The organism is Dactylosporangium sp. NPDC049525 (assembly GCF_040676755.1).
GTDB lineage: Bacteria > Actinomycetota > Actinomycetes > Mycobacteriales > Micromonosporaceae > Dactylosporangium.
Window position 1 is genome coordinate 1 of sequence record NZ_JBFAPO010000007.1, and the last position, 114,349, is coordinate 114,349.

Consider the following 114,349-nt stretch of genomic DNA (forward strand, 5'->3'; position numbering starts at 1 on the left):
CGGGCACACCCCCCGGGCCGCGGTCGGCCCCGGGGGGGGTGGGGGGCGCGGGGGGGGGGGGGGGGGCCGCCCCCCCCCCCACCGCCGGTTTCCCGGCTACCACAACTATGTCGGCCCGGCCGGTGCGTCACCATTCCCGCCGGCGGGCCGGTTCCTCCTGCCGGGGCACGGCGCTGACCTGCGGAAACCGCGGCGCGACGACAGATTTTCTTCAGTCCGGCGGAGGTGTTCTACCCTGCGGCGGCGGCGCGGCTCACGCGGCCTCGAGGACGACCTTGCCGACATGCGCCGCGGATCGCACGTACCGGCAGGCCTCGGCAATGTCGTCGAACCCGAACCGCTTGTCGATCACCGGGCGCATCGCGTGGCGCTCGACCGCCCGGTTCATGGCCTCGAAGCTCGCCCTGCTGCCGTTGGTGAGGCCTTGCAGGGTGAGCTGCCTGGCGAGCACCACGAGCGGATCGGCGCCGCTTCCCGGGGCCAGCGCGCCCAGGACGCTGATGCGCCCACCGGGGCGGGCGGCGAGCATCGACTGTCCGATGGTGCCGCCGCCGACGTCGATCACGTGGTCGACGCCCCCGCCGGTCAGCTCGGCCGCCGCGGCGCCCCAGGCCGGCGTCGTCACGGAGTTGATCAGGTCGGCGGCGCCGAGGTCCCGCAGCCGCTCGAGCTTCTCGTCCGAGCGGGAGGTGGCGACGACGTGGGCGCCGCCGAGCGACGCGAACTGCACGGCGAAGGTCGACAGCCCGCCGCTGCCCATGGTGAGCACCCGCCGGCCGGCGACCGGGCCGCCCTCCTCGATCACCGCCCGCCACGCGGTGACGCCGGCGCCCGGCAGCGTCGCGGCCTCCGCGTGATCCAGATGCGCCGGCACGGCGACGATCGCGTCCTCGGCGAGGCACACGTACTCGGCCAGGACGCCGTCGACCGTGCCGCCGAGCTCGTCGGCGGTCGTGTCGGGCGTCGCCTGACCGGACACCCACCGCGGGAAGTACGTCGCGGCCACCCGGTCTCCCCGCGACCACCGCTGGACGCCCGGCCCGACCCCGGCGACCTCCCCGGCCCCGTCGGAGAGCGCCACCACGTCGGGCCGCACCGCCTTCGGGTACAACCCCTCCGCGATCATCACGTCGCGGAAGTTGACCGACCAGCCGAGCATCCGGACGAGGACCTGACCCGGTCCGGGTTCAGGGACGTCGCGCTCGCGCCGGACGAAACCGGCCCCGGGCCGCGGCACGCAGTAGTACCTCATCGCGGTGACGCTTCCGATCCGTGCGCGTGGTCCGCGTTGCCGTTCGGTGCGCCCCAGTGCCGCGACGTGGCCAGTTCGTCGTCGACCCGCGCGAGCAGCTCGGGCGTGATCTCGCCGAGCGAGCCGACGATGTGCCGCACTCCGCCCGCCGCCATGAACCGGCGCTGCCGCCGGTGCGCCGGGCTGCTGGGAACGCCGATGAACCCGGTGCCGCAGGCCCGTGCGGCGTCGGCGACCCGGCTGACGTCGTCGACGAAGACCGCCTCGTCGAAACCGCAGCCGATGACGTCCCGGACGATCCACTCGACGCCGGGCCGGTGCTCGTTCACGCTGATGTACGGGTGCTCCCGGTCGAGCAGTCCGGTCAGATGCCCCAGCAACCCGTCGAAGGTGTGCTCGCGGGTCCGCCCGCCGTAGCAGACGACCCGGACGCCGCACCCGCGCAGCCACGTCAGCAGCCCCGCGGCGCCGTCGCTGACCCGGATGGGATGCTCCTGCACGTATTGCCGCCGCTGCGCCCACAGGCCGTCCAGCGTGTCGGCGACCGGCTGGTCGAGGCCGCACAGCCGGGCAACGCGCTCCGCGACGACCATGTCGCGCAGGCCGACGATGTCACGCTCGGCCCGCTCGTCGTAGCGGCCGCCGTGGCGGGTCACGAAGCGCTCGATGACGGCCAGGTAGGTGTCGTCGATGAGCACACCGTCGCAGTCGAGCGCGACGAGGCGAATCTTGCGCAGCGGTTCCATCAGCCCTCGACGCCCAGGTCATGCGCGCGGACGGCGGTCGCCATGTGCCGCCGGACGGCCTGCGCCGCCCGGTAGCGTTCCAGTGCGTCGACCCGCTGCCGCAGCACCATCGAATACTGCATCTCGGCCGACGCCACGTCCTCGTTGTTCTGCCGCACCGCCGTCAGCGCCCGGAACCGCAGATGCCCCTTGCGGCCGAGGTCCACCTCGGCGATCTCACAGGTCACCTGCGCGGGCAGCACGAACAGGAAGTTCTCGAAATCGAGGCTCATGCGGTGCCAGATGCCGGCGTAGTCACCGGCGGGCAGCGCACGACGGTAGCTGGTTTCGAAGTGGGCCGTGCAGAGCTGCCGCATCGCCTCGATGATCACGAGCCCGGACAGGTGCCTGCCGGTGTTGTGGTCGAGGATGAGCTCGTTGTCGCGGTGCACCCGCAGGTCGGCCGTGCACCGCACCTCGGAGTGCTGCTCCAGGCCCGCGAGCAGCACGTTCTCCGCCCGGCACTTGTGCACCGTGGCGGGCGGCACCGGCAGCCCGCCGACCGCCGGGTCGATGCCCGCCGCGGCCTTGAGGGTGTCCAGGTCGCCGGGTTCGACGCCCTGACCCAGCCGCAGCACCCACCCGGGGTCCGGCGAGGCAGCGCCGCCGGCGGACACCAGCCGCCGGAACTCGGAGACCGTGAACACGAGCTCGCCGTCGGCGAACTGCGCGAACCTGTCCGCCACGACGATCGCGTGCCGGGGCCCACCATCCTCCCGGTGGGCTTCCGGTAAGCCTGCCGATGCGACCCGATCGGTGGCAGCCCCTGCCATCATGTCCAGCACGATGTTCCCCATTCAGCGTGAGTGGCTCGATGTCAAACGTCTGTGTGCGGGTCGAGCACGGCGTCGGCGAGGCTCCGGGCCGCGCGGGAGCTGCGCCACCGCGGGCCGGTGAGCTCGGCGCGCAGGACCTGCAGCTCGGCGCGCACCATGTCCGGACGCGGGCCGACCTCCGCGCCCAGCAACGGCTCCAGCTCGGCGGCCGCGCCGTCCAGGTCGCCGAGCCGCAGGTAGGCGCGGCTCGTGTCGATCCGGATCATCGGGTCCATGGCGTCCCAGCGGCACTCCTGCGACATCGCTGTGTAGGCCTGCCGGGCGGTCTGCAGCTCCCGCAGGGCCAGCTCGGTCCGCCCGACCGACAGCAGCGAGGCACCGGCCACGAAGTGCCGCCGGTCCTTGCTGACGTTGAAGAACCTGTCCTCGTCGGCGACCACCGGCGTGGCGTCCTCGATGCGCGCCCAGCGCCCGATGGCGTCGAGCACCTGCTGCTGCGCCCCGACGCTGGCCCACCCTCTCGCCTCGGCCAGGATGAGGGGTGCGTCGGTCATGGAACCGCCGGCCTTGTAGGACAGCCCATCGGCGGCCAGCCACGCCGACTCGGCGCCGTTGCCGGCCCAGTATTCGACCCGGGACTGCGTGGTGCGCACCCACCGCCGGGCGAGGGCGTCGTCGGAGTGCTGGCCGAAGAGCCAGGCGGCGGCGTTGAGCTCCTGCGCGGCATGATACCGGCCCAGGTCGGCGGAGATCCACGCCATCATCGCGCTGCACTTAGCGCTCAGCAGGTATAGGTCCGCGGTCTGCTTCGGTCGCTGGCGGCCGTGCAGCAGGGTGCGGGCCCGCTCACGCACCACGGCGAGCCGGTGCAGCACGGAGTCCGGCGACGCCCGTGCGTAGGCGTCGCCGGCCCGGTTCATGTCGGACCACAGGTCCTCCAGCTCGACCGCGTCGACATTGGTCGTCGTCAGCAGCATCGCCTCGGTCAGCGTGCCGGCGGCCGCCTGCGTGGCCGGCGGACCGGGGGTGACCAGGAGCGGCCTGGCCGGCGCCGACGCGGTCGCGTGGTATTGCGCGAGGTCCGCGGCCGGCAGCTGCTGCAGGTCGCGCAGATCCAGCAGGGCGGGCCAGGACGTGCCGTAGACCGTCGCCAGGATGCGCAGGGTCGGCAGGGTCGGGCGGACGCCGCGGTCCGGCCACTGCTCGAATTCCCAGATGCGCGAGCCGCGCATGCCCGCCCGCCGGTCCCCGTGCAGCGTGTTGTATCGGCCCGCGGCCAGATCCAGGGACAGTTCGGAGGCGAGTCGCCAGGCGGTTCTCGGGCGGGTTCCGCACTCCGCGATCAAATGTTCGGCGACCTGGGCGGAGATCGTTTCCTGCGAAAACCCCAGCGCGACCAACTGATCCCGCACCTGTGCGCGGTATGCCTTGCTGCCGGGCTTGACCTGCCGGGTCATCCCTCCTCCAACGACTGCGCCGTTCCACGGGCTGGGCATCGGCACGGAGCCGGAATGTCGCGTCGCATTGTCGGCACGGACGAGCGCCACCTCCGTCGAGCCGGGCACCAGCGATTGGAGGCGGTGCGGCCATGACGACGGTGTCAGCAGCGTGCGGTATTTCAGCGATCACGATCCGGCCGGCGCGCCGGTCAGCCACGCGGCACGGCATCGGCCTGCCGGAACAGCGGTGAGGTCACCACCGGCCGCCACAATGATCGGTCACCGAGACCCCCGCGATGTCGTATGAATTGATTCATCACGATACCTCTATGCCCGCGCCACCGTCAAAGTCTGAGCGATGGGACACAACGAAACACGCGATGAACAGCGACCCCCGAGCACGGCCAGGCATGGCACTCCATGACATATTCACGAACCGTCAAGATGAACCATTCAGTGCCACGTGCGACTGTAGGCTATCGACCTTCCTCCATCCCTATATCGACCCTTCGCCGACCGGCAGCGTTTGATTTCCGGGTGGATATGTGAACGATCGGGCCGAATGCGCGGGAGGCCCGGGACCGGCACCCGCCGGGCGCCGGCGCGGCCGGTCGCCGCGACCCGTCCGGCGGCACCGCCCCGCCGCCCCGCCCGACGGCCGGCCCTGGCGACGCCCCCGGCACCGGCATCGCTGATCGTGAATATCGATCGCCGCCTTGACTGAAGCTCTTGGATGTGTCTACCGTCACAGCACGCTATTAACAAAGTTTCCTAACTGTTGGTGAGGTGAACGTGAAACGATCCCTTCGCCAGGCCCTCCTGGTCGGGGCCGTCGTAACCGTCGTGGCCGGGACCGTTGCAGCCGTGCCCCTGGTGCAGGCGAACGCCGCGGCCGCGTGTGCGCCGGCGTGGAGCGCTTCGGCCATCTACGTCAAAGACAACGTCGTGTCCTACCAGACCCACAACTACACCGCGAAGTGGTGGACCACGAACGAGGTGCCGACCGCCAGCGGGCAGTGGGGCGTCTGGGCCGACAACGGCGTCTGCGGGGGCGGCACCACACCCACCACCCCGCCCGTGACGAGCAACCCGCCCACCTCGAACCCCCCGACGTCGAACCCGCCGACGCAGCCCGGCGGCAAGGCCGTCGTCGGCTACTTCGCCGAGTGGGGCGTCTACGCCCGCAACTACCACGTGAAGAACATCGTCACCAGTGGCTCGGCCGCGAAGCTGACCCACATCCTGTACGCGTTCGGCAACACCAGCGGCGGCAACTGCTCCATCGGTGACTCCTACGCCGACTACGACAAGGCGTACACGGCGGCCGACTCGGTCGACGGTGTCGCCGACACCTGGGACGCCGGCGCGCTGCGCGGCAACTTCAACCAGCTGCGCAAGCTCAAGCGGCTGTACCCGAACATCAAGGTGATCTGGTCGTTCGGCGGCTGGACCTGGTCGTCGGGCTTCACGCAGGCGGCGGCGAACCCGGCCGGCTTCGCGAACTCCTGCTACAACCTGGTCAAGGACCCGCGCTGGGCCGATGTCTTCGACGGCATCGACATCGACTGGGAGTACCCGAACGCCTGTGGTCTGAGCTGCGACTCCAGCGGCCCGGCCAGCTACAACAACGTCATCTCCGCGCTGCGGAACAAGTTCGGGCAGAGCTTCCTGATCACCTCGGCGATCTCGGCGGACGGCTCCAACGGCGGCAAGCTCGACGCGGCCGACTACGCCTCCGGCATCTCCAAGCTCAACCTGGTCTTCCCGATGACCTACGACTACTTCGGCGCCTTCGCCCCGCAGGGTCCGACGGCACCGCACTCACCGCTGAACTCCTACACCGGCATCCCGACGCAGGGCTTCTGGTCCGACGCGGCGATCCAGAAACTCAAGAGCAAGGGTGTACCGGCGAACAAGATGCTGCTCGGCATCGGCTTCTACGGCCGCGGCTGGACCGGCGTCACCCAGGCCGCCCCAGGCGGTAGCGCCACCGGTGCGGCACCCGGCACGTACGAGGCGGGCATCGAGGACTACAAGGTCCTCAAGAACAGCTGCCCGGCCACCGGCACCGTCGGCGGCACCGCATACGCCAAGTGCGGCAGCAACTGGTGGAGCTACGACACGCCCAGCACCATCGCGGGCAAGATGACCTACGCCAAGCAGCAGGGCCTCGGCGGAGCCTTCTTCTGGGAGTTCTCCGGCGACACCAGCAACGGCGAGCTCATCACCGCCATCAAGAACGGTCTCGCATAACAGCGTGATCAGCCTCGCATAACACCGTGATGTCGAGCCGCCGCAGCCCAGGTCCCGGGCCGCGGCGGCTCGGCCGTCACTGCGGCTTCTCCAGCTGCCGGATCTCGATCCACAGCGCCCGCAACCGCTCGACGTCCCGGTCGCTGCGCCCGAACACCTCGAGCATGTCGTCGATGTGATGCCATTTCGGCGACCGCTCCCCGATCCCGTTCAGCAACCGGAACACCGTCGCCTTGGAGACCCCGACCTGGCCGGCGATGACGCTGTACGACGGTTCGCCGGCCTCGCGATGCGCCTCCATCAACTGCTCGGCCAGCCGCGTCCGCAGCGCCCGCAGCCGCTCGACCTCAACGCCGGTCTCGTCGCCCATCGGGATTCACCGCACGCCCGGTCCGACGCCGCCCAGAGGCGGTTCGGACGTGACGGGCGACAATGTGATGAATTTCTCCACCAATCAAGCATGCCTATGAATTGCGGCCCGGTAAAGGCGACATGCCCCGTTTCTCGCCGACGTCCGCGGGCCGCACGCGGTCCGGGCGCCGCACGTGCTCGGCGGCACCCGGCGGCAGGCGCAGCAGCGCCACCGTGCTGCACAACGCCAGGACGGCCAGGGCCACCAGCGCCACCCGGTAGCCGAGCGGGCCGTCCGCGCCGGCGGGGGGGGCCGCCGCGTCGACCGCCCGGACGCACAGGGCGGCCAGGGCCACACCCAGGCCGTTGGCGAGCTGGATGACCGTCGAGGACAGCGTGCTCGCGCCGTTCATCTGCCCGGCCGGCACGTCCGCGAACTGCAGCGTGTTGTACCCGGTGAAGCCCACCGACCGGAACACGCCGCTGAGCAGGAAGACGGCGGCCATGACCGGGACCGGGGTCCGCGGCGTGACCAGCGCGCAGGCCACCATCGTGACCGCGAGGCCGGCCGACGACGCCGCGATCAGGCCGCGGAAGCCGAGCGCGCGCAGCAACGGCGTCGTCACCGGCTTGATCGCGAAGTTGCCGACGAACACCCACATGACCATCAGCCCGGCCTCGACCGGAGTCCAGCCGAAGCCGTCCTGGAGCAGCAGCGGCAGCAGGAACGGCACCGAGCTCACCGCGATCCGGTAGGCGACGCCACCGGTGTTGGACGCCCGGAACGTCGGCCGGGCGAAGGAACGCAGGTCCAGCAGCGGCGTCGGGTCCCGCCGTGCGCGCCGCACCGCCCACCCGAGCCCGACCGCCGCGACCGCGAGCAGGGCTCCGGCGTACGCCAGCCGCCCCGGGTCGGCGACCAGCTCCAGCCCGATCACCAGCCCGACGACACCGGCCATCACCAGCAGGAAGGTCGCGACGTCGAGCCCCCTCCGGCCGGCGGGCGGGACGGCCGGGACGACCCGCCAGGCGACGGCGAGCAGGACCGCGCCCAGCGGCACGTTCACGAAGAAGATCCACTGCCAGCCCGCGTACTGGGTGATGACCCCGCCGAGGAACGGGGCGATCACCGGCGCGGCGAGCGCCGGCCAGGTCAGGTACGCGACGGCGCGGACGAGCTCGGCCTTGGCCGTGCCCGACAGCACGATGAAGCGCCCGACGGGCACCATCATGGCACCGGCCACACCCTGCACGACCCGCCCCGCCACCAGCATCGCCAGCGACGAGCTCAGCCCGCACAGGACCGAGGCGCTCACGAACCCGGCGACGGCGACGAGGAAGACCCGGCGGCCGCCGTACCGGTCGCTGAGCCACCCGCTGACCGGGATGAGGGCGGCCACCGTGACGAGGTACGCCGTCAACGCCACGCCGGCGTCGCTCGGGCGCACCCCGAGGTCCCGCGCGACCGCCGGCAGCGCCGTGGCCAGGATCGTGGCGTCGACCTGTTCGAGGAAGAACGCGGCCGCGACGGTCAACGCCACCGGCCGCGACCAACCGCCCTCCGGGTGCACCACAGTCACACAGGTGATCATGCAGGGCGGCCGCCGTCCACGTCGAGGCTCGACCGCCGGCGGGGTCAGGCAGGGGTGGCGAGCTGCTGCTGGGCGGCGAGAAGGCGGGTCATGCCGTCGGCCGGCATCGGGCGGGCCAGGTGGTAACCCTGGCCGAGCGAGTAGCCCAGTTCGATCAGGCGGTCGGCCTGCTCGCGGTTCTCGATGCCCTCGGCGATCGTCTCCAGGCCCAGCGCCAGCGCGAGCTGCATGACCGCCCGGGCCACCGCCTGCCCGGCGTCGGCCTGCGGCTGGCCCGGCGGGTCGAGCTCGATGCCGTCGACGAACGACTTGTCCAGCTTGATGATGGCGGCCGGGAAGGAGCGCAGCAGGCTCAGGGACGACTCGCCGGTGCCGAAGTCGTCCAGGGCCAGCCGGACGCCGAGGCCGTGCAACTGGTACAGCGCGCGGGAGACCTGCTGTCCGCGCAGTACCGCCGACTCGGTCAGCTCGAGCACCAGGCGGTCGGCGGGCAGGCCGGAGTCGGCGAGCGCGGCCTGGACGTCGGCGACGAAGTCGGGGTCGTGCAGCTGGCGGGCGGACACGTTGGGCCCGAACTTCTGCAGCGCGTCGGGGCCGAACTCCGCCAGCCACTGCGCCGCCTGCCGGCACGTCTCGCGCAGCACCCACCGGCCGAGCGGCACGATCAGCCCGGTGCGCTCGGCCGCGGGGATGAACTCCCCCGGCGGGATCATCCCGCGGGTCGGGTGCTGCCAGCGGACCAGCGCCTCGACCCCGACGATCCGGCCGGTGCGCAACGCCATGATCGGCTGGTAGTGCACGACGAACTCGCCCGCGTCGAGGGCGCGCCGCAGCTCGCCACCGAGCTGGGCGTAGTCGGCCACGGGCCGCGCCATGCCGTCGTGGTAGCGCACCCAGTTGGCCTTGCCGCGCTGCTTGGCCGCGTACATGGCCACGTCGGCATCGCGCAGGAGCCGGTCCAGCGGGGTACCGGCCGGCGCGGTGGCGATGCCCACGCTGGCGTGCACCAGCAGCCGGTGCTCGCTGAGCGGGCCCTCGAACGCGTCCAGGATCCGCTGCGCGATCGTCTCGCCGAGGGTGGTCGCCTCGGTCACCAGGACGGCGAACTCGTCGCCGCCGAGGCGGACCGGCAGGCCGTCGGTGCCGCTCCCGGCCCGCAGGACGTTGGCGACCGCGATGAGCAGGTGGTCGCCGACCTCGTGACCGAGCGAGTCGTTGATCGTCTTGAAGTCGTCGAGGTCGACCAGCAGGACGGTCGTGTCGCCACGCTCCAGCTGCTCGCCGAGCCGCCGACGGAACAGCGCCCGGTTGGCCAGCCCGGTGAGGCCGTCGTGGGTGGCCTCGTGCTCCAGGCGCTCCTGCGTGACCCGCTTCTCGGCCAGCAGCCGGGCGTTCTCCCGGAACGCGACGAGCTGCCGCACCGCGACCAGCCCCGTCACGAGCACGGACGCCACGATGACCAGCTTGTCGGCCCAGGTCAGCACGCCCGGGATGACGGCGACCAGCGGCACGTCGACGCCGACGACCGCGAGGTAGGGCAGCCAGGTGCCGGCCCGGCTGGGGCGGGCCGCGGCGTGGGTCCACTGCCGCCGCACCGCGAGGGCGCCGAGCACCGCCGCGAGCGGCATGACGATGGCCTGGGCCGGCACGGTGCCAGGGTCGCCGCCGAGCACCAGCAGCAGCGCCACGCCCGCGCCGACCAGGCCGGTCAGGCCGATCAGCCGCAGCACGGACCGGTCGACCGGGCCACCCCGGATGTAGGAGACCTTGGTGATGCCGCCGACGGCGAGCGCGAACGACATACCGAGCAGCACGATCGTCTGGGTGCTCCACAGTGCCTCCGCAGTGATCATCGGGGCCAGGCCGAAGTGGAACAGGACCGTGCCGCAGCCGAGGAAGGCGATCGAGCGGTCCAGCCACTGCCGCCAGCGTTCGCACGCGCTGGAGATGCCGAGCGGGATCCGCGCCATCGCCCACATGGCGGCCAGGAATCCGATGCCGGCCGGCACGGCCGCCGGCGTCGACATCGACGGCAGGGTCGACATGTCGCGCATCCCGCCGGCGGCCAGCACGCCGAACCCGGCGCTGAGGCAGCCGAACGCGACCAGCATCAGCCGCCAGAACCGCCGGGCAGGGACGGTGAGCGGGGCACGCCGCAGCAGATCGAGGACCGCCGCCGCGGCGACCGCGGCGCCGAGTGGCAACGCGAGGTACCCCACCGCGGCCGGCCCGATACCGGTAGCCGCCCAGACGGCGTACCAGAGCGTCCCGGCCACCGTGATGCCGACGGTCGCCACGACGTGGCGCATAGGGGCACGGTGGTCGGCGGTCACGGACTGCCCCATCGGCCAGCACCACGACCGGATGAAGTGAACGCGCCCCTCGCACCGCTTTGCCACCCGACCGCAACCCAAACCATCGGCCGGAGACCCGGGAGGGCCTCCGGCCGCGGTCGTGGGGTCAGTTCGGCACGATCTGGTAGGTCGCGCCGGATTGGGTGGGGAAGGAGATGGTGCCGTTGGGGGTGGTGTAGGCGACGGTGCCGGCGCCGACGCGGGTGACGGTCACCGGCCGGGTGCCCCACGGGTTGAGCAGGGCGACCGGGCGGCCGGCCTGGCTGGTGATGTCGACGTAGGTCACCTGGCCGCCGGTGAGCTGGCTGGAGACCAGGAACGCGCCCTTCTCCCGGAGGTTGACGAACTGGGCGTTGCGGGACGTCGGCCAGACGGGGAAGACCCGGATGACGCCGTTGTCGCTCTGCAGCAGCAGGTTGTCGATGGCCTCGACCGCGGCGGACTTCTCCAGGCCGTGCGACGGGTCCTTGATGCGCAGGTTCGGGGCGAGTTTCTGGTTGATCTGGCCCTTGAGCTGGTCGATGAGGGTCTGCGCCGGGTACCCGACGCGGGCCGCCTGGGTGAACACCTTGGGGAAGCTGTTGTCCTGGCCCCAGGAGTTCATCGCGTTGATGGTGTTGACGGCGATCTGGCGGTCAGCGGCCGAAGAGGCCAGGCCGAGCACCTCGCCGGGGTGGATGAACTCCAGGTTGACGGTGTTGTCGCCCGGGTGGATGAGGCGGGTGTCGGAGCCGCTGATCGTGCCCGCGTCCGCCAGCGCGAAGACGGTCTGTCCGTTGTAGACGGTCGTCGGGGTCGGCGGCAGGTGGGACAGGATGTTCTGCCACGTGGTGCGCAGGGAGGCGTCGGTGTTGAGCTCGACGGAGGCGTCGACGAGGGCCGACAGCAGGTACTTCAGCAGGCCCAGGTCGGGGCTGGAGTTGCGGCCCCACAGGCCTTCGTGCGGGCCGGACCACAGGTTGTAGCGTTGCGTGGCGGCGTCGTACTCGAGCCAGTTCTGGAAGAACGCCGCGACCTCCTTGAGCACCGGGTAGGCGGTGTTCTGCAGGAACGTCCGGTCACGGGTGTAGTCGTAGTAGGCGATGTACTGCGTCGCCGTGAACAGGGCGTTGCCGACCTGCTGGTGGTAGTTGTTGTCGGCGGTCGAGCCGTACGGGGCGATGCCGACCGGGAACAGCAGTCCGCTGGGCATGCCGCCGGACGGGAAGCGGCGGCTGACGTAGTCGGGTTTGACGCGGTTCAGGTCCTGCTGCGCCCGCCGGCGCGCCTCGGGCAGATAGGCGCCGATCAGGTCGAAGTAGGGCAGCGCCAGCTCGGCGTGGTTGGTGGAATAGACGCCGTAGAAGTTTGCCATGTAGTTGTAGTTGAGGTGCATGTCGCCGCTGAACTGCGGCGAGTCGCTGGTCGCCCAGATACCGTAGAGGCCCGGTGACATCTTGCCGGGGCGGATCGAGGAGCCCAGCAGGTAGAGCGCGCCGTAGTAGTAGCGGTGCAGGACGTCGTCGCCGACGTTGAGGTAGGACTTCAGCCAGTACTGCTTCCACCATTCGAGGTGGGCGTTGTACTGCGTGTCCAGCCCCGTGCCGCTCTGGGCGTTGACGAGCGTCTGGGCGGCGCCGGCGGTGCCGGTGGGGTTCTGGCCGCCGCCGGCGACGGCGGTGACCAGTTGGACGGTCTGGCCCGGCGCCAGGTTGAACGTGAGCCGGGCGGTGGCGCCGGATGCCGTCGGGGTGCCGGTGGCACCGATGAGGCGGGTGGCGAGGGACGCCTCGGACACCCAGTTGCCGCCGCTCGGCGTGCGGCGGGTGGCCCACGTGGCCTGGCCGCTGACGCCCGCGGTGTTGGTGAAGCCGCTGCGCGCGTCGGCGGACCCGGCGAACGTCTCGGCCTTCAGCGAGACGGTGCCGGTGCCGGTGGACCGGATCTGGGTGACCATGAGGTTGTCGTTGGCGGCGGTCCAGGTCTTCATCGTGACCGGCTGGCCGCCGATGGTCATGGTGGTGTCGATGTCGCCCTTGAGGATGTTCTGTTCCTCGCGGAAGCTGCCGGACGGCGGTGTGGTCGGTCCGGAGCCCGATCCGTAGAGCTCGAGCTGGGCGATGCGGGCGCGCGGGTTGGTCTGCGAGTCGGCGGTGGTGCCCTGAGTGGGTTCGGTGATGCTGAGCCGGACGTACCGCACCGACTGCGCCGCGACGGTCCGGTCGGTGGTGGCGGCGGTGTTGTTCGTGACGGTGTCCACTGTGGACCACGAGGTGCCGTTGCCGGACACCTGCAGCGTCCAGTTCTTCGTGGTGTTCGCGGTCTCCGCGGGGCGGGCGGCGGCGTCGTGGCGGATGAGGTACCGGTTGAACGTCTTCGTGCTGCCCAGGTCCAGGGTGAGCGTCTGCGGCTTGCCGATCTGCGACACCCAGCCCTCATAGCCGGCGGCCCACTGGCCGTTGACGGCCCGCGACGGGCTGAAGCCGCCCTCGGTGCTGGACGCGGTGGCGACCGCGCCGAGCGCCAGGTTGCCCGACGGGGTGCTGGCGGCCGGTGCGATGGTGACGCCGCCGAGGGCGACGAACGACGGGTTCGGGTTGCCGGCCCAGAAGTTGCCCTTGGACACGGAGAAGGTCTTGTAGCCGGCGCCGCCGCCGGAGGTGACGCCGATGTCACCGTTGCCGAGCAGGGCCGTGTCCGGCATCAACCGGCTGACCGCCCCCGGGTAGTCCTGGGTGGTCCAGACCCCGCGGATGGGGCCGATCAGGTTCTGCACGTCGGTCCACTGCTGGGCCGGGGTGGGGGTCGCGGCCCTGGCGTCCGGGGCCGCGACGACGACGATCGCGGCGACACCTGCGGTCAGCAGGCCGGCCGTGGCGGCGGTGACGGTGTTGCGCATCCTTTTCATGTGCATCGCTCCTTTCATCTGGCGGGATGACGGGGATGAGGTGAGGGTTGCGGGACGCGCACGTGGTGCAGGGTGCCGATGCCGGGCACGTGCCCGCCGGCGGCCGAGCCGGCGGGCAGGCCGAAGAGCCCGACGAGGATCGCCTCGGTGGCGGCGGCGCCGGCGAGGCTGTCACGGTTGGCGACGCCGCGTTCGGCGACCCGGAACCGGCCGCCGCCGACCGTCTCCATGGCCTGTCCCCACACGGCGCCGGAGGTGCTGGCGTGGATGCGGGACAGCAGGTCGGTGGCGAGGTCGGGGCGGCCGAGCCGGCACAGGCCGTAGGCGGTGGCGCCGGGCCACGCGCCGAACGCGCCGGCGGCGCCGTGGTCGGGCCGGTCGGAGCGGGGCGCGATCGGGTCGTCGGGTGCCAGGGCCCGCATCCAGTCGCCGTCGAGGAGATGCCCGGTCACGAACTGGATCATCTCGGCGCGCATGTCCTCGCTGAGGTGCTCGGCGAGTTCGGCGGCAACGAACACGAAGTCGAGGACGTGGCCGATGGTCTCGTCGCCCTCGGGGTGCGCGATGTTCCAGCGGCCACCGCCGGCGTACTGGCCCAGGACGGCCGCGGTCAGTTCGGCGGCGTCGGCGTCGGCGCGGTCGGCCTCCTCGTTGAGGTCCGCGCCGGGCGCGCCGGCGGCCAGCCGGCGCAGCAGCGTGGCGAGGGAGCGCAGCATGCCCGCGTAGCCGGCGTTGAACGACACCACCGCGTCGCGGTAGTTGGGCACGCATTCCAGCAGTTCCCAGGCGTCGCGGCCGAAGTCGACGAGGACGCCGCCGCCGAACGTGGCGCGCCGCTCCCGGGGGCGGTACGCCAGGGCCCGCAGGTGGTCCAGGACGGTCGCGGTGCCGGCCTTCTCGGCGAGCAGGTCCAGGTCGCCGGTGACGGCGAGATACGCCTGGACGGTCCGGAACAGTGCGTGGTCGTTGGCGGCGTAGTGGTTGCCGACGGGCAGCAGGTTGCGGGTGTCGAAGGAGTGGCAGCGGTCGTAGGGCTGGCTGAGCGCCGCGACGATCCACGCCCGTGTCCCTGTGGGCTCCAGCATGGCGGCGGTGTGCGCCCACTCCGACTGGTCCCAGAAGTAGGTGGTGGTCGGGCCGAGCCGCGGCCCGCCGGTGAGGAACACCGGCCCGATCGGGCTGACCCCGGTGTTGCGCAGGTAGATGGCCAGCAGCACGCCGAGGTGGTAGGTGCGGGCCAGGCCGGCCGGCGCGTCGTGCAGCACCGGCAGGTGGCCGGAGAACTCGGTGTTGCCGGGGGTGAACGCGCTCGTCCAGGTCGAGCGCCACCGGTCGGCGACGGCCGCGAAGGCGCCCGCGAAGCCGGTCGCGGCCTCCTCCGCCACGTGCACCGATCGGTCCCGGTCGGAGGAGATTGCCAGTACCACACCCAACTCGACGGTGGCGTCGGGCTCGACGGTGCACGTCCATCTGGCGACCGCGCCGCCGCCGTGCGGCACGAGCTCGTCGGGTGCCTCGGCGAAGGCGTAGACGGACACCGCGGGGCTGTGCCGGTCGGTGACGACGACCTGCGCACCCGACACCGTGGACGTCCAGCGTTGCGCGCCCCACCACGGCTGGGTCCACGCTCCGTGGGTGCCGTCGACGCTGAGCTCGGCGCCGTCGCCGGTGATCCGCACCGAGAGCAGGTGCCACTGCCCGGCGCGCAGCGGCGGCCCGGCGGTGACGTGCTCCCCCGCGATGCGCAGCCACGGCCGGCCGTCGGTCAGGCCCAGCTGGACGGAGTCCGGGTGGTTGCCGTGGGTCAGCACGACGCCGGTCTGGCCGTCGGCGGCCGGCCGGAACTCCAGGCGCAGCACGGTGTCCGGGCCGAGCGCGACCGGCTCGAGGCGGCGTTCCGTGGCCGGGTCGGTCAACTCGAACTCGCCGTCGACGACGACAGGGGTGCCGCTGTCCGGCAGCACCGTGACACCGCGGACGGTGCCGAGCGCCGACGGGGCCCGGGTGCGGCCACTGTCCGATGTGGAATGGTCCGGCAGCTCCGACTCCAGCAGCATCGGCGCGGTGTCCTCGTCGCGCTGGATGCCCGGGATGCGGGGGCTGCCGAGGCGCAGCCACCGTGGGTCGGTGGCCAGCAGGTGCACGTGGCGCGGCACCCACGCGAGGACCTCGGCCCGGATCCGTTCGGTGGTGTAGTAGTCGTGGTGGTGCCCGGCGCTCCACGGCGTGCCGTAGAGCCAGCCCCAGTCGACGGGGCTGTCCGCGATCGGCGCGTGGAGCTCCTGCTCGACGGTGACCGTGACCGGCTCCGCGGAGCGGTTGACGAGCCGGGTGCGCCAGTGCACGGCGTGCTGCTCGTAGCCGAGGCGGGTGTCGGTCTCCACGGTGAGCCCGCTCGCGGCGCCGGCCCGGCGCACTCCCCACGGCGCCCAGCGCAGCCGGTCCGCGCGCACCGCACGGCCGTCGACGCGCAGGACGCCGGTGTGGTACCCCCCGCTGTAGGGCGGCATCGCGAGCCAGGACAGGGAGGTGAGGTCGTCGTTGACGTGTGCCTGACCCCACTGGTTGCGCAGCGACGGCAGGTGCGCGAGCGCACCGCGGTCGAGCCAGTCGCCGATGAGGTCGTCCAGCGGGGGGATCATTTGGAGGCTCCTGACATCAGTCCGTGGATGAATTCGCGCTGACTGACCAGGTAGCCGACCACCGGGATGATCGCGGCGAGGAACATGATGCCGAAGAGCTGGCCGTAGTCGGTGGAGTAGGTGCCGACGGACAGGTAGACGCCGGTGGTGATGGTCTGGCCCTTGAGCGGGCCGAGGATGAACAGCGGGTTGAGGAAGTCGTTCCACACCCACAGGCCGAGGAAGATGGCGACGGTCGCGGTGGCCGGGCGCACCATCGGGAACACCACCTGCCACCACACGCGCAGGTCGGAGGCGCCGTCGACGCGGGCCGCCTCGACCACCTCGCGGGGCACGCCACGCAGGAACCCCACGTAGACGAACACGGCGAAGGACAGGTAGCCGCCGCCGACGTTGGCGAGGATCAGCCCGGTGTACGTGTGCTGCAGCCCGACCGTCTGCAGCAGCCCGACGATCGGCAGCAGCACCACCTGCGGCGGCACCATGAGCCCGAGCGCGAACATGGCCAGCAGCGCCGCCTTCACCCGCGGCGTGCGTTCCGAGATGTAGAAGGAGAGCGCGCTGGACAGTGGTACCAGGATGAGCACCGACGCGGCGGTGACGACGACGGAGTTGATGAGCCCGGCCTGGACCAGCATGTCGGGGCGTTGCAGCGCCCGGGTGAGGTTGCCGAGGGTGAACGGGGCCGGCGGTGCCGCCGGATTGGCGAGGATCTGCTGCTGGTCCTTGAAGGCGTTGACGAGGGCCAGGTAGATCGGCAGGCAGAACAGCAGGGTCGCCAGCCAGGCGAAGCCGGTGTGGATCCGTCCGCGGGTCACAGCCGGGCCTCCCGTTTGCGGAGCAGGAACGTGACGGTGTAAGCGATCCCGGCGGTCAGCGCGAGCAGCAGCATGGCGATCGCCGAGGAGTAGCCGAAGAGGTTCTGGGTGAAGGCCACCTCCAGCAGGTAGTACGCGGTGGACTGGGTGGTGTTCGCCGGACCGCCGCCGGTGAGCACGGCGATCACGTCGTAGAGCTTGAACGTCGTGATCAGGCACAGCACGACGTTGATGGTCATGCCGGGCGCGATCATCGGCAGCGTCACCGCCCGGAAGCGTTCCAGGGCGCCGGCGCCGTCGACCCGGGCCGCCTCGTACAGCTCCGGCGGGACCGTGCGCAGCGCCGCGGAGTAGACGACGGTCGCGAACGCGATCGTCATCCAGCTCACCACCGCGATGATCGACACGGTCGCCAGGTCGGTGCTGCCGAGCCAGCTCTCCCCCGGGACGCCGATCTGGGCCAGCGCCGCGTTCAGCAGGCCGTTCTGGGTCAGGATGCTGCGCCAGATGAACGCGACGATGACCCCGGACAGCACCTGCGGGATGAACACCAGCGTGCGCATCACCCGGTAGTTGGCGGTGTTGCGGTTGAGCAGCAGCGCGAACGCCAGCCCGAACACGTTGGCCACCACGGTGACCGCGACGACGACCAGCAGCGTGAAGCGCAGCGTCGACAGCAGCCGCGGGTCGTCGAACATGTCGAGGTAGTTGGCGAGGCCGACGAACGCGCTGCCGGTCTTGAGCGGGTTGCGGTCGGTGAAGCTCAGGAACAGGCTGCGGCCCAGCGGATACAGCAGGAACAAGCAGTAGAGGAGCACCGCCAGCCAGGCGATGGGCGCGAGGCCGCCGCGCCTGCTCACTTCTTCGCGGCCTTGTCCCAGGCCGTGTCGAGGGCGGCGAGCTGAGCCTTGACGTCGTCGTTGGTGAACAGCTGCTGCGACAGCGCGTAGAACAGGTCGGAGACCCCGGGTGGCAGTGCGTCGTCGTTGTTGACCCAGCCGATGGAGCTGACCTTGGTGTTGTTCTCCTGCACGTACTTGTAGCAGTCGGTGAACACCGGGGTGACCTTCGCGCCGAAGTCCTCCAGCTTGACCGTCTTGAGCATCGGGAACGCGCCGTCGGTCTCGATGAGCGTCTTGAGGTTGTTCGGCGACAGTGACCACGCCTTGGCGAACTCACCGGCCTTGGCCGCGTTGGCCGACTTGGCGTTCACGCTGGTGGTGCCGCCGACGTTGAACGGCACGATCTGCTTGCCGTCGTCGGTCGGCAGCAGGAATCCGCCGAAGCTACCAGCCTGCGCGGCGGTGATCTGACCGATGAACCAGCTGCCCATGAGGTACATGCCGGCCTTGCCGTCCAGGAACTGCTTGTTGGCGTCGGCGTAGTTGACGCCGAGCGCGCCGTTGCCGAACGCACCGGCCTTCACCAGGTCGCGCTGCTTGGTGACGGCGGCGACCACGTCGGGGTCGGTGAACTTCACCTTGCCCGCATACCGGTCCTTGATCCAGTTCGGGTTGCGGCCCAGCACGTCGGCGCTGACCAGGCCGACCAGCGGCATGCTCGCCGACCACGGCTCGGCGCCGGCGAGCTGGATCGGGGTGACCCCGGCGGCCTTGAGCTTGGCGGCGACGTCGGCGAACTGCGCCCAGGTGGTCGGCACCGTCAGGTTGTTCTTGGCGAAGATGTCCTTGTTGTAGAACACCATCGGCAGGATCTGTGAGTTCGTCGGCGGGATGTAGGTCTTGCCGTTGATGGCGTTGCCGTTGGGCTGCAGGAAGTTGGCGTCCAGCCAGGCCTGGTCGAACGGCTGCAGCAGGCCCGCGTCGAGGAAGTCCTTGGGGTTGATCGAGGCCAGGACGTCGGGGAACTGCCCGGACGCCTGCAACTGCTTGGCGTAGGCATTGCGGTCGCTGGTCGGCGCGACGATCTTCTTCACCGTCACGCCGTCGAGCTGCTTGGTGGCGTCGGTGATGGAGTCGTCCCAGAACTTCGCGGTCAGCGCCGGGGTCTCGAAGGTCAGGAACGTCAGCGTCGTGCCGCCGCCGTTGCTGGACTCGCCGGGCGTGCAGCCGGCGACGGCAAGTAAGGCGGTCGTGGAAAGTGCGCAGAGCAGGACCGAACGACGGGTGCGATGCACGGAAACCTCCTGGGCGGGTCCAGCGAGATAACGAACGCCCGGACCGGCGGGTGCGGGCTTCGCGGGGGGTGTGTGGCGGCTGGTGGCGCCGACCATACGACCGTCAAACATGGGATGTCAACAGTTTACAAAACTCGGGATAACGTTGTCTGATAGTCCGCATGCAGCACTGGTCTTCGCAGTCATGGGATGATTCGCCCCCGTCGGTACGCTGGCACCGGTGCCGGAGCTCGGGAGGAGTGGCATGACCGATCGTGTGACGGCGCGCCGCAAGCGGCCGACCATGATCGACGTCGCCCAGCACGCCGGCGTCGCCCTGCGCACCGTCTCGCGGGTCGTCAACAACGACCCGACGGTCGGCACGACGTTCGCCAACCGGGTCCAGGCCGCCATCACCGCCCTGGGCTACACGCCGGACGAACGCGCCCGGCAGTTACGTGGCGGCCGCAGCGGCCTCATCGGCGCCGCCGTGCGCAACCTCTCCGCCGGCCACCCCGTCCTCGGCGCCCTCGACACCACCGCCCGCGGGCACGGGCTCACGGTGCTCGCCACCGCGACCGCCGACGAGGAGGACCGGGAGCGCGAGGTGGTCCTGTCGATGTGCGGCCGCCACCTCGACGGCATCGTGCTCGAGCCGGTCGGCGACACGCACCAGTACCTGAGCCCGGAGATCGAGGCCGGGACGCCGATCGTCGCCTTCGACCGGCCCGCCGGCGGCATCATGGTCGACACGGTCGTCTCCGACAACGCCGCGGGCATCGGCACCGCGTTCCGGCACCTACGGGGCCACGGGCACCACCGCATCGCCTACATCGGCGACGAGGAGCGCATCTTCACCGGCCACGAACGGGCCGCCGCCTTCCGGGCGTGCGTGGCGGCGAGCGGCGAACCGGTCACCGGGCTGGTCCACCCCGGCGTCGTGGCGCCCGGCCGGATCGCCGCGGCGCTCGACGCCGCCCTGCGCGGCCCCGGCGCCGCCACCGCGCTCATCACCGGCAACGCCTCCACCACCCTGGAGGTGCTGCGCCACCTCGGCCCGGCCGCCTCGAGCCTGGCGATCGTCGGGTTCGACGACTTCGCCCTCGCCGACCTGCTCCGGCCGGCGATCACCGTCATCGCCCAGGACAGCGACACCATCGGGCGCACGGCCATCGACCTGCTGCGGCACCGCATGGCCGACCACACCCGCCCGGTGCAGACCGTCACGATCGGCGTCGAGCTCATCGTGCGCGGCTCCGGCGAGCGACCGCCGGACGACTAGGTCGGCGCGGTGCGGTTGCCGTCACCACAGCTGGCTGAGCGGATCGTCGTGCTCGTGCCGCCGCCACTGCTGCGTGAGGCGGCCGAGCCGGTCCGGGTCGGAGATGCCGCGCAGGACCGCGACCTTGCCGTCACGGACGTCCAGGACCACGATGCCCACCACGCGGTCGCCGAGCGCGGCGATGAGGGCGGGGCTGCCGTTGACCACGCCCGCGTGCATCGCCGGCGAGCCGCCGACCAGCCTGCGCTTCGCCGGCGTCGGCTTGAAGGAGGCCCGCACGGCGGCGGCGATCCGTTCGGGCGCCGGCAACCGCAGCCAGATCCTGGCCTGCCCGGCGCCGTCGGAGATCGCGGTCGCGTCGGCGGTGAGCAGCGCGACGAGGCGTTCAGTGCGGCCCGAGGAGGCGGCGTCGACGAACGCCTCGACGATGCGGCGGGCGGCCACCCGGTCGATGTCGGCGGCGCCGGGCCCGGCCGCGACCCGGCGCCGGGCCCGGTGCGCGTGCTGCTGGCTCGCGGACTCGCTGATGTCGAGGATCTCCGCGATCTCGGCGTGGCTGTACGCGAACGCCTCACGCAGCACGTAGACGGCCCGCTCGACCGGCTGGAGGCGTTCCATGAGCGTCAGCACCGCCATGGTCACCGATTCGCGCTGCTCGACGGTGTCGGCCGGGCCGAGCATCGGGTCGCCGTCCAGCAGCGGCTCCGGCAGCCAGTCGCCGGCCGCGCGTTCCCGCCGCAGCTGGGCCGACCGGAGCCGGTCCAGGGACAGGTTGGTGACCACCTTGGTCAGCCACGCCTCGGGCACCTCGATGTGCTGCCGGTCGGCGGCGTGCCAGCGCAGAAACGCGTCCTGCACGGCGTCCTCGGCGTCGACGGCCGAGCCCAGCAGCCGGTACGCCAGCGAGGCCAACCGCGCCCGGTTGGCCTCGAAACGCTGCACGGTGGCAGAGTCCATGCGGGCCACGCTAACCAGCGGCGGCCGCGGGAGCGCGGCGGGGCACGGTTGCCAGGCGGTGCCTGCGGGTCGTCGGCAGCCCGTAGGTCGGGTGGCGCATGTTCCACACGGTGCCGCGGAACACGAACGCCTTGAAACGGGCGGCCGAGCGGCCACGCAGGGACCAGGCCCGGGACCGCGCGTCGCCGTCGACCGCCTGGAAGATCGCGTCCTTGCCGCCGAGGCCGATGCAGTTGCCGAGGTACTGCAGCGAGGTCGTCGGGACCTTCCGCCCGGTGAGGTCACCGACGATCGCGGCCGTCGCCTGCATCCTGGTGAACCCGGCCGAGGCGCACGACATCGGCAGCGGCCGGCCGTTGTCACCGATGACGTAGACGCTGTCACCGGCGGCGTACACCTCCGGGTGCGAGACGGAGCGCATCATGCGGTCGACGGTGATCCGGCCGTCGGCCTCGACCGCCACGCCGCTGGCGGCGGCGATGGGGTGCACCGCGAAGCCAGCCGCCCACACGGTCGCGTCGGCGGCGAACGCGGTGCCGCCGGCGGCGACGGCACCGGCCGGCTCGACGCGTTCGACGGTGGTGTGCTCGTGGACCGCGATGCCGAACCGGTCGAAGGCGCGCAGCAGGTGCCGGCGGCCCTTCGGGCCCAGCCAGCCGCCCAGCTCGCCGCTGGTGACGAGGGTGACCCGCAGCCCGGGCCGGGACTCGGCGATCTCGGTGGCGGTCTCGATCGCGGTCAGGTTCCCGCCGACGACCAGCACCGTCCCGCCCGCGTCCAGCTCGTCCAGCCGCCGTTGCAGGCGCAGGGCGGCCGGCCGCGAGGCGACGTGGAAGGCGTGCTCGCCCACCCCCGCGACGCCGCCGTCGCCGACGGTGCTGCCGAGCGTGTACAGCAGGGTGTCGTACCCGATCTGGTCGGTGCCCGCGCCGTCGGTCACGGTGACGGTCCGCTGCCGCGCGTCGGTGGCCACGACGCGGGCCACCCGCAGCTGGATGCCCGTGCCCGCGAACATCTCCGCCAGCGCGTGGCGGCGCAGCCGGTGGCCGGCGGCGACCTGGTGCAGGCGTATCCGCTCCACGAAGTCGGGCTCGGCATTGACGACGGTCACCTCGACGTCGTCCGGGTGCAGGTGCCGGGCGAGGCATCCCGCTGCGGCGGCGCCGGCGTAACCGGCCCCGAGGACGACGATGCGGTGCCGCATGTTCGTGCTCCCGTCTGTGCGCATGCCTTCCGAACGAGACAGCACCGGGATTCCTGACACGGCAGCCTGTGACCTGGGTCACCCTGCACGACGAGGGTCCCCCTGACCGCTGTGTCCGTCGTGGTCGGCCTGCAGAAGCTGTCGAAGGCCAACGACGCCGCCGACTACCTCTACAGCCAGAACCTGGTGCCGGTCACCCAGCTGGGCCAGGTGCAGGCCGGGGTCGAGGCGTCCTGGGCGGCGGCCCTGGACCTGGCGATCACCGAGGGCGAGGCCGGCCTCGCCGCCGACCGGAAGGTCATGAGCGACGCCGATGCCGCGGTCGACGCGGTGTTCGCCGCCTACACCGCCACCGACATGACCGGCCGGGAGCAGGCGGTCGCGGCGTTCCGGCGGTCCTGGAGCGGTCTCCAGCAGATCCGTGACCAGCAGCTGCTGCCGACCGTCACGGCGACCGACACGGCCGGCTTCCGGCAGGTCCGCGACGCCCAGGCCCGGCCGGCGCTGCAGGCCGCCCTCGCCGCGCTGCACGACCTGGTGGACATCGAACAGCGGGTGGCGCAGGAGAAGCGCGCGGACACCGCGGCCGCGTACCGGTCCGCCCGCACCCAGATGATCACGATGCTGGTCGTCGGGCTGCTGGCCGGGCTCGGCCTGGCCTGGCTGGTGGTGCGCGGGATCATGACGACGGTGCGGTCGGTCGCCCGGGTCACCGCGGCCCTGGCCACCGGCGACCTGACCGTCACCGCCGCCGTGTCCGGCCGGGACGAGCTCGGCCGCATGGCCACCGACCTGGACGCCGCCACGACCGGGATGCGGGGCGGCGTCGCCCGGATGGCCGAGGTCGCCGTCACGCTGTCCTCGGCGGCCGAGGAGCTCAGCGCCGTCAGCGGGTCGCTGCAGACCGGCGCGCGCGACGCCGCGCAGCGGGCCACCGCCGCCTCCGCCGCCACCGCGCAGGTCAGCGGCGGGGTCCAGACCCTGTCCGCGGGCGCGGAGGAGATGACCGCCTCGATCGCCGAGATCGCCACCAATGCCACCCGCGCCGCCGAGGTCGCCAACTCCGCCATGCGTACCGCGGAGGCCACCAACGCACAGGTCGCCCAGCTCGGGACGGCCAGCACCGAGATCGGCGACGTGGTGAAGCTGATCACCGCGATCGCGGAGCAGACGAACCTGCTGGCGCTCAACGCGACCATCGAGGCCGCCCGGGCCGGCGACCTCGGCAAGGGCTTCGCCGTCGTGGCCGGGGAGGTCAAGGACCTCGCCCAGCAGACCGCCCAGGCCACCGAACAGATCACCACCCGGATCGCCGCGATCCAGTCCTCCAGCACCGCCGCGGCCGAGGCGATCGGGCAGATCCACCAGGTGATCGCCCACATCGGCGACTACACCACGACGATCGCCAGCGCCGTGGAGCAGCAGACCGCGACGACGCAGGAGATGAGCCGCTCGGTCAACGAGACCGCCATCAGCAGCACCGAGGTGGCCCGCACGGTGTCCGGGGTCGCGGATGTCGCCTCGTCCACCACCGACGGCGCCAACGCCACCCGCCAGGCCGCCGGCGAGCTCGCCGGCCTGGCCGGGGACCTCAGGACCCTCGTCGGCGGCTTCCGCTACTGACCCGCGACACCGCCGGCGGTCTGGCGCGGTGGGACCGTCACGCCACTGCCGCTGCTGGACCCGGCGCGCTCGGCCCTGTTCCTCTACGGCGGTGTCAGCGCTGACGGCACCACGGCTGTCGCCACCCTGATGCCGCCGCCTGCTGACCCGGCCGCCCGCCGCCGCTCCCGGCCCGCAGGGCGTCAGACCCAGCCCCGGTCGTGGGCGTGCATGATCGCCTCGGTCCGGTTCGCCACGCCGAGCTTGGCGTACAGCGCGCGCAGCAGCCTGAACATCATCCGTTCCGAATACCCGGTGCGGGTCGCCACCTCGGGCACCGTGGCACCGGTCGCCAGCAGCCGCAGCCACCCGATCTCCTGCTCCGAGGGCGGGCCGGCCCTGCCGTCGTCCCGTGGCGCCGGTGCGACCAGCGCGCGCAGCACCTCGATGGGGAGCAGGCACGCGCCGTTCAACGCCGCCGCGACGACGTCGCGGATCTGCGCGGGCGTCGCGTCACGGGGCACGATGCCGACGGCGCCGGCCGCGAGCGCGCGCAGCGAGGCCGCGGGGCCGTGCTCGTCGAGGACCGCGACGACGACGAGGTCGGCACGGATCCGCCGCAGGCTCGTGAGCAGCGCCCACGCCTGCGGTGAGGCCAGCGTGAGCAGGACGATGTGCCGTTCGGCGGCGCGGACCCAGGCCGGCACGTCGGCGGGGACCTCGGCCTCGAACCCGGCGTCGCCGAGAGTGGCCAGCACACCGCGGCTGAACATCGGCAGCGGATCGACCACGGCGACCCGGACGGACATCGGCGGCCATGCCTCCCGCGTCGGGTGATAGGGCTTCGGACAGTGGTTCCTGGCGGACCCACGCCGATCTTTACCGAGACGCAGGCTCCTGCCAACTCCGCATCGCCGCCGGTACGCCCGCCGCGCCCGTGGCACGCCACCGCACCGAGCGGCCGGGCCCTGCCGTCAAGTCGTCCTGGACCGGCGGAACGCACCGCTCGTAGCGTCGGCTCGACCCGGTAAACCGCAGCCGCGGTGCCCCGGTCACGGCGAGGACGACGCGATGTTCAGCCGAAGCAGGTACAGGATCGGGGACGGCTCGGGGCTGTCCCTGCTCTGGGTCCTCATTGCCGTCTTCCTCGTCCTGATCCTGGCCGCGGGGCTCGCCTGGGGCTGCTTCCGCGGCCGCGACAAGGGACGTGACGGCATGGTCAACGAACGGTTCCACCGCAGCAGCGAACGCATCCCGCCGCCCAGCGGGCCGCTGAGGGTCGGCGACTACGTCAAGCTGACGAAGTCGCTGGCGGGCCTCGACGCCCGCACGGCACTCGGGCGGATCGAGGCGCTCGGCAAGGACCGCGAGCACCGGGCGATCGCCACGATCAAGTTCACCGCCGGCCCGCTGCGCGACGTGGCGCTGGCCGATCTGCGCCGGTACGACCCCGGCAAGGACGTGTGAGCGACACCGGCGGGGTCAGCCCAGCGCCACCCGGCGGACGGGCGCGAGCCTGCCGTCGGGGTCGACCGTCGCGAGCTGGTCGAGCAGGAACCGGCGGCGACGCACCGCGCCGCCGGCCATCGTGAGGTCGCGCGCCGTGCCGTAGGCCTCGACGGCCCGGTCCAGCGCGGTCGTGTCGCCGCAGAGCGCCAGGCCGCACAGCGCCAGCGCGTGCGCGTCGCGCAGCAGATAGGACCGGGGCGCCCGTTTGATGCGGTCGACGGCCAGTGCGCAGGCGTCGCCGAAGGCCGAGCGGGCCTTGTCCACCCGGTCCAACCGGAGCGCGACGATCCCCTGCAGGCCCAGGGCACCGACCGCCTTCGGGTGGTGGGGCTGGCGTGCCGCGGCATCGGCCGGTGCCTCGGCGTCCTCGGGACTGCCGAGGGCCAGGTGGGCGAGCCCGAGCGTGACGTTGGCCTCGCGGAACAACGCGCCGTTGCGGGCTCGGACGGCGATCACCGCGGCCTGCTCGGCCAGGGCCGTCGCCTCCGCGCCCCGATCGCAGTCGGTGAGCGTGGACGCCTCCGACTCCAGGCACCTGCCCTCCTGCAGGGCGTCGCCGGCCTTCCTGGCCTCCACCCGGGCCAGGCGGATGGTCGCCAGCGCGTCGTCGGTCAGCCCCCGCTGGCCGAGCGTCCAGCCGAGGTTGAGCAGCCGCAGGGCCTCTGCCTCGTTGCGCCTGGTGCCGTCCAGGTGGCGGATGCAGCGGGCCGCCCGGTCGAACTGCCGCTGCGCGTCATCGAAACGACCGGTGCACGCCAGGCAGATGCCGAGACTGCTGTACGCGCCCGCCTCCACCGCGTGCAGGTTCATCCACCGGCAGGACCGGCACCAGCGGATGACCGCGCGGTACTGGTTCGTCGCCGCGGCGAGCCGGTCGGCGTCGAGGTCCGCGCCGGCCGCCTGCTGCAGGACCGTGACGTAGTCCGGGGTCCGGCGCAGCCAGCTTACCCGGCGGAGCCGGTCGTAGTGGTCGTCAAGGTTGCCGCCGTGGTCGTCCTGCTGTTCATAGGCGGCCATCAGGAACGACAGGTTGAGGGACTGCTCATAGGGATCGGTGAGCAGGTCGAGGAGCTGCTCACGCCAGGGGATGAGCGCGTCGCTGTGTCCCCGCCCGGTGAGGTGCTGCCGGTCGGTGGCGGTCATCCGCTGGAGGGCGAATCCGAACTGGCCGGCGGCAATGCGCTGCTTGATCTCCGAGAACACCGGACGCAGGTCGTCCAGGCGGGTGACCGACTCCGGTATCAGGCGGGCGAAGTGCTCGGCGGCGCGGCAGTGCAGCCCCGTGCGGGTGTACGGCAGTGGTTGCCGTTCACAGTCCTCGGGCCGGCCCGGCGGGAGGGTCCTGAGCGCCCGCTCGGCGTCGGGTGTGGGCGGGAGGTAGAAGTGCCGGCCGTCGCGGCGGATCAGCCGGTGATCGTGCAGCCAGGCGAGGATCTCGCGACCCGGCAGGCCGGGCACGTGGTCCTGCAGCAGGAAGCCGACCTCGAACGGCAGCACCGGCTGGCCGAAGACCGCCAGGGCCTGCACGACCATCTGCTCGTTGCGGTCCAGGTGCTGGAAGAGCTGGTCGAACAGGTGCTGGGCCACCCCCTGCGACGGGACGCCCTCCATCTGCCGCAGCAGCCAGGACAGCGGACGGTCCGGCTCGAAGCGCATGACACCGAACGCCAGCTCCAGGGTGCGCGGCCGGCCCTCCGTGACGTCGTGGAGCCACCGCAGCTCGTCCTCCGTGGCGCCGGCAAGGACTGGACCGCCGGCGTCCTCGAAGGAGCGCAGCAGCGCCACCGCGTCGTCGTACGGCAGGCCCGCGGCGAGCGCGACGTGCCGGGCCTTTCCGGTGAGGTCGCGCAGCGTGGTCTCCGGCGCGACGGCGGTGACGGTGACGAGGCGAACCCGGTGCCGGGCCCGGCCGGCCACCAGCGCGGCGAGGAACTCCCGCAGGTCCCGGCTCGCCAACTCGCCGTGCCGGTCGAACAGGTCGTCGGCGTTGTCGACCACGATGACGACGCCGATGCCGTCCAGCGCGGTGAGGACCGCGTCGAGGTGATCGTGCACCGGCACGGGCTCGGCCAGCCGGTCGGTGAGGTCGACCGACCGCAGCTCGGTCACCACCGCGGCCAGGTCGTGCAGCAGCGTCGCGCTGTCGACCCGCCGGTAGCCGTGTCCGGAAAGGTAGACGTAGCCCCGGTCCGGCGGCTGGAGGCGGCTCGACAGGTGGGTCACCATCGCGGTCTTGCCGATGCCCGCCGGTCCGGTGACGGACACCAGCGTGACCGCCGGGTCCGCCAGCGCAGCGAGCAGGCGGTCGCGCTCCCCGACCCGGTCGCGGAATCCGACCGGCGGGATCTCCGGCACCGGGTTCACCACGACGGTGTCGGCCCGGTCCCGGGTCGGTGCCGGCGGCGCCTGCCGTTCGACCAGGCCCGCGTCGATCGAGGCCTGAACCGCACGGCGGGCCTCGTCGGGCCGCTCGGCGCGGCGCTGCTCCTGCTCCTGCCGGACCCGGAGGTCGTGGGCCGCGGCCAGGTGCCGGTCACGACCGCTGTCCGGGGCCGCCGCGGCCTTGACCTCCGCCTGGCGCAACCGCTCGGCCTTGTCGGCGACGTACTGCTGGCGCGAGGCGAGCCGGTCCAGCTGCGCCACCAGGGTGTTCCACCCGGCTTCGGGGTCGGCGGTGAAGTCGATGGGCGTGTTGCGTGAGACGGTGTACGGCAATTCGGCCTCGCTGTCATAGCGCAGGACGAACACAGGGATGCGGCGCTTGTGTGCCATGGCCAGTTCGTCGCGCGCGCCGCTACCGTCGCGGACGCTGCCCTGGGTCATCACGAACAGCAGCACGTCGGCGCCGAGCACCGCGGTCTCGATGGCCTCGTCGAAGCCCTCTTCGGCGCCGATGTCGCGGTCCGACCACGTGATGACGTTGGCCAGCGTCCGGTCCAGCCGGTCGCGCAGCGGCACTTCGAGGTGACGATCGACACGGGCGTAGGAGATGAAGACTCGTAGCAGTTCCGGTTCCGGTTCGTCCACCACGCACCCCCATGCGTCCCCTCAACGGCAGGGCCCTGCCATCGGATGGCAGGAGCAGGCCATCGACGGTCCTCAGCATGCCTCCCGCGGTGGCCGGGCATCTGCCTCGATGTCGGGTTCCGGACAGCCTCGACGGGAGCGGGCGGAGTCGGCGCCGTACACCCTCGCGCCGTGGTGACCGCGGCTTGTCTGTCCGGTTCGGAAATGGCCCAGGCGGGCACGATTCGCCGTACGTCTGGCGAAGGCCGGTCGGTGTCGTTATCTTCGTGGTCCATGACGGCTGCGGACGGAGACGCCGAACCACTGCGCGTGCCACCGTGGCTCACCGGCAACGCGCCGTCACCCGACCCCGAGCATCCTCAGGTCGGATCGCAGGTGCCGGCCGCGCCGGACCCCACCGGCGCGACGCCGGACGTCGCCGCGGTCCCGGCTCGGGAAACGCCGGATGCGGAAGCGAACGAAGCAGCGGACGAAGCAGCGAACGAAGCGCCGGGCGAGAGGGTGGACGGGCCCGCCGACGAGGCGGCGGACTGGCCGGTGGCGCCGGACCGCGACGGCTGGCACGCCTCCGGCGAACCGTCGGCGCTGCGCGGCCTGCTCGCGCCCTGGCGGCCGCGGCTGCTCGTGGCCGGCGTCGCCACGGTGCTGTCGCTGCTGTCGATCCTGCTGGCGTCGGCGTTTCTCGGCGACCACGGGCCCGACCGCCGGGCCGCGCCCCCGACCGGCACCCTCAGCGCCGACGTGTCCGTGGCCGTGCCGGGTCCTTCGCGCACCGAAGCGACGCAGGTCTCCCCGTCGCCGTCGCCCGCCCCGTCGCCGGCGTCCCGGTCCCCGGCCGACGCATCGCCGACGGGTCCGCCGCGCTCCTCACCGCCGAAGTTCGGGCCGGTCACGTTCGAGGCCGAGGCGCCCGGCAACACGCTCGGCGGGTCGGCGTGGGTGGACCGGTATCCCGGCGCGTCGGGCGGCTCGATCGTGCGCAACATCGGCGACTGGGGCAGCCGCGACGGCGACGGGTTCCTGCGCTTCCAGAACATCACCGTGCCGGCCGACGGCACCTACACCCTTCGGCTGTTCCACGTGAACATCGACAACGAACGCACCCGGACCGCCGTCGTCACCGTCGCCGGCCGCGACCCGCAGCCGGTGACGCTCAGCGGCAGCTCGGCGTGCTGCACCGGATCGACGCTCAAGGTGCAGCTGCGCAAGGGCGGCAACACCGTCACCGTGTCGAACCCGGACGGCCACGCGCCGTCGGTCGACCGTATCGTGCTCAGCCTGCCCTGATCCCCGGGTAGCGGTGCGTCACCGCAGACATCTGATGACTTTGCCCTCGAAGCGCCGCCTGCCGTTCAGCGCAGACCTCGGCGGGGCGTACTCGTCTGATGTATCGCCGCACGTATCGAGAACTGTCGGGCGACGGACACGGATCGCTACGATGACTGGCTGAGCACCGCTTCGAGGAGATGTCCGTGGCACTGACCGACGAGGCCATCGCGCGAATCCGCAGCATGATCCAGTCGGGTGAGCTGCCGCCCGGCACGCGGCTCCCCACCGAGCAGCAGCTCTCGGTCCAGATGGGGCTGTCCCGCAGCGGGGTGCGCGAGGCGGTCAAGGTGCTGGAGGCCGCCCGCGTCTTGGACGTGCGCCGGGGCGACGGCACCTACGTCACCAGCCTGGCGCCCCGGCTGCTGCTGGAAGGCGTCGGGCTCGCCGTCGAGCTGCTGCGCGACGACACCCTGCTGGAGGTGATGGAGGTCCGCCGCATGCTCGAACCGGTGGCCACCGGCCTCGCCACCGTGCGGATGTCCGACGCCGCCCTCGACGAGCTCGAGAAGATCCTCGACGACATGCGCGGCGCCGCCGACGACGCCGAGCTGCTGATCCAGTACGACACCGCGTTCCACCGCACGGTCGTCGCCGCCACCGGCAACGAGACGCTGACCTCCCTGCTCGACGGCCTGTCCAGCCGCACCGTGCGGGCCCGGGTCTGGCGCGGGCTCATCGAGGGCAACTCCTCGCACGCCACCCTCAGCGAGCACGAGTCGATCTACCGGGCCCTGCGCTCCCGGGACCAGCTCCTGGCCCAGGCCGCCGCCCTGCTGCACGTCAACACCTCGGAGGCATGGCTGCGCACCGTGCTGTCGGCCTCGTCGGGCGAACCGTCCGCCTGAACCTCACGACGGCACGGCGCGCCAGGACCTCGGCCGTCCACTGTGGACCGGCCGCGGCCTGCCCAGCTGGTCGGGCGGCCCGGGGCCGCGACGGGCAACCGGCCGGCCCCGCATCGCCAGGGTCGAAGGCGAGCCGGGTGGGTGAACGGGGGCACGCGCGGGAATCCTTGATGCGCCCGGTCCGCTGCCGATGTCCGCTGCGAACACGTCAGACGGGGATCGGCAGGGAGAACGCATGGCAGTCCACGCTCGCGCGGCCGGTCGGGTCGCAGCGCTCGCGTTTCGGCCGGCGGCCTCGCTCACCGGGCGCCTGCGGTACGCCCAGAAGTTCGTCGTGGTCGGTCTGGTGCTGCTCGTGCCGCTGTTGTCGGTGGTCCTGCTGTATGTCGGCGAGCAGACCCAGGTCATCCGCTCGACGTCGTTGGAGCGGCAGGGCATCAGGTACATCGGGCCGCTGACGGTCCTCACCACGCATCTGGTCAGCGCCCGGCACGAGGTCGTGCTGTCCGACGGTGTCGCCCGCCCGGACCTCGGCGCCGACCTGGCCGCCGTCGACCGGCTCGACCGCCAGCTCGGCGACCAGCTCGGCACCAGCGCCGACTGGCGGTCGGTTCGCCGCTCCATCGAGGCCGCCGGGCAGTCGACGCTCGAACCGCTGGACCGGATCCGGGTGTACGACTCGGCCGCCGACGCGCTGCTGGCGTTCATCACGAAGGTCGGCGACCAGTCCGGTCTCACCCACGACCCGGACCTCGACGCGTACTACCTCGTCCAGATCGTCCAGGCAGAGCTGCCATCGCTGCTGGACGCCGTCGGCCGGGCCACCGACCGGGCGGCGTACGCGGACTCGCGGACCCTGACACCCGACGCCGACGCGTTCATCGAGCTCGGGGTGTACAACGGCGTGGTCGCCAGCACGCACAAGGCACTCAAGCGCGACGGGCGTACCGTCGTGGACCGCACCGCCGACGGCACGGTCCGCGACACGGTCCAGGGTCACCTTGCCCGCCTCGACGTGGTGACCTCGGCCTTCGTGCGGCAGCTGCAGGACACCGTCGGCAACCGCCGGGTCGGCGCCGCGTTCGCCAACGGCGCCGACAGCGTGCGATCCGAGGCCACCTACTTCGCCACCGACTCCGCGACCGCCCTGGACCGGCTGCTGCAGACGCGGGTCGAGACGCTGACCGCGCGTTCGGAGCGGGTGCAGTACGGCACCGGCGCCGCCTGCGTGCTCGCGGTGTATCTCTTCATCGGCTTCTACCTGTCCGTGGCGCCGCCGATCCGGCGGATCGTGGCGACCCTGCACGCGGTCGCCGAGGGGGACCTGACCCGGCGCGTCACCGTCGAGACCCGCGACGAGATCGGGCTGGTCGCCGTGGCCGTCAACGACACCATCGCCAAGACCGAGATCGCCAGCGGCAAGCTGGGCCGGCAGGCCAGCCACGACACGCTCACCGGCCTGCCCAACCGGGCCTCCGTCCTGACGCGGCTCGATCAGGCGCTGGAGCGGGCCCAGCGCGACGGCGGCCGCCCGATCGCGGTGCTCTTCATCGACCTCGACAAGTTCAAGGCCGTCAACGACTCGTTCGGCCACGCCGCCGGCGACGCGGTCCTGCGCGCCGTCGCCGAGCGGCTGTCCGGCACGATCCGCCCGGGCGACCTGGCGGCCCGGCTCGCCGGCGACGAGTTCCTGGTGATCGCCGAGGGCCTGGACCGGTCGGACGAGGCGGTCCTGGTCGCCGAACGCATCGTCGAAGCGGTGAGCCGCCCGATTGCGATCCCGGTCCCGAGCGGGAAGCGCGAGGTGACCGTCGGGGGCAGCGTCGGCATCGTCTTCGCCGACGGCACCCGCCGCTGGACGCCCGATGAGCTCCTGCGCGACGCGGACGTCGCGATGTACAAGGCCAAGGAGCGCGGTCGCGGCCGCGTCGAGGTCTTCGACGAGGACATGTACCGCGCGATCGAGTCGCAGCTGGCGATCCAGGGCGACCTGCGCTGGGCCCTCGACGACGACCGGATCGAGGTGCACTACCAGCCGGTCGTGGACCTCTTCGCCGGGCGCGTGGTCGCCTTCGAGGCGCTCGTGCGGTGGGATCACCCGGACCGCGGCCCGATCGACGCCCGGCAGATCGTCGAGCTGGCCGAGGAGACCGGGCTGATCGGCAGGCTCGGCGCCGCCGTGCTGACCCGGGCCTGCCGCCAGGCCGCGGCCTGGCGGGCCGCCCGGCCCGACCTCGCCGAACTGAGCATCGGGGTCAACGTGTCCGGCCGGCAGTTCGGCGAACCGGACTTCGTGGACTCCGTCGCCGCCGCGCTCGCCGACTCCGGCCTCGATCCCGACGCGCTCTGGCTCGAGATCACCGAGACGTCCATCATGGCCGACACCGCGGCCACCCGGGCGACCGTCGACGCGATCCGCGCGTTCGGCGTGCACCTGGCGATCGACGACTTCGGCACCGGATACTCGTCGCTGTCGTACCTGCGCCGGTTCCCGGTCGGCGTCATCAAGATCGACCATTCGTTCGTCGCCGGTCTCGGCGAGGACGCCGGCGCCGAGGCGATCGTCACGATGATCGTCAGCCTCGCCGGCGCGATGCGCATCCAGATGGTCGCCGAGGGCGTCGAGACCGCCGCGCAGCTCGACCGGCTCCGTCGTCTCGGCTGCCCCTACGCGCAGGGCCACCACCTGGCCGGGCCCGCGCCCGCCGACGAGGCGCTGCGGCACGTCGACCGCCTGGCCCGGCGGTTCGCCGAGCCGGCCCACGCCGCGTGAACCGGCGACCGGCCATGGGTTGCCAGTCGGGAGCGAACCGGTTGTCGGCGCCGATCCGGCCGGCGGCGCCGTGTTAGAAAACAGGCATGCGAGGCGTGAGGGAAACTGTCGGCTGCGCGCTCGGGTCACTGCTGCTGCTGACGCCGGCGGCGTGCACCCAGAGTGTGGAGGACCGCCCGGCGACGTCGCGCTCGGTGAAGATCGGGTTCATCACGAAGTTCCCCGGCGACTTCTACGACACGATGGTCGGCGCCGCCCGCCAGTATGACGCCGATCATGCCGACGTCGAGGTCGTCTACGGACAGGGCAAGAGCGGGACCGACGACGAGAGCGCGATCGGCTTCATCGAGGACATGATCGCGCAGCACGTCGACGCGATCGCGATCACGCCGACCAGCCCCAACGTCCAGAGCGCGCTGGACAGGGCCGTCGCCCGCGGCATCAAGGTCGTGCTGGTCGACAACGACATCCCCGGCTGGACCGGCAAGTCGTCGGTCGTCGCCACCGACAACCTGGCCGGCGGCCGGCTCGCCGGCACCTGGCTCGCCAAGCAGCTCCGGCCCGGCGCGTCCCTGGCCGTGCTGCAGGGCCGGCTCGGCAACCCGTCGCTGGACGACCGCGTCGCCGGCATGAAGGCCGCCCTCGGCACCGACTACGACATCGTCACCGAGGTCGCCACCGACTGCGACAAGACCAAGGGGTTCAACGCCGCCCAGGACGTCCTGGCCACCCATCCGGAGGTGACCGCGATCTACAGCGCCTGCGGCCCGCCGTCCGCCGGCGCGCTGGACGCGATCAAGGCGGCGAACCGGCTGCAGTCCATCACCCTGCTCGGCTTCGACGCCAGCGCCGAGGAACTGGTCGCGATCAGGGCCGGCGAGCAGGCCGGCTCCGTCGCCCAGTTCCCCGCGCGCATGGGCACGATGAGCGCCGAGGCCGCGGCCTCCGCCGCCCGCGGCCGTCCCGTCCAGCCGAAGATCGACACGGGCACCGAGCTGATCACCAAGGCCAACGTCGACACCGTCAAGTGACGTCCGGCGCACCAGGGGTTACGCCGCGAGCTTGGCCAGCTCGGCGGCGGCCAGGAGGAAGGCGCCGACACCGAAGTCGGCGGTGGTGTCGGTGGTGACGGGCTGGCTGGACTCCGGCCGGTAACCGACACCCTGCACGTAGCCCAGGAAGCCGTCGGCGTGCACGGCCGTGGCGACCATCGCGTTCCAGGCCCGGGCGGCGACCGGGAGGTAGGTGGCGCGGTCGAGCACGCCGGTGCGGATGCCGTAGGCGAGGCCGAAGGCGAACATCGCGGTGCCGCTGGTCTCCGGCCCCGGGAGGTGCTGCGGATCGCCGAGGTTGACGTTCCAGAAGCCGTCCGCGCGCTGGGTCTTCAACAGCGAGCGCGCGACGCCCTGGATGTTGTACCGGTACTCGGGCCACCGGTTCTCCCCCGCGCTGAGCAGGCCCAACGTCTTGGCGTGTGCGGCAATGGCCCAGCCGTCGCCGCGGGACCAGAACACCGGCTTGCCCGACGGTGACTTGGCCCCGTTGGGCGGCGTGAACCCGCCGTCGCGATACCACAGTTCGGCGGTGTAGTCGTACAGCTTCAACGTCTTCTTGGTGTACGTGTACAACGCGTACAGTTTGGTGAGATACGCGTCGTCGCCGCGGTAGGCGGCGACCCTGGCGAACACCGGCATCGCCATGTGCAGGGCGTCGACCCACGTCCAGTCGTTGACCTTGCTCGCCTGGCTGCCGTAGACCATCAGCCGGATCGACTCGTTGACGGCGGCGAGCTTGGCAGGCTCGGGCTCCACGTCGTGCAGGTCGTAGTAGACCTGGCCGGCGCAGTGGTTGTCGGCGTGCCGCGTCGAGGTCCCGCCGTTGAGGCCGTAGTTGGCGGCCTGCGCCCAGCTTCTGGTGTAGGAGAGGTACCGGCTGTCCGCCGTCGCCCGGTAGAGCGCCATGTTGCCGCTGAAGTAGGTCGCCCGGGCCCACTGGTTGTTGCCGGGGTTGCTGTTCGCGCCGATCCAGTGGTCGTTGACCCGGCGGGCGACGGTCAGGATGGCGGCGCGGGTCGGCAGGACCGCCGGCACCGCCGCGGCCGCGGTGCCGGCGCCCAGCAGCGGCACCAGGCTCACCCCGCCGGCGCCCAGGCCGTACAGCACGCCGCGACGGGTGAGGGCGGCTCGCGTGATCGAGGGTCGTTCGGGGGACGAATCAGGCATGGACCTCTCCTCGGGGCCGACGCACGCTGATCGTGCTGCGGTGCGCAACGAAGTCGGCGGGAGGACCGTGTCCGCGCCGCCGCCGTACGGGACATTAACATCGAAGTGCGTCGAAGTTGCACGGCTGGACGGATCGCCGGGTTCGTGGTGCCGCAGGCCGAGCCGGTGACGGACAATCACGGCATGACCGACGACGGCTTTGTGATGCGGCTGCACGGCATCGGCGACCTGCGCGGCGGCGCGGAGCCGCGACCCGTCCCCGCCGACGGCATGAGCCTGGTGCGGGTGACCGCCGTCGGGATCTGCGGCTCTGACCTGCACTGGTTCACCCACGGCGGGATCGGCGACGCGCAGCTGCGGCGGCCGGTGGTGCCGGGCCACGAGTTCGCCGGCGTGGTGCACGGCGGCCCGCTGCACGGCCATCGCGTCGCGGTGGACCCGGCCATCCCCTGCGGCCGATGCGCCCGCTGCCGGGAGGGCTTCGGCAACCTGTGCCCGGCGGTCCGCTTCTCCGGCCACGGTGAGCTCGACGGCGCCCTGCGCGAGTGGATGGTGTGGCCGACCGAGCTGCTGCACCCGTTGCCGGACGGCCTCACCGACACCGACGGCGCGATGCTCGAACCGCTCGGGGTCGCGCTGCACGCCTTCGACCTCGGGCACCTGCGCCTCGGCGGCTCGGTCGCGGTGGTCGGCTGCGGGCCGATCGGCCTGCTGCTGGTCCAGCTGGCCCGGTTCGCCGGCGCCGCCCGGGTGGTCGCGATGGATCCGCTGGCGCACCGCGCCGAGGCCGCGCGGGGCTTCGGCGCGGACGAGGCGGTGCCGTCGGGCGCCCCGGCCGCCCTCGACGGCGCCGATGCCGACGTCGTGTTCGAGGTGGCCGGCAACGACGAGGCCGTCCACGCGGCGGTGTCCGCGGCCCGCCCCGGCGGCCGGGTGGTCCTGGTCGGGATTCCGGACGAGGACCGGACCACGTTCCCGGCCGGCACGGCCCGGCGCAAGGGACTCACCTTCGCGATGTGCCGCCGGATGAACCACGCCTACCCCCGCGCGATCGACCTGGTCCGACGCGGCCGGGTCGACGTCACCTCACTCGTCACCCACCGCTTCCCACTCACGGAGGCGGCCGAGGCGTTCCGCACGGCGGTCGGACGGGCCGGACTCAAGGTCGTCATCACCCCATGACCGCCGCACGGAACCACCCGCAATGCAGCGGCCGCGGCACAGCGGGCCCGCAGCTGCCGCCCGGAGGGGACGACAGCTGCGGGCCGTTGTACTACTGCGGCAGGGTCCACTGCTGCGCGGCGGAGGTGTTGCAGTCCCAGATCTGGACCTGGGTGCCCGGCGTCGTCGACCCCGCGGGGTCGTCGAGGCACTTGTTCGACTGCGGGTTGTAGTACCGGCCGCTGGACTGGCGGATGAACACCTGGGCGCCGGTGCTGTTGCAGTCCCAGATCTGCAGCTTCGTGCCGTTGGCGGTGGCGCCGCCGGGGATGTCCAGGCACTTGCCGAACGCGCGCAGGGTGCTGCCCGCCTCGACGTAGGTCCACTGTTGCGCGCCGGTGCCGTTGCAGGTCCAGATCTGCACCGGGGTGCCGTTGGCGCTGTTGGAGGAGCGGACGTCAAGGCAGAGGCCGCCGGGGCCCTTCACGGCCTTGCCGGTCGTGGGCGGCGGCGTGGTCGGGTTGCCGCCGCCACCGCCGCTGGTGTACGCGGCCACGTAGTCGATGACCATCGGCGCGCCGGAGACGGTGGAGGCGAAGGGGCCGCCACCGAACGCGGCCGGGAAGCCGCCGCCGATCGCCACGTTGAGGATGATGAAGAAGCCGTGGTGCGTGGCGTTGTTCCAGGTGTTCGCGTCGACCTGGTTGGCGTTGATCGTGAAGAAGTTGTTGCCGTCCAGGTACCAGCGGATCTGCTCCGGCGACGTGCTGCGGTCCTGCTCCACGGCGTAGGTGTGGAAGCCGGTGTTGCAGCCGCCGCAGGCGCGCTCGCCGCTGCCGATGCCGGTGGTCTCGTTGCACGGGCCGCCCGGGTTGGTGCCGCAGTGCAGGGCGCCGAACACGGAGGGCCGGCCGTTGATGTTCTCGAGGATGTCGATCTCGCCGATGCCGGGCCAGCCGGTCGCGCCGGTGCCGCGCGCCGCCGCGCCCAGCATCCAGAACGCGGGCCAGTAACCTGCGCCGTTGGCGGTGTTGACGTTCGGCTGCTGGATGCGGGCCTCGACCCGCAGCTTGCCACCCGCCGGGGCGGCGAGGTTGGTGCGCTGCGTCTCGATGCGGCCGCTGGTCCAGTTGCCGGCCCCGTCGCGGAGCGGCCTGATGTTGAGGTTGCCGCCGCCGTCGAGGTAGACGTTCTGGGTGCTGTTCGTCATGTTCTCGATCTCGCCGGTGCCCCAGTTGCCCGCGCCGCCGGGGTAACCGTGGCCGAGGTCGTAGAGCCAGTTGCCGGTGTTGACGCCGGTGTTGGCGGATCCGTTGAAGTCGTCGGCGAAGACCTGGGTCCAGCCGCTGGGCGTCGGGGGCACCGACGCACCGGCCTGGGGCAGTGCGGTGACCGTGGCGGCCAGCAGCACGGCCGCGGCGGCGCCGATCAGCAGTGGCAGTCGCCGTGTGCGACTGTGTTTGATCTGTGCAGTTTCCACGAGGATGACCCTTCGTCGAAGGGAAGCCGCCGGGGGCGGACAGCGATATGCCTGCGCCTCGCGTTGGCGGACGTGAGAGCGCTCTCAGCATCGTGGCGGACTGGAAAGATTCTTGTCAATAAGCAGGTTGACTGTTGATTTCTGTTCGGACCACAGAACACCGCCCCGGGTGCTCGTCCCGGGGCGGTGTTCTCCGATCAGATTCGGTCAGCCGCGGTCAGCAGGGGCCGTTGCAGGCGAGCACCTTGAGCCGGTCCAGCGCCCCGTTCCACTGGTTGGAGTCGCCGGCGAACGGGCCGGTGCTGGAGTACTGCCAGAACGACCACGTCGGCGCGCCCGCCGGCAGCGTGCCGGGGGTGCTGCTGTAGCGGGCGAGCCACAGCGGCGAGTTGGCCCAGAAGCCGCTGTAGTTGCCGGTGCAGGTGACCCACCAGTCCGTGGTCGTGTAGATGGTGGCCCAGCGACCGGTGCGGGTGTGGTACTGGTTCAGGAACGCCCGGATCCAGCTGACCATGCCCGACTGCGACAGCCCGTAGCAGGTGGCGCCGTACGGGTTGTATTCGATGTCCAGGGCGCCGGGCAGGGTCCTGCCGTCCTTGGACCAGCCGCCGCCGTGGGCGACGAAGTAGTCGGCCTGGGCCGCGCCGCCGCCGCCGTTCGGGATGGCGAAGTGGTAGGAGCCGCGGATCATGCCGACGTTGTACGAGCCGTTGTACTGCTGGGCGAAGTAGGGGTTGGTGTAGTACGTGCCCTCGGTGGCCTTGATGTACGCGAACCGGGAGCCGGCGCTCCACTGCGCCGACCAGTTGACGTTGCCCTGGTGACCAGAGACGTCCTGGCCGTAGGTCACGGCGGCGGCCGAGGCCGGATTGCCGATCAGGGCGGTGGTGACCAGGGCGGCCGCCAGGGACAGGACTGCCAGTGCGCCGAGCCGTCGTTTGGACACGGTGCGCCTCCTTCGAGGGGGTGTGCTCCGGGTTTGGCAGATAGCTTCGCCGATTAGCTCACGATCGTCGGAAACTTTCAATAGGCGTCCGTCGAACTCTGCGAGAAAACTACAGTGACTCGGATCGATAGACATACAGCCCTGAGCAGGTGTAGCGTGCCCCGCTGCAAGAAGTTTACAAACTTCTATGCGCAGTGAAACTTGGCACCGGGAGGCGCTCATGGCCCACATCACCCGTCGCGGCGTCCTGCGCGGCGCCGTCCTGCTCGGCGGCGCCGCGGCGCTGCTCGGCCCCGCCGACCCGGCGTCCGCCGCGGTCGAACAGCCCTCGATCGCCAACTGCGGCAGCTGGGGCGCGCGGCCGCCGTCCCGCCCGCTCACCATCGACCAGTACCGGCCAAACAAGATCATCGTGCACCACACCGCGATGGCCAACTCCACCGACTACTCCCAGGCGCACGCGTTCCAGAACTCCCGCGACATCCAGGACCTGCACATGGATGGGAACGGCTGGCTCGACAGCGGCCAGCACTTCACCAACAGCCGCGGCGGCTGGCTGACCGAGGGGCGCAACGGCAGCCTGTACGCGCTGCTGCACGGCCAGACCATGGTCCAGGGCTCGCACTGCAAGGGCCAGAACGACCAGGCCATCGGCATCGAGAACGAGGGCACCTACCTGACCGAGCAGCCCCCGGCCGCCCTGTGGAACAGTCTGGTCGCGTTCTGCGCGTTCACGTGCCGGCAGTACGCCATCCCGGCCGCGGAGATCTACGGCCACAAGGACTTCAACGTCACCGAGTGCCCGGGCCTGCTGCACGGCCGGCTCCCGGAGCTCCGCGCCGCCGTGGCCGCCGCACTCTGACCGACCGCCGTCTCCCCGAGCGACTGCGACCCGCGGAGTCACGTGGACACCGCCGCCGGCACCGCACGCATCGGCGCGCCTCGGCCCAGTCGGTGCGGCCATGAGCCCGGGCCGCCGGCCTGGCCGGGCAGCGCTCAGCCCTGGATGACCCTGATCGACGCGACGTCCTTCGAGCCGACCAGCGTCGTCACCCGCAGCACGTACAGCGCCGGGTCGAACACCCGGCCGCTCCCGGGGTTGCTGAGCCGGTTGCTGAGCTCGCCGTTGCGCACCAGGTACAGGGCGGCGCCCGCCTGGCTGCAGTAGGTCGTGTGGATCGTGGCCTGCCAGTTGAGCACGGGGTAGGAGAAGAAGTCCTTCGGCCCGGGCGGAATCACCGGGTCCGGCGAGGTCAGGGTGCCCGAGGCGTTGCTCAGGCAGACCGCTGAGTCGACCGTGATGTCGGCGTTGGCCGGCTGCGGCGCGGCCAGCACCCCGGCGATCACCGCCGCCGCGACCACACCGGCTGCCCGGCGCACGTGCGTTCGTTGCATGTCGACCTCCTGGGTTGCGGTTGTTCCTCCACCTCCCAGGCGTTCCAGCCCGTTCCATCCCGGCGCCTTCCTAGCAGTACGAGTACCAGGACCGCCCCGCACCGGCTGGCTACGGTGACGATCGAAGTGAGACGGACAACGACCGACGGGGGACCTTGGGATGCCGCAGGATCACGGACCGGTGCTGGTCATCGGGGCCACCGGACAACAGGGCGGCGCGACCGCGCGGCGGCTGCTCGAGGACGGCCGGCTCGTCCGCGCGCTGGTGCGCGACCCGGGCTCCGCCGCCGCGGCGGCACTGCGGGCGGCCGGGGCGGACCTGGTCGCCGGCGACCTCGACGACCCGGACTCGCTGCGGGCCGCGATGCAGGGCACGTCCGGGGTCTTCCTCGCCCTGACGATGATGGCCGGGCCGCGGATCAGCCCCGAGGGGGTGATCGCCGAGGAGCGCCGCGGCCTCTCGGTGGTGGACCTGGTCCACGAGCGCGGCGCCGGGCACCTCGTGTACAGCTCGATCAACGGCGCCGACGCCGGCTCCGGAATCCCGTACTACGACAGCAAGGCACGGATCGAGGCGCGGATCCGCTCGCTCGGCGTCCCCGCGACCATCCTGCGGCCGGTGTCCTTCATGGACAACTTCGCCACCTACAGCCGCCCGGCCGTCCAGGACGGGCGCCTGGTCGTCGGCCTCGCCGTCCGGCCGGACCTGCCGATGCAGCTCATCTGCGTCCGCGACATCGGCGCCTTCGCCGCCCTCGCCTTCCAGCAGCCCGGCACGTACCTCGGCCGTACCCTGTCGATCGCCGGCGACGCCCTCACCCCGCCCGAGATCGCCGCGACGTTCGGCCGGCTCAGCGGCCTGCCGGCGCGGGCACAGCAGACGCCGATCGAACGGATCCGCGGCTTCGACCCGCAGCTGGCGCAGATGTTCGCCTTCTTCAACGAGCACCCCGCCGAGCCCGTCGACCTGCCGCCGCTGCGGGCCGCCCACCCGGGCCTGCAGCGGCTGGAGACCTGGCTGCGGAGCACCGGCTGGACGCCGTGACCGCGGCTACTCCTTCACGCCCATGTGCTCGATCGGCGGCACCCGCAGCAGCCGGCCGATCGGCAGCACCGTGGTGAGCAGCGCGAGCAGCGCCGTCCCCGCGATCACGGCGGCGAAGCCCAGCGGCGGCACGTAGGGCACCGGTTCGCCGGTCACCGCGTCGACGACCGCGGCCAGGGTCGCCAGCGCGATCGCCGCGCCCATCAGGACCGCGACGCCGAGCAGACCGGCCTGTTCGGCGTGGACCATCCGCTTGGCCTGGCCGCGGGTGACGCCGACGAGCCGCAGCACGGCCAGTTCCCGCCGGCGGGCGAGGGCCGCGATGACCATCGTGTTGGCGGCGGCGAGCGCGGCGTAGCCGACCATCACGCCGACGAGCAGCTTGTTCAGCCATGCGCTGACGGCGAGGTCGGCGGCGAGCCGGCGGGTGAGGCTGCCGGTCTCGACGACGGCGCTGCCGGGGTGCCGGGCCGCGAGCGCCGACAGGTCCGCGGATCCGGTGGAGCGGATGAGCACCTCGTCGTCCACGTCCCGTGCCGTGTGGCCCGCGACCGTCGAGCGGGTCAGGGTGATGTCGCCGAACCCGAGGCCGCGCTCATAGATCGCTACGAGGGTCAGCTTGACGGGGGTACCGTCGCCGAGCCAGAACTCGACGCGGTCGCCGACGTCCCAGCCGTGGGTGGACGCCCGGATCGACGATGCGGCAATGGTGTCGCCCTTCAGGTCGGCCAGGTCGCCCTCGCGCACCCGAAGGTCCATTGTGGACGCCAGGGCGGTGGCGTCGACCGCCTGCGCGGCGACCGGCTCCGCGCCGTCGAGGAAGGTGATGACGACGGACGTGCGCCGCACCGACATAGCGGCCTCGACGCCCGGGGTCTTGCGCGCCTCGTCGACGGTGCCGGCCGGCAGCCCGGCCGGGGAGACCAGCGCGTGCTGGGCGAGCAGCCCGTCCCGGCGCTGCGCCAGGGTCTGCCGCTCCAGGTTGTCCTGCAGGAACCACACGGAGCCGCCGAGCCCGACCGACAGCACCAGCGCGGTGAGCACGGCCGCCATGCCGCGCGCGTTCGCCCTGAGGTTGGCGGTCGCCAGGTATCCGCTGGGCCCCCACACCGTGCGCAGCACCGGCGCGAGCGCGGTCGCGGCGGCCCGGTTGATCCACGGTGCGAGCAGCCCGACCGCGGTCACGAACAGGTACAGCATGCCGATCGCGCCGGCGAGCGCCGCCTGCCCGCCGGCGCCGAGCGTGAACGCGCTCGACGAGGCGGCACCGGCAAGCGTGGCGAGACCGGAGACCAGCCGCACCTTGCCGCTGCGCGGCGGTTCGACCGCCACCTCGCCGAGCGCCTCGACGGGGCGGATCGCGGTGACCCGCCGGGCGGCGATCAGCGCGGAGAGCACGGCGACGAGCGTGGTGACCGCGGCGGCCGCGACGGTGGCGAGCACGCCGTGGGAGATCGGGAACCCGGCCGGGACGAAGCCGCGGTCGACCAGCTGGTCACGCACCCACCGGGTGGCGAGGAGCCCGGCCGGCACGCCGACCGCCACCGCGGCGAGGCCAACCACCGCCGCCTCCGCCATGATCATCCGGCGGACCTGGCCGGGGGTCGCGGCGACGGCCCGCAGCAACGCGAGGTCGCGGCGGCGGTGCCGCACCGACAGCCCGACGGTGGCCGCGACGACGAACACGATCAGCAGCACGACGTATCCGCCGAACGCGCCGCCGGCCTGGATCAGCAGGTCCCGCGCGGCGAGCTCGTCCGCCTGCTCGACCAGTCCGCGGTCGGCGCCGGTGTAGGCCGACGCGCCCGCTTCGGCCGCGAGCCCGCGCACCGCCTTCGCGAGGGCGGCCTTGTCGGTCCCCGGTGCCGCAACGACGCCGATGACGGCGACCCGGCCCGGGTGTGCCGACAGCGTCGCGGCGTGCGTATCGGTGAAGAAGACCGCGGCGGCCGGCCCGTCGACGACGCCGCTGACGCGGTAGGTCCGCGCGACACCGCCGACGAGCACCTCGGTGTCCTGCCCTGGCGTGAGCCCGAGCCGGCGGTCGACCGCGATCTGGTCGGCACCGGCGGGTGCGTTCCCGTCGACGATGCGGTACGGCGTCAGGCCGGCGCTCCCCCACGCATGCCCGGTGACCGCAGCGGCACCGAGCACGACCGGCACCGGGTCGTCGGCCGCGACCAGCGCAACACCGGACAGCCCGCGGATGCGGTCGGCCAGGTCCGCCGGGACGGTGCCGCCCTCGGGCAGCCGCACCGTCGACCGGACGACCTCACCGTCGAGGTCCTTGGTGCTGACGGTCATGTCGGGGTGCGCGACCACGACGTCGGCGGTGGCATAGCGGACCGGCTCCGGCTGGTAGCGCAGGCCCGACTCGACGAGGGTACCCATGGCCATGAGAATCATGACGCCCGCGGCGAGGGCGACGAGCGTGGCGACCGCCGAACCCGGCCGGTGCCGCAGCATCCGCAATGCGAGCGCGGTCATGCCGCCACCACCCGGCGGCGGCCCAGTGAGGCCAGCTGCTCGGCGATGCGGTCCACGCCCGGCTGCGGCAGGTCCCGCACGATCCGGCCGTCGGCGAGGACCAGGACGCGGTCGGCGTACGAGGCGGCCACCGGGTCGTGCGTCACCATGACGACCGTCTGCCGGTGCTCGTCGACCACCGCGCGCAGCAGCGTCAGCACGTCGGCCGCGGTCTCGGTGTCCAGGGCACCGGTCGGCTCGTCGCAGAAGATCACCTCGGGACGGGTGGCGAGGGCCCGGGCGATGGCGACCCGCTGCTGCTGCCCACCCGACAGCGTGGACGGCCGGTGGTGCAGGCGTTCGCGCAGCCCGACCCGGTCGATCACGTGGCTCAGCCAGGCGTGGTCGGGCCGTGCGCCCGACAACCGCAGCGGCAGCACGATGTTCTCCTGCACCGTGAGCGCGTTGACGAGGTTGAACGCCTGGAAGACGAAGCCGATCCGGTCGCGGCGCAGCTTCGTCAGTTTGGTCTCCGACATGCCGGAGAGCTCGGTGGCGCCGATCCAGACCCGTCCGGACGTGGAGCGGTCCAGACCGGCCGCGGTCTGCAGCAGCGTGCTCTTGCCGGAGCCGGACGGCCCCATCACCGCCGTGAACGTGCCACGGTGGAACGCCACGTCGACGCCCGCGAGTGCGGCGACCGCCTGTGGCCCGGTGCCATACGTGCGGGTGAGCTGTTCGACGCGGACCACCGCGTCGCTGGACTGTCCAACATGGACGGACATCGGCAAGCCTCTCCGTGCTCAGCAGGTCGAGTACACGGCAAACGCTATGGCGGTGCGGGTCGGCGGGCGATCTAGCGTACGGGCCAACCGTGGTACAGCTGGCTGTACCACCGGACGGTTCGACGGTTGTAACTTTCCCGGGCCGGTGCAGGTCGGCGGCGGCGCGGCCCCGGCGCCGTTGCCCTCCCCGACCGGGCGACCGTAGCGTCGCCCCCCTGCGAGGCGCAGGAACGCCACCAGCATCAACGTCGTGGGGAGAACAGCACATGGGTGGATCTCAGGATGGTCGGCTGCGGGCCCGATGGCGGCGTCCGGCGGGAACTGTCGTCGCCGCGGCGGCGTGCGTCGCCGGCGCCGTGCTCGCCATCGCGACCACGATCGGCCCGGCCGCGGCCGGCGTCGGTCCCGCCGGGCGCGGGCCGGTGAACGCCGCGTTGGCCGCGCCCGCGGTTGCCAGTGTCGCCGCGGGGTACGGCCAGACCTGCGCGATCCGCACCGACGCGACGCTGTGGTGCTGGGGCAGCAACTGGAGCGGCGAGGTCGGCGACGGCACCAACACGGACCGGGCCACCCCGGTCAGGGTCGGCGACGCCGCCACCTGGGCCGGCATCGAGGCCGGCAACAACTACGCGTGCGCGACCCGGACCGACCGGTCGCTGTGGTGCTGGGGCGGCAACCGCCGGGGGCAGCTCGGTGACGGCACCACCACCAACCGGAACGCCCCCGTGCGGGTCGGCGACGCGACCACCTGGGCGGGCGTCAGCGCCGGCGACAGCCACACCTGCGGCGTGCGGACCGACGGCACGCTGTGGTGCTGGGGCTTCAACCGGCTCGGCCAGCTGGGCCTCGGCACCGCCGACTACTACGTGACCACGCCGGTGCGGGTCGGCACGGCGAGCAACTGGGCTAGCGTCACGGCCGGTTTCGCGCACACCTGCGCGGTGCGCACCGACGGCACCCTGTGGTGCTGGGGTGACAGTTCCAGCGGGCAGCTCGGTGTGGGCACGCTGAGCTACTCGACGACGCCGGCGCAGGTCGGCACCGCGACCACGTGGAGCGGCGTGGCAGCCGGCCTGGTGCACACCTGCGCGGTCCGCACCGACCGGACCCTGTGGTGCTGGGGCAACAACGGCTACGGCCAGCTGGGCGCCGCCACCACGTACCAGACGACACCGCTGCAGGTCGGCGGCACCGGCGCCTGGAGCGCGGTCAACGCGGGCTACGACTCGTCGTGCGCGGTCCGCACCGACGGCGGCCTGTGGTGCTGGGGCAACAACACCGCCGGGCAGGTCGGCGACGGCACCACCACCAGCCGCAACGCGCCCACCCGCGTCGGCACCGCCACCACCTGGACGAGCGGCCTGGTCGTCGGCTATCACACCTGCTCGGTCCGCACCGACGGCGGCCTGTGGTGCTGGGGCAACAACGCAAACGGGCAGCTCGGCGACGGCACCACCACGAACCGGTTGACGCCGGGGCAGGTGACCCTGCCGGCCTGACCGCCGCGCCGTCCGGCGCCGGCTCGCCCTGGGTCCCCGGGCGGGCCGGCGCGCCGGGTCAACCGCGGCGCTGGGTGTCCTCGAGGTGGCGCAGGACGGCCGTCACCCGCCGGTCGGCGCGGTCGTCCGGCGCGAGGTCGAGCTTGGCGAAGATGCTGCGGATGTGCTTGTGCACGGCTCCTTCGGTGACGAACAGCCGCTCCGCGATCGCCGTGTTGCCGAGGCCCTCCGCCATCAGGGCGAGCACGTCACGTTCGCGGGGGCTGAGCCGGCTCAGCGTGCTGTCGGGTCGGCTGCGGGCGAACAGCTGGCTGACGACCTCCGGGTCGATGGCCGTGCCACCGCCGGCGACGCGATGCAGCGCCTCGAGGAACTCCTCGACCCGGCCGACCCGTTCCTTCAGCAGATAGCCGAGCCGGGCCGCTCCCCCGGCGAGGAGGTCGGTGGCGAACGCCTGCTCGACGTACGCCGAGAGCACCAGCACCGCAAGGTCGGGGTGGCGGCGCCGGGCCTCGACGGCGGCCACGATGCCCTCGTCGGTGTGCGTCGGCGGCATCCGGACGTCGACGATCGCGACGTCCGGACGGTGGGCGTCCACTGCGGACAGGAACGCGGCCGGCGAGTCGGTGGTGGCGACCACGTCGAGCGACTCGGCCCGCAGCAGCAGCGCCAGGCCTTCCCGCAGCAGGGCGTCGTCCTCGGCGATCACGATCCGCACGGCAGCTCCACGGTTATCGTCGTCGGCCCACCGGGTGGGCTGGTCAGGGTGAACCGGCCGTCGTGGGCCTCGACCCGCCGGCGGATGCCGCCGATCCCCGAGCCGTGGCCCTCGTCGGCGCCGCCGTGGCCGTCGTCGAACACCGTCAGGTGCAGCCGGTCACCCCTGCGGTGCACGGTGACGGCGGCCGTGCCGGCGCCGCTGTGCCGGGCCACGTTGGTCAGCGCCTCGGCCACCACGAAGTATGCCGTCGCCTCGACCGACGCGGCGCACCGGCCCGGTACGTCGACCTCGACGGTGCACGGCACGCCGCAGCCGGCGGCGAGCCCGTCCAGCGCGCCGGCGAGTCCCCGGTCGTCGAGCACCGGCGGCAGGATCCCGCGCACCACGGTCCGCAGTTCCGCGAGCGCCAGTTCGGCGGCGTCGTGCGCGCGGTCGAGGACCTCGCCGGCGAGGGCCGGGTCACGCGCCAGCGCCCGCCGTGCGGCGCCGAGCAGCACGGTGACCGCGACGAGGCGGTTCTGCGCCCCGTCGTGCAGGGACCGTTCGATGCGGCGCAGCTCGACCGCGTGCGCGTCCAGCGCGGCCGCGCGGGTCGCGGTCAGCTCGGCGATCCGCAGCGACACGTCGACGTCGTGCGGGGGCGCCAGCAACCGCCGGCCCGCCGACGCCTGCAGCCGGGCCATCCTCGGGACGAGCGCGACGGACACGGCGAGCCAGCCGACGCCCATGAGCGCGACCGCGAGCGCGTCAGGCAGCCCGCCGATGTGCCAGTACACGAAGCCGGGGCCGCCGGCGTCCGGTGGCAGCAGCCAGAAGTACAGCGGGAACAGCAGGTATTGCACGGCGGACAGCGGCAGCGACAGCCCGATCAGGCCCAGCCCGAACCCGGCCGTGCCGTGGATGGCCACGAACGCGGCCTCGCGCCGCACCCACGGGTCACGCAGGGCGCCGCGCAGGTCACCGGGGACGGGCGGCGGCATCGGCAGGTCGGCGCCCCACCGCGACAGCCGGGCCCGCTCCCGGTCGGCGGCCGACCGGGCCGCCTTCAGCGCCGACGGGACCACGACCAGGCCGATGCCGGCCGCGGAGGCGAGCGCCACCACGAACAGCAGCAGGAACGCCGCCAGGGCCAGGATCGACGTGCCGAGGCCGCCGACGAGGTGTTCGAGGGCGTCGACGGACGTCCGCACCCGGTCCCGGAGGTACTGCCGCACCCCGCGCCCCGCTTCGCCCGCCATGCGCACCTCCCCGGCAGCGACACTATGCGACGACGTCGGGATCGGCCCGCGGCGGCCGGAAAATACAGCCTGCTGTACCCCGGTCGGCTCGCTGGCTGGATCGTCGGCGAGGGGCCGGCTGCATAGCGTTGCGGTCATCGTCAACCGCACACCCTTGGAGCTGTCATGACCGACCGGTATCGCATCGCCCCTCCCGAGACCACCGGCACGCCGGACGGCGGCGGCCGCGGCATGCTCCGCCCGGTGCTGTGGTTGCTGCTGATCCTCAGCGCCGCCGCCAACGCGACCGTGAACACCATCGGCGCGAACCCGCTCGCGGGCGTCGGCTTCGGGCTGGTCACCCTCGCCTGCGCGGGGACGCTCGTCGTGCACCACTACCGCCACCGCGCCCGGTAAGGGCACTGCCGGCTTCGCTCAGCGTTCGCGGACGCGTTCGGCGATCGCGTGGCCCAGCTGCGCCGTGGTGCCGGTGCCGTGCAGGTCCGGGGTCAGCGGCGCGGCGCCGGGGCCCTGCCCGAGGACGTCCTCGATCGCCTCGAGCAGGTGCGCCGCCGCGGCGGGGTGGCCGAGGTGCTCCAGCATCATGGCACCGCACCAGATCTGGCCGACCGGGTTGGCGATGCCCTTGCCCGCGATGTCGGGGGCGGAGCCGTGCACGGGCTCGAACAGGCTCGGGTGGTGGCGTTCGGGGTTGATGTTCGCGCTCGGGGCGATGCCGAGGGTGCCGGTGCAGGCCGGGCCGAGGTCCGACAGGATGTCGCCGAAGAGGTTGCTGGCCACGACCACGTCGAACCAGTCGGGGTGCAGCACGAACTGCGCCGCGAGCGCGTCGATGTGGAACTTGTCGAGGCGGACACCGGGATACCGCTCGCCCATCGCGGCCACGCGCTCGTCCCAGTACGGCATGGTGATGGCGATGCCGTTGCTCTTCGTCGCGGACGTCAGGTGTCGTGCGGGGCGGCGGCTCGCCAGCTCGAAGGCGAAGCGCAGCACCCGGTCGACGCCGACGCGGGTCATGACGGTCTCCTGCAGGACGGTCTCGCGGTCGGTGCCCTCGAAGATGCGCCCGCCGACGCTGGAATACTCGCCCTCGGTGTTCTCCCGGACGACGACGAAGTCGATGTCACCCGGCTCCCGGCCGGCCAGGGGGCTGCGGACGCCCGGCATGAGGCGGCACGGGCGCAGGTTCACGTACTGGTCGAAGGTGCGCCGGAACTGCAGGAGACTGCCCCAGAGGGACACGTGGTCCGGCACCACCGCCGGCCAGCCGACCGCGCCGAAGTAGATGGCGTCGTATGCGCGCAGCGTCTCCTCCCAGTCGGCGGGCAGCATCGTGCCGTGCCGCTGCCAGTAGTCGGCGCTGGCGAAGTCGAAGGTGTCGAAGTGCAGCCGCAGGTCGAAGCGGTCCGCGGTGGCCCGCAGCGCCTCAATGCCGGCCGGGACGACCTCCTTGCCGATGCCGTCGCCGGGGATGACGGCGATGCGATGCGTGCTCACCGGGCCTCCCGCAGCGCCGCCAGGCCGCCCTGGGAGTCCTCCAGCGCGATGCGCTCCGCGGTGGCGGAGTCGCCCGCGCGCAGCGCCCGGACCAGGGCCCGGTGGCTGGTGTAGCGCTCGAGGCCGAACGTGTCGTCCTTGGCGACGCGCTGCAGCAGCAGCTCGCGGCGCTGCGGGCGGGAGAAGACCCGGCTCTGCTCCAGCATCCGGACGAGGACCGGGTTGTGGGCGCACGTGTCGACGGTGTCGTTGAACTCCTGCATGGTGTCCAGCAGCGCGGTGAGGTGCCGGTCCGTCGGCTGCGCCTGCTGACGCCGCTCCTTGAGCAGGATCAGCAGGTCGTCGGCGCGGTCGAGGATCGCGTCGAGGGCGTCGAGCTGGCCGGCGGTGGCGTGCCGGGCGGCGAAGCGGGCGACGAGGCCGCGCAGGCCCACCTCCACCTCGGCGAGGTCGTCGATGGCGGCGTCGCGGATCGCGGCGACGAGCACCGTGCGCGGGCCGATCCGCTCGATGAGCCCGTCGAGCTCCAGCCGGCGCAGTGCCTCGCGGACCGGGGTCGGGCTGATCGCGAGCCGCTCGGCCATGCCGCGCTCGGTCACCTTCTCCCCCGCGGCGAGCTCGCCGGTGGCGATGGCGGAGCGGACGTGGCGGTACGCCTGATCGGCGAGCGTCTCGGCTGACATGACCGCACTCTAGCGCATGCCATGGCAAACTCCGATGCAACTGTTGACGAGTTTGCTATAGCAAATTAGCGTGGCGCGGACACCCCGAGGAAGGATCCGCATGGCCGATCCGAAGGTCCGCGACGGGACCGTGTCCAACCGCAAGATCACGTTCTTTGTCGCTCTGGCGCTCTTCGCGCAGGAGTCGACCTGGAACTTCTACGACAACCAGGTGCCCGTCCTGCTGCGCGAGCACGTGAGCAGCGCGGCGATCGTCGGCCTGCTCATGGGGGCGGACAATCTCCTAGGCATCTTCGTCCAGCCCTGGATCGGCAACCGCTCGGACAACACCCGCACCCGGTGGGGACGGCGGATGCCCTACATCGCGGTGGGCATGCCGCTCGCCGCCCTGGTCTTCCTGCTCCTGCCGTGGGCGTCGTCGCTGGCCACGCTGGTCGCGGTGATGTTCCTGTATGCGCTGGTCGCCAACAGCACCCGGCCCCTCGCGGAGTCGCTGGTGCCGGACTTCATCCGGCCCGAGCGGCGGAGCCGGGCGAACGCCGCCGTGAAGATCGCGACCTCGCTGACCATCATCGTGGCGTCGCTGATCAGCCTGCTCGTGGTGGACGAGCACCCGCGCGGCGCGTTCGCCATTCCGGCGGTCATCATGCTGCTGGCCACCGCGGTCCTGATCGCCAAGGTGCGGGACAGCCGGTCACCGGCCTACCAGGCGGCCGTGGCCGAGGACGCCACTGCGGGCCACGCCGAGGCCCGGGTGCCGTTCCGGCAGGTGCTCACCGAGCTGGTCCGCGACCCCGACCGCCGCCGGCTCCTGCTGCTGCTGACCGTCGTGCTCTTCGGCGGGGCATGGTTCGCCTCCCGCTCGCTCGTCACCCCGTACGGCATGCAGGCGCTGGGCCTCACCCGCGGCGAGGCGGGCGGGCTGACCCTGCCCAGCGGCGTCGCCTTCCTGCTCGCCTGCTACCCGGCCGCCCTCGCCGCCGAACGGTTCGGGCGGCTGCGCACGATGGCCGTGGGCATGACCGTCTTCGCCGTGGCACTGGCGATCGGGACGGTCGCGCAGACCGCCACCGGGACGGTCGTCGTGTTCTGCGTCGCCGCCGCGGGGGCCGCCGCCTTCTCGATCAACGCGGTCGTCGCGCTGTGGAACCTGGCGCCGTCCAGCCGGGTGCTCGGCACCTACACCGGCCTGTACGCGGTCACGTGGTACCTCGGCGGCTTCGGCGGGCCCGCGCTCATCGGCGCCGTGGTCGACCTCACCGGCTGGACCGGGATGCTGCTCGACATCGCGGTCCTCGCCGCGCTCGGCGTGCTGGTCATCGTCCGGCTCGAGCGCCTGCAGCGCCGGCACGCCGCCGAACCGGTCACCACCTGATGGCGGCCGTGCTCATCACCACCGACTACCTGGCCCCGGGTGACGAGGTGGACCGCTACCTCACCGGCCTGGGCTTCACCACCCGGCACGACCCGATGCGCGGACCGCGCCGCCCCGAGCAGCTGATCGCCGCCCTCGCCGGCGTCGACGGCGCGCTGATCGCCAACGAACCCCTGTCGGAGCGGGTGCTGCGCCAGGCACCGCAGCTGCGCGCCGTCGTGCGCACCGGGGTGGGGTACGACTCCGTCGACGTGCCCGCCGCCACCCGGCTCGGCATCAGCGTGAGCAACCTGCCCGGCGTCAACAGCAACGCGGTCGCCGAGTACACCATGGCACTGCTGCTCGCCCAGGCCCGGCGGCTGGCGCCCGTCGCGGCCGGGGTCGCCGCCGGCCACTGGCCCCGCGCGGACGGCCACGAGCTGCGTGGCAAGACCCTCGGCCTCATCGGCTGGGGCGCGGCGGCGCAGCGGGTGGCGCCCCTCGCGGTCGCGTTCGGCATGACGGTGCTGTGCCACACCAACGTCCCGACGCGGCCGGCGCAGGCCCGGTTCGTCACCCTCGACGAGCTGCTCCGCGCCGCCGACTTCGTGTCCGTGCACACCGCGCTGACCGACCGCACCCGGCACCTCATCGACGCCGCGGCCCTCGCCCGGATGAAACCGGGCGCCCACCTCGTCAACACCGCCCGCGGGGCGATCGTCGACGAGACCGCCCTCGCCGAAGCCGTCGGTGCAGGCAGGATCGCGGGTGCGGCCCTCGACGTCGTGGACGTCGAGCCGCTGCCGGCCCGCAACGTCCTGCGCGGCGTCGACGGCATCACCGTCTACTCGCACATGGCCGGGCAGACCGCCGAGGCGCGGCGCGCCGCCGGGGTGGACGGCGCCAGGGAACTCGTCGCCGCGCTCGCCGGCCACCCCCGCTCCTCCGTCAACGCCCACCTGATCACCGCACCCCGAAGTGAGGTACACCCGTGACCCGCGACTCCGTCCGAATCCTGGTGCCGTCCGGCATGCTCGGCTCGGGCTTCCCGCCCGGGATCGTCACCCGCGGGCTGGACCTCGGCGCCGACGTCATCGCCCTGGACGGCGGATCCACCGACTCGGGGCCGTACTACCTCGGCACCGGCACCGCCAAGACCACCGCCGCAGCCGTCGCCCGCGACCTGCGGCTGCTGCTGCGCGCCGCGGCCACCGCCGGCATCCCCCTGATCATCGGCTCGTGCGGCACCAGCGGCACCGACTCCGGCGTCGACTGGGTCGCCGGCATCACCCGCGACATCCTGGCCTCGGAAGGGCTGAGCTTGCGGGTGGCCACGATCTACAGCGAGCAGCGGGCCGCCGACCTCAAGGCACACCTCGACCAGGGCCGGATCCGACCGCTCCCGCCGGCCGGCGACCTGGACCAGGCGACCCTGGACAGCTGCGAGCACATCGTCGCGATGATGGGCCACGAACCGATCGCGGCGGCCCTCACCGCCGGCGCCGACGTGGTCCTCGCCGGGCGCGCCACCGACACCGCCGTCGTCGCGGCCTACCCGCTCCTGGCCGGCATGCCGGCCGGCCCGACCTGGCACGCCTCGAAGATCGTCGAGTGCGGGGCGCAGTGCACCACGGATCCGCGCTCCAGCGGCGTCTTCGCCACCATCGACGCCACCGGCTTCACCATCGAGCCGCTCGACCCGGCCGCCGCCTGCACGCCGACGTCGGTCGCGGCACACATGCTGTACGAGACCGTCAACCCGTTCTCGATGCGGGAGCCGGCCGGCACGCTCATGGTCGCCGACGCCACGTACCGCGCCCTGGACGAGCGGCGCGTCCGCGTGGAACACTCCCGGTTCGAGCCCGCCGCCCAGCACACCATCAAGCTCGAGGGCGCCCGCGTCACCGGGTACGAGACGATGTCGTTCACCGCCATCCGCGACCCGCACATCCTCGGCCAGATCGGCACGTGGGCCGCGCTGCTGCGCCGCATCCTCGTCGACCGGGTCACCCAGACCCTCGAGCTGAGCACCGACGACTACGCCTTCGACATCCGTCTCTACGGCCACGACGCCGTCCTCGACGCCATCGACCCGGACACCCGGCCACCCCGTGAAGTCGGCGTGATGCTGCTCGTACACGCGGCGGACCAGCCGACCGCAACGGCGATCGCGAAGATCGCCAACCCGCTCATGCTGCACCTGCCCACGCCGGACATGCACTACCTGCCCAGCCTGGCCTTCCCCACCTCGCCCGCGGAGACCGAGCGCGGCGCGACCTACGAGTTCGTCCTCAACCACGCCGTCGACGTCGACTCGCCCACCGGCCTGTTCCGCATCAACCTCCCGGAGGCCCTCGATGTCCGATAGCCCACGCACGGTCGCCGATCTCGCCCTGGAGGTCCGGTCGAAGAACGCCGGCCCGTTCTGGGTGACGATGGAGCTGTTCATGCGCGACAGCATGGGGTACGCCATCGTCGCCGACCCCAATTACCTGGACGAGGTGGTGATCGGCCGCCTGTACGGGGTTGCCGCGGACACCGTGCAGATCTTCCGGCTGCCCGCCCTGAACGTCGTCAAGATCTCGTTCCCCCGGCCGGTGCCGCAGGGCAGCCTGCGCGACCGCGACATCCACGCCGGCCAGCACCACGTCCCACTGGCCCTGCTCCCACTGCCGCGTTCGACGGCGGCCTCGGCCTCGGGCTCGGGCTCGGCCTCGGGCTCGGTCTCGGGCTCGGTCTCGGGTGAGGATCGCGCGGCGCCGCGATAGGGAACGGCCGCGTATCCGATCGACCGGTCACGCCGGCGGCGGTGCCCGGCCGGGCCGGAGCTACCGGAGGGCGCCGAGGACGGCCAGGGCGTAGGCCGTCAGGTGCTCGACCAGCGGCTCCGGCGGGTCGGTCATGCCGCGGGAGACCCAGTCCATGACGACCTCGCTCAGCCCGGCCATCAGGGCGAGCAGCAGCCGCTCGTGCCGGGCCTTGTCCCGCGAGCGGCGCACGAACGGCCGGACCAGCCGGCCGAACAGCTCGACGTCCTTGCGCAGCAGCCCGCGCCGCCGGGTCTCCATGCGTGGCGCGTTGATGTAGATGACGCGGGCCCGAGCCGGCTGCTCCAGCAGCATTCCCACCAGCGTGACGAGCATGGGTCGCAGCAGCTGCTCGAGGTCCTCGGGGCGCTTCGGCGCGGCGGCCGCGACCCCGGCCAGCAGCCAGTCGTTCTGCTGCCGGTGCACGACCAGCAGCAGGTCCTCGCGGTCGGTGAAGTCGTCGTAGAAATACCGCTTGGACACCTTCGCCAGGGCACACACGTCGGCGACGGTGATGTCGTCGTAGTCGCGGGCGGCGAACAGCTGCACCGCCGCGGCGACGATCCGCTCGCGCCGGTCCGCCGCCCGCTCCTGCTGCGTCTGACCGCCGTAGGTGCCACTGCGCCGGGGTGCCACCACGCCACCCAGCTGCTGCTCGCTCAACGCTCAACCCTCTTCCTGCCGGCCGGATCACGGTAGCGCCAAGTCCGGCGGGCCCGCTGAACGGCAGACGGAAGCCGGGCCGGCGGCAGTTGACCTGCCGGCCGGCCCGGCGGTGCGAGCCCGGGCGAGGGTCAGCTCCTCGTCCACTGCTGGTTGGTGCCGCCGTTGCAGGTCCAGATGATCAGTTTCGTGCCGTTGGCGGTGCCGTTGTCGTAGGCGTCGAGGCACTTGCCGGATCCGGTGCCGACGACGGAGCCGTTGCTGTTGACCGTCCACTGCTGGTTGGTGCCGCCGTTGCAGTCCCAGATCTGCACCGTCGCGCCGTCGGTGGTTGCCGCGCCGGCCACGTCCAGGCACTTGTTGCCGTACACCTGCAGCTGCTTGGCGGTGGTGGCGTTCCAGCGCTGGTTGGCCCCGCCGTTGCAGTCCCACAGAACTACGGCGGTGCCGCTGGTGGTGGTGTTGTTCGGCACGTCGACGCAGCGCCCGGACTGCACGCCGCGCAGGGGCGAGCCGACCAGGGGCGTGCCGCAGGTGGTCAGGCCGGCGGTGTACGGGCAGGCGACGGCGGCGAACCCGCCCCGCTCCGCGAGGGCCACCGACAGGGTGTCGGCGTTGGTGACGGTCCGCGTCTCGCGCAGCAGGTTGCCGCCGTTGTCACGGACCGTCTCGAGCAGCCACTGGCCGGAGCCGAGGAACGACAGCGGCGTCGTGTAGGTCTTCGCGGCGAGGGCGGAGATGCCGGCGACGTACCACCGGCCGCCGTTGCGGCGGGCGAAGTACGCCTCCTGGCCGGGGCGGCCGCCGAGCAGCCGGGTCTCGTCCCAGGCGGTCGGGATCTGGTTGAGGATGCGCATCGCCTCGGGCTGGGACTCGTAGCTCTCCGGGTTGTCCGCGAGGTGCTGCCAGCCGGACTCGAACACGATCGAGGTCGCCAGCTCGTGCGCCCGTGTGGTGTCGCGGTTGTAGGGGCTGAAGATGACCGGGGTGAAGTCCATGCTGCTGATCGCGTTGCGGGTGAAGGGCAGGATCGTGTTGAGCTGGGCCCGCAGGTACTGCTCGGCGCCGTGGACCGCCTCGGCCGTCATGACGTGCGGCCAGGTGCGCTGCATGCCGCGCGGCGTGGCCGAGCCGTGGAAGTTGATCATGAGTTGCAGTTCGGCGGTCCGGGCGAGGATGGCGTCGTACCACTGCAGGGTCGGCTGGGTGAACTCGTAGGAGAAGTCGACCTTCACCCCGGCCACGCCCCAGCTCTTGATCAGCGGCAGCCACTGCTCACGCTGCGCCGAGGTCCACAGGCTGCTGGAGTTGAACCACAGGATCACCTGCACGCCGCGGTCCCTGGCGTACTGCACCACGCTCGGCGCCCAGCTCTGCTGCCAGCCCTCGTCGATGAGGACGTAGCCCCAGCCGTTGCGGGCCGCGAAGTCGATGTACTGCCGCTGCCGGTTCGCATCCGACGGGCTGGCGTGCTCGGTCAGCCAGGACCAGGTGACGGTGTCGGGCTTGACCCAGGACGTGTCGCTCACCCGGGACGGCGCGGACAGGTCGTCGACGATGGTCGAGGTGGTGACGCTGCTGAGCGAGCCGACCGCGGCGGTGCGCCACGGCGTGGCCAGGGGCCGGTTCGCGGTGATCGAGCCACTGTCCAGCACGGCGGTGAAGGTGCCCGACCCGTTCTGGTGCGACAGGCTCATCCCGGCGTAGCGGCCGTCGAGGTTGGTCTCGGCGACCAGCGCGAAGGTGCCGGCAACGTCGAAGAGCGCCGGGTTGCGGAACGTGCCGGTGGCCGCCGCGCCGGCGGTCGTCTGGACCCAGTATCCCTGGTCCTCGCGGTGGGACGGCACGACCCAGCTGTTGGTGTTGGTCGGCACGGTCCAGGACGACGCCTCCCGCTGCACGGTCACCGATCCGGTGCCCGGCAGCACGTAACGGTAGGCGGCGCCGGTGTCCGAGGCCCGGACCACCACGTCGAGCCTGGCGCCGCCGGTGCCGGTGAACGACAGCGTCGACTCGGTGTAGGTCGTCGAGCGGTTGCGCTGCTTGCCGGTGGTCATCGAGTAGGACTCGGTGACGGTCCGGTCGCTGCGGGCGGTGAAGGCGAGACTCTTCGTGAGGTCGGCGGCGCTGGTGACGATGCCGATCGGCGACGGGGACAGCACCGTGCGGCCCTGGTTGGACACGGCGAAGGCCAGCGTCCCGTTGTCATTGAGGGTGACCTGGGCGGCGGTCGGGGAGCTGGCGGACGGTCCGGAGACCGTCCAGCTGGTCGCGGCGGACGCGGGCGCGGCGGTCGCGGTGATGACGGCGGCCAGCAGTGTCAGGACGAGGGTGCAGCGCAGCAGGGACTTGTGATGTCGCATGGGACGTCCTCCGGCGAGGGTTGGCGGAACCTGCGGTCGGGGTGTCGTGCGAGCACGTGGCGGCGTTGGGCGTGCGCGGATGTCAACGTTGTCAACGACAGTAACGTTGGATTACGTTGGTACGTGCGCGACTTTCGGCCATTGAACATCTTGATCATGATTCTGTCAAGGATTGGCTCTACCTAGCACAATCGCTGAATTTGCCGCCGAACGAACGCTTGACAAGGGCATCGTCTTGTCGATTTGCTGTGGTGACTTTTGAGCGCCCTAGTTGGAACTTGTTGAAACCCGAGGCTCAGGTTTCAACCCCCTTCCCGCGCACCTCCACCTGGAGAAGACCCATGACAGATCTGCGACTGTCCCGCCGCGCCGCCCTCAAGGGCCTCGCCGCAGCGCCCGCGTTCTTCGGAGCCTCCACGCTGCTGTCCGCCTGCGGGGACGACTCGGACGCGCCCACCACCACCGGCTCGGCGACGGACCCGATCACGTTCGGCTCGAACTACTCCGACGACGCCACCAAGGCGGCGTTCGCCGCGCTGACCGCGGCCGCGACGGCGGCGACGAAGGTGCCGATCAGCATCAACACGACCGACCACAACACGTTTCAGAACAACATCAGCAGCTACCTGCAGGGCACGCCGGACTCCCTCGCGACCTGGTTCGCCGGGTACCGGCTGCAGTTCTTCGCCGCGCAGGGGCTGCTCACCCCGATCGACGACGTGTGGGAGAAGATCGGCGGCAACTTCAACGACGCCGCCCGCAACCTCTCCAAGGGCATCGACGGCAAGCACTACCTGGTGCCGCTGTACAACTACCCGTGGGTCGTGTTCTACAACAAGAGCGTCTTCGCCGCGAAGGGCTACCAGGTCCCCACCACCTGGGACGACTTCATCAACCTGTGCAAGAAGATGAAGTCCGACGGGCTGATCCCGATCGCGTTCGCGGAGAAGGACGGCTGGCCGGCGCTGGGCACCTTCGACATCATCAACCTGCGCGTCAACGGCTACGACTACCACATCAAGCTGATGAAGCATGAGGTGCCGTGGACCGACCCCGGGGTCACCGCGGTGTTCGACAAGTGGCGGGAGCTGATGCCATACCTGCAGAACGGGGCGAACGGCCGGATCTGGCAGGACGCGGCCAAGGCCCTGGAGAACAAGCAGGCCGGGATGATGTTCCAGGGATCCAACCAGGTCGCCGCGAACTATGCGCCCGCGAACCTCGCCGACCTCGACTTCTTCCCCTACCCGGTGATCAACCCGACCTACGGCCAGGACTACATGGACGCCCCGACGGACGGCTTCATGCTGCCGAAGAAGGGCAAGAACACGGCCGCGGCGAAGGCGGTCCTCGAGTACATCGGCACCGCCGCCGCCGAGACCAAGTTCCTGGAGACCGACCACTGGGACGTGGGGCTGGCCAAGGGTCTCGTCGCGCCGACGTACAACGAGATCCAGAAGAAGTCGGTGGCGGAGATCGCCAAGTGTAAGAACGTGTCGCAGTTCATGGACCGCGACACCGTGCCCGACATGGCCACCGCCATGATCAAGGCGATCCAGACCTTTGTGGACAGTCCGACCGCTGAGACGATCACTTCGATCCAGAAGAGCGCCGAGGACCAGGCCAAGACGATCTTCACCAAGTGAGCAAGGGTTCGAAGCGGCGCACGTTCAATCGCCGCGACGGCTTCGTCGTCGCGGCGATGCTCGGCGTGCCGCTGCTGCTGGACGCCGCGTTCATCTGGGGGCCGGCGCTCGCGTCGGTCGGGCTGTCGTTCACGAAATGGACCGGCGTCGGCGGCGTGCAACTGCAGTCCTGCGACTCGCTGCCATCCGTGCCCGGCATCCCGCAACCCGGCTGCCTCAACGGCGTACGCAACTACGAGCAAGCGTTCACCACCTACCCCGACTTCTGGCCCGCGGTCCGGCACAACATCATCTGGCTGCTCGTCTTCGTATGCTTCGCCACCCCACTCGGCATGCTGTTCGCCGTCGTCATCGACCGCGGCATCCGCGGCTCACGCATCTACCAGAGCATCCTGTTCCTACCCGTGATGCTCTCCCTCGCCCTCATCGGCATCATCTGGGAACTCATCTACTCCCCCAACTACGGCCTCATCAACTCCGTCCTCGGCCGCACCGGCGACGACAACCTCATCGACTGGCTGGGCGACCCTTCGCTGAACCTGTGGGCGCTGCTGGTGGAAGCGAGCTGGCGGCAGGCCGGGTATGTCATGATCCTCTACCTGGCCGGACTCAAGGCCGTCGACCCGGCGCTGCGCGAGGCCGCCCTCGTCGACGGCGCCACCGCATGGCAGACCTTCTGGCGGGTCGTCTTCCCCGCCATGCGCCCCATCAACATCGTCGTCATGGTCGTCACCGTCATCGAATCACTGCGCGCATTCGACCTCGTGTACATCACCTCCGGCGGCAACCCACTCAAAGGCCTCGAACTGCTGTCGGTCGCCGTCACCCAGAACATCGTCGGCGAAACCCAACGCATCGGCTTCGGCTCCACCCTCGGCGTCATCCTGCTCGCCATCTCCCTCGTGCCGATCACGATCTTCCTGTTCCAGACGTTCCGGCGTGAGGAGTCTCCGAAGTGAAGCCCTCCCGGCTCGGCAGCGTCGCGGCGCAGGTGTTCATGCTCGTGATGCTCGTGCTCTGGGTGACGCCGGTCCTGTTCGCCCTGTACGTCGCGCTGCGCCCGATCGCCGACACCAACGCACACGGGTACGTGTCACTGCCGCAAAGCCTGACCCTGGACAACTTCCGTGCCGCGTGGACCCAGTCCGACATGTGGCACTTCTTCCTCAACTCCGTCTACATCACCGTCCCCGCGGTCCTGCTCACGCTCCTGCTGGCCTCATCGTTCGCCTACGTGGTATCCCGGCTGCGGTTCCGGTTCAACATCGCACTGCTGATCCTGTTCACCGCCGGCAACCTGCTCCCCCAACAGGTCATCATCACCCCACTCTTCCGCCTCTACCTCGCCATCCCACTCCCCCACTGGCTCAGCACCAGCGGCCTCATGTACAACTCCTACCTCGGCCTCATCGCCATCAACGTCGCCTTCCAACTCGGCTTCTGCGTCTTCGTCCTCAGCAACTACATGAAAACGCTGCCGACAGAGCTCGACGAAGCCGCCATCGTCGACGGCGCCGGCGTCTGGACCCGCTACTGGCGCCTGACCCTGCCGCTGTGCCGGCCCGCGCTCGCCGCACTCGCCACCCTCCTCACCACCTGGATCTACAACGACTTCTTCTGGGCCATCACCCTCATCTCCACCGGCGACAAACGACCCGTCACCTCAGCCCTCGCCAACCTCCAAGGCCAATTCGTCGCCAACCAGAACATGATCGCCGCAGCCGCCCTCATCGCCGCCATCCCGACACTGATCGTCTACGTCGCGCTGCAGAAACAGTTCATCGCCGGGCTGTCCCTCGGCTCCACCAAGGGCTGACCGGGTGCATCCGGCCGGGGCCGGCGCTCAGGTGACGAGCGCCGGCCCCCATCGGCGCGCTGGCATACTCTGCGCCATGACGGAGGACGAGCTCGGGCCCACCCGGCCCGGACGTCCCGGTCTGGTGGAAGTCGCCGCACTGGCAGGCGTGTCGGTCAAGACCGCGTCGCGGGCGCTGAACGGCGAAGGCTACGTCGCCCACGACACCCGCCGGCGCGTGCAGCAGGCCGCGGACCGGCTGGGCTACCGGCTCAACGGCATGGCTCGCGAGCTTCGCCGCAGCGGCAACACCTCGACGCTGGTCGGCCTGGTCGGCGGCGATCTCGGCAACCCGTTCTACTCGAAACTTGCCAGCGGCCTGGAGCGCGAGGTGCGGCTGCACGGCCTGCAACTCGTCACCGTCAACACCGACGAGGACCCGCAGTCCGAGGAGCGGCTCACCGGGGCCCTGCTGGAGCGCCGCGTCCGGGCCCTGGTCATCGTCTCCACGCTGCCCGGGCACCGCCACCTCGCCGCCGAGCACCGCCACGGGATCCCGTTCGTCTTCGTCGACCGGCCACCCACCGGCCTGGCCGCGGACGCCGTCCTGCTCGACAACGACGGCGGCGCGCGGCAGGCGGCGACCCACCTCCTCGAGCACGGGCACACCCGCATCGGCATCGTGGGCGACTTCTCCCGGCTGCGCACGCATCAGGAACGCATCACCTCGTTCGGCGCGACGCTGCGCGACGCCGGCATCGCCGACTGGCGTGACTATCTGCTCGAAGACGCGCATGACGTGGCCGCGGCGCAGCGAGCGGTGACCGACCTGCTCGACCGCGACCCGCCACCGACGGCCATCTTCACCACCAACAACCGGATCACCACCGGTGCCCTGCGCGTCCTGCGGGGACACCCGTGCCCGCCGGCCCTCATCGGGTTCGACGAGCTCGACCTCGGTGACATCCTCGACGTCACCGTCATCGCCCACGAGCCGGAGAACATGGGCCGGCAGACCGCCCGGCTGCTCCTCGAACGCCTGGACGGCTACACCGGCCCGCCGCGATGGGTCATCCTGCCGACCCGGCTGATCCCGCGCGGCTCCACCCGACGGCTGCCGGCGCGCGGCTGACCACGCCCGCCGGATCTCCTGGACGCGGTCGAGACCATCTGACGCACCATCGTCGCGCACTGCAGCCGCTCGGACCAGATGCGGAACGCCAACGTACCGTATTGATGTCGACCTGTGCCACTTCTGACGCCGACATCAACAGATGGACCAAATTCCCGGCATCGACATCGCGCCGCCGCACTGGAATCCTCACTTCTGAAACGTGAACGTTCCAGATACTTGTCACGGGTCCCGGTCCGCTCCCATACTGCTTCCACCCCGTCCTCGTGGTGAGGTTGCTGTGGCCGCCAGCGCGGCGAAGGGATGCCCACGATGTCTCGTTCCCTTGAGGATCCAGCGGTCGACGTCCGACCGTCCCGCTCGTCCGCGCGCTACGTGCTCGGGCTGCTCTTTCTGGGCAACCTGCTGAACTTCTACGACCGGGCACTCCCCGCGGTCGTGCTCGAACCGATCAAGAACGACTACGGTCTCGACGACACGCAGGTCGGTATCCTCGCGTCGGCGTTCGTCGTCGTCGCCGCGCTCGCCGGCGTGCCGCTCGGCCGCCTCGCCGACCGCATCCCCCGCCGGACCGTGGCGGGCTGGGGACTGCTCGGCTGGAGCGCGTTCACGGCCGCCGGCGGCCTGCTGACCAACTTCTGGGGCTTCCTCGCCTCGCGCGTCGGCGTCGGCGTCGGCGAGTCCAGCTACGCGCCGGCCACCGGCTCGCTGCTGGCCGACCTGTATCCGGCCGAGCGCCGGTCCCGGGCCAACGCGCTGTTCATGCTCGGCTTCCCGATCGGCACGCTGCTGGCCTTCCTCACCGCCGGCGGGCTCGCCGAAGCCTTCGACACCTGGCGGGCGCCGTTCCTCGTCGCCGCCGTGCCGGGATTCGTCGTCGCCGTGCTCGTCCTACGCATCCGCGAACCGCAGCGCGGCGCCGCCGAGCCTGACCCAGCCGCCACGGACCCCGCCGCCGCAGACCCCGCCGCGGCGGCACCGGTGGCGCGCAAGGGTCCGCTGCTGAAGGTGCTGCGGATCCGCTCCATGTACGGCCTGATCCTCGCCTTCGCCGGGTACAACTTCGCCGCGTACGCGATCGGCACGTTCCTCACCCCGGTCCTGCAGCGCTACTACGGCCTCGACCTGGTCGACGCGGGCGCGGTCGGCGGCGTCGTCATCGGCGTCACCGGGCTGATCGGCCTGCTCGCCGGCGGCCGCGTGCTCGACCGCGCCGCGAAACGCTCGACCGCGGCCCGGGTCGCCGTGGCCGCGGCCTGCCTGGCCGGCGCCGCCGTGTTCGCCTTCGCCGGCCTCAGCGCCGGCCGCGGCACGCTGTGGCAGCTGGTGCTGTTCCTCAGCCTGAGCTACCTGCTCGGCATCATCTACCTGGCCGCGGCGGTTCCCGCCGTCGCCGACGTCATCCGGCCCGCGCAACGCTCCGGGGCGATCGGGCTCATGTCCGCGATCGGCTACCTGCTCGGCGGCGCCGGCGGCCCGATCGTCGTCGGCATCCTCTCCGACGCGCTCGCCGCCGGCGCGACCGGCGCCGCCGACGCCACCGCGCAGGGCCTGCAGCGCGCCATGATGATCGCCGTTCCGATGGCGTTCACCGTCGCCGCCGCCGGCATGCTCCTCGCCACCCGATACGTCAACACCGACCGCGACACCATGCTGGCCGGCTGACACCTCCCTTGCGGACAAAGGAGTACGACACGATGGTGCAGATCGGCGGCCTGACGCTGGACATCACCGAGCAGAACCGCGCCGTGGAGCACGTCCTGGCGACGACCGACAATCCCCGGCACCGGTATCTGCTGCAGGTCTACCTGCGGCACCGGTACCTCGAATCCGCCGGCCGCTGGCAGGAGATCCTCGACCCGGAGCTCACCGTCGAGCATCCGGTCTACCGGTTCAGCCTGGCCGGCCGGCCCAGCTTCGTCCTGGACGGCCGCGACCAGGTCGCCGCCCTGTACCGGCACTGGACCGACACCGACCAGAGCGTCTTCTACGTCACCGACGAGATCGTCGCCGTCGGCGATCACATGGTCGTCGGCCGCGGCATCAGCTACCAGCAGACCCGGGGCGCCGAACTCGCCGCCGAAGGCGTGGACGCCGACGCGGGCGCGATGTACCTGACGCGGTCCGCCATCGCGATGATCTGGCCGTACGACGACCGCTGCCGCCTGCTCGGCGAGGACGTCTGGGAGTTCGACCCGACGGTCCGGCAGCACTTCAAGCTCGACCCCGCCGACGTGCTCACCGCCCGGCAGGCCGGCGACCTGCTCGACCCGCTGATCACCCCGCTGCCCGCGTTCGACGACAGCCTGCTGCCCAGCCCTGCGACCGGCCGGTGAGAGCGGTCGTCTGCCACGAGGGCACGCTCGGGGTCGCCGACGTCCCGGACCGCCGGCCGGACCCCGGTCAGGTGCTGCTCGACGTGGTGGCGTGCGGCATCTGCGGCTCCGACCTGCACGCCCGGCAGCACGCCGACGTGCAGGCCGACGCCCTGGCCGAGGTCGGCTATCACGGCGCGATGCGCTCCACCCAACGGGTCGTCCTCGGCCACGAGTTCTGCGGCACCGTCGCGGAGTACGGCCCCGGCTGCCGGCGATCCGTGCCGACCGGCACGACCGTGGTGGCGCTGCCGCTGCTGCGGACCGGCAACGGACTGGACGCCATCGGCATCTCGGCCGCCGCCCCCGGCGCCTACGCCGAGCAGGTCGTGGTGCAGGAGTCGCTGATGCTCGCGGTGCCGAACGGGCTGCCCGCGGCGACCGCGGCGCTGACCGAACCGATGGCGATCGGCTGGCACGCCGTGCGCCGCGCCGAGGTCAGCAAGGGCGACGTCGCGATCGTCATCGGCTGCGGACCGGTCGGGCTCGCCGTCGTCAGCATGCTCAAGGCCCGCGGCGTGCGCACCGTCGTGGCCGGCGACCCGTCCCCCGCCCGGCGGGCCCTCGCCCGCGCCTGCGGCGCCGACGTCGTCGTCGACCCGGCCGGCGCCTCGCCCTACACCGCGGCCGGCGACCGCGGGCACGTGCCGACGGTGCCCGCCGCGGTCGAACTCGGCGTCGGCACCGTCGAGCGGCTGCGCGGCCTGCCCGTGCCATGGCAGCACGTGTGGCGGGCCGCCGACGCCCTGGGCATCCGGCCGAAGCGCCCCGTGGTCTTCGAGTGTGTCGGCGTACCGGGAATCCTCGACCAGGTCATCGCCGGCGTGCCGCTGTACTCCCGCATCGTCGTGGTCAGCGTGTGCATGGTGCCCGACACGATCCGCCCGGTCATGGCCGTCAACAAAGAGCTCGACCTGCGGTTCGTGGTCGGCTACACCCCGCTGGAGTTCCGCGACACCCTGCACCTGATCGCCGGCGGCAAGGTCCGCCCCGGGCCGCTGATCACCGGTACAGTCGGCCTCGACGGTGTGCCGGCCGCGTTCGGCACGCTCGCCCGGCCCGACACCCACGTCAAGATCCTCATCGACCCGGGGCGGGCCGGCGCCGAGCTGTAGTCCCCGGATCGCCGCGCCCGACCGGCACGTACCGTGATCCGATGACGCATCAGGTGACGGTGAGCGAGGTGGCCGCGCGGCCGACGGCGACGATCGCGGCGACGACCACGTGGCAGGCGTTCCCGGCGCTGTGGCCGGGCCTGCTGGACGAGGTGTGGGACTGCCTGCGCGCGGGCGGCATCAGCCGTGGCTGCCGCAACGTGATGCTGTACCGCGACGACGTGCCGAACGTCGAGGTCGGCGTCGCCCTGGACGTGCCGTGCCGGCTCACCGGCCGGGTGACCGCCTCCGCGCTGCCCGCCGGGCCGGTCGCGACGACCGTGCACCGCGGCTCGTATGCGGGGCTGGGCGCCGCGCATCAGGCCGTCGCCGACTGGTGCGCCGCGCACGCACGGCAGCCGGCGGGTCCCCGGTGGGAGGTCTACGGCCCGCACCACGACGACCCCGCCGAGGTGTGGACCGAGGTCTGCTGGCTGCTGCGTCCGGACCCGGTGCGTTGAGCGCCGTCCCCCGTGAGAGCTACCCGGGAATGTCCACTGTGCGGTGACGATTCGCGGGCGTCGAATCCATAGCGTTCGACACAGCCCGCGGCACTCCGGTCGCGGGATCTCGCGAAGGAGTGGTCATGCGACTGCTGAAGCAGCTCGGGGCGGTCGCGGCGGTCGCGCTCGCCGGCAGTGTGTGCGTCGGCGCGGCCTCGTGGAACGTGCCGCTCACCCTGATCCTCGGCGTCGCGACGGCGGTGCTGGCGCTGCTCGCGTACGCGTGGGTGGTGCGGCGCACCGAACATCGCGCGCCGGTCGAGGTGGCCGTGAAGGGCGCCGCGCCGGCGTTGGGCCGCGGGACACTGATCGGCGTGGCGATGTTCGCCACGGTCATCGCGAGCATCGCCCTGCTCGGCGGGTACCGCGTCGCCGGCTGGGGCTCGGCCGCGGGCGCGGTGGCGCTGTTCGGGTTCATGGCCGCCGCCGCCGTGACGGAGGAGCTGATCTTCCGCGGCATCCTCTTCCGGATCGTCGAGGAGCGCCTCGGCACGTGGGGCGCGCTGGTGCTGACCGCCGCGCTGTTCGGCCTGGCGCACCTGCCCAACCCGAACGCCACGCTGTGGAGCGCGCTCGCCGTCGCGGTGGAGGCCGGCGCGTTGCTCGCCGCCGTGTACGCCGCCACCCGGAACCTGTGGATGCCGATCGGCGTGCACTTCGGCTGGAACTTCGCCGCCGGCGGCGTGTTCGGCACCGACGTGTCCGGCAAGAGCGCCCCGGAAGGGCTGCTGGACGGTGTGATGTCCGGCTCGGCCGCGGTCAGCGGCGGCGGGTTCGGGCCGGAGGGGAGCCTGTCGGCGCTGCTGGGCGGGGTGGTGCTGACGGCCGGGTTCATGTGGCTGGCCCGGCGGCGCGGCCAGGTGGTGCCCCGCCGCCGGCGCGCCACCCCCGCCGATCCGGCAACTACGCTCGTCCCGTGATCGACGTGCGCCGTTTCCCGGACTTGTGGCGGCGGTTCGACGTCACGGTCCGGGACCTGCCGGTCGCGCTGCTGCTCGCCGTCGCGTCGCTGGTGCCGGCGCTCGACAACCGCGGGACGCAGCTCGGCGACCTGCCGGCCCGCCCCATGGACGCCCTGGCCGCCGTGGTGATCGCCCTGGAGTGCCTGCCGCTGGCCGGGCGCCGCCGGTGGCCGGCCGCCTGCCTCGCCCTGGTGTCGCTCGGCTTCGCCATTGACCAGCTCCGCGGCTACCACACGGTCGCCGGGACGGCGCTGCCCATCGCGCTGCTGAGCGCGGCGGCGCACCTGGAGCGGTACCGGCGGACCACCCTGGTCGTGGTCTCCGTCGCGTACGTGCCGCTGGCCGTCGCGCTCGACCGGCACGGGTCGCCCGAGGGCCCGGCCGGTTTCGTCACGTTCTACCTGGCACTGGCGCTCGCGTGGGGCATCGGCGCGTGGCTGCGGACGTCGCGGGCCACCGAGGCGGAGCACCGCCGCCACGTCGCCGAGACCACCCGCGCCGCCGAACGCACCCGCATCGCCAGCGAGCTGCACGACATCGTGACGCACCACGTGACGGCGATGGTGGTGCAGGCGGAGGCGGCGCGGTACCTGACCGCCGCCCCCGAACGCCTCGACCAGACCCTGACCGCGATCACCGACACCGGGCGGCGGGCCATCACGGACCTGCGGCACCTGCTCGACCTGCTCAACCCCGACCACGGCGCCGAGCCGCGGACGCCGGCGGTCGGTGAGGTCCACGCCCTCGTGGCGCAGGCCCGGCAGGCGGGGCAGCCGGTCGAGTTCACCGAGGACGGCAGACCCGCGCAGCTGACGGGCAGCGCCGAGGTCGCCGCCTACCGGGTGGTGCAGGAGGCGCTGACGAACGCCCTCAAGCACGCCCACGGCAGCCGGACCACGGTCCACGTACACCACGGCGGAACGGAGACCACAGTGCAGGTCAGCACCGACGGTCCGGGGTCGAACCCGGCGGCTCCTGGCGGGAGCGGGCGGGGCCTCGCCGGGCTGCGCGAGCGGGTCGGCGTGCTCGGCGGCGAGTTCAGCGCCGACCGGCGGGCCGACGGCGGCTTCGTCGTGCGGGCCCGCATCCCCACCGGCGGCCCGTCGTGACCGCGCCGCTGCGGGTCCTGGTCTGCGACGACCAGGCGCTCATCCGCACCGGTTTCACGACGATCATCGACGCCCAGCCCGACCTCGAGGTGGTGGCCGAGTGCGGCGACGGGCGGGCCGCGGTCGACCTCGCCGGCCGGCTGCGTCCGGACGTGGTGGTGATGGACGTGCGCATGCCGGTGCTCGACGGCATCGAGGCGACCCGCCTGCTGGCCGGCGCCGGCGTCGCCCACCCGGTCAAGGTCCTCGTGGTGACGACGTTCAACCTGGACGAGTACGTGTACGAGGCGCTGCGCGCGGGGGCGAGCGGATTCCTGCTCAAGGATGCCCCACCGGCGCAGCTGCTGGACGGCATCCGCACCGTGGCGACCGGCGCCGCGCTGCTGGCGCCGGAGGTGACCCGGCAGCTGGTGGGCAGGTACGCGGCCCGGATCCGCCCTCCGGAGGGCGGGCGGGACGCCGCGCTCACCCCGCGGGAGCTGGAGGTGCTGCGACTCATCGCCGACGGGCTGTCCAACCACGAGATCGCGGCGGCGCTGGTGCTCAGCCAGGAGACCGTCAAGACCTACGTGTCGCGCATCCTCACCAAGCTCGACCTGCGCGACCGCGTGCAGGCGGTGGTCTACGCCTACCGCAGCGGGCTGGTGACCTGAGCCCGGAGATACTTGTCCGCCCATGCCTCGAAGGACGTGAGCGGGATGCCGAGCGCCGTCGCGTACTGCGGGCGGGCGGGTTGCCCGGCGACGTTGATGCGCTCGTGCGAGACGCCGGCCCACACCGGCATCCCCGCGGCGACCGCCTCCTCCTCGGTCAGGTCGGGCGCGGTCAGCTCGGTGCCCAGCGCGCGGGAGAGCACCTCGGCGATCTCCGTCATCGTCAGGTGGTCGCTCGCCAGTTCCAGTTCGACCCGGTGGAACCGGCCGGGTTCGGCGACGGCCGCGGCGGCGGCCCGGCCGATGTCGTCGACCGCGACCAGGGAGAGCCGGGTCTGCGGCCGCAGGACCGTCACCAGGCCGCCCTCGACGCCGCGGGGGAACAGGTACGCGGCGGCCGGCAGGAAGTTCTCCATGAACCAGCCCGGCTTGATGAGCGTCCAGTGGGTGAAGCCCGCCTCGCGGACCCGGTCCTGGATGCCGGCCTTGGTGGTGTAGTACGGCTCCAGGGCCGCCCAGCGGCCTTCGGCCCAGCCGGCGGTCCCGGTGTGCTGCCCGGCGCCGGAGACGGATGTGTGCACGAATTGCGGCACGCCCGCGGCCACCGCGGCCTCGATCAGGTTGACGGCCTGGGCGAGCTCGCCGTCGAAGTCGATGGCGCCGTCCCGCATGGCGGGCATCTGCACCGAGAAGACGGCGCGGACTTCCTGGGCGGCCCTGGTCAGCGAGTCACGGTCGTGCAGGTCGCCGGTCACCAGTTCGGCGCCGAGCGCTTCGACGGCCTTCGCCCGGTCGGTGGCCGGGTCGCGGACCAGCGCCCGGACGGGGATTCCCGCCGCGAGCAGGGCACGGGCGGTGGCGCCGCCCTGCTGCCCGGTGGCGCCGGTGACGAGGACGGGTGCCGGATCGGTGGACATGGGGCTCCTTCTGGCGGCGCGGTCAACAAAACGGCGGGGCCCGCCGTTTCTGCTTCGCTACGATACGGAGGACCCCGCCACTTAGCAAACCGTTGAGGTGACCGACATGCGCGCCGACGCCCGCCGCAACTACGCGCGCCTGCTCGCCGTGGCCGAGCAGGAGGTCGCCGCGCACGGCGCGGACGCGTCCCTGGAGCAGATCGCGCGCACCGCGGGCGTCGGCTCGGCCACCGTGCGCCGGCACTTCCCCAGCCGCCACGCGCTCCTCGAGGCGGTCTTCCGCGAACGGGTCGGTGCCCTGTGCGCGCACGCCCAGGAGCTGGAAGGCCGGCCCGACCCCCGGGCCGCGCTGCTGGCGTGGCTGAGCGCCGTCACCGCGTCCGCCGCGACCATCCGGGGGCTGGCCATCGCCCTGAACCGCGACCTGACCGAGGACCCCGCCGCTGTCCACGAGCACTGCGCCACGGCGCAGCTCACCGAGGCGGGGCAGCCGCTGGTGCGCCGCGCCGCGGACGCCGGCGCGCTGACCCCCGGCGTCACCGTCACCGACGTGCTCACGCTCATCACCGGCATCGCCCTCGCCACGGAGCACCATCCGGACCCCGCGGCCGAGGCGACCCGGCTCCTCGACCTGACCCTGGCGGGGGTCAGCCCGCACGGGCGGTGACACACCAGGCCGCGCCGCGCTCATGCCACCTCCGGGGCTCGCGTAGCGTGATGCGCGTTCCGAAAGCGAAAGGCGGGGAAATGCGGTACGTGGCAATCGGCGACAGCTTCACCGAAGGCATGGGCGATGAGCGGCCCGACGGCACGCCACGCGGCTGGGCCGACCTCGTCGCGGCCGCCCTGGCCGGCGACGGCGCCGAGCCGGTGCACTACGCCAACCTCGCCGTCCGCGGCCGCCTGCTCCAGCCGATCGTCACCACCCAGCTCGACACCGCCCTGGCCATGTCGCCGGCGCCGACCCTGATCTCGCTCAACGGCGGCGGCAACGACATGATGCGCCGCGGCGCCGACCTGGACCGCCTGGTGGCGCTCATCGAGGGCGCGATCGTGCGGTGCGCGGCCGAAGGGGTACGCCTGATGGTGCTCAGCGGCGCGGACCCGTCCGACCACCTCCCGCTCGGCCACGTGCTGCGCCGGCGCGCCGCCACGCTGACCGAGGCGGTCCGGGACCTGACCGGCCGCCACGACGTGCTGTTCGTGGACTGCTTCGGTGACCAGGAGCTGCGCCGGCCCGGGTACTGGTCCGCGGACCGGCTGCACCTCAACACCGCCGGGCATCTGCGCGTGTCCGGTCTGGTGCTGACCGCGCTGGGGCGGCCCGCGGACGCGCACCGGCTGCCGGCCGCCCTGCGGGCGCGCAGCGTGCGGGCCGAGGCGCGCTACTACCGCGAGCACGTCCTGCCGTGGGTGACTCGCCGGCTGCGGGGCCGATCCTCCGGCGACGGGCGGGCCGCCAAGTACCCGGACTGGACCTCGGTGTGACCGGCGATCTGACCGGCGATCAGGCCCGGTGGCAGCCGGCGCTGCCGCTGCCGTCGCTGTCCCGGGTCGACCTCGACGCGCTGCTGCAGGAGCTCCTCACCCGCGTCGGCGAGGTCATGACCAGCCGCGAACGGCTCCGGGCGCTGCTCGACGCGGTCGTCGGGATCGGCTCCGACCTCGACCTGCACAGCACCCTCGAACGCATCGTGCGGGCCGCCTGCCAACTCGCCGACGCGCGCTACGGAGCACTCGGCGTGATCGGCCCGGACCGCATGCTGGTCGAGTTCATCAACCACGGCGTGACCGAGCAGGAGCGGGCCAGGATCGGCGACCTGCCCCGGGGCCACGGCGTGCTGGGGCTGCTGATCGAGGAGCCGTGGCCGATCCGCCTCGAGGACATCACCCAGCACCCCCGCGCGTACGGGTTCCCGCCCAACCACCCGCCGATGCACAGCTTCCTCGGCGTGCCGATCCGCATCCGCGACCAGGTGTTCGGCAACCTGTACCTGGCCGAGAAGCGCGGCGGCGAGCAGTTCACCCAGGACGACGAGAACCTCGTCGCCGCCCTGTCCGTCGCGGCGGGCACCGCAATCGACAACGCCCGCCTGTACGCGCAGGCCGAACGGCGGCAACGCTGGCTGATGGCAGCCGCCGAGATCACCTCGGTGCTGCTCGGCGAGGTCCGCCGGACCGAGGCCCTGGACCTCGTCGCCACCCGCGCCCGCGACGTCGCCGGCGCGGACCTGGCGATGGTGCTGCTCACCGACGGTGACCGCCTCACCGTCGAGGTGGCCGTCGGCGGGCCCGACGACGCCGCCGGCTGGTCCATCGCCGTGGACGGCAGCGAGTTCACCGAGGTGCTCAGCCGCCAGCAGCTGTCGGTGGTCACCGACCTCGGCACGGCGGCGTCCTGGCCGGTGCCGCTGTCGACCGGCACGGCGCTGCTGGTCCCCCTCGCCGTCGGCGGCGTCGCCCTCGGCTCCCTCGTCGTCGCCTACCGCAAGGAGAGCGTCCCCATCGCCGAAGGTCTCGAACTGGCGATGGTGGAGACGTTCGCCGGACAGGCGGCCCTCGCCCTGGAACGCGCCCGCGCCCAGGACGAACGGGAGATGCTCGCCGTCGTCGGCGACCGCGAACGCATCGCCCGCGACCTGCACGACGTCGTCATCCAACGGCTGTTCGCCGCCGGGATGCAGCTGCAGGGCGCCACCCGGCTGTCCGGGCAGCCCGACGTGCAGCTCCGCATCGAACGGGTGGTCAACGACCTCGACACCACCATCCGCGACATCCGCGGCGCCATCTTCGAGCTGCGCGGCCCGGCACAGCACAGCTTCCGCACCGAGATCCGTGACCTCGTCGACGAGGCCCGCGACGCGCTCGGCTTCCGGCCCGGGCTACGCATCGACGGCCCCGTCGACACCGCGGTGTCCGACGCCCAGCGCACCGCGCTGCTCGCGGTCCTGCGCGAGGCATTGAGCAACGTCGCCAAGCACGCGCACGCCCGCGCCGTGGACGTCACCGTCGCCATCGCGCGCGGCCGGCTGTCACTGACCGTCGAGGACGACGGGCGCGGCATCGCGGCAGCCACCGGCGCCGCCGCCCCGACCGGCCACGGGCTGCCGAACATGCTGGCCCGGGCCACCGACCTGCGCGGCGAATGCACGGTCGAGGCCGCCGTCCGCGGCACCCGGGTCACCTGGCACGTGCCACTCTGACCCCGCGACGCCGGCGCCGCGACCGGATCAGCCGGCGTCTGCGTCGTCGATGACGTCGGCGACCGGGCGCCGGTTCGTGTAGCAGGTCGTCGGGGCGTATCCGAAGCGCAGGACGAGCTGCGGGTCGTGGACGCGGTGCAGGGCGAGCCGCAGCCGTTCGCGCACGGCGGGCACCTCGATCGGCTGGGAGTACATGGCCACCGCCAGGCCGTGGTCGGCGGCGAGCAGCAGCAGGCGCTGCAGCACGATGCCGGCGCGCACCTCGTCGGCGGCGGGCTCGCCGTGCACGCCGTAGACCGCGACGACCGGGCTCCGGGTGGGGTCCCGGGTGGCGGCGCGCTCCGGGCCGCCGAAGTCGCGGCGGGGCATCAGTTCCGCCGGATGCGGGGCGGTGCCGGCCGCCTGCCGCCCGACGCCCTCGACGTCCACGTCCGCCGTCTCGCTCCAGGCGCGCAGTTCGGCCACGTAGCCCGCGTCGGCGCGAAGGTGGACGTAGGCCTGGCGGGTCAGGGCCGCGAGCGCGTCGAGCTCCGGCCCGTCCTCGACGAAATCCAGCCAGCCGCCCTCGTCCGCGACCGCCCGGGCCAGCTGGGCCACGACACCGGGGTCGACGCGGGTCTCGGCGAACGGCGCCCGGTTGGTGTGCCGGCGCGGGATCTGCCGGTGCAGGCGCCGCTCCAGCGGGGTGGCCGCCCTGGCGACGTCCGGGGCGAGGTGCACCACGGCGCCGCACCTACCCACCGTGCAGGTGGCGGGCGCGCCGGCGACCGCGAGGGCCAGGGCGAGGTTGGCGGCGGCGGCGCCGCACGACACGCGCGCCGCGCGGCCCTCCGGGTCGCAGACCGGCAGCACCCGGCCCGGGTCGACCAGCACGTCGATGCCGCGCGTGGTCCGGCGGAACCGCCACGGCTGGCTGTTGTGGATCGACGGCGCCCACACCGCGGCACCGACGGCGGCGGCGAACGTGCCCTGATCCCACGTTCCGGTGGCGGTCATGACGACTCCTGGGGAACCCGGCGGCTGATACCACCACGGTCCCCCGGCGCCGGGGCCACCGGCAGGGACGAAAGTCCCGTGCGGCGGTGACCAGTGGCTCACGTCGGCTTGGGGTCACCGCGCAGGACGCCGAGGATCGTCGGTTCGGCGTTGATGGTCGCCCGCAGCGTGTGCAGCGGCGTCGTGCCCGGCCACACGACCTTGGCCCGGCCCAGGACCACCTGGGGCAGGGACAGGTGGCTCGGCTTCGGCAGCAGGCTCTTGACGTTGCCCGCGAGGATGTTGACCAGTTCGCCGAGCGCGTCGGTGCAGTCGTCCGGGTTCGCGTTCGCCGGGTCGATGTCGAGCATCGCACCGGCGATCTCGCCCGCCGCCGGCAGCCCGCAGCGGATCACCGCCAGCCCGTTCCACGCGCCGGCGACGCCGACGCTCGCGGTGACGTCCGCCGTGTCGGGCATCGGCTCCGCGCTGTCCTCGACCTCCGGCGTGCAGTGCAGATACGCCGTCCACACCTGCCACACGATGCCACGCAGGTCGTCCTCGGACAGGGACGTCTCCGGGTTCACCGAAACCCCTCTCGGCCAGCTCACCGGCGTCGCGCCCCACCCCGATGACCCCATCGGCCCGCGCGGGCCCGGGTTGAGCAAGTTCGCACCCCGACCGTCGCGAACGGGGGTCCTTCGGCCCACCGGACTCGGGAGTTTCGGCACCGGCGTACCACCGCCCACCCCGGCAACACTGAGGTCGTCAAGGAAAATCGACTGGAGGCCATCATGAGCGCCGCACCCGTCCACCACACACCCGTCAGCCACCTCGAACGTGTCGAGGCACCCGGCGCGATGCTCACCCGGTCCGCGGCCAAGGGCCTCGCCGTGCTGCGCTACGCGACCGGCTTCGTGTTCCTGTGGGCGTTCCTCGACAAGACCTTCGGGCTCGGGTACTCGACCCCGTCGGCGAAGGCGTGGATCAACGGCGGCTCACCCACGAAGGGCTTCCTCAGCTCCGTCGACGTCGGCCCGTTGCAGTCCATGTTCCACGCGATGGCCGGCACCTGGTGGGCGAACTGGCTGTTCATGCTCGGCATGCTCGGCGTCGGCCTGGCCCTGCTCGCCGGGGTCGGCCTGCGGATCGCGGCGGCGTCGGGCGCGCTCATCATGGCCATGATGTGGCTTGCCGAGTTCCCGCTGGCGCAGCACACCGCGACCGGTGCCGCGAGCGGCTCCACCAACCCGCTGACCGACTACCACCTGATCTACGCGGTGGTGCTGGCCGTCCTCGCCGCGGCCTACGCCGGGCACACCTGGGGCCTGGGCCGCCGGTGGGCGAAGCTGCCCTTCGTCCAGCGCCACCGCTGGCTCATCTGACCCGACCGCACCACACGTCGCAGGACCCGGGACCCACCGTCCCGGGTCCTGTTTCTGCGGCCGGATCAGTAGCGGGGGTCGCGGCCGGAGACCAGGCCCAGCAGCGTGGTGCGGGGGGCGAGGACCGCGGTCCGCATGGCGAGCAGCACCTCCAGGGCCAGCATCGGCAGCACCGCGAGCAGCAGCCGCCGGTCGGGGTGCCAGACCGCGGCGAGCAGGAACGGCAGCAGGCCCTTGCCCAGCAGCCAGCGCACCAGGAACACCGGGCCGATCACCAGGTCGGCGAGCACGCCGAACGGGCCGCCAGCGTTGCCGACCACCTGGTCGCCGGGGCGGAACAGCCAGCCCAGCACGGCGACCACGGCGAAGACCGCCGCGCCGGTCCACCCGGCCAGCGCCGGGACGTCGCGCCACAGCCCGGCGAGCCAGCCGCCGAGCGGGGTCGGCGCGACCGCCAGGGCGAGCAGCAGGCCGGCGAACCGGCGGATCATCCACGGGATGTAGCTGTCCTCGACCACGATGGTGCCGCCGCGGGACAGCACGTCGGCGCGCCAGGCGATCAGGACCGCGCCGCCCAGCGCCAGCGCGTGCGTCACGTCGACCTGGACGCCGGAGCGGGCCAGGACCAGCACAAACGGGGTCAGCGCGGCGAGCAGGACCAGCGTCCGCCAGATCCTGACCCGGTGATCCGCGTACATGCAGCGAGTCTACGGATCGTCCTCAATATTGAGCGACGTCGGTTTGTACCGCCGGTGAACGGGTCACATATCGTCGCGCCGGCCGCGGTGACGAGCCGTCAGCGGGGGAAGCCCTGCCGCTCGCCGAGCTGCTCGACCTTCTTCGTCGGCCCGGACACGATCAGGGTGTCGCCGTGCTCGATGACGGTGTCCGGCAGGGCCGTCTCGGCCTCCTTGCCGGCCCGCTTGACCGCGACCACGGTGATGCCGTGCTTGGAGCGCAGGCCGAGCTCGGTCAGCGTCTTGCCGATCAGGTCGTCGGGCGGGCAGACCTTGGCGATCGCGTAGCCGTCGTCGAGCTCGATGAAGTCCAGCAGCTGCCCGGTGACGAGGTGGGCGACGCGCACCCCCATGTCGGACTCGGGGAAGACGACATGCCGGGCGCCGACGCGCTCCAGGATGCGGCCGTGCTTGGCGGAGATCGCCTTGGCCCAGATCTCCTGGACGCCGAGCTCGGTGAGCGCCAGGACGGTCAGGACGCTGGCCTCGATGTCGGTGCCGATGCCTACGACCGCGCGGCTGAACTCGGCGACCCCGATCTGGCGCAGCGCCTCCTCGTCGGTCGAGTCGGCCTGCACGACGTGGGTGAGGACGTCGGAGAGCTTCTGCACGATCTCGGCGTCCTCGTCGATGCCGAGCACCTCGTGGCCGAGCTCGGTCAGTGACTCCGCGACCTGTCCGCCGAAGCGACCGAGGCCGATCACGACCACACCGTCGGCGGTGTCGCGTTTGCTCATCGCAGCCTCCAAGGGAATCACCCGATGATCGGTCGCTCCTCGGGCAGCCGGTAGCGCAGCTTCCGGTGCCGCAGGGCGATCGCGGAGGCCACCGTGATCGTACCGACCCTGCCGATGAACATCAGCGCGACGAGGGTCAGCTGGCCGGTGGCCGGCAGCGACCCGGTGATGCCGGTGGACAGGCCCGCGGTGGAGAACGCCGCGGTCACCTCGAACAGGACCCGGTCGAACGGCAGCTCGGTGACGAGCAGCAGGACCAGGGTGCCGGCGGCGACGGTGCCGACGCCGAGCAGGGCGACGGTGACCGCCTGCCGCACGGTCTGCGCCGGTACCCGACGGTGGCCGATGTTCACGTCGTCCTGCCCCCTGACCTCCGCCCAGATGACGAACGCGAGGAGGAAGAAGGTGGTCACCTTGATGCCGCCGGAGGTGCCGGCGCTGCCGCCGCCGATGAACATGAGCACGTTGGTGAGGGCCAGCGTCTCCGGCCGCGCCGCGGCGTAGTCGATGCTGTTGAACCCGGCGGTGCGCGGAACGACGCCGCCGAACATCCCGCCGACCAGGGTCTCGCGCCAGTTGAGCGGGCCGAGCGTGGCCGGGTTGGACCATTCGAAGGCGGTGACCCCGCCGATGCCGATGAGCAGCAGGATCGCCGAGCCCCACACGGTGAGGCGGGTGTGGATCGACCAGTACCGCGGCTTGCGCCACTCCCGGTACAGCTCCAGCATGACGGGGAAGCCGAGGCCGCCGAGGATCACGGCGACCGCGACGGTGCCGCAGATCCACGGGTCGCCGACGAAGCCCATGAAGCTGTCGGAGTACAGCGAAAAACCGGCGTTGTTGAAGGCGCTGACCGCGTGGAAGACGCCGTGCCACAGCGCCGTGCCGAACGTGTCGTCATAGGTGGTGCGGAACCGGACGGTCAGCACGGCGGCGACGACGAGCTCGAAGCCGACCATCATGGCGAGGACCCGCAGCAGCAGCGCGCGCACCTCGCCGAGGTTCAGCGACCGGGTCTCGGCCTGCGCGACGAGCCGCGTGCGCAGTGCGAGCCGGCGCGACATCATCAGGCCCAGCACGGTCGCGAAGGTCATGATGCCGAACCCGCCGACCTGGATGAGGCCGAGGATGATGCCCTGGCCGGCCGGGGACCAGTAGGTCGCGGGATCGACGGTGCTCATGCCGGTGATGAACACCGACGAGGCGGCGGTGAACAGCGCCACCAGCGGCGGTGCCGGCTCCCCGGCGGCGCGGGCCGCGGGGAGCATGAGCAGGCCGGTGCCGACGAGCAGCGCCGCGAGGAACGCCGTCGGGAGCAGGCGGGTGGGGTGCCGCAGGGCACGGAGCATGCGGAAGATCCTATGGCCATGCCGCGCCGCCCACAGGGTGGACGGCGCGGCATGGGTTCCTCGTTCAGCGCCAGGTCGTGACGAGGTCCCGGTCGGCCGGTGCGGCGGCGGGCACGTCGTGGGAGACCTGCGGCAGCCAGTTCAGCCAGCGGGGCAGCCACCAGTTCCGCTCGCCGAGCAGCGCCATGGTCGCCGGCAGCAGCACCGCACGGACGATCGTCGCGTCGAGCAGGACGGCCGCGGCCAGCCCGACGCCGAGCTCCTTGGTCGACACCAGCGGGAGCGTGGCGAACAGCGCGAACACCGCCACCATGACCGCCGCCGCGCTGGTGATGACCCCGGCGGTGGCGGTGATGCCCTCGGTGACCGCCTGCCGGGTCGGCAGCCCGCGGTCGTGGCCCTCCCGGATCCGGCTGACCACGAAGACGTGGTAGTCCATCGACAGGCCGAACAGGATCACGAACAGGAACAGCGGCATCCAGTTCGTGATGCCGTCGGCGGCGCGGAAGTCCAGCAGCGACTCGAAGTGGCCGTACTGGAAGACGAAGACGAGCATCCCGTATGCGGCGGCGACCGACAGCAGGTTGAGCGCCACGCCGGTGACGGCCACGACGACCGACCGGAACGACACCAGCAGGAGCAGGAACGCCAGGCCGAGCACGAACCCGAAGACCAGCGGCATGGAGTCGGCGAGCTGGTCGTTGAAGTCCTTGGACCCGGCCGTGTCGCCGGTGACCCCGACCCAGGCGCCCGGGACCGTGCCCAGCGTGGCGGGGATGACGGTGCCGCGTAGTGCCGCGAGGGCGTCCTCGGAGGCGCGGTCGCTGCCGGTACCGGAGAGCCCGACGCTGATCACAGCGACCGTTCCGGCCGGGTTGACCTCGACGGTGACCGGCTCGTGCAGCCGCCCGGTGGCCAGGGCCTGCCGCTTGAACTCCGCCACCGCGCCGTCCCAGGCGGGACCGCTGACGGCGGGTGCCTTGACGACGACCTCGGCCGGCCCGGTGCCGCCGGGGAACGCCGCCTGGATCGCCAGGAACGCCTGGGTGATCGGCGCGCTCGGGGACAGGTCCTCCACGCCCTCTCCCTTGGTGCGCAGGTCCATGGCGGGCGCGGCGATCGCGCCGAGGGCCACGACGGCGAGGACCGCGGAGATCAGCGGGCGCTTCAGGACCAGGCGCAGGAATGCGCTCCAGACGCGGCCGCCGCCGGCGCGCTTGCGGTACAGGCCGGGGATGCGACCCAGGTCGACCCGGTCACCGAGGGCGGACAGCAGGGCGGGCAGGACGGTCAGCGACCCGAGCACCGCGGTCGCGACGACGAGGATGGTGCCGATGGCGAAGCTGACGAACGTGGTGTCCCGGGTGAGGAACATGCCGGCCATGGCGACGATGACGGTGAGCCCGGAGACCCAGATCGACCGGCCGGACGTCTGCGCGGCGATGACCAGGGCCCGGTGCGCGTCGGCGCCGTTGCGGCGCTCGTCGCGTTCGCGGCGGATGTAGAACAGGCAGTAGTCGACGCCGACGGCGAGCCCGACGAGCAGCATCACGTGCATGGTGGTGTCGACGGCCGGCGCCAGGTGGCTGGCGAAGGCGAGCAGGCCGACGGCGCCGACGACCGCGGTGACGGCGAGCCCGACCGGCAGCAGCGCCGCCACGATCGCACCGAACGCGACCAGCAGGATGCCGAGGGTGACGGGGATCGACAGCATCGACAGCCGGTTCAGGCCCTCGTCGAGCTCGTCGCCGATGAGCTTGTCGCCGCTGGCGTCGCCGGCCTCGGCAATGTACAGCTCAGGATGGGCGCGCTGGACGCCCGCGACGGCGTCGAGGACCGGCTGGATGCGGTCCTTGGCGGTCTCGGGGTCGCCGCGCACGGCGAACGTGATGAGCGCCGACTTCCCGTCCTCGGACCTCAGCGGCGCCGCGACCGGGTCGGTCGCGCCGGTGTCCTGCACGGCCTTGGTGACCTCGGCGATCGCCGCCCGCACCTCCGGACTGTCCACTGTGGAGGTCTTCGAGGTGATGATGACCATCTCGCCGGCGCCCTGCGCGGGGAAGCCCGCCTGCTCGACGATCCGGTCGGCGCGGCCGGACTCGCCGTTGCCGAAGTCGCTGTCGGTCGCCTGCACCGTGCCGACCTGGCCGCTGAGCACGGTCACGCCGACGACGAACATCAGCCAGCCGAGGATGGCGAGCGCCCGGTGGCGGGCGCTCCACACCGCGATCCGTGCCGCGATGCCTTTCACGTTGTCCCTGGATTCCATGCCAGGAACGCTATTGAGCGCACCGGTCCGTATCGATCCGGCGAGCCCGCTGACCTGCGGTGGGGCCGTCCCGCTCACCCCTGGTAGGGCCTGCCCTACCTCGCCGGTGGGGCTGCCCCGCCGCCACAGGTCAGGGTGTCGTCCTGCGCGGCGTGCCGGCGCGGGCGGCGGCGGCCACCGCGCCCGCCAAGACCGCAGTCGCTCCGGGCGTCCGCCTCACCACGGCCACTGCAGGGATGACGCGCCACCCAGGAACGCGTCGGCGTGGTGGCGTAGCCGGGAGCCGTACACGGGGTCGGTGAGCGGCCACTCGTATCCGTCGGGTCCGCTGTCGAGCAGGCCCGCCGTGGCGGCGACGTAGACGTCGAAACCCGGGTACATGAGCCCGATGTGCGGCAGGTCGTCGACGTCGAGACCGAAGACGGGCGACTCACCGGCGGCATCGGGGTGGCCGAGCGCGAGGATCCGGCGCGAGTCGGAGCCGCCGGGCAGCACGATGCAGGAGGGGAAGCGGGCCGACAGCGGCGCGAACAGCGAGCCCCACGGCTCCCCGAACTCGTCCTCGGCGAGCTCACCGAGCGACCGGCGCGGCTCGGACTCGTGGTCGTGGTCGAACAACGCCGTGTCGTGCGCCAGCCAGAACCGCAGGCTCGCCGGCAGGTCGTCGCCGTCGACGGGCGGGCCGGGGCGGAACTGCCTGGTCGCCGCGACGGCCTTACCGAGTGCGCGGGTCGCCAGTTCCACACCATGATCGGTCACCCGGCGAAAATACCAGCGGCAACCGGCCCGGCTCCGGGGAGCGGCAGCATGCCCGCCGGGCCCGGTGTCGGGCCGCTGTCAGCGGGACGCCGCGGGTGCGCGGCATCGCTACTCTCGCCGGTGTGACGGGTTCGCTGCGGCGGGTGTGGCTGCTGGGCACGATCGCGCTGACCGTGGGCGCGGTCGCGGTGACGGTCGCGCTGGCCCCGGCCGGTGACGCGCCGCCCGGGCGGGCCTTGCAGTGGCTGCTGTTCGTCGGGTCGTCGGTGCACGTCGCGGCGACCGGGTGGTTCTTCTGCGTGCCCGAGGTGCGCCGGCACGCCGCCCAGCACAAGGGGCGCTACGTGTGGGCGCCCCTCGGCCTGGTCGCGGGCACGGCCGCGCTCGCCGCGGCGCTTCCCGAGCGGCTGTTCCTCTGGCCGCTGCTGGCGTTCTTCGCGTGGCAGTTCTTCCACTTCCAGAAGCAGAACCTCGGCATGGCCGCGCTCGCCGGCGTCGCGCACGGCGCGGGCTCGGTCCGCCCGCGGGAACGCGCCGCCATCGTCGCCACGGGCGGCGCGGGGGTCGCGGGCCTGCTGGTCCGGCCGGACCTGCTGCAGCTGACGATCGACCTGCGGGCCGGCTGGCTGTTCCCGGTCGCCGGCGCCGCGTTCGTGCTCGCCGCCGCCGCAGGTGTGGTGGTACTGCGTGAGCGTCCGCCCGCGGCGCGCCCGGTCCAGTTCGTCGCGGTGTACGTCGTCTCGCTGCTCTTCTTCGCCCCGGTGTTCCTGTTCGACTCGCCGTACGCCGCCGTCGCCGGGCTCACGATTGCGCACGGCTACCAGTACCTGCTGATCGTCGGGCTGGTCGCCGGCGCCCGGCGGCCGGGGCTCGGGCCGGTGGTGAGCCTCGCCGTCCTCGTCAACGTCGCGCTGCTCGGCGGGCTGGCCCTCAACGCCGCCTCCCACCTGCACGCCGGCGGCACGGTGGCGCGGGCGGTGTTCGGCGCGTACACCGGCCTGCTGATGGCGCACTTCGTGGTCGACGCGGGCCTGTGGAGGCTGCGCGACGCGTTCCCGCGCCAGTTCCTGACCGAACGCCTGCCGTTTCTGCTGTCCCGCCCGGCGCCCTCGTCGGCCAAGGCCGCCGTCAGCGGTTGAAGAGGCGGGACAGGCCGGCGATCACCGCCGTTGTGAGGACCCAGCCCATGATGACGAGGTGCGGAGATCGACGCATCCCGCGATGTTCGCAGATGACCGTCGTTCCCGGCGGTCCCGTTCGTGGCGGTCCGGTCTTGCGTCGGACGGCTTTGTGTTGGGCCGGGGACGTCGCGGCGTCCCCGGCCCGCTCGGCGTGCGGGTCAGCCTCCGCCGCAACCGCCGGCGGCACCGGCCGCCGGCGCGACGAACACGACGAACGTGACCACCAGCGCGGTGACCGTGGCTATCAGCACGAGCAGCCCGACAAGGAGGATCTTCCTGCCGCGCCCCCGCACCGGCTCCACGGGCTCCGGCCCCGCAGCCATGGCTGGCTGCATCGCAACCACCACCTCTCCGGTCGGACCGTTGAACCTTTCCGCCGAGCGTAGGGGCTCCGCGCCACCCCCGCCCGCCCTCGTCACGAACCCGACCGCCGCGGCGGCGCGCCTACCGGGCGCCGGTTGCCGGGCGGATGGGTGCGAGGCCGGCGAAGACAATGTCGAGCACCCGGGCGCTCACCTCCGCATCGAGGTTCGGGTGGGCGGCGGCCCGCGACGTGGCGACCAGCAGCGCGTAGACCTCGGGCAGCTCGACGTCGTCGCGGACCTCGCCCGCCCGCTGCGCACGGTCGAGCAGGGCGCCGACGGCGCGGCGCAGGCCGGCCGACGCCCGCGCGGCCTCGCCGTCGTCGTCACCGCCGGCGTCGAGCAGCGCGTCGCCGATGGCGATCTTCGTGGCGGCGTCGGCGACGAGGTGGCGGAAGAAGCCGAAGAACGCGGCGCCGGGCTCCGCTGTGTCGAGCAAGGCTTCAGCCTGTTCGCGGAGGCGGTCGAACCGCCGGATGAGCACGGCCTGCAGCAGCGCCGCCTTGGTCGGGAAATGGCGGAAGACGGTGGCGATGCCGACGCCGGCCAGGCGGGCCACCTCCTCCGTCGACGCGGTCGCGCCGCCCTTGCCGAAGACGTCCTCGGCGACGTCCAGGATGCGGCCGCGGTTGGCCTGCGCGTCGACGCGTCGCGCCCGCCCACCCGTCTGGCTCATCGCGTCACTCCCGGTCCCGCTTGTTATCCGAAGTCCAGACTCCATATAATCGGAGTCGACACTCCGGATAGTAGTGGCAGACGGGAGCATCCCTGTGGACCGGCCCTTGAGCCCACGCGAGGTCTTCCTCGCCCTCGTGAACGGCGTCGCGGAGGGTCGCTGGGACGAGCTTCCCGGCCTCTACGCGGAACAGACGCATGTCGTGCACCCGTTCGACCCGCTGCGCGCGCCCGCGCTGCGCAGCCGTGACGAGCTCCGCGAGCACTTCCGGCCCACCGGCGCCGGCCCGCACCTGGACCGCCGGGCGGCCGGCATCACCATCCACGAGACCACCGATCCCGAGGTCATCGTCGCCGAGTTCGAATACCGGGGCACGGTCACCGAGACCGGCGAACCGTTCGCGCTGCCCGGCATCTTCGTGCTGCGGGTGCGCGACGGCGAGATCGTCAGCTCCCGCGACTACTTCGACCACCTCACCGCCGCCCGCGTCCGCGGCCAGCTCGACGGACTGGTCACGGCCGTCAAGGCAGCACTGTCCGAAGCGGGCGACGCGACGGGCTGACATCGCCGTCTGTAAGCGATCCGACACGGACCTTGCGGACCGCGAACACCGGGTCTGGGCGCCGGCACGGTTATGGGGGATTCGGATTGACAGTTGAGTTCGCCGCGGCGGCGTCACCGCCGGGCCGCCGCAACGGCCCGCCGCCCCGGAACACGACGACCAGGGGCTGACCCGGACCGGGGTCAGCCGGCGAGCGGCGCCGGCGCGTCAGTGGTGGTGGCGTAGACGAACCGGTCCGGGCGCAGCACCGCCACCTCGGCGCGGTGCCGGGCGAACCAGGCGGTGAGCACCCCATCGACGTCCACGACCTCCACGACGCCCGGCCCGCTGTCCGTGCCCGCGGCCGAGCCGGGCGGAAGGACGCGGACGAAGACCGCCGGCGGTCCCGTCCAGCCGGCCGCGGTCGCGGCGGTCACCGCCGGGCCGAGCACCGCGAACCCCGCCCCCAGCAGGTCGTCGAGCCGGGCCGGTGCCGCTCCCCCGGCGGCCGACACGCGGGGCTGGGGAAACATGGTGCCGACGGCGCCGCGGCGCGCACCACCGTCGAGCATCCCCTTGCGCAGGACGGGCGCGGGTTTGAACTCGAAGTGCCGCACGAAGCGGCGGACCCGCGGGACGGCCTGGACCGCGCGCAGCATGGTGTCGCGCGCGAACGCCGCGACCCGGTTGCGGACCAGGAACACCCGGCCGAGGCGGACGCTCGTCACCGCCATCTCCTCGGCGTGCGGGCGTCGTTCGGTCTCGTACGAGTCGAGGAGCTCGTCGCCGGCGCTCCCGTCGATGGCCAGCGCCAGCTTCCAGGTCAGGTTGGCGGCGTCGCGGAGCCCGCTGCACAGGCCCTGGCCCAGGAACGGCGGCATCTGGTGCGCGGCGTCGCCGAGGAGGAACACCCGCCCGGCCCGCCACCGTTGGGCGACGAGGTGGTGGAAGGTGTACACGACGGATCGGGTGACCGTGAAGCGGGCGGGGTCGACGTACGGCGCGACCAGCCGTTCCAGGGTTTCCGGCCGGGTCATCTCCTCGGGTGTCTCGCTCGCGCGGAGCATGAACTCGAGGCGGTGCGTGCCGAACGCGCCGGGTGACACGAACGCGGGACGGCGCCAGTCGCAGACGAACCTTGTCCGCGGCTGCCGGACGCCGCCGGGCGCGACGTCGCCGGAGATCGCCAGCCACGGCTCGGCGTAGGACGTCCCGCTCAGCTCGATCCCCGCCGCCACGCGGGTGGTGCTGCGGGCGCCGTCGCAACCCAGCACGTACCGGGCCCGGACCGTGCTGCCGGTGCCGGTCGCGGTGTCGCGCAGCCGCACGGTGACACCGTCGGCGTCCTGGTCCAGGCCGGTCAGCTCCACCCCGGTGCGCAGCTCGACGTGCGGGAACCGGTCCAGCCCGCCACGCAGCGACGCCTCCAGCCACGGCTGGTCGAAGAAGTGCAGCGGCTCGCTGCCGAGGCCGAAGTCGATCTCGTCGAGGGCGATCGTCGCGAACGGCCGGCCGTTGCCGCTGACGTATTCGACGACCGGCGGCGGGTACATGTCGGCGGCCACCTCGTCGCGCAGCCCCGCCTGCTGGTACACCCGCAACGCCTCGTCGTCGCAGGAGAACGCCCGCGGCTGTCCGTGTGGTTCGGTGCCGCGTTCCACGACGAGGGTCCGCACGCCGCGGACCCCGAGCAGGTTGGCGGTGAGCGCGCCGACCGGCCCGCAGCCAACGACGACGACGTCAATGTCCATGCCCGACAGTGCAGCAGGGCGCTGTGGAGACCGTGTGGAACCGCTGTGGATCCCTATCCGCGGTCGATGCGGGCGAGCAGCAGCCGGGCGCCCTGGGCGGCGGCGATCTCGGCGCCGGCCCGGACGTCCTCGGCGTCGCCGGTCGCGAGGCCGCGCACGCGGCGCAGTTCGGCGGTGAGCACCTGTTCGCCGACCGCGGCGGCTTCGGCGAGGCCGACGCCGGCGAGCCGGGCGGCGGTGGTGGGGTCGCCGGCCACGAGGTGCGCGTCGGCCATCGCGGCGATCGTGATGGTCCGGGTCGCGCGCAGCCCGAGCCGGTGGATGGCCTCGCCGGCGGCCCGCATCGCGGCGAGCCGGCCGTGCTCGCCGCCGCGCACGGCCGCCCACTCGGCGAGGAAGTCGCCGGTGGTGACGAAGTGCGGCATGCGCTGCCGCGCGCCGATCTCACGGCACCGCCCGGCGGCCTCCCGGCCGGCGTCGACGTCGTGCTCCTGCAACGCCGTCCAGGCGGCGTACAGGGCGGCGTTGGCGCGGCCGTAGGCGTCGTCGCTGTGCTCGGCGAGCGCCCGTGCCGCGTCGAGGTCCGCGAGCGCCGCGGTGGGGTCGCCGCGCAGGGACCGCACGAGGGCGCGGAAGTTGTACGCGGCGAGCACCGGCGTCCTGCCTGCCTGCTCCCGCAGGTGCCGCGGGTCGACGGCGGCGAGCCGTTCGACGGCGGTGCTGAGGTGCCCGTCGGCGTCGCCGAGGCGGCCGGTGAAGTAGCAGACGACGCCGAGCAGGTACGGCCCGGCGACCGCGACGAGCCCGCCGGCCGGTGTCGCGGCGCCGGCTGGCGGCATGGCGCCGGTGTGCGGTGCAGCTCCGGCGGGCGACGCGGCGCCGGTGCGAGGTGCGTCTCCGGCGGACTGCGCGGCTTCGGCGGACGGCGCGGCACCGGCGGGCGGCACGGCCTCGGTGAGGCGCTGGGCGAGTTCCTCGGCGACGGTGTACTCGGCGCGGTTGCAGGCGACCTCGCCGAGTGTCCACAGCGCAGTTCGCACGTCGGTGCCAGCCCCCGTGTACGGCAGCAGCCACCTGGCCCGGGCCGCGACCGCCGCGACCGCGTCGCTGCCGACCCCGACGGTGATCTGCAGCAGCGCCGCCCGCCGCAGCTGCACGCCGAGCTCGGCGGCGGCCGCGTCCGGTGCGGTCGCCGCGTCCGGCGCGAGGCGGTCCGCGGCGCGTTGCAGGTGGGCGAGCGCGTCCTCGTACGCCAGCCGCCGGGCCGCGTCGTCGGCCGCCCGCACCGTCCACCGCAGGAAGTCCTCCGCGTGGCCGAGCCCGATCGACTGTCCATAGTGGTGGGCGATCTCGCCCGTGGTGAGCCCGCCCTGGTCCGCGGCCGTCGTGGCGAGCCTCGCGTGCAGCGCGGCGCGCCTCGGTGCGGCCAGCTCGGCGTACGTGACCTCGGCGAACAGCGGGTGCCGGAAGCGAACCGTCCCCGGCCCCGCGGCGGCCTCCGTGACGAGCCGCGCCGCGGCCGGCCCGGCGAGCAGCCGCGCGGCGTCGGCGCCGGTCACCGCCCGCAGCAGGTGCAGGTCGAGTTCCCGGCCGGCGACGCTGAGCACGTCGAGGCACTCGCGGGTGGCGGGGTCGGGCCCGTCCAGCCGCAGCCGCACCGCGTCGCGGACGCTCGGCGGCAGCTCCTCCCCCGGCCGGGCAAGCAGCTCAGTGAGGAAGAACGGGTTGCCGCCGGTACGTTCCGCGAACCGCTGGACGATCTCGTCCGCCACCGGTGCGCCGGTGCGGCCCACGACCAAGTCGGCGACGGCGGCGGCGTCGAGCCCGCCGAGGCGCAGCTGCCCGGACCCGGCGCCGCGGGCCAGGTCGTTCAGGGTCGCCACGAGGCCGGGGTCGTGCTCGTACGGCCGCAGCGTCGCGACCACCAGCGCGCGTCCTGTGTGGACGGTGGTGGTCAGGTACCGGGTCAGCAGCAGCGAGTCCGGGTCGGCCGCGTGCAGGTCGTCCAGGACGAGCACCAGTCCGGCCGGGTGGGCGGCGGCGCGGACCAGGTCGGACACCGCCTCGTAGGCGCGGAAGCGGGCCGCGGGGTCGAGCCCGCCGTCCTGTGTGGACGGTCCGTCGACGAAGCCGGTGAGGGCCGCGCCGGCGGTCCCGGCGTGCGGCAGGGCGAGGAGGCCCCGCACGATCTGGCTCCACAACCAGAACGGTGGCGCCTGCCCGACGTCGGGGCAGCGGCCCCACACGACCGGGATGCCCGCGGCGGCGGCCCGGTCGGCGACGGCGGTGGCGAGGGTCGTCTTGCCGATCCCGGCCTCGCCGACGACGGCGACCATCCGCCCGCCGTCGCGCCGGGCCGCGTCCAGGTGCCCGTCCAGGGTGGCCAGCTCCACGGCCCGCCCGACCAGCCCGCGCGGCCGCCGATCCACCGCGTCCCGCCGATCCACCACATCCCGCCCATCGGCCGCGTCCCGCCGGTCCGGCGGAATGTCCGGCACGGTGTGCGCGAGGATCTGCTGGTGCAGCGCGCGCAGCTCGGCGCCCGGGTCGACGCCGAACTCGTCGGCCAGGAACCGGCGGCCCTCGTCGAACACCGCCAGGGCCTCGGTCTGCTGCCCGGCCCGGTACAGCGCCAGCATCAGCTGCCCGCGCGCCGCCTCCCGGGCGGGCTGTTCCGCGACGTACCGGCGCAGGTCCGGCAGCACGGCCAGGTGCCGGCCGGCGGCCACGGCCGCGGTGCAGCGCCCCTCCTCCACGGCGAGGCGTGTCTGTGCGAGCCGGGTCACCTCGGCCCGCACCGCCGACAGGTCACCGGCCGGCGGGTCGCCGCGCCACAACGCGAGCGCCTGCGTGTAGTGCTGCTCGGCGGCCACGGAGTCACCGCCGGCGAGGGCCCGCGCGCCCGCGTCCGCCAGCTCCGCGAACCGCACGGCGTCGATGGCGTCGTCGGGCACCCGCAGCTCATAGCCGCCGCCGTGGCTCACCACGATCTGGCCCTGGGCCCGCGCGCCCCGGCCCGGCTCGAGGGCCCGCCGCAGCGCGGCGACATAGGTGCGCAGCGTGACCTCGGCGCTCGGCGGCGGGTTCCCGTCCCACAGCGCGTCGACCAGCCATCCGGTGGTGTTGACCCGGTTGGCGCGCAACAGCAGCAGGGTCAGCAGCGCCCGCTGCTTGGGCCCGCCGACCGGCACCGCCTCGCCGTCGCGTGACACCCGCAGCGGCCCCAATATCGCGAACCACACGGCTGATCCTTCGGCGCCCTGGACGTGACCCCGGAAGCATACCGGCGCACCTCGCGACCGCGATCGACCAGCGCCAGCCCTACACCGTGCCGGTCTGCAACCAGACCTGGACGTGCTCGGTGAGCGGCTCCGTATGGCCGAGCGCCTCGTGCAGCCCGTCGGCGAACTCCGCCCGCGCCTGCGGCGGCAGCTCGGCGAGCGACATGGCCGAGAACAGCCCGCCGACGAGCTCGTCGACCGTCAGCGTGGCGTCGTAGCCGATCTCGGCCTCCACGACCTGATATCCGGCCTCCCGCAGGGCGTCGCGGTTGCGCCCGCGCCCCGCGTCGTCGGTCTGGCACGTCCCGGCGAGGGTGCGGCCCAGCAGCCGCTCCAGGTGCTCCTTCGCGGTCCGGGACCAGTCGTTGTCCTGCAGCCACAGCGGCGCGCCGTTGGTGACGACGGCGACGCCACCGCCGGGCCGCAGCAGCGGCCGCACCGCCCGGAACACGGCGGCCCGGTCCATCCAGTGGATGGCGACCGCGATGGTGACCGCGCCGAGCGCCGCGGCACCCAGCACCAGGCCCGCGGCGGGCAGGTCCCGGTCCGCGCCGAGCATCCAGGCCGCGTTCGTGACGCCGCGCTGCTCGGCGGCGCGCCGGGCCAGCACCAGCATGTCCGGCTCCGGGTCCACGCCGAGGACCGCACCGACCCGGCCGGCCAGCGGCAACGTCAGCTGGCCGGTGCCGCAGCCGAGGTCCATCACCACGTCGTCGACGGTGAGCCCGAACGCGCCCACGAGCGCGTCGAGCACGGCGGGCGGATACCCGCGCCGGTACCGTGCGTAGCAGGCGGCGACCTCACCGCCGAAGCTCGGATCCATCCGGCCACCCTGCCAGCCGCCACCGCGCCGGCGCGAGCGATTCCGCGCTCAGCGCAGGACATCCACCGACGGCAGGTCGCGGTGGACGACGTGGATCTGGTCACCCGCGCGCGGCTTAGCAGCCGGCTACCCGCAGCGGCCGGCGAGGTCACGGCCGGGCAGGACGAGCACGAACGGCTCACCGGCGTACGTCATGCGCCGGTCGGCAAGGATCGGATAGCCGTCGTCGACGACGAAATACGCCATGCCGGGCTCGTACGGCAACGGCCGGCGCAACGGCGCGGGCACGCAGCCGGTCGGCCGGCCGTCGGCGAGCGCGAACCGGTGCAGGACCGGCCGGGGGCGACCGCGAACGGGGCGGGGATCTCCTGGGTGACGGTGGTCGGGCCGGGTGTCGCGGGCGCCGGGTAGTCACCGGTTGCCGGCTGGATCCGGTCCCGCGACCAGCGGTCGGGTTCGGGCTCGCTGCCGCACCCGGCCACCAGCATCGCCGTCGCGACGACGAACGCCGCAAACCGTCGGTCCAACCCGACCTCCCCGTGGTCGGGCCACATCGTATCCACGCCCGGCGATCAGGGCCCGGCCGCACGCTCTAAGCCGGGAGTCGGTGCGCTCGCAGCCCGGCGAGGAGCCATGCGAAGGCGGGCACGGCCGGCGGCCCCACGGAGGTGCCATTGAGGATGGCGAGGAGCTGCCAGTAGCGCTCGACCCGGAGGTCGGCGACCAACTCGAGCCAGGCGATGAGCTCGGTCGTTTCGTCGACGGGCAGGTCGGTCGGGACGATCCGGTCGACTGTCCGGCGACCTTCGGCCGAGTCGCAGGCGACTCCGCGCTCGACGGCGTCTCCGGCGTGGAGCAGCACGAGCGGTCGGATGTTCAACCCGAACTCCAGGCGTGAGTCTTCGGCGGCGCTCAGCACCATGACTCGGATCTTGAGCTGGAATTCGGGGTCGGCGACCAGCTCGGCAAGTTCCAGCCAGGCGTCGACCTGTTCATCGGTCGGGTCGTCGGGCAGCTCAGCGGGCAGTTCCCGCATCCAGCCGGCCACGACGGCGCTGTCCGGGTCCGAAATGCCGCCGAACGCGTTGGCGACGAAGTCATCGATGATGCGCTGGCGTTGCTGTGCGGACACTCTGGTGAGCTTGTACGTCACGGTCATCTCCTCGGCCGTACTCTCGCGGCGGGCAACAGCGCGCAGGACCGCGCGCTGGAGCCGTAACGTGCGGATCTCGGCGTCAAGCGCCTTGACGTGCGCCGACGCAAGATCGGTCAACGTGACCTGCCGAGCCAGGAGCGCAGCGACGGCGTCGAGACTGAGGCCCAGGTCACGCAGCGTCCGGATGAGTTCCAAGCGGGCGACGGCCGCCTCGTCGTAGCGTCGATACCCGCCGCTGGAACGGTCCACCGGTGGCAGTACGCCCCGGTCCGACCAGAACCGGACGGTGCGGGCCGACACGCCGGCACGCTGGGCGACCTGCCCGATGGTGTAGAGATCCGGATCACGATCCATGGCGCAAAGCCTGAAGGTTCCACCCGATGGAAGGTCAAGCGGGCCGCGTCGTCAGGGGTGCAGGGTGGGGCGGTAGGTGAGTTCCTGGATGCGGCCGTCGAGTGTCCGGCTTTCGAGGAGTTCGAGGTCGAAGTCGGCGGCGCCCTGGAAGATCGGGTCGGTGCCGGTCTGGCCGCTGATCACCGGGAAGATCGTCAGCTGGACGCGGTCGACCAGGCCGGCGGCCATCAGTGCCCGGTTCAGCGACAGGCTGCCGTGCGAGCGCAACGGCACCGGGGACTCCTCCTTGAGGCGGGCGACGATGTCGACGGCGTCGCCGCTCGCGAGGGTCGCGTCCGGCCAGTCCAGGGGTGCGTGCAGCGTGGTCGAGACCACCGTGGTCGGCAGGTGCTTCATCCGGGTGCTGATCGGGTCGTTCACCGGGGACTCCTCGGAGGCCGGGCCGAGGAAGTGCACGAAGTCCCGGAAGGTGTTGGCGCCGAGCACCAGCCGCTGGTCCTCGCTGTACTGGGCCAGGCGCCGGTCGAGGAACTCGGGACCCTGCTTGCCCCAGTAGCCGCCCCAGTCTCCGCTGCTGTTGTAGGAGCCGAAGCCGTCGAGGGTGGCGAAGACGTCGAAGGTGTAGGTGGCAGTCATGGTGCTCTCCTCCGCGAGTACGGCGGCCGCCCGTCGTGGGCGGACCTCACCCCTGCTACGAACGCCTCGGCCTCGATCCGACACCGCGTCCCGGGATTTTTCGCTCGCATCCCGCCCGCTGGTCGGCGAACGCCACGGCGCCGCACCGGATGCCGTCCGGACGACCCTACCGCGGCGTTATACAACCGTGACCTGGGCGTGGGAAGCGGAGAGCGGCGGCGGACACCGCAATGGTGATGGATGACGACGACCGACTGTTGTGGGACCGGGCGCGGGCCGGCGACGCCGCCGCGTTCGGGGACCTCTACGCGCGGCATGCGCGGCCGGTGTACACGTTCTGCTACTGGCGGACCGGGGATGCCGCGCTCGCCGAGGACCTGAGCGCCGCGGTCTTCCTCGAGGTGTGGGCGGCGCGCGGCCGGACCGAGCTCACCGAGGCCAGCCTGCTGCCGTGGCTGCTCGGGGTGGCGCACAACCTGGTGCGCAACCAGTGGCGGTCCAACCGGCGGCGGCGGGCCGCGCTGGCCCGGCTGCCCCCGTTGCGCGACAGCCCCGACCACGGCGACGACGTCGCGGAGCGGGTGGACGCGCAGCGGCGGATGGCGACCGTACGGCGGGCCTGCGAGCGGCTGCCCGAACGTGAGCTGGCGGTGTTGCAGCTGTGCGCGTGGATGGGGCTCAGCCCGCCCGATGCCGCCACGGCGCTGGGCATCCCCGTCGGGACCGTGCACTCCCGGCTGTCGCGGGCCCGGGCCCGCCTGCGGAGCGAGATCGGCGAGGACGGAGCCCGGGAAGCGGCCGGGCGCCGCGGACACGAACCGGATGACGGCGCAGCGCCGTCCCGGCCGGCCCTGGGAGGGACGCGATGAGACCCGATCCGATGAGGCCCGAACCGCCCGACTTCCCGGCCGACCGGCTTCTCGCCCGAAAGGAGCAGGTCATGACCGCCTTCCTCGAGCTGCAGCAGAACCAGCCCGCACCTTCGCCCCGGACCCGGCCCCGTTCGGCGCTGGCCCTGGCCGGCGTCGCCGTCGCCGCCGTCGCCGCGACCGTGGTGGCGCTCACCGTGGCCCAGCCCGAGGCCAGGCCGGCGTACGCGCTGAGCCCCAACGGCGACGGCTCGATGACGTTCACCATCAACGACGCGAGCGACCCGGCCGGCGCCACCGAGACGCTGCGGGCGGCCGGCATCCACGCCGTCGTCCTGCCCGGCCACCGGCCCGGCGAGTGCCCGGCGGACCAGCGCGGCACCCGCGACAGCCGCGCGTGGTCGACGCTGATCACGGCGTACGAGAGCTTCGAATACCGCCGCACGCACCCGGACGCCCTGCACAGCGTCGTCATCCGGCCGGACCGGATCCCGGCCGGCACGATCCTGGTCATCGGCATGATCGAGGGCCGCCTCGACGGCGAGCGCAGGGTCTTCGTGCACCCGGAGCTCTTCACCGACCCGGGGCCGGCCTGCTACGAGACCGACCTCAACGTCGAGAAGCTGATGCGGATCGAACAGCACCTGCGCTCGTCATGACCGGCGGCGCCGGCACTCGCGAACACGACCGGCGGCGCCGGCACTCGCGAACATCAGGTGTCAGGGCACGAGGACGATGCGGTCGGTCGTTCCCGGCGTCGACGTCCAGGCCTGTTCGACCTGGGCCAGGGGCACGGCGCGGGCGCGGACGTCGAAGGCGCCCGAGGTGACCGCGGCAGCCAGTTTGGGCAGTTCCTTGATGAAGTCGCGGCCGGGGACGGAGCCGATGCCGCTGCCGACGATGTCCAGCCGGGCCGAGCGCAGCGCCGCGGAAGGGATGGGTGCGGTGGGGCCGGCCACCGAGCCGATCTGGATCCAGGTCAGCGGCCGGCCGCGGTCGGCGCGGGCGGTGAGCATGGCGACCATGGCCTGGGCGGTGGGCTCGCCCCACACGTAGTCGATGACGACGTCGGCGTCGGCGGCCTGCGCGAGCTCCTCGAAGGTGCAGGTCGCGTCGGCGCCGAGGGCGGCCAGCCCGGCGAGACGGGACGCGTCGCGGCCGGCGGCGGTGACCCGGGCGGCGCCGAACCGTTTCGCGACCTGGATGGCCATCCGGCCGGCGTTGCCGGTGGCGCCCAGCACCAGGACGTGTTGCCGGCGGCGGAAGTTGATCCGGCGGCGCAGCGCGACCCAGGACGACATCGCAGGGTTCATCGCGGCGGCGATCTGCACCGGGTCGACGCCGTCGGGCAGGACGACGCTGCGGTTCAGGTCGATGACGGTCCGCTCGGCGAGGGTGCCGAGGTTCGTGTCGTCGAGCACCGTGTACCTGAGCCGTCCTTTCGGGTCCCGGACCACCCCGTCGATGCCCGGGATCAGCGGAAGCTCGCCGGTGCTCGTGTAGTGCGAGCCGTCGGCCTGGGAACGGACCCGAGGGTGCAGGCCGGCCGCGAGCACGTCCACAACGACCTCGTCCTTGCGGCGGGCCGCGGGATCCGGGTGCTCACGGTACTGCGGTGGCATGTCGAACACCGTGACGACAGCGGCGTGCATGACGGCGCTCCTCCCGTTTAGTTGGTACTACAAACAACCTGAGGTCAGGATGGTTGGTAATACCAACTATGTCAAGTATGGTGGTGCCGTGACGGATCCGGCCGAGGTGGCACTGGTGGACGCGCTGGCGCGCAGCGCCTATGTCGTGATGGGCGTGCTCAGCCGGGTCGGGGCACGGCACGACCTCTCGCTGACGCAGCTGCGGACGCTCGGCATCCTGCGCGACCGCCGGGCCAGGATGACGGACCTGGCAAACTTCCTGGGGCTGGACAAGTCGACGATGTCGGGCCTGGTCGACCGCGCCGAGCGCAGGGGGCTGCTCGAACGGGGGCGGAGCCGGGCCGACGGCCGCGCCGTCGAGGTCTTCATGACCGCCGCCGGCCTGGAGCTCGCCGACCGGCTCTACGGGGAGGTCCGGCAGTCGCTGGCGGAGATCACCGACCGGCTCGACCCGGCGCAGCGCGACACCCTCACCCGGCTGCTCGAACACCTGCTGGGGCCGACGCCCGCCTGACCGGAATGGGACACTGGCACCGTGGTCATCTATGACGCGATCGGCTCGACGTACGCGACGAAACGTCAACCGGACCGGCGGATCGCCGCGCACATCACCGCCGCGCTCGGCGACGCCCGGTCGGTCGTCAACGTCGGCGCCGGAGCCGGCTCCTACGAGCCGCCACAGACGATCCTCGCCGTCGAGCCCAGCTCGGTCATGATCAGGCAGCGTCCGCCCGGCGCGGCGCCGGTCGTGCAGGCGTGCGCGGAGGCGCTCCCGCTCGCCGACGGCGCCGCCGACGCGGTCATGGCCCTGCTCACCGTGCACCACTGGACCGACCTCGAGGCCGGGATCGCCGAGCTGCGCAGGGTCACCAGGCGCCGCATCGTCGTGCTCACCTGGGATCAGCCCGCGTTCCGGTCGTTCTGGCTGGTGAAGGAGTACCTGCCGGAGGCGGCCGCGTTCGACGACACGCGGGCCGTGCCGGTGGAGCGGCTCGCCGCGCTGCTCGGCGGCGCCCGGGTCGAGCCGGTGCCGGTGCCCCACGACTGCACCGACGGGTTCGGCGCGGCGTACTGGCGCCGGCCCGAGGCGTACCTCGACCCTGCGGTCCGCTCGAGCATCTCGGTGCTGGCGCAGACCGGGGACGCGGTGCTGCGGCCGGGGCTGGACCGGCTCGCCGCCGACCTGGAATCAGGCCGCTGGCACGACCGCCACCGCGACCTGCTCGCCCGCGAGGACCTCGACGCGGGCTACCGCCTGCTGGTAGCCGACGAGTAGGCGCAGGCGAGCAGAGGCATGGCACTGCGGTTCGAGACGCGCACGTCGGACTCGTCGTGGGTCGACACCGTGTGGACCTGCACGAGTGAGCAGGTCGCGGAGATGACCTCCGTCGCCACCGTCAGCTGGGGGCTGGTGTTCTGGGAGCTGGACGGCACCGCGCACGCAAGCGTCAGCGGCCCCGAGACCCGGACCGGGACCGCGCCGGTGCCGCAGGGCGCGACCTTCACCGGCATCGAGTTCGCCGTGGGTACGTCGCTGCGGGTCGTACCCACGCCGGCCCTGGTCGACGGCGGCCTCGAGCTGCCCGACACCACGCGCAGGACCTTCCGGCTGGACGGCGCCCGGTGGCAGACGCCCCGCCCCGACGACGCCGAGGCCCTGGTCGCCCGGCTCGTCCGGGCCGGCGCCGTGGTCCGCGACCCGCTCGTCGCCGAGGTCCGCCGCGGCCAGCACCCGGCGATGTCGGGACGCACCGTCGAACGCCGGTTCCGGGCGGCGACCGGCCTCACCCAGGGTGCGGTGCGCCAGATCGAACGCGCCCGCACCGCCTCCGGATTGCTGGCCGCCGGAGCCCCGGTCGCCGACGTCGTCGCCGGCCTGGACTACTTCGACGAGCCGCACCTGGCCCGGGCGCTGCGCCGGTACGTCGGGCGCACGGCACGGCAGCTGCGCGACGGGACCGGCGGGGCGATCGCCCTGGACGTGGCTCAGCCCACCACGTCGTAGACCATCTTGACGATGCCGTTCGGGTACGCCGCCGACTCCCGCAGCCGCAGCGCCTGCTTGTCCTTGTCCGACCGGCTGAACAGGCCCTTGCCGGCGCCGAGCAGCACGGGAAACACGAGCAGGTTGTACCGGTCGATCAGGCCCGCGTCCGACAGCCGCCGCGCCAGCTCCGCACTGCCATGGATGAAGATCGCCCCGCCCTCGCCCTGCTTCAGCTCGGCCACGTCGCCGGTCGAGCGCAGGATCGTCGTCGGACCCCAACCCTCGACGAGGGCGTCGTCGGGCAGCGTGCCCGAGACCACGTACTTGGGCAGTTCCTTGTACGCGGCGTGGTCGTCCGACTCGCGCCACAGCGGCGCGAACACCTCGTAGCTGCGCCGGCCGAACATCAGCGCCGTCGTGTCCTGCAGCTCCTCACCCTTGAGCGAGAACGCCTCGGGCAGGAACTCGATGTCCTTGACCACCCAGCCGCCGCTGCGGTGCTCCTCCCCCGGCCCGCCGCCGGGGGAATCCACCACCCCGTCGAGCGAGACGAACCCGGTGTAGACCAGTTCACGCATGTACCCGTTCCCCTCGTTGCCGGACGCATTTGCGACGCCCAGGTTAGGAAGCGGCGGCGTGGCCGTCTTGTACAGAAACGACGCCGTCAGCGGATCCCACTTCCCGATCGTGATTTGCCGCGGCGGGGGTGTTCCGTGAAAACATTGATGGATGTCTGCAGGGAGCCCGCCGCCCCTCGAGGTGCGCGCAGATCAGGCCCGGCTGTCGTTCGACGGTCGGCTGGTCACCGTGACCCGGACGGATCGGCTGCGGCGCCCGCGGTCCATCCGGCAGTACGCGCTGTGCGACTTCGTCGACCTGCGGCTGTCCTACCACGGCAACAACTCGGCGCAGGTGCTGCTCCTCGACGTCAACCGCGGCCTGCAGACCGTCGACAGGCTGACGATCACGGACCCGACGCACTCGGCCGGCCCCGCCGACGCCGTCGTCCACACGATCAACGAGGCCCGCGCCCAGCGCGTCCGTGCCGTGCTGGAACGCACCGTCGGACCGGGCCCCTGGCCGGTGGACACCTGGGACCAGATCCGCTCGCTGCTCATGGTGCAGGGGTACACCGAGCCGTGGCCACCCGGCTCCGGCACCCCGGACGGCAGCCGTGCGGTGTACGAGCCCGGCGAGTCCGCGCTGCTGCACGCGTTCGCCCGGGCACTGACGTACCTCACGCCCGGCCCCCGCCACGGCGACCTGTCGTTCCCTGAACTCGGCGGCCTCACGACGCCCGTCGAACTGCTGCGGCTCACCGGGGGCGGCGAGTTCGGCCGGGTGTGGAACGGCATCATCACCGCCCTGGAGGGCGACTACCCCGTCACCGCCGACCCTGCCTGGGACCGGACCGCGGACGACCTGCTGCGGTGGGGCCACGACCAGGTCGAACGCCGCCGCGCCGGCCGGCCCCGTCCACCCGCGCTCCCCGGCCGCCCGAGCCGGGCCATGGAAGAGGACTGACGGCTACCCGGTGATCGGCGCGGCCCTCAGCGCCGGCGCGATGATCGTCGGCTTCATCTTCCGGCACATCGAGGACGGCGTCCGCGTCCCCAGGCAGCGCGGCCCGAACAAGCACTACGTACGATCCGGCCGCATGAGCACCGCCGGCACCTGACCGCCCCGCTCGAACTACTCGGGCGTCTCACGAGGCGTGGGCGGCTGGTCGTACTCGCCGAGGGCATAGCGGAGTCGGTGGTTGAGGTCGTTGATGGACTGACGCAGGTCCCGCTCCGTCCCACCGGGTTCAAGGATCTCTGCCCGCTCGAACCGGTCTTGGATCCGCGCCGACAGGCGCCCGGAGATCCCGCCGCCCGTCAGCTCGCCTTCGATGACGGCAAGCAGTCCGATCAGCGCTGACAGGTCGCGAGGATCGCAGCTCCGCCGAGCCGCGGAGCCCGACGCGTCGATGTTCATGACGCCCATCGTCCTACCGGACTCTCACCAGCGGTGCGGGGGCCGGCGAAATCCGTCGACGTTTCCGGCCCGTCGTGTGATTCTGCCCGGGTGATCGACGATCCACGGCGCGGGCGCAGGCCTGTGGGCGGGTTGTTGCGGACGCGGAACTTCGGTCTGCTGTGGATCGGGCAGTCCACCAGCGCGGTCGGCTCCGCGATGACCACCGTGGCGCTTCCGCTGGTGGCCATCTCGACCCTGCATGCCGGTCCGGCCATGGTCGCGTTGCTCACGGCCGCCACATGGCTGCCGTGGCTGCTGATCGGGCTGCCGGTCGGTGTCTGGGTCGACCGGTGGCCGCGCCGGCGCACGCTGCTGGTCGCCGACGTCGGTGCCGCGGCGGTGCTCGTCGTCATCCCGGTCGCGGCCTGGACCGGCGTGCTGACCATGACCATGCTGCTGGTGGTCGCGCTGCTCGCCGGGGTCGCCGGGGTCTTCGCCAACGTGGCGTTCAACGCGTTCCTGCCCCGTCTCGTCGGCGCGGACGACCTGATGGAAGGCAACGCCAAGCTGCAGACCAGCGCATCGGTCGCCCTGGTCGTCGGGCCGGGCCTCGGCGGGCTGCTGGCCCAGGCGGCCGGCCCGGTCAGCGGCATCCTCATCGACGCCGTCACCTTCCTGGTGTCGGCGGCCTGCCTGCTCGGCCTCCGGTCCGAGCCGGAGCCACGCCCTGCCGCGGGCGACCGCCCGGGCATGCTGCGCCAGATCGCCGAGGGCATCGGTTTCATCATGCGCGGACGCCTGCTGCAGGCCATGTTGGTGGTGGCGGCGGTGACCAACTTCGCGATGCTGGGCATCACTGCGCTGCGGGTCGTCTTCCTGGTGCGTGCGGAGGGCGCCGCGCCGGGTACCGCGGGCCTGGTGATCGGCGTGGGCAGCCTCGGCGCCATCCTCGGTGCCGCGCTCGCCTCGCGGGTGTCCCGGCGCTTCGGCAGCGCCCGCACCTACCTGGTGGCGAACGTCGCGGCCGCCCCGTTCGTGCTGTTGCTGCCGCTCGGCGGCCACGGCTGGCGCCTGGCGCTGTTCGCGGCGGGCTCCTTCATCGCGCTGGCCGGAGCCACCATGTCGAACGTGATGACCATGACGTTCCGTGGTACCTTCGTTCCCGCGCACCTGCTCGGCCGGGTCACCGCGGCGTCGCGGATCTTCGTGTTCGGCACCGTGCCGTTCGGTGCGGCAACCGCCGGCCTCCTGGCCTCGACGCTCGGCAACCGGTCCGCCATGTGGGCCCTCGCCGTCCTGTACGTCATCGCTCCCCTGCCCCTGCTCGCCACCGAGGCCCGCACGCGACGCGACTTCCCGGCCCAGGACACTGTTCCGTCGATGCGGTGAGGTCGTGCCGGCCGGCTTCGAGTCAGCCCTGGTGGCAGTGCCGGCACGGTGGGCGGCGGCGCAGGTGGTAGGTGATCGCGGCGGCGCCGAGCGCCACGCCCCACACGGTCCACAGCACGCCCGGTGCGGTGGTGGCCCAGGTGCCGGCGGTGACCGGCGCGCGCAGGTTCATGAACCCCGCCGGGACGAGCACCACCGCGACCACCGCGGCCGGGATCACCGCGAGCATGGGCGGCACCCGGCGCCCGGCGCGCCAGAACATCCAGCGCGGGTACACCTCGCCCCACCGGCTCACCAGTCCGTGGGTCAGGATGCCGCCGCCGATGGAAGCCAGCGCGCAGCCGAGGCCGACCTCCAGCATGCCCGGCGTGTCCTGCATCATCGCCAGGAAGTCGTGCGGGATCCCCAGTGGCACGCCGAGGAACCAGGCGATCCGGGTGATCTCGTAGGGCACCGGGGCGAGGACGGCCACGAGCACCGCCCACCGGCCCCAGCGCAGCAGGTCCGCGCGCTCGTGGTCGGCGTGGCCCTCGACGCGGCCGCAGCGCACGCAGGCGCCACGGATCCGGCGGTGGTACAGCACCGTCGCCCATGCCCACAGCACCCCGCCGGCGAACAGGATCAGCAGGTTGCCGCGGTGCCAGTAGATGATGTCGCTGACGCCGTCCTGAGGGCCGGGCACGCCGGTGAAGACGAACACCAGCAGCGCCGGCGCGAACGCCACGAACGCCAGCAGCGTGTAGTCGGGCAGGACCAGCGCCAGCCCGGCCGCCATCACCCAGCCGAACCCGATGACCGCCCACGAGCCGCGCACGGCTCGCGGCGCACGCGCCATGTACACGGCGATCGCGGCACCGCCCAGCCCGAGCAGGGCCATGACCGGCGCCACCACGGCGGCGTCACTGCCCTCCAGGATCGACCCGGACCTGTGGTCGTCGTCGATCGGCGCGAACGGGAACCCGGCGCCGCCCGACCACCAGTACAGGCCGAGGATCCCGTACCCGAGCGACCAGCAGGCCGCGGCGTACCCCATCCAGACCGTCGGGAACGTCCGGGTCTTCTCAACGGTGGTTGCCACCCGGACAGCATTGACAGCGATCGCTGAGATCACGCTGTGCGCACCTGTGCCGACGCTGAGCGGGCCTGAGCGCGCGGCGCAGGGCGGCGACGAGCGCCAGGCCGAGAGGACCCGTGGCAGGCCCTACGCGACGGGGGCGCCGGCGGTGCGCATGAAGGCGACCGGGTCGATCGCGTTGAGACGGGTCGCGGGGCGGCCGAAGTGGACCTCGAAGTGCAGGTGCGGGCCGGACGAGTTGCCGGACGTGCCGACGGAGCCGATGCGCTGCCCCGCGGTCACCTGCTGGCCGACGACCACGTCGGGGCGGCGCACCATGTGGCAGTAGCGGGTCGTGACGTCGCCGGCGTGGTGGATCTCGACGTACCAGCCGCAACCCTTGATGCTCGGCGAGCCGTCGACGTCGCAGGACGGGCCGGACGTGTTGCACACGACGGTGATGACGGTGCCGTCGGCGGTCGCGTGGATCGGCGTCTCGCGGGCGGCCATGATGTCGATGCCGTCGTGAGTGGGGCGGGAGACGGTGCGGAAGCCGCTGGTGCCCTTGCCCGGCACCGGCGCGACCCACAGGCCGACGGCCACGGCACCGGTCGGCGGCACGATCACGGGCGGCACCGGCGTCGGGGTGACGGCCGGCGCGGGCGTGGGGGTGACGACCGGCGCGGGGCAGGCCGGCGGCGCCTTGCGGCGGCTCACGTACGCGTCGGACACGTAGGCGCCGCTGATGAGCCGGTCCCACCGGTCGGTGGTGCGGACCCGGCCCTTCGTCTTCGGGCCCTGCACCGAGCACACCAGGGCGAGCTTTGCCCCGTTGCGCAGCGACCCGACGGCCGCGGACCCGGGGGTCGGCGCGGACCGCACGGCCAGGCGGGTCTTGCCGGAGGAGACGGTGCCGGGCAGCGACGCGGCCGCGGCGGCCGTCGCGGGGGCCAGCGCGGTGAACGCGACGGTGGCCGCGGCCGCCAGCCCGAATGCCGTGAGACGCATGCACACCACCAACGAAGGGCCGGGGCGTCTCCCCGCCGTGTCCTTCACAGCGTGGGCGACGCCGGTTGCCGTCGGGGTGCGGCGGGGATTGCGGCGGGGCGCTTCAAACGGTCAGCCGCCTGTCGATCCCGGGCAAGGGCGACCACGTCCCGGTGTGGTTCGGCCCGAACGACCCGGGCAACGAGCGCCGCATCGGCGTCGGCACCGAACGCTGACCGCCGGCTGGTCGACGGCGTCAGCGGGCGGTGAAGAAGGAGATCGCCTCGGTCAGGGCCAGGTCGGTGAGCACCGGGTCGTGCCGGGCGCCGACGTCACGCATGAAGGCGTGCTCGCCGCCGCGGTACACGTGCAGCTCGAGGTCGTCGAGGCCGGCGGTGTACAGCGCGGCCAAGATCTCGACCCGGGCGGCCGCGGGCACGTGCGGGTCCTGCGCGCCGAAGACGAGCATGAGCCGGCCGTGGATGTCGGCGGCGCGGGCGAGGGAACCGGCGTCGGCGTCGGCACCCAGGGCGCCGTTGTGCAGGCCGGTCGGGTAGAAGCACACCGTCGCCGCGACCCGCGGGTCGAGGGCGGCCCGGAACGCGAGGTGGCCGCCGATGCAGAAGCCCGTCGCGAGCAGGGTCGTGGTGTCGGCGCGCAGCTCCAGGTAGTCCAGCACCGCGACGCGGTCGGCGTCGAACCCGGCGGTCGTGGTGGCGGCCGCGCCCGCGAGCCCGGCCTGCTTGCCCGCGTCGTCGAACTCGAGTGCGACGCCGGCCAGGTCACCGTGCGGGTAGATCTCCGGGACGCAGACGACGAACCCGGCCGAGGCCAGCCGCCGCGCGGTGCGCAGGGTCGACTCGGTCAGCTGGAAGATGTCGGTGTACAGCAGGACTCCGGGCAACGGCCCGTCCCCCGTTGGGCGCAGCACGACCGAACGGATCGCGCCGCCGGGCGACGGCACCAGCACCTCGTCCTCACGCAGCTTCATGCCGACTGACATTACGGGCCAGCCCCGGCGGCCGGGCCGGGAACCAGGTGCGCCGCGCAACCGGGCAAGATCGTGCCCGACGGATTCACGACTCCGTGCCGGCGAACAAACCTCCGGCGGGGCGCATCGAACCCTGCGACACCACAACCGAACCAGCCCTTGGAGTACGGCACGCTGCGGCTCGGCATGACCAAGGCGCAGGCCGTCGCGATCGGGCTGCTGGGCCCGTTCGACGATTCCTTCTGCTCCCAGGCGTTCCTGCGCGACGCCCCGGCCGGCTGGGGCAGGGTGTACGCCTCCCCGGAGCGCGGGCTGTCCGCGATCGAGGCGTGGTCCACCCTCGACACGGCCGAAGGGTTGCACAAGGGCGAGCGAGCAGGCGACGCCGCAGCTGCCGGTCGATGACCCCGACCCGCGCACGACGAGCGTCATCGCGGGCTCGCGCCTGGACCTCCTCGACGCCCTCGAGCAGTTGGAGGCGCACCGGGCCGAGCTGGTCGCCCCGCTGGTCCTGCGCGACCTCTGCCAGCTCTCCTACGAGGAGATCGCCGGCCATCTGAACATTCCGGCAGGCACCTTGAAGTCCCGCATCCACGACGCCCGGCGGCACGTCCGCGCCACGCTGGACGGCGGCTGACGGCCGGCCTCAGCGGCCTCCGCCGGCACCCGCGCCCGGCGAGATCGACAGCACCGGCCGGTCGGGGCCGACCGACGCCGACGCCGACGCGACCCGCCAGCGCTGGTCCCGCATCAGGCCCTGCATGAGGCTGCCGCCGCGGATCGTGTGCCCGGCGACCAGGTCCTCGGCGACGGCGGTCAGGTAGCCGGCCATGTGCTCCTCCGGCAGCCCGCTGAAGACGCACTCGAGGTCGGGCAGGCCGAGCGGGGCGAGCCCGAGGGTGTCCATCAGCAGCAGGCCGGGACTGCCGGCGACGTTGAACAGCCGCACGTTGACCAGTCCCGCCAGGGGGCGGACGGCGAGGGCCTCGGGCGGGGTGGCGACGCCGCCGGCCGGCCACCAGATCCCGGCCGGCACCGGGCCTTCGGCGAGACCCCGGACGGCCGAGATGAACGCCCGCACCCGGTTCGCGGGGGCGAACGACGTACCGAAGACCTCCGTGACCGTCACGGTGTGCCGCACCTTCGCCATTGCCACCGCCGCGTCCGGCCACTCCCAGGTCTGGGTGAGATCCCGGCGGCCACCGGCGTCGCCCGGCTGCGGCACCGACCGCCCGACCGACACGAGCAGGCGGATGCCCGTGTCCGTGCTCAGCTCGGGGAACGCGACCATCAGCCCGCCGCCGCGGCCCGTGCCGTCCACGAGCTCGACCGACGGCCAGTAGCGCCGGATGCCGGCCAGGACGTCTACCGGGCGCGGCCGCACCGCGTCGACGTAGCAGAGCTCCGCCGCAAGTCCAGCACTCATCGGGTCCTTCGGCTCATCGGGTGCCTCGCATCATGCCACGGCCGCGCACCGCTGCCGATCCGCAATCCGGTGGCGAATCCCCGGCGGGCCAGCCGATGATGGGCGGGTGATGGCCGATCCCGACACCAGCCTCGTCGTCGCCGTCGTGAAGCCGGCGGAGGCGCCGGCCCGCCAGGCGCTGCGCGACTACTACCACGACATCGCCGGGCGGTATTACGGCCGCCCGCTGACCGAGGCCGAGATCGACGAGATCCTCACCGACGAGCCCGACGAGGACCTGCAGCCGCCGACCGGCTGGTTCTGGGTCGCCACCCTGGACGACCGGGTCGCCGGCTGCGTCGGCCTGCGCTACGTCGCCGAGGGCGGCATCCGCGTCGGCGAGCTGACCCGGGTGTACGTGTCGGGCACCGTCCGCCGCCAGGGTCTCGGCGGGAGGCTGCTGAACGTCGCCGAGCAGCAGGCCCGCGCCGACGGCGTCACCGCGCTCCGGCTCGACGTCCGCACCGACCTGGTCGAGGCGCGCGCCCTGTATGCGCGGCACGGTTTCCACGAGGTCCCCGCCTTCAACGACAGCCCGTATGCCGGCCACTGGTTCAGGAAGACCCTCCGCTGAGGCGGTCGAGGTTGCGGCGGGCGGCGGCCGTCTCGGGGTGCTGCTCGCCGAACCGGGCGACGCACGCCTCCACGACGGCGGTGAGCTCGGTGGCGGCGTTGGTCTCGTCGCCCTGCAGCAGCATCACCCGCACGATCCCGTTGCGGGCGGCCAGATGCTCCGGATCGAGGGGGTCGCTCAGCTCGGCGGCCCGCTCGTAGGCGCGGTACGCCGCCGTCAGGTCCCGCTGTTCCCGCAGCACCATGGCCAGGTCGTTGCACCCGGCCGGGGTCCCGGCGGCCTGCTCGCACAGCGTCCGCGCGCCGGCGAGGTCACCGGCGGCGAGGCGGGCGGTGGCCGGGTCCTGCGGGGCGGCCTGCCGGGCGATGCGGGTGTCCGGGTGCGACGGGCCGAAGAGCCGCTCGTACAGCTCCGCGGCCTGCTCGTGCGGCGACTGCGGCTGCGGCGGCTCCGGTTGTGATGCGGTCCTCGCGGCGCCGTTCAGCGCGGCGACGGTCTCCGGGTGCGCGTCGCCGAGCAGCCGCCGGCAGCGATCGAGGGTGTCCCGGTAGCGCTCGCCGGCCGCGGCCCGCTCGCCGTGGATCAGCAGCGCCGCGGCGAGCCCGTTCGCCGCCGCGAGGGTCGATACGGCGTCGTCGCCCTGTTCGTCGCGGTGCAGTTGGTACGCCCTGCGCCACACCGCGACCGCCCGGCCGGGAGCACCCTGGGCGAGGTGCGCGGCGGCGAGCCCCTGCATGAGCTCCGTCGTGTAGTCGTCGCCGCCGGGCGCTGCCAGTGCCTCCTCGAACCGTTCGACGGCGCCGGTCAGGTCGCCGCGTTCAGCCCGGTCCAGCGCGTCGGTGTACAGCTCGTACACGGCGTCCACCGCCCGGCGTTCCGCCCTGCCGGCCCGGACCTCACGCCACTTCAGCCAGCCGACCCCGGCGGCGAGCACCGCCACGACGATGAGCACCCCCGGCCCGAGCCCTTCGACGAGACCCGCGACGATGCAGCCGAGGGGGCAGCCGAAGATGAGCACCGCCAGGCCCACCTCGACGCCACTGCGCGGTGACCACCGGTTCTCCCCCACCGCCCCATCATCGCCGTCGCCCTGTCCGGGTCCGAACGGCTCGGTCGCACATCTGCCACAGCCGATCGGCGAACGTCCGAACGGCACCCGCGACGCGATCGACGTCGTGGCCGCGCGGCAGCCGCTGCCGGAGGAGGGGCGTCAGGTCGGCTGGAGGACGCCGGTGACGAAGGTGTCCGGGGCGACGGTGGTGGGGCGGTCGCTGACCTGGCCGTCACCGAGTTCGATGACGCGCCATACGCCGTCGGTGCGCAGGGCCAGGTCGACGGTCACGAACGGCAGGCGCAGGGCGGCGACGAGCGGCTCGACGGCGGACAGGTCGAGGCCGGCGGGCGGGGGCTCGTGCGGGGTGTCGGGGTGCGGGCCGGTGAGGCGGCACCTGCCGTCGACCCACCAGGTGCGGACCTCCGCGGTGGTGAACGGCTCGAAGCGGCGCAGCACGAAGCCGCCGGTGAAGTCGTCGTCGCGCAGCTCCCGGAACCGGACGCGACCGCCCACGCGGCGGCCGGGTCGGCGAGGTCGGGGATGTAGACGGCCTCGTGCCAGTAGTGCTTCATCGACTTCGTGTAGTCGCGCAGGACCGCCGGGCCGGGGCCGAGCTCCGCGGCCGCGCGTTCGAACGCGTCGCGGTCGTCGCCGGTGGTCCACGTCGACGGTGGGGTGACCTCGGCGAGTGCCGCGTACCAGCTGGGCAGTTCGTGCGCCTGCCGGTACTGCTCGGCGCTGGTGCGCAGGGTCACGCCGCGCTCGGCGAGCACGTCGGCGAACAGCGCGTACTGCTCGGCGCGCAGCATCCAGCCGCGGTAGACGGCCGCATCCGGCGCCTCCGGCACGTGCAGGACCGCCCGGCGGGCGGCGTGCCTGCTCGTCAGGCCGTCGTGGTCGACGACGCCGACGTCCAGCCCCGCGGCGCGGGCGGCGGCGGCCTCCGCGGCGAAGTGCTCGTCGGGTCGGCGCGGGCGCAGCGGATCGGCCGGTACCAACACCATCACGTTGGCTACGGTACGTGGATGAGCGCGCTGGAGTTCACGACCGACGCGGCGCGGTTCCTTGCCGCGGCAGACGACCATCTGGCCGCGGACCCGGTCCTGAGCACGGTCGTGACGGCGAACGCGCACCGGTCGCGGTCGTGGCCGGCCGGCGGGCCGCCGCGGCACTTCTGGTGGCTGGTCGTCCGGGACGGGGCCGGGGCCGTCGTCGGGGTGGGGATGCGCACGGCGCCGGTCGCGCCGTATCCGCTGTACCTGCTGCCGATGCCCGACGACGCGGCCGTCGAGCTGGGCCGGGTCCTGCACGAGCGCGGCGAGGAGACCCTCGCGGTCAACGGGGCGCTGCCCGCCGCGCAGCGGTGCGCGGCCGAGCTGGCCCGCCTCGCCGGTGGCCGGGTCGAGGTCCAGGTCCACACCCGGCTGCACGAGCTGGGCGAGGTCACGCCGCCGGCGCCCGTGCCGGGCCGGCTGGCGGTGGTGACCGAGGACGACGTCGACATGGCCAACCTCGTCGTCGTGCGCTGACGGCCGCCCGGTTCGGGCGGCCGCGGCTGCCCTACCATGGCCGGGGTGTTCCTTCTTGAGCTCGCCTTCGACGGCAGTCCCGACCGGCTCGCCGTGCGTCCCGCGCACCGCGAACGGCTGCAGGCCCACCACGCCGCCGGACGGCTGATCCTGGCCGGGCCGTACCCGGACGAGACCGGCGCGCTGCTGGTCTTCGACGTGACCGCGGAGGAGTTCGAGGCGATCATCGACGACGACCCGTACTACCGGGCGCCGGGCGTGACCGTCGTGCGGCGGCAGGAGTGGAACCCGCTGTTCCGCTGAGCGCCCAGCGACGTGGTGCCCGATCCGAGTCCCGGAATCGGCCGTCTTCGAGGAAACGCCCGGCTAGGGTATGTAGCTCAGCGTGTATGAGTGAATACCTGGAGTGGTAATGCGGGCATGGGTGGCTGTGGTGGTGGCGGTCGCGGTGGTCGCGGTGGTGCCGCCCGCGCAGGCGGTGCGGGCGGCCGCGCCGGCCCGGCCGAACGTCCTGCTGCTGCTCATGGACGACGCGCGGACCGGGCAGACGTTCGTGATGCCGCGCGCCCTGGACTGGCTGGGCGGTCACGGCCGCACCTTCCCCAACGCCATGGTGAGCACGCCGAGCTGCTGTCCGAGCCGGGCGACGATCCTGTCCGGGCGGTACGCGCACAACCACCACGTCACCCAGCAGGGCGTCATCGACCGGTTCGACCACACCCGGACCGTGCAGCACGAGCTGCACACCGCCGGATACCGCACCGCCGCGGTCGGCAAGCTCTTCAACGCCTGGGACATCACCCAGCGCCCGCCGAACTTCGACAACTGGGCGCTGACCGGCGGCGGATACACCGGCGCGGACTTCGTCGTCGACGGCGTCGCGACCAAGGCGGCCTACTCCACCACGTTCATCGGCGGTCAGGTCAACCGGTACGTCGACCGGTATGAGCGCGACGACGCCACGCCGTGGTTCATCTACGCCGGCTTCACCGCCCCGCACGCGCCGCAGGTGCCGGAGCCGCGGTACGCGAACCTGAGCTACCCGTGGGAGGGCAACCCGGCGACCCGCGAGACCGACCGCAGCGACAAACCCGCGTACGTGCGCCATTTCAACCGCACCCAGGAGCAGGGCGCCGAGGAGCGGCAGGGGCAGCTGCGCACGCTGCGCTCCGTCGACGACGCCATCGAGACGATCCGCCGGCAGCTGGAGGCCCGCGGCGAGCTCGACAACACCCTGGTGATCCTGATGTCGGACAACGGCAAACTGTGGGGCGAGCACGGCCTGCCGGAGAAGTTCATGCCATACCTGCAGGCCGAGCGGGTCCCGCTGCTGATGTCGTGGCCGGGCCGGCTGGCGCGGGGCAGCGACCCCCGGCTCGCGGCGAACCTCGACATCACCCCGACCGTGCTCGCCGCGGCCGGACTGACCCCGGGCTACCAGGTCGACGGCCACAACCTCCTCGAGCCGGGCGACCGCACGGCGCTGCTCACGGAGTACTGGCGCGACCCGGCCAACGGCGCCGGCATCCCGCCGTGGGCGTCGACCTACGTGCCGGGGCGCTACCGGTACACCGAGATCTACGACGACGCGGGTGCCGTGACCGACCGGGAGTACTACGACCTCGACCGCGACCCGTGGCAGCTGACGAACCTGCTGGGCGACGCTGCCGCCGGCAATGACCCGCCGACCGCCGCCCTCGCCGCGGCGCTGGCCCGGCAGCGGACCTGCGCGGGCCACGGCTGCCCGTGACCCGCGCGGGCCGATGTCACCTGCTGGGCGTCGGTGTCCTGGTGTTCCCCGGCACGCCACGTCCCGGCTTCGGGATCGCGACCGGCATCGCGGTGCCGGTCAGCCGCGCGGCGATCCCGTTGCTGCGCGGCTGGTCCGGCGTGTCGAGCAGCTTGGCGCCCTCCGCCCTGAGCTGGGCGGCGTCGTGGGAGCGTTCGCGGCGTTCGAGCACGCCGGCACAGTGGATGAGGGCGATCGCCAGGCGGCTGCGCCGCACCGTGCGCCGCCGGCGTTCGGTGGTGATGAGCTCCTGGATCGCGGTGAGGGCGGCGTCGGCGCGGCCGGCCTCCTCGAGGGCCACGGCCACGGCGAGCAGGTCCCAGTCGGGGCCGTCGTCGTCCGCGGCGCGGCGCCGGCGCTGCCGCGTCACGACCTCGGTGAGGATGTCCTCCGATGTCCGGGCGAGGTTCCTCGCCCAGGTGAGCAGGTTGGTCGTAGCCTCGGCCAGCAGCGCCTCGACGGCGTCCTCCGGCGCCGCTGCGGTGAAGCCGTCCACCAGGTCGCCGAGTGCCCTGGCGAGCCGGGGACGGTAGACCTGCGGTCGCACTGTCGTCATGATGCGGTATGCCTGCACCAGCTCATACCGTCGCGGCCGGTCCTGCAGCAGCACCACGCAGGCCCACGTCACCATGCCGGGATCGAGCAACACATACCTCCTGCGAGTCGGGAGCGACCACCGTACGACGAAGAAACCCCAGGTCAACAGGGCTGTTCACCCGAGTGATCGGCGCCGATGCGTGCGGTATGCTTTTGGCAGACGTAACCCGTGCCCGGCGTTGCGCCATCCACGTATCGTGTATCGACATGAGTCGATTCCTGTCGAGGACGGTCGCGCTCGCGGCGGCCGCCGTCCTCGCGATCACGCTCAACCCCGCGCCCGCCAGCGCCGCGACCGCCCCCACCGCCGTGTTCGTCCAGGAAAGCGTGTGGCCCGGCGGCTCCTCGGGCCGCATCACCGTCACCAGCGGCGACGCCGCCGCGCTGCCGAACTGGCGGGTCGAGTTCGACCTGCCCGCCGGCACCACCATCGCCCACTACTGGAACGCCGTCCTGACCCGTTCGGGCAGCCACTACGTCGTCGTCGGCGCGTCGTGGAACGCGAGCCTCGCCGCGGGCGCCTCCACCAGCTTCGGCTGGGTCACCTCCGGTCAGGGCACGCCGCAGGGCTGCCTGCTCAACGCCGCGCCGTGCGACGGCCGCCCACCGGCCCGCGACGTCCGTCCGCCGAGCGCACCGACGCAGTTGCGCGGGACCCCACAGGCCACCACGTTCACCCTCACCTGGGCGGCCTCGACCGACGACCGCGGCGTCGTGGGCTACGAGATCTACAGCAACACCGGCACCGCCCCGATCGCGACCGTCACGACGACCAGCTACAGCATGCCGACACCACCACCGATGGTCATGTCGTTCGGGGTGCGGGCCGTCGACGCCGCCGGCAACCGCTCACCCTTCGCCGTCCTCGGCCTCGGCACGCCGCCGGACACCACCGCCCCAAGCCAGCCGACGGGCCTCACGCTGCGTGGCGTGACCGACGGCTCCTGGACGGTCGGCTGGACCGCCTCCACCGACAACCAGTTCGTCGCCGGTTACGAGGTCACCCTCAACGGCGCGGTCATCAGCCTGGTCGGCAACACCACCGCCTACGTGCCCTACAGCGGCTACGGCACCTACATCGTCACGGTCCGCGCCTTCGACGGCGCCGGCAACTACTCGACCCGGGCCCAGATCGGCATCGCGGTCGACCCGCCGCCCCCGCCGCCGCCCGGCGCCTGACGCAGCCATCCGCAGGGGCACGCGACGGCCGGTCGCGTGCCCCTGCCGCATCCGGGTCTCTGGCCCGAGCCGAGGAACCCACCAGCCCGGGCCACTGCCACCCGCAAGAAATCCTCAGTTTTCCGACGGTGTCACCCCGGCGTTCACCTACCGCACCTACGTTTCCGGCGCAGTGACAAACCGAAGGAGCACCGCCATGTCCGAACTGCTCGCCGCGATTGCGGTCGAGGTGGTCAGCGCCCTGTTGATCTCGCTCATCGTCGCCGCGGTCCGCCGCTTCGTGAGCCGCCCCGTGAGCCGCCCGGCCTGACCGGGCAATCCCGTCGCCGGTCTGTGGGTTGATCCCGCACCGTCGGGGTAGCGGCTTTCGTTCGGCCGACTCCCGTGGAGGTGCTCATCCCATGGTGACCACAGCAACGAGAAAAGAAGCCCGTTCTGCCACTGGCCCCTCAACCGGCTCTTCAACCGCCCCTTCAGCTGGCCGCTCAGCTGGCCGCTCAGCGCAAGCCCGGCGCCGCAGCCCGGCGCAGAAGGCCGCCGCCTCCACAACGGCGGCCGCGCGGCGACCGGCACGGGTGAAGGAACTCCCGCCCACCAGCACGGTCGCCCGGCCCGAGGCCGAGTCCGAGCTGGTGACCTGGCAGGACGTCCCGATGCCGCACGTCAAGGTGCCGGTCGTCCACGTGGCCGGTCCGGCGGCGCGGTCGGTCCTCACGAATGTCACGTGGACGACGCGCACCCTCGTGTCCGCCGTACCGGAGCCCAGGCGACTGCTGTACTACGGCGGCGTCGGCGCGCTGGCCGTGCTCGGCGTGCTGGAATGGCCGGTCGCCGTCGCGGCCGCGGCAGGCGTCTGGGTGGCGACCCACACCGGTCGGCGCGCCGAGTCGCAAGCCCCCGCTGAGGCGCCCAAGGGCAAGCAGCGGGCGACGGCCGCTCCGGCCACTGCCACGGCACGGTGACGGCGCCCTCAAGGAGCCGGCCGCGCCGCGGCCGGCGGAGAGCGTGGGCCCGGGACGGCCTCGCCCACATCGAGGTGTACGGCGCCCGGAAGCACCTGATCAGCGACGAACACGGCAGCCTGCTCGAGAAGGCGCTCGAAACGTTGCACGGCGTGGACTGGGCGGCGTGGAATGCGGCCCTCGGCCGCCTGCTGATCAGCTATGACGAGGACTCGCTCGATCTCGACGACCTCATCGAAGCGGTCGCGGCGGCCGAGTCCGACCACGTCCCCGCCGCGGGTGCGGCCGGGCCGACCTATCTCGACGCGGAGAGCCGCCACCTGGTGACGCTCGTCGTCGACGTGCTCGGTGCCGCCGCAGCGTTCGTGGCGCAGGGCCTGCGACTGCCCGCCGCGCCACGTGAGCTGGCCGCCATCGTCGCGATGGTCGATCACATACCGGGGCTGCGTGCCAGGCTGCACCGGGCCGTCGGCCGTCACTGGGCCGACCTGACGGTGTCCACGGCCACCACGGTGATCAACACCATCGGCCAGACGGGGGTGTACACGCTCGCGGACGCCGTCATGCGGGTCGTGCTGCTGCGGGAGATCGCCGCGCAGCGGGACACGTGGCGGCGCAGGGGGGCCGAGCTGCCCCGGGAGGCCGGCGCGAGCCGGGTCGGCAGCCTGGACGGCGCCCGGCCGGCGGCGTTGCCCGAAGGGGCGATCGAGCAGTACGCGCGCCGGATCAGCGCCTTGACGCTGCTCGTGTCCGGCGGGCTCGTGCTGCTGCCCAGCGGCGTCCGGCGCGCGGCCAGGGCACTTGCGGCCGGCTCGCCGGTCCCCGCGCACGCCGGACGGGAGGCGTATGCGGCCGAGCTCGGCCGGCTCCTGGCCCGCCGCGACGTGCTCGTCCGCGACCCGGACGCGCTGCGCCGGCTGGACCGGGTCGACACGGTGGTGATTGACGCCCGGGTGCTGACCGGGGACCGCCACGTCATCAGTCACGTCGTGCCCGTGCACGGCACGGTCGAGGCCGCCTGGGAGGCCGCGCGACAGCTCGTCGACGGCCACCGCGGCGCGTTGCCGACGAGCGAGGACGCCGGCGGCTGGGCGCTCACCGACCCGCAGCGCCTGGACACACCGGTCCCGGAGGCCGTCCTCGACGACGCGCGTTCATCCGACGGCGTCAAGGGGAAGGTGTACGCACTGACCCACGACCGGCAGCCCGTGGCGCTCGTCCTGGTGGAGCCCGCGCTGGATCCGTTGACCACGGCCGTGATCGCCGCCGGGCGGCAGGCCGGGCGGGTGCTGCTCGCCGGGGCGTCTGCCGAAGTTCGTCGCCGGGTGCCGGCGGACGGCTCCGTCGCGGGCGGATCCCGGCTGGCGGAGTCGATCCGCACGCTGCAGCGGGACGGCCACGTCGTCATGCTCGTCGCCGAACGCAACGACGTCGCGCTGGCCGCCGCGGACTGCGGTTTCGGCGTACTGCGGGAGGATCGCCGCCCGCCATGGGGCGCCCACCTGATGGGCGGGCCCGGCCTGGAGCCGGCCTGGCTGCTGCTCGAAGCGGTGACGGTGGCCAAGGCGGTGGGCAAGCGGAGCATCCTGGTGGCGTCGCAGGGTTCGCTGGCCGGCCTGCTGCTCGGGCTCGCCGACCCGGCACCGCGGGGCGCGCGCCGCGGGGCGCTGGCCACCGGGGTCGCGCTGGCCGCCAACGTCCTCGGCGGTGTGTGGTCGGCGCGTGGCCTGGGCCGCCGCCCGGCGCCGGTGTCCGCCGCCGACGTCGCCTGGC

104 protein-coding genes (1 of these 104 cut by a window edge) are annotated in these 114,349 nt (G+C 72.7%); 51 read left to right on the forward strand and 53 right to left on the reverse strand.

What is annotated here, in order from left to right:
- Positions 1–253 precede the first annotated feature (253 nt).
- The 4 genes from AB0K00_RS13270 to AB0K00_RS13285 form a co-directional block, all read right to left on the reverse strand.
- Positions 254–1,252, reverse strand: a complete 999-nt coding sequence (locus AB0K00_RS13270; RefSeq protein ID WP_363519713.1) for an NAD(P)-dependent alcohol dehydrogenase — start codon at positions 1,250–1,252, stop codon at positions 254–256.
- Complete coding sequence (locus AB0K00_RS13275) at positions 1,249–1,998, reverse strand: hypothetical protein (RefSeq protein ID WP_363519715.1); 750 nt, start codon at positions 1,996–1,998, stop codon at positions 1,249–1,251. The genes AB0K00_RS13270 and AB0K00_RS13275 overlap by 4 nt, the downstream gene beginning before the upstream one ends.
- Positions 1,998–2,723, reverse strand: a complete 726-nt coding sequence (locus tag AB0K00_RS13280; protein ID WP_363519718.1) for an AfsA-related hotdog domain-containing protein — start codon at positions 2,721–2,723, stop codon at positions 1,998–2,000. Before AB0K00_RS13280 ends, AB0K00_RS13275 begins: the two co-directional genes overlap by 1 nt.
- A 131-nt stretch (positions 2,724–2,854) precedes the next feature.
- Complete coding sequence (locus AB0K00_RS13285) at positions 2,855–4,270, reverse strand: hypothetical protein (RefSeq protein WP_363519721.1); 1,416 nt, start codon at positions 4,268–4,270, stop codon at positions 2,855–2,857.
- A gap of 774 nt (positions 4,271–5,044) precedes the next feature.
- Here AB0K00_RS13285 and AB0K00_RS13290 point away from each other — a divergent pair.
- Positions 5,045–6,505 (forward strand): glycosyl hydrolase family 18 protein, encoded by a 1,461-nt coding sequence (locus AB0K00_RS13290; protein WP_363519724.1) that lies wholly within the window; start codon positions 5,045–5,047, stop codon positions 6,503–6,505.
- Positions 6,506–6,581: 76 nt separating this feature from the next.
- On the opposite strand, the gene AB0K00_RS13295 is transcribed toward AB0K00_RS13290, so the two are convergent.
- From AB0K00_RS13295 to AB0K00_RS13330, 8 genes are all read right to left on the reverse strand, one after another.
- Entirely contained in the window at positions 6,582–6,875 is a 294-nt protein-coding gene (locus AB0K00_RS13295; protein ID WP_363519727.1) for a helix-turn-helix domain-containing protein, read from the reverse strand.
- A 94-nt stretch (positions 6,876–6,969) separates the two neighbouring features.
- Positions 6,970–8,436 (reverse strand): MFS transporter, encoded by a 1,467-nt coding sequence (locus AB0K00_RS13300; protein WP_363519729.1) that lies wholly within the window; start codon positions 8,434–8,436, stop codon positions 6,970–6,972.
- 56 nt (positions 8,437–8,492) lie between these two features.
- Positions 8,493–10,757, reverse strand: a complete 2,265-nt coding sequence (locus AB0K00_RS13305; protein WP_363519732.1) for an EAL domain-containing protein — start codon at positions 10,755–10,757, stop codon at positions 8,493–8,495.
- A 151-nt stretch (positions 10,758–10,908) separates the two neighbouring features.
- A complete protein-coding gene (locus AB0K00_RS13310) occupies positions 10,909–13,689 on the reverse strand; it encodes a discoidin domain-containing protein (protein ID WP_363519735.1) in 2,781 nt (926 codons plus the stop codon).
- A gap of 14 nt (positions 13,690–13,703) precedes the next feature.
- On the reverse strand, positions 13,704–16,331 hold the full coding sequence (locus tag AB0K00_RS13315; protein WP_363519738.1) for a laminin G domain-containing protein: 2,628 nt from the start codon (positions 16,329–16,331) through the stop codon (positions 13,704–13,706).
- Positions 16,328–17,149: a carbohydrate ABC transporter permease gene (locus AB0K00_RS13320; RefSeq protein ID WP_363519741.1), complete on the reverse strand. Its 822-nt coding sequence runs from the start codon at positions 17,147–17,149 to the stop codon at positions 16,328–16,330. Before AB0K00_RS13320 ends, AB0K00_RS13315 begins: the two co-directional genes overlap by 4 nt.
- Positions 17,146–18,009, reverse strand: coding sequence for a sugar ABC transporter permease (locus AB0K00_RS13325; protein ID WP_363519743.1), 864 nt, complete (start codon positions 18,007–18,009; stop codon positions 17,146–17,148). Before AB0K00_RS13325 ends, AB0K00_RS13320 begins: the two co-directional genes overlap by 4 nt.
- Positions 18,006–19,286, reverse strand: a complete 1,281-nt coding sequence (locus AB0K00_RS13330) for an extracellular solute-binding protein (RefSeq protein WP_363519746.1) — start codon at positions 19,284–19,286, stop codon at positions 18,006–18,008. Before AB0K00_RS13330 ends, AB0K00_RS13325 begins: the two co-directional genes overlap by 4 nt.
- A 244-nt stretch (positions 19,287–19,530) precedes the next feature.
- On the opposite strand from AB0K00_RS13330, the gene AB0K00_RS13335 reads away from it, so the two are divergent.
- Positions 19,531–20,547, forward strand: coding sequence for a LacI family DNA-binding transcriptional regulator (locus tag AB0K00_RS13335; protein WP_363519748.1), 1,017 nt, complete (start codon positions 19,531–19,533; stop codon positions 20,545–20,547).
- A 21-nt stretch (positions 20,548–20,568) separates the two neighbouring features.
- Here the strand turns inward: AB0K00_RS13335 and AB0K00_RS13340 are convergent, their stop codons facing one another.
- Both AB0K00_RS13340 and AB0K00_RS13345 read right to left on the reverse strand, forming a co-directional pair.
- A complete protein-coding gene (locus AB0K00_RS13340; protein WP_363519751.1) occupies positions 20,569–21,504 on the reverse strand; it encodes a sigma-70 family RNA polymerase sigma factor in 936 nt (311 codons plus the stop codon).
- A 10-nt stretch (positions 21,505–21,514) separates the two neighbouring features.
- Positions 21,515–22,708: an FAD-dependent oxidoreductase gene (locus AB0K00_RS13345; protein WP_363519754.1), complete on the reverse strand. Its 1,194-nt coding sequence runs from the start codon at positions 22,706–22,708 to the stop codon at positions 21,515–21,517.
- Positions 22,709–22,819: 111 nt separating this feature from the next.
- On the opposite strand from AB0K00_RS13345, the gene AB0K00_RS13350 reads away from it, so the two are divergent.
- Complete coding sequence (locus tag AB0K00_RS13350) at positions 22,820–24,331, forward strand: methyl-accepting chemotaxis protein (protein WP_363519757.1); 1,512 nt, start codon at positions 22,820–22,822, stop codon at positions 24,329–24,331.
- Between the two features lie 182 nt (positions 24,332–24,513).
- Here AB0K00_RS13350 and AB0K00_RS13355 read toward each other — a convergent pair whose 3' ends face one another.
- The gene (locus AB0K00_RS13355; protein ID WP_363519760.1) at positions 24,514–25,119 is read right to left on the reverse strand and encodes a response regulator transcription factor; all 606 of its coding nucleotides are present in this window, start codon (positions 25,117–25,119) and stop codon (positions 24,514–24,516) included.
- Positions 25,120–25,381: 262 nt separating this feature from the next.
- Here AB0K00_RS13355 and AB0K00_RS13360 point away from each other — a divergent pair, with 262 nt between their 5' ends.
- Positions 25,382–25,777: a hypothetical protein gene (locus AB0K00_RS13360; RefSeq protein WP_363519762.1), complete on the forward strand. Its 396-nt coding sequence runs from the start codon at positions 25,382–25,384 to the stop codon at positions 25,775–25,777.
- A 15-nt stretch (positions 25,778–25,792) separates the two neighbouring features.
- Here AB0K00_RS13360 and AB0K00_RS13365 read toward each other — a convergent pair whose 3' ends face one another.
- Positions 25,793–28,846 carry a TIR domain-containing protein gene (locus tag AB0K00_RS13365; RefSeq protein ID WP_363519765.1) on the reverse strand — a complete coding sequence of 1,018 codons (3,054 nt, stop codon included), beginning with the start codon at positions 28,844–28,846 and terminating at the stop codon, positions 25,793–25,795.
- A gap of 273 nt (positions 28,847–29,119) precedes the next feature.
- Between AB0K00_RS13365 and AB0K00_RS13370 the strand changes: the two genes are divergently transcribed.
- The 4 genes from AB0K00_RS13370 (at position 29,120) to AB0K00_RS13385 (ending at position 34,824) form a co-directional block, all read left to right on the forward strand.
- Positions 29,120–30,133 (forward strand): hypothetical protein, encoded by a 1,014-nt coding sequence (locus AB0K00_RS13370; RefSeq protein WP_363519768.1) that lies wholly within the window; start codon positions 29,120–29,122, stop codon positions 30,131–30,133.
- A gap of 185 nt (positions 30,134–30,318) precedes the next feature.
- Positions 30,319–31,020 (forward strand): FadR/GntR family transcriptional regulator, encoded by a 702-nt coding sequence (locus tag AB0K00_RS13375; RefSeq protein ID WP_363519771.1) that lies wholly within the window; start codon positions 30,319–30,321, stop codon positions 31,018–31,020.
- 235 nt (positions 31,021–31,255) lie between these two features.
- Complete coding sequence (locus AB0K00_RS13380) at positions 31,256–33,793, forward strand: EAL domain-containing protein (RefSeq protein ID WP_363519773.1); 2,538 nt, start codon at positions 31,256–31,258, stop codon at positions 33,791–33,793.
- A 95-nt stretch (positions 33,794–33,888) separates the two neighbouring features.
- Positions 33,889–34,824, forward strand: a complete 936-nt coding sequence (locus tag AB0K00_RS13385) for a sugar ABC transporter substrate-binding protein (RefSeq protein ID WP_363519776.1) — start codon at positions 33,889–33,891, stop codon at positions 34,822–34,824.
- An 18-nt stretch (positions 34,825–34,842) separates the two neighbouring features.
- On the opposite strand, the gene AB0K00_RS13390 is transcribed toward AB0K00_RS13385, so the two are convergent.
- Positions 34,843–36,015, reverse strand: a complete 1,173-nt coding sequence (locus AB0K00_RS13390; RefSeq protein WP_363519778.1) for a glycoside hydrolase family 88 protein — start codon at positions 36,013–36,015, stop codon at positions 34,843–34,845.
- 183 nt (positions 36,016–36,198) lie between these two features.
- Here AB0K00_RS13390 and AB0K00_RS13395 point away from each other — a divergent pair, with 183 nt between their 5' ends.
- Positions 36,199–37,197, forward strand: a complete 999-nt coding sequence (locus tag AB0K00_RS13395; RefSeq protein ID WP_363519779.1) for an alcohol dehydrogenase catalytic domain-containing protein — start codon at positions 36,199–36,201, stop codon at positions 37,195–37,197.
- Between the two features lie 91 nt (positions 37,198–37,288).
- On the opposite strand, the gene AB0K00_RS13400 is transcribed toward AB0K00_RS13395, so the two are convergent.
- Entirely contained in the window at positions 37,289–38,656 is a 1,368-nt protein-coding gene (locus tag AB0K00_RS13400; RefSeq protein WP_363519781.1) for a ricin-type beta-trefoil lectin domain protein, read from the reverse strand.
- A gap of 217 nt (positions 38,657–38,873) precedes the next feature.
- Positions 38,874–39,602 carry a lysozyme gene (locus AB0K00_RS13405; RefSeq protein ID WP_363519784.1) on the reverse strand — a complete coding sequence of 243 codons (729 nt, stop codon included), beginning with the start codon at positions 39,600–39,602 and terminating at the stop codon, positions 38,874–38,876.
- A gap of 220 nt (positions 39,603–39,822) precedes the next feature.
- On the opposite strand from AB0K00_RS13405, the gene AB0K00_RS13410 reads away from it, so the two are divergent.
- Entirely contained in the window at positions 39,823–40,464 is a 642-nt protein-coding gene (locus tag AB0K00_RS13410) for a peptidoglycan recognition family protein (protein ID WP_363519786.1), read from the forward strand.
- A gap of 134 nt (positions 40,465–40,598) precedes the next feature.
- Here the strand turns inward: AB0K00_RS13410 and AB0K00_RS13415 are convergent, their stop codons facing one another.
- Positions 40,599–40,997, reverse strand: a complete 399-nt coding sequence (locus tag AB0K00_RS13415; protein ID WP_363519789.1) for a hypothetical protein — start codon at positions 40,995–40,997, stop codon at positions 40,599–40,601.
- Between the two features lie 160 nt (positions 40,998–41,157).
- On the opposite strand from AB0K00_RS13415, the gene AB0K00_RS13420 reads away from it, so the two are divergent.
- Positions 41,158–42,042 (forward strand): NmrA/HSCARG family protein, encoded by an 885-nt coding sequence (locus tag AB0K00_RS13420; protein ID WP_363519792.1) that lies wholly within the window; start codon positions 41,158–41,160, stop codon positions 42,040–42,042.
- A 6-nt stretch (positions 42,043–42,048) separates the two neighbouring features.
- On the opposite strand, the gene AB0K00_RS13425 is transcribed toward AB0K00_RS13420, so the two are convergent.
- Both AB0K00_RS13425 and AB0K00_RS13430 read right to left on the reverse strand, forming a co-directional pair.
- Complete coding sequence (locus tag AB0K00_RS13425; protein WP_363519795.1) at positions 42,049–44,529, reverse strand: FtsX-like permease family protein; 2,481 nt, start codon at positions 44,527–44,529, stop codon at positions 42,049–42,051.
- Positions 44,526–45,293: an ABC transporter ATP-binding protein gene (locus tag AB0K00_RS13430; protein WP_363519798.1), complete on the reverse strand. Its 768-nt coding sequence runs from the start codon at positions 45,291–45,293 to the stop codon at positions 44,526–44,528. Before AB0K00_RS13430 ends, AB0K00_RS13425 begins: the two co-directional genes overlap by 4 nt.
- Positions 45,294–45,559: 266 nt before the next feature.
- Here AB0K00_RS13430 and AB0K00_RS13435 point away from each other — a divergent pair, with 266 nt between their 5' ends.
- A complete protein-coding gene (locus tag AB0K00_RS13435) occupies positions 45,560–46,792 on the forward strand; it encodes a hypothetical protein (RefSeq protein ID WP_363519801.1) in 1,233 nt (410 codons plus the stop codon).
- A 58-nt stretch (positions 46,793–46,850) separates the two neighbouring features.
- Here the strand turns inward: AB0K00_RS13435 and AB0K00_RS13440 are convergent, their stop codons facing one another.
- Positions 46,851–47,510 (reverse strand): response regulator transcription factor, encoded by a 660-nt coding sequence (locus tag AB0K00_RS13440; protein ID WP_363519802.1) that lies wholly within the window; start codon positions 47,508–47,510, stop codon positions 46,851–46,853.
- Positions 47,498–48,751, reverse strand: coding sequence for a sensor domain-containing protein (locus AB0K00_RS13445; RefSeq protein WP_363519805.1), 1,254 nt, complete (start codon positions 48,749–48,751; stop codon positions 47,498–47,500). Before AB0K00_RS13445 ends, AB0K00_RS13440 begins: the two co-directional genes overlap by 13 nt.
- A 165-nt stretch (positions 48,752–48,916) precedes the next feature.
- Between AB0K00_RS13445 and AB0K00_RS13450 the strand changes: the two genes are divergently transcribed.
- Positions 48,917–49,147, forward strand: a complete 231-nt coding sequence (locus tag AB0K00_RS13450; protein WP_363519807.1) for a hypothetical protein — start codon at positions 48,917–48,919, stop codon at positions 49,145–49,147.
- Positions 49,148–49,165: 18 nt separating this feature from the next.
- On the opposite strand, the gene AB0K00_RS13455 is transcribed toward AB0K00_RS13450, so the two are convergent.
- Positions 49,166–50,248, reverse strand: a complete 1,083-nt coding sequence (locus AB0K00_RS13455; protein ID WP_363519810.1) for a tartrate dehydrogenase — start codon at positions 50,246–50,248, stop codon at positions 49,166–49,168.
- Positions 50,245–50,931, reverse strand: a complete 687-nt coding sequence (locus tag AB0K00_RS13460) for a GntR family transcriptional regulator (RefSeq protein ID WP_363519813.1) — start codon at positions 50,929–50,931, stop codon at positions 50,245–50,247. The genes AB0K00_RS13455 and AB0K00_RS13460 overlap by 4 nt, the downstream gene beginning before the upstream one ends.
- A 100-nt stretch (positions 50,932–51,031) precedes the next feature.
- On the opposite strand from AB0K00_RS13460, the gene AB0K00_RS13465 reads away from it, so the two are divergent.
- Genes AB0K00_RS13465 through AB0K00_RS13480 form a run of 4 tightly spaced genes read left to right on the forward strand, consistent with a single transcriptional unit; the run spans position 51,032 to position 55,053 of the window.
- Positions 51,032–52,306, forward strand: coding sequence for an MFS transporter (locus AB0K00_RS13465; RefSeq protein ID WP_363519816.1), 1,275 nt, complete (start codon positions 51,032–51,034; stop codon positions 52,304–52,306).
- Positions 52,306–53,280, forward strand: coding sequence for an NAD(P)-dependent oxidoreductase (locus AB0K00_RS13470; protein WP_363519818.1), 975 nt, complete (start codon positions 52,306–52,308; stop codon positions 53,278–53,280). The genes AB0K00_RS13465 and AB0K00_RS13470 overlap by 1 nt, the downstream gene beginning before the upstream one ends.
- On the forward strand, positions 53,277–54,653 hold the full coding sequence (locus AB0K00_RS13475) for an acyclic terpene utilization AtuA family protein (RefSeq protein WP_363519821.1): 1,377 nt from the start codon (positions 53,277–53,279) through the stop codon (positions 54,651–54,653). The genes AB0K00_RS13470 and AB0K00_RS13475 overlap by 4 nt, the downstream gene beginning before the upstream one ends.
- The gene (locus AB0K00_RS13480; RefSeq protein WP_363519824.1) at positions 54,643–55,053 is read left to right on the forward strand and encodes a DUF4387 domain-containing protein; all 411 of its coding nucleotides are present in this window, start codon (positions 54,643–54,645) and stop codon (positions 55,051–55,053) included. The genes AB0K00_RS13475 and AB0K00_RS13480 overlap by 11 nt, the downstream gene beginning before the upstream one ends.
- A 60-nt stretch (positions 55,054–55,113) precedes the next feature.
- Here the strand turns inward: AB0K00_RS13480 and AB0K00_RS13485 are convergent, their stop codons facing one another.
- Both AB0K00_RS13485 and AB0K00_RS13490 read right to left on the reverse strand, forming a co-directional pair.
- Positions 55,114–55,755 (reverse strand): TetR/AcrR family transcriptional regulator, encoded by a 642-nt coding sequence (locus AB0K00_RS13485; RefSeq protein WP_363519826.1) that lies wholly within the window; start codon positions 55,753–55,755, stop codon positions 55,114–55,116.
- Positions 55,756–55,886: 131 nt separating this feature from the next.
- The gene (locus AB0K00_RS13490; RefSeq protein WP_363519829.1) at positions 55,887–58,118 is read right to left on the reverse strand and encodes a glycoside hydrolase family 97 catalytic domain-containing protein; all 2,232 of its coding nucleotides are present in this window, start codon (positions 58,116–58,118) and stop codon (positions 55,887–55,889) included.
- A 341-nt stretch (positions 58,119–58,459) separates the two neighbouring features.
- Between AB0K00_RS13490 and AB0K00_RS13495 the strand changes: the two genes are divergently transcribed.
- The 11 genes from AB0K00_RS13495 to AB0K00_RS13545 all read left to right on the forward strand — a co-directional run bounded on the left by AB0K00_RS13495 (position 58,460) and on the right by AB0K00_RS13545 (position 69,447).
- On the forward strand, positions 58,460–59,764 hold the full coding sequence (locus AB0K00_RS13495) for an extracellular solute-binding protein (protein WP_363519832.1): 1,305 nt from the start codon (positions 58,460–58,462) through the stop codon (positions 59,762–59,764).
- Entirely contained in the window at positions 59,761–60,723 is a 963-nt protein-coding gene (locus tag AB0K00_RS13500) for a sugar ABC transporter permease (protein WP_363519835.1), read from the forward strand. The genes AB0K00_RS13495 and AB0K00_RS13500 overlap by 4 nt, the downstream gene beginning before the upstream one ends.
- Complete coding sequence (locus AB0K00_RS13505) at positions 60,720–61,580, forward strand: carbohydrate ABC transporter permease (protein WP_363519838.1); 861 nt, start codon at positions 60,720–60,722, stop codon at positions 61,578–61,580. The genes AB0K00_RS13500 and AB0K00_RS13505 overlap by 4 nt, the downstream gene beginning before the upstream one ends.
- A 76-nt stretch (positions 61,581–61,656) precedes the next feature.
- Positions 61,657–62,691 carry a LacI family DNA-binding transcriptional regulator gene (locus AB0K00_RS13510; RefSeq protein ID WP_363519841.1) on the forward strand — a complete coding sequence of 345 codons (1,035 nt, stop codon included), beginning with the start codon at positions 61,657–61,659 and terminating at the stop codon, positions 62,689–62,691.
- Between the two features lie 312 nt (positions 62,692–63,003).
- The gene (locus AB0K00_RS13515) at positions 63,004–64,356 is read left to right on the forward strand and encodes an MFS transporter (protein ID WP_363519844.1); all 1,353 of its coding nucleotides are present in this window, start codon (positions 63,004–63,006) and stop codon (positions 64,354–64,356) included.
- Between the two features lie 32 nt (positions 64,357–64,388).
- Complete coding sequence (locus tag AB0K00_RS13520) at positions 64,389–65,027, forward strand: hypothetical protein (RefSeq protein ID WP_363519847.1); 639 nt, start codon at positions 64,389–64,391, stop codon at positions 65,025–65,027.
- A complete protein-coding gene (locus AB0K00_RS13525; RefSeq protein WP_363519849.1) occupies positions 65,024–66,181 on the forward strand; it encodes a zinc-binding dehydrogenase in 1,158 nt (385 codons plus the stop codon). Before AB0K00_RS13520 ends, AB0K00_RS13525 begins: the two co-directional genes overlap by 4 nt.
- Positions 66,182–66,222: 41 nt before the next feature.
- Positions 66,223–66,681, forward strand: coding sequence for a GyrI-like domain-containing protein (locus AB0K00_RS13530; RefSeq protein ID WP_363519852.1), 459 nt, complete (start codon positions 66,223–66,225; stop codon positions 66,679–66,681).
- A 125-nt stretch (positions 66,682–66,806) separates the two neighbouring features.
- Entirely contained in the window at positions 66,807–67,643 is an 837-nt protein-coding gene (locus tag AB0K00_RS13535; RefSeq protein WP_363519854.1) for a CPBP family intramembrane glutamic endopeptidase, read from the forward strand.
- Entirely contained in the window at positions 67,640–68,794 is a 1,155-nt protein-coding gene (locus AB0K00_RS13540; protein ID WP_363519856.1) for a histidine kinase, read from the forward strand. Before AB0K00_RS13535 ends, AB0K00_RS13540 begins: the two co-directional genes overlap by 4 nt.
- Positions 68,791–69,447, forward strand: a complete 657-nt coding sequence (locus tag AB0K00_RS13545; RefSeq protein ID WP_363519859.1) for a response regulator transcription factor — start codon at positions 68,791–68,793, stop codon at positions 69,445–69,447. Before AB0K00_RS13540 ends, AB0K00_RS13545 begins: the two co-directional genes overlap by 4 nt.
- Here the strand turns inward: AB0K00_RS13545 and AB0K00_RS13550 are convergent.
- Positions 69,423–70,364, reverse strand: a complete 942-nt coding sequence (locus tag AB0K00_RS13550) for an NmrA family NAD(P)-binding protein (protein ID WP_363519862.1) — start codon at positions 70,362–70,364, stop codon at positions 69,423–69,425. The genes AB0K00_RS13545 and AB0K00_RS13550 overlap by 25 nt on opposite strands.
- 106 nt (positions 70,365–70,470) lie before the next feature.
- Here AB0K00_RS13550 and AB0K00_RS13555 point away from each other — a divergent pair, with 106 nt between their 5' ends.
- The 3 genes from AB0K00_RS13555 (at position 70,471) to AB0K00_RS13565 (ending at position 73,567) form a co-directional block, all read left to right on the forward strand.
- Complete coding sequence (locus tag AB0K00_RS13555) at positions 70,471–71,031, forward strand: TetR/AcrR family transcriptional regulator (RefSeq protein WP_363519865.1); 561 nt, start codon at positions 70,471–70,473, stop codon at positions 71,029–71,031.
- 80 nt (positions 71,032–71,111) lie between these two features.
- Positions 71,112–71,852: an SGNH/GDSL hydrolase family protein gene (locus AB0K00_RS13560; protein ID WP_363519868.1), complete on the forward strand. Its 741-nt coding sequence runs from the start codon at positions 71,112–71,114 to the stop codon at positions 71,850–71,852.
- A 47-nt stretch (positions 71,853–71,899) separates the two neighbouring features.
- Positions 71,900–73,567, forward strand: a complete 1,668-nt coding sequence (locus AB0K00_RS13565; RefSeq protein WP_363520370.1) for a GAF domain-containing protein — start codon at positions 71,900–71,902, stop codon at positions 73,565–73,567.
- Positions 73,568–73,594: 27 nt separating this feature from the next.
- Here the strand turns inward: AB0K00_RS13565 and AB0K00_RS13570 are convergent, their stop codons facing one another.
- Entirely contained in the window at positions 73,595–74,563 is a 969-nt protein-coding gene (locus tag AB0K00_RS13570) for a nitroreductase (RefSeq protein ID WP_363519869.1), read from the reverse strand.
- Between the two features lie 98 nt (positions 74,564–74,661).
- Positions 74,662–75,129, reverse strand: a complete 468-nt coding sequence (locus AB0K00_RS13575) for a chemotaxis protein CheX (protein ID WP_363519872.1) — start codon at positions 75,127–75,129, stop codon at positions 74,662–74,664.
- 207 nt (positions 75,130–75,336) lie between these two features.
- Between AB0K00_RS13575 and AB0K00_RS13580 the strand changes: the two genes are divergently transcribed.
- Positions 75,337–75,927, forward strand: a complete 591-nt coding sequence (locus AB0K00_RS13580; protein WP_363519875.1) for a hypothetical protein — start codon at positions 75,337–75,339, stop codon at positions 75,925–75,927.
- Positions 75,928–75,992: 65 nt separating this feature from the next.
- Here AB0K00_RS13580 and AB0K00_RS13585 read toward each other — a convergent pair whose 3' ends face one another.
- The 5 genes from AB0K00_RS13585 to AB0K00_RS13605 form a co-directional block, all read right to left on the reverse strand.
- The gene (locus AB0K00_RS13585) at positions 75,993–76,625 is read right to left on the reverse strand and encodes a hypothetical protein (protein WP_363519878.1); all 633 of its coding nucleotides are present in this window, start codon (positions 76,623–76,625) and stop codon (positions 75,993–75,995) included.
- Between the two features lie 98 nt (positions 76,626–76,723).
- Positions 76,724–77,401 carry a TrkA family potassium uptake protein gene (locus AB0K00_RS13590; protein ID WP_363519880.1) on the reverse strand — a complete coding sequence of 226 codons (678 nt, stop codon included), beginning with the start codon at positions 77,399–77,401 and terminating at the stop codon, positions 76,724–76,726.
- Positions 77,402–77,418: 17 nt separating this feature from the next.
- Positions 77,419–78,750 (reverse strand): potassium transporter TrkG, encoded by a 1,332-nt coding sequence (locus tag AB0K00_RS13595; RefSeq protein ID WP_363519883.1) that lies wholly within the window; start codon positions 78,748–78,750, stop codon positions 77,419–77,421.
- A gap of 64 nt (positions 78,751–78,814) precedes the next feature.
- Positions 78,815–81,019 (reverse strand): MMPL family transporter, encoded by a 2,205-nt coding sequence (locus AB0K00_RS13600; RefSeq protein ID WP_363519886.1) that lies wholly within the window; start codon positions 81,017–81,019, stop codon positions 78,815–78,817.
- A gap of 216 nt (positions 81,020–81,235) precedes the next feature.
- A complete protein-coding gene (locus tag AB0K00_RS13605; protein ID WP_363519889.1) occupies positions 81,236–81,778 on the reverse strand; it encodes a hypothetical protein in 543 nt (180 codons plus the stop codon).
- A 122-nt stretch (positions 81,779–81,900) separates the two neighbouring features.
- Here AB0K00_RS13605 and AB0K00_RS13610 point away from each other — a divergent pair, with 122 nt between their 5' ends.
- A complete protein-coding gene (locus AB0K00_RS13610) occupies positions 81,901–82,917 on the forward strand; it encodes a hypothetical protein (RefSeq protein ID WP_363519892.1) in 1,017 nt (338 codons plus the stop codon).
- Between the two features lie 200 nt (positions 82,918–83,117).
- Here AB0K00_RS13610 and AB0K00_RS13615 read toward each other — a convergent pair whose 3' ends face one another.
- Together AB0K00_RS13615 and AB0K00_RS13620 are read right to left on the reverse strand one after the other, a co-directional pair.
- Complete coding sequence (locus AB0K00_RS13615; protein WP_363519895.1) at positions 83,118–83,282, reverse strand: hypothetical protein; 165 nt, start codon at positions 83,280–83,282, stop codon at positions 83,118–83,120.
- Positions 83,283–83,403: 121 nt separating this feature from the next.
- Complete coding sequence (locus AB0K00_RS13620; RefSeq protein ID WP_363519898.1) at positions 83,404–83,997, reverse strand: helix-turn-helix domain-containing protein; 594 nt, start codon at positions 83,995–83,997, stop codon at positions 83,404–83,406.
- Positions 83,998–84,103: 106 nt separating this feature from the next.
- On the opposite strand from AB0K00_RS13620, the gene AB0K00_RS13625 reads away from it, so the two are divergent.
- A complete protein-coding gene (locus AB0K00_RS13625) occupies positions 84,104–84,559 on the forward strand; it encodes a nuclear transport factor 2 family protein (protein ID WP_363519901.1) in 456 nt (151 codons plus the stop codon).
- A 182-nt stretch (positions 84,560–84,741) separates the two neighbouring features.
- On the opposite strand, the gene AB0K00_RS13630 is transcribed toward AB0K00_RS13625, so the two are convergent.
- From AB0K00_RS13630 to AB0K00_RS13650, 5 genes are all read right to left on the reverse strand, one after another.
- Positions 84,742–86,289: a bifunctional 3-(3-hydroxy-phenyl)propionate/3-hydroxycinnamic acid hydroxylase gene (locus AB0K00_RS13630; protein WP_363519904.1), complete on the reverse strand. Its 1,548-nt coding sequence runs from the start codon at positions 86,287–86,289 to the stop codon at positions 84,742–84,744.
- A gap of 53 nt (positions 86,290–86,342) precedes the next feature.
- Complete coding sequence (locus tag AB0K00_RS13635) at positions 86,343–89,531, reverse strand: BTAD domain-containing putative transcriptional regulator (RefSeq protein ID WP_363519907.1); 3,189 nt, start codon at positions 89,529–89,531, stop codon at positions 86,343–86,345.
- A gap of 79 nt (positions 89,532–89,610) precedes the next feature.
- Positions 89,611–90,393: a methyltransferase domain-containing protein gene (locus AB0K00_RS13640; protein ID WP_363519909.1), complete on the reverse strand. Its 783-nt coding sequence runs from the start codon at positions 90,391–90,393 to the stop codon at positions 89,611–89,613.
- A 592-nt stretch (positions 90,394–90,985) separates the two neighbouring features.
- A complete protein-coding gene (locus AB0K00_RS13645) occupies positions 90,986–91,903 on the reverse strand; it encodes a MerR family transcriptional regulator (protein ID WP_363519912.1) in 918 nt (305 codons plus the stop codon).
- Between the two features lie 51 nt (positions 91,904–91,954).
- Positions 91,955–92,539 carry a dihydrofolate reductase family protein gene (locus AB0K00_RS13650; protein WP_363519914.1) on the reverse strand — a complete coding sequence of 195 codons (585 nt, stop codon included), beginning with the start codon at positions 92,537–92,539 and terminating at the stop codon, positions 91,955–91,957.
- Positions 92,540–92,775: 236 nt separating this feature from the next.
- On the opposite strand from AB0K00_RS13650, the gene AB0K00_RS13655 reads away from it, so the two are divergent.
- On the forward strand, positions 92,776–93,408 hold the full coding sequence (locus AB0K00_RS13655; RefSeq protein WP_363519917.1) for a sigma-70 family RNA polymerase sigma factor: 633 nt from the start codon (positions 92,776–92,778) through the stop codon (positions 93,406–93,408).
- A gap of 71 nt (positions 93,409–93,479) precedes the next feature.
- Complete coding sequence (locus AB0K00_RS13660) at positions 93,480–94,067, forward strand: hypothetical protein (RefSeq protein ID WP_363519920.1); 588 nt, start codon at positions 93,480–93,482, stop codon at positions 94,065–94,067.
- A gap of 60 nt (positions 94,068–94,127) precedes the next feature.
- Here the strand turns inward: AB0K00_RS13660 and AB0K00_RS13665 are convergent, their stop codons facing one another.
- The gene (locus AB0K00_RS13665; protein WP_363519922.1) at positions 94,128–95,060 is read right to left on the reverse strand and encodes a zinc-binding alcohol dehydrogenase family protein; all 933 of its coding nucleotides are present in this window, start codon (positions 95,058–95,060) and stop codon (positions 94,128–94,130) included.
- An 88-nt stretch (positions 95,061–95,148) separates the two neighbouring features.
- On the opposite strand from AB0K00_RS13665, the gene AB0K00_RS13670 reads away from it, so the two are divergent.
- From AB0K00_RS13670 to AB0K00_RS13680, 3 genes are read left to right on the forward strand one after another with little or no spacing between them, the layout of a single operon-like run.
- Positions 95,149–95,574: a MarR family transcriptional regulator gene (locus tag AB0K00_RS13670; RefSeq protein ID WP_363519924.1), complete on the forward strand. Its 426-nt coding sequence runs from the start codon at positions 95,149–95,151 to the stop codon at positions 95,572–95,574.
- Positions 95,575–95,595: 21 nt separating this feature from the next.
- Positions 95,596–96,336, forward strand: a complete 741-nt coding sequence (locus tag AB0K00_RS13675; protein ID WP_363519927.1) for a methyltransferase domain-containing protein — start codon at positions 95,596–95,598, stop codon at positions 96,334–96,336.
- Between the two features lie 18 nt (positions 96,337–96,354).
- Complete coding sequence (locus tag AB0K00_RS13680) at positions 96,355–97,065, forward strand: helix-turn-helix domain-containing protein (protein WP_363519929.1); 711 nt, start codon at positions 96,355–96,357, stop codon at positions 97,063–97,065.
- Here the strand turns inward: AB0K00_RS13680 and AB0K00_RS13685 are convergent.
- A complete protein-coding gene (locus AB0K00_RS13685; RefSeq protein WP_363519932.1) occupies positions 97,047–97,625 on the reverse strand; it encodes a dihydrofolate reductase family protein in 579 nt (192 codons plus the stop codon). The two genes, AB0K00_RS13680 and AB0K00_RS13685, sit on opposite strands and share 19 nt — an antisense overlap.
- A 151-nt stretch (positions 97,626–97,776) precedes the next feature.
- Between AB0K00_RS13685 and AB0K00_RS13690 the strand changes: the two genes are divergently transcribed.
- Both AB0K00_RS13690 and AB0K00_RS13695 read left to right on the forward strand, forming a co-directional pair.
- Entirely contained in the window at positions 97,777–98,571 is a 795-nt protein-coding gene (locus tag AB0K00_RS13690) for a hypothetical protein (protein WP_363519934.1), read from the forward strand.
- A gap of 10 nt (positions 98,572–98,581) precedes the next feature.
- Positions 98,582–98,725 (forward strand): hypothetical protein, encoded by a 144-nt coding sequence (locus tag AB0K00_RS13695; protein WP_363519936.1) that lies wholly within the window; start codon positions 98,582–98,584, stop codon positions 98,723–98,725.
- A gap of 14 nt (positions 98,726–98,739) precedes the next feature.
- Here the strand turns inward: AB0K00_RS13695 and AB0K00_RS13700 are convergent, their stop codons facing one another.
- Positions 98,740–99,024 (reverse strand): hypothetical protein, encoded by a 285-nt coding sequence (locus AB0K00_RS13700; RefSeq protein ID WP_363519939.1) that lies wholly within the window; start codon positions 99,022–99,024, stop codon positions 98,740–98,742.
- A gap of 90 nt (positions 99,025–99,114) precedes the next feature.
- Between AB0K00_RS13700 and AB0K00_RS13705 the strand changes: the two genes are divergently transcribed.
- Positions 99,115–100,395: an MFS transporter gene (locus AB0K00_RS13705; RefSeq protein WP_363519942.1), complete on the forward strand. Its 1,281-nt coding sequence runs from the start codon at positions 99,115–99,117 to the stop codon at positions 100,393–100,395.
- 22 nt (positions 100,396–100,417) lie between these two features.
- Here the strand turns inward: AB0K00_RS13705 and AB0K00_RS13710 are convergent, their stop codons facing one another.
- From AB0K00_RS13710 to AB0K00_RS13720, 3 genes are all read right to left on the reverse strand, one after another.
- A complete protein-coding gene (locus AB0K00_RS13710; RefSeq protein WP_363519945.1) occupies positions 100,418–101,473 on the reverse strand; it encodes an NYN domain-containing protein in 1,056 nt (351 codons plus the stop codon).
- A 123-nt stretch (positions 101,474–101,596) separates the two neighbouring features.
- Complete coding sequence (locus tag AB0K00_RS13715) at positions 101,597–102,457, reverse strand: peptidoglycan DD-metalloendopeptidase family protein (RefSeq protein ID WP_363519947.1); 861 nt, start codon at positions 102,455–102,457, stop codon at positions 101,597–101,599.
- Positions 102,458–102,692: 235 nt separating this feature from the next.
- On the reverse strand, positions 102,693–103,427 hold the full coding sequence (locus AB0K00_RS13720) for a dienelactone hydrolase family protein (RefSeq protein ID WP_363519950.1): 735 nt from the start codon (positions 103,425–103,427) through the stop codon (positions 102,693–102,695).
- A gap of 159 nt (positions 103,428–103,586) precedes the next feature.
- Between AB0K00_RS13720 and AB0K00_RS13725 the strand changes: the two genes are divergently transcribed.
- Positions 103,587–103,832, forward strand: a complete 246-nt coding sequence (locus AB0K00_RS13725) for a hypothetical protein (RefSeq protein ID WP_363519953.1) — start codon at positions 103,587–103,589, stop codon at positions 103,830–103,832.
- Between the two features lie 40 nt (positions 103,833–103,872).
- Positions 103,873–104,064 (forward strand): sigma factor-like helix-turn-helix DNA-binding protein, encoded by a 192-nt coding sequence (locus tag AB0K00_RS13730; RefSeq protein ID WP_363520373.1) that lies wholly within the window; start codon positions 103,873–103,875, stop codon positions 104,062–104,064.
- 9 nt (positions 104,065–104,073) lie between these two features.
- On the opposite strand, the gene AB0K00_RS13735 is transcribed toward AB0K00_RS13730, so the two are convergent.
- Positions 104,074–104,853, reverse strand: a complete 780-nt coding sequence (locus tag AB0K00_RS13735; RefSeq protein ID WP_363519955.1) for a DUF4261 domain-containing protein — start codon at positions 104,851–104,853, stop codon at positions 104,074–104,076.
- Positions 104,854–104,962: 109 nt separating this feature from the next.
- On the opposite strand from AB0K00_RS13735, the gene AB0K00_RS13740 reads away from it, so the two are divergent.
- Positions 104,963–105,466 carry a GNAT family N-acetyltransferase gene (locus tag AB0K00_RS13740; RefSeq protein WP_363520376.1) on the forward strand — a complete coding sequence of 168 codons (504 nt, stop codon included), beginning with the start codon at positions 104,963–104,965 and terminating at the stop codon, positions 105,464–105,466.
- Here AB0K00_RS13740 and AB0K00_RS13745 read toward each other — a convergent pair.
- Both AB0K00_RS13745 and AB0K00_RS13750 read right to left on the reverse strand, forming a co-directional pair.
- On the reverse strand, positions 105,447–106,535 hold the full coding sequence (locus AB0K00_RS13745) for a tetratricopeptide repeat protein (protein ID WP_363519957.1): 1,089 nt from the start codon (positions 106,533–106,535) through the stop codon (positions 105,447–105,449). The two genes, AB0K00_RS13740 and AB0K00_RS13745, sit on opposite strands and share 20 nt — an antisense overlap.
- Before the next feature lie 141 nt (positions 106,536–106,676).
- Positions 106,677–107,183, reverse strand: a complete 507-nt coding sequence (locus tag AB0K00_RS13750; protein ID WP_363519960.1) for an ATP-grasp domain-containing protein — start codon at positions 107,181–107,183, stop codon at positions 106,677–106,679.
- A 50-nt stretch (positions 107,184–107,233) separates the two neighbouring features.
- Here AB0K00_RS13750 and AB0K00_RS13755 point away from each other — a divergent pair, with 50 nt between their 5' ends.
- The 3 genes from AB0K00_RS13755 to AB0K00_RS13765 all read left to right on the forward strand — a co-directional run bounded on the left by AB0K00_RS13755 (position 107,234) and on the right by AB0K00_RS13765 (position 109,799).
- Complete coding sequence (locus AB0K00_RS13755; RefSeq protein ID WP_363519962.1) at positions 107,234–108,049, forward strand: hypothetical protein; 816 nt, start codon at positions 107,234–107,236, stop codon at positions 108,047–108,049.
- A 45-nt stretch (positions 108,050–108,094) separates the two neighbouring features.
- On the forward strand, positions 108,095–108,352 hold the full coding sequence (locus tag AB0K00_RS13760) for a YciI family protein (protein ID WP_363519964.1): 258 nt from the start codon (positions 108,095–108,097) through the stop codon (positions 108,350–108,352).
- Positions 108,353–108,461: 109 nt separating this feature from the next.
- Entirely contained in the window at positions 108,462–109,799 is a 1,338-nt protein-coding gene (locus tag AB0K00_RS13765) for a sulfatase-like hydrolase/transferase (protein ID WP_363519966.1), read from the forward strand.
- 16 nt (positions 109,800–109,815) lie between these two features.
- Here AB0K00_RS13765 and AB0K00_RS13770 read toward each other — a convergent pair whose 3' ends face one another.
- A complete protein-coding gene (locus AB0K00_RS13770) occupies positions 109,816–110,487 on the reverse strand; it encodes a hypothetical protein (RefSeq protein WP_363519968.1) in 672 nt (223 codons plus the stop codon).
- A 155-nt stretch (positions 110,488–110,642) separates the two neighbouring features.
- On the opposite strand from AB0K00_RS13770, the gene AB0K00_RS13775 reads away from it, so the two are divergent.
- The 3 genes from AB0K00_RS13775 to AB0K00_RS13785 all read left to right on the forward strand — a co-directional run.
- Positions 110,643–111,614, forward strand: coding sequence for a cellulose binding domain-containing protein (locus tag AB0K00_RS13775; RefSeq protein ID WP_363519971.1), 972 nt, complete (start codon positions 110,643–110,645; stop codon positions 111,612–111,614).
- 575 nt (positions 111,615–112,189) lie between these two features.
- Entirely contained in the window at positions 112,190–112,576 is a 387-nt protein-coding gene (locus AB0K00_RS13780; RefSeq protein WP_363519973.1) for a hypothetical protein, read from the forward strand.
- Positions 112,573–114,349, forward strand: partial view of an HAD-IC family P-type ATPase gene (locus tag AB0K00_RS13785; protein ID WP_363519975.1) — the 5' portion only. 2,549 nt of this gene lie beyond the right edge of the window; the window shows 1,777 of its 4,326 coding nt (coding positions 1–1,777); its start codon is at positions 112,573–112,575; the stop codon falls past the right edge of the window. The genes AB0K00_RS13780 and AB0K00_RS13785 overlap by 4 nt, the downstream gene beginning before the upstream one ends.

Excerpts from the sequence above, each read along its gene's own strand:
- AB0K00_RS13270 (WP_363519713.1), bottom strand. The coding sequence starts at position 1,252 with ATGAGGTACTACTGCGTGCCGCGGCCCGGGGCCGGTTTCGTCCGGCGC.
- AB0K00_RS13275 (WP_363519715.1), bottom strand. The coding sequence starts at position 1,998 with ATGGAACCGCTGCGCAAGATTCGCCTCGTCGCGCTCGACTGCGACGGT.
- AB0K00_RS13285 (WP_363519721.1), bottom strand. The coding sequence starts at position 4,270 with ATGACCCGGCAGGTCAAGCCCGGCAGCAAGGCATACCGCGCACAGGTG.
- AB0K00_RS13295 (WP_363519727.1), bottom strand. The coding sequence starts at position 6,875 with ATGGGCGACGAGACCGGCGTTGAGGTCGAGCGGCTGCGGGCGCTGCGG.
- AB0K00_RS13305 (WP_363519732.1), bottom strand. The coding sequence starts at position 10,757 with ATGCGCCACGTCGTGGCGACCGTCGGCATCACGGTGGCCGGGACGCTC.
- AB0K00_RS13310 (WP_363519735.1), bottom strand. The coding sequence starts at position 13,689 with ATGAAAAGGATGCGCAACACCGTCACCGCCGCCACGGCCGGCCTGCTG.
- AB0K00_RS13315 (WP_363519738.1), bottom strand. The coding sequence starts at position 16,331 with ATGATCCCCCCGCTGGACGACCTCATCGGCGACTGGCTCGACCGCGGT.
- AB0K00_RS13335 (WP_363519748.1), top strand. The coding sequence starts at position 19,531 with ATGACCGATCGTGTGACGGCGCGCCGCAAGCGGCCGACCATGATCGAC.
- AB0K00_RS13340 (WP_363519751.1), bottom strand. The coding sequence starts at position 21,504 with ATGGACTCTGCCACCGTGCAGCGTTTCGAGGCCAACCGGGCGCGGTTG.
- AB0K00_RS13345 (WP_363519754.1), bottom strand. The coding sequence starts at position 22,708 with ATGCGGCACCGCATCGTCGTCCTCGGGGCCGGTTACGCCGGCGCCGCC.
- AB0K00_RS13355 (WP_363519760.1), bottom strand. The coding sequence starts at position 25,119 with ATGTCCGTCCGGGTCGCCGTGGTCGATCCGCTGCCGATGTTCAGCCGC.
- AB0K00_RS13360 (WP_363519762.1), top strand. The coding sequence starts at position 25,382 with ATGTTCAGCCGAAGCAGGTACAGGATCGGGGACGGCTCGGGGCTGTCC.
- AB0K00_RS13370 (WP_363519768.1), top strand. The coding sequence starts at position 29,120 with ATGACGGCTGCGGACGGAGACGCCGAACCACTGCGCGTGCCACCGTGG.
- AB0K00_RS13380 (WP_363519773.1), top strand. The coding sequence starts at position 31,256 with ATGGCAGTCCACGCTCGCGCGGCCGGTCGGGTCGCAGCGCTCGCGTTT.
- AB0K00_RS13390 (WP_363519778.1), bottom strand. The coding sequence starts at position 36,015 with ATGCCTGATTCGTCCCCCGAACGACCCTCGATCACGCGAGCCGCCCTC.
- AB0K00_RS13395 (WP_363519779.1), top strand. The coding sequence starts at position 36,199 with ATGACCGACGACGGCTTTGTGATGCGGCTGCACGGCATCGGCGACCTG.
- AB0K00_RS13410 (WP_363519786.1), top strand. The coding sequence starts at position 39,823 with ATGGCCCACATCACCCGTCGCGGCGTCCTGCGCGGCGCCGTCCTGCTC.
- AB0K00_RS13415 (WP_363519789.1), bottom strand. The coding sequence starts at position 40,997 with ATGCAACGAACGCACGTGCGCCGGGCAGCCGGTGTGGTCGCGGCGGCG.
- AB0K00_RS13420 (WP_363519792.1), top strand. The coding sequence starts at position 41,158 with ATGCCGCAGGATCACGGACCGGTGCTGGTCATCGGGGCCACCGGACAA.
- AB0K00_RS13425 (WP_363519795.1), bottom strand. The coding sequence starts at position 44,529 with ATGACCGCGCTCGCATTGCGGATGCTGCGGCACCGGCCGGGTTCGGCG.
- AB0K00_RS13430 (WP_363519798.1), bottom strand. The coding sequence starts at position 45,293 with ATGTCCGTCCATGTTGGACAGTCCAGCGACGCGGTGGTCCGCGTCGAA.
- AB0K00_RS13435 (WP_363519801.1), top strand. The coding sequence starts at position 45,560 with ATGGGTGGATCTCAGGATGGTCGGCTGCGGGCCCGATGGCGGCGTCCG.
- AB0K00_RS13445 (WP_363519805.1), bottom strand. The coding sequence starts at position 48,751 with ATGGCGGGCGAAGCGGGGCGCGGGGTGCGGCAGTACCTCCGGGACCGG.
- AB0K00_RS13450 (WP_363519807.1), top strand. The coding sequence starts at position 48,917 with ATGACCGACCGGTATCGCATCGCCCCTCCCGAGACCACCGGCACGCCG.
- AB0K00_RS13460 (WP_363519813.1), bottom strand. The coding sequence starts at position 50,931 with ATGTCAGCCGAGACGCTCGCCGATCAGGCGTACCGCCACGTCCGCTCC.
- AB0K00_RS13465 (WP_363519816.1), top strand. The coding sequence starts at position 51,032 with ATGGCCGATCCGAAGGTCCGCGACGGGACCGTGTCCAACCGCAAGATC.
- AB0K00_RS13470 (WP_363519818.1), top strand. The coding sequence starts at position 52,306 with ATGGCGGCCGTGCTCATCACCACCGACTACCTGGCCCCGGGTGACGAG.
- AB0K00_RS13480 (WP_363519824.1), top strand. The coding sequence starts at position 54,643 with ATGTCCGATAGCCCACGCACGGTCGCCGATCTCGCCCTGGAGGTCCGG.
- AB0K00_RS13490 (WP_363519829.1), bottom strand. The coding sequence starts at position 58,118 with ATGCGACATCACAAGTCCCTGCTGCGCTGCACCCTCGTCCTGACACTG.
- AB0K00_RS13495 (WP_363519832.1), top strand. The coding sequence starts at position 58,460 with ATGACAGATCTGCGACTGTCCCGCCGCGCCGCCCTCAAGGGCCTCGCC.
- AB0K00_RS13510 (WP_363519841.1), top strand. The coding sequence starts at position 61,657 with ATGACGGAGGACGAGCTCGGGCCCACCCGGCCCGGACGTCCCGGTCTG.
- AB0K00_RS13515 (WP_363519844.1), top strand. The coding sequence starts at position 63,004 with ATGTCTCGTTCCCTTGAGGATCCAGCGGTCGACGTCCGACCGTCCCGC.
- AB0K00_RS13520 (WP_363519847.1), top strand. The coding sequence starts at position 64,389 with ATGGTGCAGATCGGCGGCCTGACGCTGGACATCACCGAGCAGAACCGC.
- AB0K00_RS13530 (WP_363519852.1), top strand. The coding sequence starts at position 66,223 with ATGACGCATCAGGTGACGGTGAGCGAGGTGGCCGCGCGGCCGACGGCG.
- AB0K00_RS13535 (WP_363519854.1), top strand. The coding sequence starts at position 66,807 with ATGCGACTGCTGAAGCAGCTCGGGGCGGTCGCGGCGGTCGCGCTCGCC.
- AB0K00_RS13550 (WP_363519862.1), bottom strand. The coding sequence starts at position 70,364 with ATGTCCACCGATCCGGCACCCGTCCTCGTCACCGGCGCCACCGGGCAG.
- AB0K00_RS13555 (WP_363519865.1), top strand. The coding sequence starts at position 70,471 with ATGCGCGCCGACGCCCGCCGCAACTACGCGCGCCTGCTCGCCGTGGCC.
- AB0K00_RS13560 (WP_363519868.1), top strand. The coding sequence starts at position 71,112 with ATGCGGTACGTGGCAATCGGCGACAGCTTCACCGAAGGCATGGGCGAT.
- AB0K00_RS13570 (WP_363519869.1), bottom strand. The coding sequence starts at position 74,563 with ATGACCGCCACCGGAACGTGGGATCAGGGCACGTTCGCCGCCGCCGTC.
- AB0K00_RS13580 (WP_363519875.1), top strand. The coding sequence starts at position 75,337 with ATGAGCGCCGCACCCGTCCACCACACACCCGTCAGCCACCTCGAACGT.
- AB0K00_RS13585 (WP_363519878.1), bottom strand. The coding sequence starts at position 76,625 with ATGTACGCGGATCACCGGGTCAGGATCTGGCGGACGCTGGTCCTGCTC.
- AB0K00_RS13590 (WP_363519880.1), bottom strand. The coding sequence starts at position 77,401 with ATGAGCAAACGCGACACCGCCGACGGTGTGGTCGTGATCGGCCTCGGT.
- AB0K00_RS13595 (WP_363519883.1), bottom strand. The coding sequence starts at position 78,750 with ATGCTCCGTGCCCTGCGGCACCCCACCCGCCTGCTCCCGACGGCGTTC.
- AB0K00_RS13600 (WP_363519886.1), bottom strand. The coding sequence starts at position 81,019 with ATGGAATCCAGGGACAACGTGAAAGGCATCGCGGCACGGATCGCGGTG.
- AB0K00_RS13615 (WP_363519895.1), bottom strand. The coding sequence starts at position 83,282 with ATGGCTGCGGGGCCGGAGCCCGTGGAGCCGGTGCGGGGGCGCGGCAGG.
- AB0K00_RS13620 (WP_363519898.1), bottom strand. The coding sequence starts at position 83,997 with ATGAGCCAGACGGGTGGGCGGGCGCGACGCGTCGACGCGCAGGCCAAC.
- AB0K00_RS13630 (WP_363519904.1), bottom strand. The coding sequence starts at position 86,289 with ATGGACATTGACGTCGTCGTCGTTGGCTGCGGGCCGGTCGGCGCGCTC.
- AB0K00_RS13640 (WP_363519909.1), bottom strand. The coding sequence starts at position 90,393 with ATGGATCCGAGCTTCGGCGGTGAGGTCGCCGCCTGCTACGCACGGTAC.
- AB0K00_RS13645 (WP_363519912.1), bottom strand. The coding sequence starts at position 91,903 with ATGGATCGTGATCCGGATCTCTACACCATCGGGCAGGTCGCCCAGCGT.
- AB0K00_RS13650 (WP_363519914.1), bottom strand. The coding sequence starts at position 92,539 with ATGACTGCCACCTACACCTTCGACGTCTTCGCCACCCTCGACGGCTTC.
- AB0K00_RS13655 (WP_363519917.1), top strand. The coding sequence starts at position 92,776 with ATGGATGACGACGACCGACTGTTGTGGGACCGGGCGCGGGCCGGCGAC.
- AB0K00_RS13660 (WP_363519920.1), top strand. The coding sequence starts at position 93,480 with ATGACCGCCTTCCTCGAGCTGCAGCAGAACCAGCCCGCACCTTCGCCC.
- AB0K00_RS13665 (WP_363519922.1), bottom strand. The coding sequence starts at position 95,060 with ATGCACGCCGCTGTCGTCACGGTGTTCGACATGCCACCGCAGTACCGT.
- AB0K00_RS13680 (WP_363519929.1), top strand. The coding sequence starts at position 96,355 with ATGGCACTGCGGTTCGAGACGCGCACGTCGGACTCGTCGTGGGTCGAC.
- AB0K00_RS13685 (WP_363519932.1), bottom strand. The coding sequence starts at position 97,625 with ATGCGTGAACTGGTCTACACCGGGTTCGTCTCGCTCGACGGGGTGGTG.
- AB0K00_RS13690 (WP_363519934.1), top strand. The coding sequence starts at position 97,777 with ATGTCTGCAGGGAGCCCGCCGCCCCTCGAGGTGCGCGCAGATCAGGCC.
- AB0K00_RS13700 (WP_363519939.1), bottom strand. The coding sequence starts at position 99,024 with ATGAACATCGACGCGTCGGGCTCCGCGGCTCGGCGGAGCTGCGATCCT.
- AB0K00_RS13715 (WP_363519947.1), bottom strand. The coding sequence starts at position 102,457 with ATGCGTCTCACGGCATTCGGGCTGGCGGCCGCGGCCACCGTCGCGTTC.
- AB0K00_RS13720 (WP_363519950.1), bottom strand. The coding sequence starts at position 103,427 with ATGAAGCTGCGTGAGGACGAGGTGCTGGTGCCGTCGCCCGGCGGCGCG.
- AB0K00_RS13735 (WP_363519955.1), bottom strand. The coding sequence starts at position 104,853 with ATGAGTGCTGGACTTGCGGCGGAGCTCTGCTACGTCGACGCGGTGCGG.
- AB0K00_RS13740 (WP_363520376.1), top strand. The coding sequence starts at position 104,963 with ATGGCCGATCCCGACACCAGCCTCGTCGTCGCCGTCGTGAAGCCGGCG.
- AB0K00_RS13765 (WP_363519966.1), top strand. The coding sequence starts at position 108,462 with ATGCGGGCATGGGTGGCTGTGGTGGTGGCGGTCGCGGTGGTCGCGGTG.
- AB0K00_RS13775 (WP_363519971.1), top strand. The coding sequence starts at position 110,643 with ATGAGTCGATTCCTGTCGAGGACGGTCGCGCTCGCGGCGGCCGCCGTC.